111 protein-coding genes, 1 pseudogene and 1 riboswitch (1 of these 113 cut by a window edge) are annotated in these 111099 nt (G+C 68.5%); of the genes and pseudogenes, 43 read left to right on the top strand and 69 right to left on the bottom strand.

The window, feature by feature from the left end; all coding sequences use genetic code 11:
- Together AC3ZJJ_RS16475 and AC3ZJJ_RS16470 are read left to right on the top strand one after the other, a co-directional pair.
- Window positions 1-1694, top strand: the 3' portion of a protein-coding gene (locus AC3ZJJ_RS16475) for an FdhF/YdeP family oxidoreductase (RefSeq protein ID WP_489892897.1). Its footprint begins 634 nt before the window's first position; the window shows 1694 of its 2328 coding nt (coding positions 635-2328); its start codon lies beyond the left edge, outside the window; its stop codon occupies window positions 1692-1694.
- A 124-nt stretch (window positions 1695-1818) separates the two neighbouring features.
- Window positions 1819-3694 (top strand): annotated as a pseudogene (locus AC3ZJJ_RS16470) (BCCT family transporter).
- Window positions 3695-3725: 31 nt separating this feature from the next.
- On the opposite strand, the gene AC3ZJJ_RS16465 reads toward AC3ZJJ_RS16470, so the two are convergent.
- Window positions 3726-4658 carry a LysR family transcriptional regulator gene (locus tag AC3ZJJ_RS16465; protein WP_489892896.1) on the bottom strand — a complete coding sequence of 311 codons (933 nt, stop codon included), beginning with the start codon at window positions 4656-4658 and terminating at the stop codon, window positions 3726-3728.
- A 157-nt stretch (window positions 4659-4815) separates the two neighbouring features.
- Between AC3ZJJ_RS16465 and AC3ZJJ_RS16460 the strand changes: the two genes are divergently transcribed.
- Window positions 4816-6120 carry an aromatic ring-hydroxylating oxygenase subunit alpha gene (locus AC3ZJJ_RS16460; RefSeq protein WP_489892895.1) on the top strand — a complete coding sequence of 435 codons (1305 nt, stop codon included), beginning with the start codon at window positions 4816-4818 and terminating at the stop codon, window positions 6118-6120.
- Complete coding sequence (locus AC3ZJJ_RS16455; protein WP_489892893.1) at window positions 6117-7523, top strand: ferredoxin reductase; 1407 nt, start codon at window positions 6117-6119, stop codon at window positions 7521-7523. Before AC3ZJJ_RS16460 ends, AC3ZJJ_RS16455 begins: the two co-directional genes overlap by 4 nt.
- Window positions 7524-7852: 329 nt before the next feature.
- Here AC3ZJJ_RS16455 and AC3ZJJ_RS16450 read toward each other — a convergent pair whose 3' ends face one another.
- The gene (locus tag AC3ZJJ_RS16450; protein ID WP_489892892.1) at window positions 7853-8791 is read right to left on the bottom strand and encodes an MBL fold metallo-hydrolase; all 939 of its coding nucleotides are present in this window, start codon (window positions 8789-8791) and stop codon (window positions 7853-7855) included.
- Window positions 8792-8932: 141 nt separating this feature from the next.
- Between AC3ZJJ_RS16450 and AC3ZJJ_RS16445 the strand changes: the two genes are divergently transcribed.
- The 4 genes from AC3ZJJ_RS16445 to AC3ZJJ_RS16430 all read left to right on the top strand — a co-directional run bounded on the left by AC3ZJJ_RS16445 (window position 8933) and on the right by AC3ZJJ_RS16430 (window position 12779).
- Window positions 8933-10672, top strand: coding sequence for a CocE/NonD family hydrolase (locus AC3ZJJ_RS16445; RefSeq protein WP_489892891.1), 1740 nt, complete (start codon window positions 8933-8935; stop codon window positions 10670-10672).
- 58 nt (window positions 10673-10730) lie between these two features.
- Entirely contained in the window at window positions 10731-11543 is an 813-nt protein-coding gene (locus tag AC3ZJJ_RS16440; RefSeq protein ID WP_489892890.1) for an IclR family transcriptional regulator, read from the top strand.
- Between the two features lie 533 nt (window positions 11544-12076).
- Window positions 12077-12301 carry a helix-turn-helix domain-containing protein gene (locus tag AC3ZJJ_RS16435; RefSeq protein ID WP_489892889.1) on the top strand — a complete coding sequence of 75 codons (225 nt, stop codon included), beginning with the start codon at window positions 12077-12079 and terminating at the stop codon, window positions 12299-12301.
- A gap of 208 nt (window positions 12302-12509) precedes the next feature.
- On the top strand, window positions 12510-12779 hold the full coding sequence (locus tag AC3ZJJ_RS16430; protein WP_489892888.1) for a hypothetical protein: 270 nt from the start codon (window positions 12510-12512) through the stop codon (window positions 12777-12779).
- Window positions 12780-12804: 25 nt separating this feature from the next.
- Here AC3ZJJ_RS16430 and AC3ZJJ_RS16425 read toward each other — a convergent pair whose 3' ends face one another.
- The 4 genes from AC3ZJJ_RS16425 to AC3ZJJ_RS16410 form a co-directional block, all read right to left on the bottom strand.
- A complete protein-coding gene (locus AC3ZJJ_RS16425) occupies window positions 12805-14070 on the bottom strand; it encodes a cytochrome P450 (RefSeq protein WP_489892887.1) in 1266 nt (421 codons plus the stop codon).
- Window positions 14067-15752 carry an FAD-dependent oxidoreductase gene (locus AC3ZJJ_RS16420; RefSeq protein WP_489892886.1) on the bottom strand — a complete coding sequence of 562 codons (1686 nt, stop codon included), beginning with the start codon at window positions 15750-15752 and terminating at the stop codon, window positions 14067-14069. The genes AC3ZJJ_RS16425 and AC3ZJJ_RS16420 overlap by 4 nt, the downstream gene beginning before the upstream one ends.
- 463 nt (window positions 15753-16215) lie before the next feature.
- Window positions 16216-16443, bottom strand: coding sequence for a hypothetical protein (locus tag AC3ZJJ_RS16415; protein WP_489892885.1), 228 nt, complete (start codon window positions 16441-16443; stop codon window positions 16216-16218).
- 75 nt (window positions 16444-16518) lie between these two features.
- Window positions 16519-16938: a CBS domain-containing protein gene (locus AC3ZJJ_RS16410; protein ID WP_489892884.1), complete on the bottom strand. Its 420-nt coding sequence runs from the start codon at window positions 16936-16938 to the stop codon at window positions 16519-16521.
- Between the two features lie 502 nt (window positions 16939-17440).
- On the opposite strand from AC3ZJJ_RS16410, the gene AC3ZJJ_RS16405 reads away from it, so the two are divergent.
- Complete coding sequence (locus tag AC3ZJJ_RS16405; RefSeq protein ID WP_489892883.1) at window positions 17441-18391, top strand: manganese catalase family protein; 951 nt, start codon at window positions 17441-17443, stop codon at window positions 18389-18391.
- A gap of 24 nt (window positions 18392-18415) precedes the next feature.
- On the opposite strand, the gene AC3ZJJ_RS16400 is transcribed toward AC3ZJJ_RS16405, so the two are convergent.
- Window positions 18416-19399 (bottom strand): glycosyltransferase family 2 protein, encoded by a 984-nt coding sequence (locus AC3ZJJ_RS16400; RefSeq protein ID WP_489892882.1) that lies wholly within the window; start codon window positions 19397-19399, stop codon window positions 18416-18418.
- 308 nt (window positions 19400-19707) lie between these two features.
- Between AC3ZJJ_RS16400 and AC3ZJJ_RS16395 the strand changes: the two genes are divergently transcribed.
- Both AC3ZJJ_RS16395 and AC3ZJJ_RS16390 read left to right on the top strand, forming a co-directional pair.
- The gene (locus AC3ZJJ_RS16395; protein WP_489892881.1) at window positions 19708-20742 is read left to right on the top strand and encodes an iron-containing redox enzyme family protein; all 1035 of its coding nucleotides are present in this window, start codon (window positions 19708-19710) and stop codon (window positions 20740-20742) included.
- Window positions 20742-21005 carry a CDGSH iron-sulfur domain-containing protein gene (locus tag AC3ZJJ_RS16390; protein ID WP_489892880.1) on the top strand — a complete coding sequence of 88 codons (264 nt, stop codon included), beginning with the start codon at window positions 20742-20744 and terminating at the stop codon, window positions 21003-21005. The genes AC3ZJJ_RS16395 and AC3ZJJ_RS16390 overlap by 1 nt, the downstream gene beginning before the upstream one ends.
- A 10-nt stretch (window positions 21006-21015) precedes the next feature.
- Here the strand turns inward: AC3ZJJ_RS16390 and AC3ZJJ_RS16385 are convergent, their stop codons facing one another.
- On the bottom strand, window positions 21016-21450 hold the full coding sequence (locus tag AC3ZJJ_RS16385; protein ID WP_489892879.1) for a hypothetical protein: 435 nt from the start codon (window positions 21448-21450) through the stop codon (window positions 21016-21018).
- 138 nt (window positions 21451-21588) lie between these two features.
- On the opposite strand from AC3ZJJ_RS16385, the gene AC3ZJJ_RS16380 reads away from it, so the two are divergent.
- Window positions 21589-22149 carry a cysteine hydrolase family protein gene (locus tag AC3ZJJ_RS16380; RefSeq protein WP_489892878.1) on the top strand — a complete coding sequence of 187 codons (561 nt, stop codon included), beginning with the start codon at window positions 21589-21591 and terminating at the stop codon, window positions 22147-22149.
- A gap of 171 nt (window positions 22150-22320) precedes the next feature.
- Window positions 22321-22995 (top strand): DUF6766 family protein, encoded by a 675-nt coding sequence (locus AC3ZJJ_RS16375; RefSeq protein ID WP_489895879.1) that lies wholly within the window; start codon window positions 22321-22323, stop codon window positions 22993-22995.
- A 58-nt stretch (window positions 22996-23053) separates the two neighbouring features.
- Here AC3ZJJ_RS16375 and AC3ZJJ_RS16370 read toward each other — a convergent pair whose 3' ends face one another.
- From AC3ZJJ_RS16370 to AC3ZJJ_RS16360, 3 genes are read right to left on the bottom strand one after another with little or no spacing between them, the layout of a single operon-like run.
- Window positions 23054-23698 (bottom strand): DUF3618 domain-containing protein, encoded by a 645-nt coding sequence (locus AC3ZJJ_RS16370; RefSeq protein WP_489892877.1) that lies wholly within the window; start codon window positions 23696-23698, stop codon window positions 23054-23056.
- Entirely contained in the window at window positions 23695-24141 is a 447-nt protein-coding gene (locus tag AC3ZJJ_RS16365) for a phage holin family protein (protein WP_489892876.1), read from the bottom strand. Before AC3ZJJ_RS16365 ends, AC3ZJJ_RS16370 begins: the two co-directional genes overlap by 4 nt.
- Entirely contained in the window at window positions 24138-25031 is an 894-nt protein-coding gene (locus AC3ZJJ_RS16360; protein WP_489892875.1) for a hypothetical protein, read from the bottom strand. Before AC3ZJJ_RS16360 ends, AC3ZJJ_RS16365 begins: the two co-directional genes overlap by 4 nt.
- A 439-nt stretch (window positions 25032-25470) precedes the next feature.
- On the opposite strand from AC3ZJJ_RS16360, the gene AC3ZJJ_RS16355 reads away from it, so the two are divergent.
- Both AC3ZJJ_RS16355 and AC3ZJJ_RS16350 read left to right on the top strand, forming a co-directional pair.
- Complete coding sequence (locus AC3ZJJ_RS16355) at window positions 25471-26691, top strand: glycosyltransferase (RefSeq protein WP_489892874.1); 1221 nt, start codon at window positions 25471-25473, stop codon at window positions 26689-26691.
- A 237-nt stretch (window positions 26692-26928) separates the two neighbouring features.
- Window positions 26929-27711: an SRPBCC family protein gene (locus AC3ZJJ_RS16350; protein ID WP_489892873.1), complete on the top strand. Its 783-nt coding sequence runs from the start codon at window positions 26929-26931 to the stop codon at window positions 27709-27711.
- A gap of 209 nt (window positions 27712-27920) precedes the next feature.
- Here AC3ZJJ_RS16350 and AC3ZJJ_RS16345 read toward each other — a convergent pair whose 3' ends face one another.
- Window positions 27921-29711, bottom strand: coding sequence for a thiamine pyrophosphate-requiring protein (locus tag AC3ZJJ_RS16345; protein WP_489895877.1), 1791 nt, complete (start codon window positions 29709-29711; stop codon window positions 27921-27923).
- Between the two features lie 225 nt (window positions 29712-29936).
- On the opposite strand from AC3ZJJ_RS16345, the gene AC3ZJJ_RS16340 reads away from it, so the two are divergent.
- Complete coding sequence (locus AC3ZJJ_RS16340; RefSeq protein ID WP_489892872.1) at window positions 29937-30857, top strand: SDR family oxidoreductase; 921 nt, start codon at window positions 29937-29939, stop codon at window positions 30855-30857.
- Here AC3ZJJ_RS16340 and AC3ZJJ_RS16335 read toward each other — a convergent pair.
- The 4 genes from AC3ZJJ_RS16335 to AC3ZJJ_RS16320 form a co-directional block, all read right to left on the bottom strand.
- Entirely contained in the window at window positions 30806-31906 is a 1101-nt protein-coding gene (locus AC3ZJJ_RS16335; RefSeq protein WP_489892871.1) for an NAD-dependent epimerase/dehydratase family protein, read from the bottom strand. The two genes, AC3ZJJ_RS16340 and AC3ZJJ_RS16335, sit on opposite strands and share 52 nt — an antisense overlap.
- A gap of 128 nt (window positions 31907-32034) precedes the next feature.
- The gene (locus AC3ZJJ_RS16330) at window positions 32035-32628 is read right to left on the bottom strand and encodes a PepSY domain-containing protein (RefSeq protein WP_489892870.1); all 594 of its coding nucleotides are present in this window, start codon (window positions 32626-32628) and stop codon (window positions 32035-32037) included.
- Window positions 32629-32741: 113 nt separating this feature from the next.
- Entirely contained in the window at window positions 32742-32921 is a 180-nt protein-coding gene (locus AC3ZJJ_RS16325) for a DUF4383 domain-containing protein (RefSeq protein WP_489892869.1), read from the bottom strand.
- Complete coding sequence (locus AC3ZJJ_RS16320; protein ID WP_489892868.1) at window positions 32888-33208, bottom strand: DUF4383 domain-containing protein; 321 nt, start codon at window positions 33206-33208, stop codon at window positions 32888-32890. The genes AC3ZJJ_RS16325 and AC3ZJJ_RS16320 overlap by 34 nt, the downstream gene beginning before the upstream one ends.
- Before the next feature lie 1247 nt (window positions 33209-34455).
- On the opposite strand from AC3ZJJ_RS16320, the gene AC3ZJJ_RS16315 reads away from it, so the two are divergent.
- Entirely contained in the window at window positions 34456-35760 is a 1305-nt protein-coding gene (locus tag AC3ZJJ_RS16315) for a cation:proton antiporter (protein WP_489892867.1), read from the top strand.
- Window positions 35761-36007: 247 nt separating this feature from the next.
- Complete coding sequence (locus AC3ZJJ_RS16310; protein ID WP_489892866.1) at window positions 36008-36301, top strand: hypothetical protein; 294 nt, start codon at window positions 36008-36010, stop codon at window positions 36299-36301.
- A gap of 259 nt (window positions 36302-36560) precedes the next feature.
- Here the strand turns inward: AC3ZJJ_RS16310 and AC3ZJJ_RS16305 are convergent, their stop codons facing one another.
- Complete coding sequence (locus AC3ZJJ_RS16305) at window positions 36561-37091, bottom strand: ZIP family metal transporter (RefSeq protein WP_489892865.1); 531 nt, start codon at window positions 37089-37091, stop codon at window positions 36561-36563.
- Between the two features lie 952 nt (window positions 37092-38043).
- Between AC3ZJJ_RS16305 and AC3ZJJ_RS16300 the strand changes: the two genes are divergently transcribed.
- The 3 genes from AC3ZJJ_RS16300 to AC3ZJJ_RS16290 all read left to right on the top strand — a co-directional run bounded on the left by AC3ZJJ_RS16300 (window position 38044) and on the right by AC3ZJJ_RS16290 (window position 40391).
- Window positions 38044-38439 (top strand): hypothetical protein, encoded by a 396-nt coding sequence (locus tag AC3ZJJ_RS16300; RefSeq protein WP_489892864.1) that lies wholly within the window; start codon window positions 38044-38046, stop codon window positions 38437-38439.
- Window positions 38440-38697: 258 nt separating this feature from the next.
- Complete coding sequence (locus tag AC3ZJJ_RS16295) at window positions 38698-39837, top strand: hypothetical protein (RefSeq protein WP_489892863.1); 1140 nt, start codon at window positions 38698-38700, stop codon at window positions 39835-39837.
- Window positions 39834-40391, top strand: a complete 558-nt coding sequence (locus AC3ZJJ_RS16290) for a hypothetical protein (RefSeq protein WP_489892862.1) — start codon at window positions 39834-39836, stop codon at window positions 40389-40391. The genes AC3ZJJ_RS16295 and AC3ZJJ_RS16290 overlap by 4 nt, the downstream gene beginning before the upstream one ends.
- Here the strand turns inward: AC3ZJJ_RS16290 and AC3ZJJ_RS16285 are convergent.
- The 8 genes from AC3ZJJ_RS16285 to AC3ZJJ_RS16250 form a co-directional block, all read right to left on the bottom strand.
- Window positions 40373-40579 carry a hypothetical protein gene (locus tag AC3ZJJ_RS16285; protein WP_489892861.1) on the bottom strand — a complete coding sequence of 69 codons (207 nt, stop codon included), beginning with the start codon at window positions 40577-40579 and terminating at the stop codon, window positions 40373-40375. The genes AC3ZJJ_RS16290 and AC3ZJJ_RS16285 overlap by 19 nt on opposite strands.
- Window positions 40580-40978: 399 nt before the next feature.
- Complete coding sequence (locus tag AC3ZJJ_RS16280; RefSeq protein WP_489892860.1) at window positions 40979-41251, bottom strand: hypothetical protein; 273 nt, start codon at window positions 41249-41251, stop codon at window positions 40979-40981.
- A 57-nt stretch (window positions 41252-41308) separates the two neighbouring features.
- On the bottom strand, window positions 41309-41491 hold the full coding sequence (locus AC3ZJJ_RS16275; protein ID WP_489892859.1) for a hypothetical protein: 183 nt from the start codon (window positions 41489-41491) through the stop codon (window positions 41309-41311).
- Between the two features lie 779 nt (window positions 41492-42270).
- A complete protein-coding gene (gene pyk / locus AC3ZJJ_RS16270; RefSeq protein ID WP_489892858.1) occupies window positions 42271-43689 on the bottom strand; it encodes a pyruvate kinase in 1419 nt (472 codons plus the stop codon).
- A complete protein-coding gene (locus AC3ZJJ_RS16265; RefSeq protein ID WP_489892857.1) occupies window positions 43686-44807 on the bottom strand; it encodes a glycerate kinase in 1122 nt (373 codons plus the stop codon). The genes pyk and AC3ZJJ_RS16265 overlap by 4 nt, the downstream gene beginning before the upstream one ends.
- A gap of 23 nt (window positions 44808-44830) precedes the next feature.
- Entirely contained in the window at window positions 44831-46273 is a 1443-nt protein-coding gene (gene dctA / locus AC3ZJJ_RS16260) for a C4-dicarboxylate transporter DctA (protein WP_489892856.1), read from the bottom strand.
- Between the two features lie 152 nt (window positions 46274-46425).
- Entirely contained in the window at window positions 46426-47523 is a 1098-nt protein-coding gene (locus AC3ZJJ_RS16255) for a tartrate dehydrogenase (protein WP_489892855.1), read from the bottom strand.
- A gap of 116 nt (window positions 47524-47639) precedes the next feature.
- The gene (locus AC3ZJJ_RS16250; protein WP_489892854.1) at window positions 47640-48545 is read right to left on the bottom strand and encodes a LysR family transcriptional regulator; all 906 of its coding nucleotides are present in this window, start codon (window positions 48543-48545) and stop codon (window positions 47640-47642) included.
- Window positions 48546-48775: 230 nt separating this feature from the next.
- Here AC3ZJJ_RS16250 and AC3ZJJ_RS16245 point away from each other — a divergent pair, with 230 nt between their 5' ends.
- The 5 genes from AC3ZJJ_RS16245 to AC3ZJJ_RS16225 all read left to right on the top strand — a co-directional run bounded on the left by AC3ZJJ_RS16245 (window position 48776) and on the right by AC3ZJJ_RS16225 (window position 54436).
- Window positions 48776-50404, top strand: coding sequence for an SLC13 family permease (locus tag AC3ZJJ_RS16245; RefSeq protein ID WP_489892853.1), 1629 nt, complete (start codon window positions 48776-48778; stop codon window positions 50402-50404).
- Window positions 50405-51839: 1435 nt separating this feature from the next.
- Window positions 51840-52442: a recombinase family protein gene (locus tag AC3ZJJ_RS16240; RefSeq protein WP_489892852.1), complete on the top strand. Its 603-nt coding sequence runs from the start codon at window positions 51840-51842 to the stop codon at window positions 52440-52442.
- 158 nt (window positions 52443-52600) lie between these two features.
- Window positions 52601-52909 (top strand): hypothetical protein, encoded by a 309-nt coding sequence (locus tag AC3ZJJ_RS16235; RefSeq protein WP_489892851.1) that lies wholly within the window; start codon window positions 52601-52603, stop codon window positions 52907-52909.
- 612 nt (window positions 52910-53521) lie between these two features.
- Window positions 53522-53950 carry an NAD(+)--rifampin ADP-ribosyltransferase gene (arr, locus tag AC3ZJJ_RS16230; RefSeq protein ID WP_489892850.1) on the top strand — a complete coding sequence of 143 codons (429 nt, stop codon included), beginning with the start codon at window positions 53522-53524 and terminating at the stop codon, window positions 53948-53950.
- A 12-nt stretch (window positions 53951-53962) separates the two neighbouring features.
- Complete coding sequence (locus tag AC3ZJJ_RS16225; protein WP_489892849.1) at window positions 53963-54436, top strand: DUF1990 family protein; 474 nt, start codon at window positions 53963-53965, stop codon at window positions 54434-54436.
- A gap of 3 nt (window positions 54437-54439) precedes the next feature.
- On the opposite strand, the gene AC3ZJJ_RS16220 is transcribed toward AC3ZJJ_RS16225, so the two are convergent.
- The 3 genes from AC3ZJJ_RS16220 to AC3ZJJ_RS16210 form a co-directional block, all read right to left on the bottom strand.
- Entirely contained in the window at window positions 54440-54787 is a 348-nt protein-coding gene (locus AC3ZJJ_RS16220) for a nucleoside triphosphate pyrophosphohydrolase family protein (protein ID WP_489892848.1), read from the bottom strand.
- 77 nt (window positions 54788-54864) lie between these two features.
- Window positions 54865-56262, bottom strand: coding sequence for an MFS transporter (locus AC3ZJJ_RS16215; RefSeq protein WP_489892847.1), 1398 nt, complete (start codon window positions 56260-56262; stop codon window positions 54865-54867).
- A 56-nt stretch (window positions 56263-56318) separates the two neighbouring features.
- Window positions 56319-56804 carry a hypothetical protein gene (locus AC3ZJJ_RS16210; protein WP_489892846.1) on the bottom strand — a complete coding sequence of 162 codons (486 nt, stop codon included), beginning with the start codon at window positions 56802-56804 and terminating at the stop codon, window positions 56319-56321.
- Between the two features lie 85 nt (window positions 56805-56889).
- Between AC3ZJJ_RS16210 and AC3ZJJ_RS16205 the strand changes: the two genes are divergently transcribed.
- Window positions 56890-57168 carry a hypothetical protein gene (locus AC3ZJJ_RS16205; protein WP_489892845.1) on the top strand — a complete coding sequence of 93 codons (279 nt, stop codon included), beginning with the start codon at window positions 56890-56892 and terminating at the stop codon, window positions 57166-57168.
- 60 nt (window positions 57169-57228) lie between these two features.
- On the opposite strand, the gene AC3ZJJ_RS16200 is transcribed toward AC3ZJJ_RS16205, so the two are convergent.
- From AC3ZJJ_RS16200 to AC3ZJJ_RS16175, 6 genes are all read right to left on the bottom strand, one after another.
- Window positions 57229-58167, bottom strand: a complete 939-nt coding sequence (locus AC3ZJJ_RS16200) for an Fpg/Nei family DNA glycosylase (RefSeq protein ID WP_489892844.1) — start codon at window positions 58165-58167, stop codon at window positions 57229-57231.
- Between the two features lie 306 nt (window positions 58168-58473).
- Complete coding sequence (locus AC3ZJJ_RS16195) at window positions 58474-59340, bottom strand: Fpg/Nei family DNA glycosylase (RefSeq protein WP_489892843.1); 867 nt, start codon at window positions 59338-59340, stop codon at window positions 58474-58476.
- 136 nt (window positions 59341-59476) lie between these two features.
- Window positions 59477-60139: a GntR family transcriptional regulator gene (locus tag AC3ZJJ_RS16190; RefSeq protein WP_489892842.1), complete on the bottom strand. Its 663-nt coding sequence runs from the start codon at window positions 60137-60139 to the stop codon at window positions 59477-59479.
- A 108-nt stretch (window positions 60140-60247) separates the two neighbouring features.
- Entirely contained in the window at window positions 60248-61198 is a 951-nt protein-coding gene (locus tag AC3ZJJ_RS16185; protein ID WP_489895875.1) for a transketolase family protein, read from the bottom strand.
- Between the two features lie 38 nt (window positions 61199-61236).
- Window positions 61237-62127, bottom strand: coding sequence for a transketolase (locus AC3ZJJ_RS16180; protein ID WP_489892841.1), 891 nt, complete (start codon window positions 62125-62127; stop codon window positions 61237-61239).
- Window positions 62128-62156: 29 nt separating this feature from the next.
- Window positions 62157-63497: an MFS transporter gene (locus tag AC3ZJJ_RS16175; RefSeq protein ID WP_489892840.1), complete on the bottom strand. Its 1341-nt coding sequence runs from the start codon at window positions 63495-63497 to the stop codon at window positions 62157-62159.
- A 231-nt stretch (window positions 63498-63728) separates the two neighbouring features.
- On the opposite strand from AC3ZJJ_RS16175, the gene AC3ZJJ_RS16170 reads away from it, so the two are divergent.
- Together AC3ZJJ_RS16170 and AC3ZJJ_RS16165 are read left to right on the top strand one after the other, a co-directional pair.
- Window positions 63729-64502 (top strand): SDR family NAD(P)-dependent oxidoreductase, encoded by a 774-nt coding sequence (locus tag AC3ZJJ_RS16170; RefSeq protein WP_489892839.1) that lies wholly within the window; start codon window positions 63729-63731, stop codon window positions 64500-64502.
- Between the two features lie 88 nt (window positions 64503-64590).
- Window positions 64591-65025 carry a pyrimidine dimer DNA glycosylase/endonuclease V gene (locus AC3ZJJ_RS16165; RefSeq protein WP_489892838.1) on the top strand — a complete coding sequence of 145 codons (435 nt, stop codon included), beginning with the start codon at window positions 64591-64593 and terminating at the stop codon, window positions 65023-65025.
- Window positions 65026-65069: 44 nt separating this feature from the next.
- On the opposite strand, the gene AC3ZJJ_RS16160 is transcribed toward AC3ZJJ_RS16165, so the two are convergent.
- From AC3ZJJ_RS16160 to AC3ZJJ_RS16130, 7 genes are all read right to left on the bottom strand, one after another.
- A complete protein-coding gene (locus AC3ZJJ_RS16160; protein WP_489892837.1) occupies window positions 65070-66071 on the bottom strand; it encodes a sugar phosphate isomerase/epimerase family protein in 1002 nt (333 codons plus the stop codon).
- A gap of 133 nt (window positions 66072-66204) precedes the next feature.
- Window positions 66205-66639, bottom strand: a complete 435-nt coding sequence (locus AC3ZJJ_RS16155) for an acyl-CoA thioesterase (protein ID WP_489892836.1) — start codon at window positions 66637-66639, stop codon at window positions 66205-66207.
- Window positions 66640-66671: 32 nt separating this feature from the next.
- A complete protein-coding gene (locus AC3ZJJ_RS16150) occupies window positions 66672-67301 on the bottom strand; it encodes a DedA family protein (protein WP_489892835.1) in 630 nt (209 codons plus the stop codon).
- A gap of 109 nt (window positions 67302-67410) precedes the next feature.
- Window positions 67411-67851, bottom strand: coding sequence for a DUF779 domain-containing protein (locus AC3ZJJ_RS16145; protein WP_489892834.1), 441 nt, complete (start codon window positions 67849-67851; stop codon window positions 67411-67413).
- A 94-nt stretch (window positions 67852-67945) separates the two neighbouring features.
- Window positions 67946-68977, bottom strand: coding sequence for an alcohol dehydrogenase AdhP (adhP, locus tag AC3ZJJ_RS16140; RefSeq protein WP_489892833.1), 1032 nt, complete (start codon window positions 68975-68977; stop codon window positions 67946-67948).
- 131 nt (window positions 68978-69108) lie between these two features.
- Window positions 69109-70632, bottom strand: a complete 1524-nt coding sequence (adh, locus tag AC3ZJJ_RS16135) for an aldehyde dehydrogenase (protein WP_489892832.1) — start codon at window positions 70630-70632, stop codon at window positions 69109-69111.
- Between the two features lie 129 nt (window positions 70633-70761).
- Window positions 70762-72063, bottom strand: a complete 1302-nt coding sequence (locus AC3ZJJ_RS16130) for a GAF domain-containing protein (RefSeq protein WP_489892831.1) — start codon at window positions 72061-72063, stop codon at window positions 70762-70764.
- 252 nt (window positions 72064-72315) lie between these two features.
- Here AC3ZJJ_RS16130 and AC3ZJJ_RS16125 point away from each other — a divergent pair, with 252 nt between their 5' ends.
- Window positions 72316-72750 carry a VOC family protein gene (locus tag AC3ZJJ_RS16125; protein WP_489892830.1) on the top strand — a complete coding sequence of 145 codons (435 nt, stop codon included), beginning with the start codon at window positions 72316-72318 and terminating at the stop codon, window positions 72748-72750.
- A 24-nt stretch (window positions 72751-72774) separates the two neighbouring features.
- Here the strand turns inward: AC3ZJJ_RS16125 and AC3ZJJ_RS16120 are convergent, their stop codons facing one another.
- Together AC3ZJJ_RS16120 and AC3ZJJ_RS16115 are read right to left on the bottom strand one after the other, a co-directional pair.
- A complete protein-coding gene (locus AC3ZJJ_RS16120) occupies window positions 72775-72942 on the bottom strand; it encodes a hypothetical protein (protein ID WP_489892829.1) in 168 nt (55 codons plus the stop codon).
- A 68-nt stretch (window positions 72943-73010) separates the two neighbouring features.
- Window positions 73011-74519 carry a SulP family inorganic anion transporter gene (locus tag AC3ZJJ_RS16115; protein WP_489892828.1) on the bottom strand — a complete coding sequence of 503 codons (1509 nt, stop codon included), beginning with the start codon at window positions 74517-74519 and terminating at the stop codon, window positions 73011-73013.
- A 68-nt stretch (window positions 74520-74587) separates the two neighbouring features.
- Here AC3ZJJ_RS16115 and pstS point away from each other — a divergent pair, with 68 nt between their 5' ends.
- Window positions 74588-75739, top strand: a complete 1152-nt coding sequence (pstS, locus tag AC3ZJJ_RS16110; protein WP_489892827.1) for a phosphate ABC transporter substrate-binding protein PstS — start codon at window positions 74588-74590, stop codon at window positions 75737-75739.
- A gap of 55 nt (window positions 75740-75794) precedes the next feature.
- Here the strand turns inward: pstS and AC3ZJJ_RS16105 are convergent, their stop codons facing one another.
- Window positions 75795-76943, bottom strand: coding sequence for a lipid II:glycine glycyltransferase FemX (locus tag AC3ZJJ_RS16105; RefSeq protein ID WP_489892826.1), 1149 nt, complete (start codon window positions 76941-76943; stop codon window positions 75795-75797).
- A 105-nt stretch (window positions 76944-77048) separates the two neighbouring features.
- Between AC3ZJJ_RS16105 and AC3ZJJ_RS16100 the strand changes: the two genes are divergently transcribed.
- From AC3ZJJ_RS16100 to AC3ZJJ_RS16090, 3 genes are all read left to right on the top strand, one after another.
- The gene (locus tag AC3ZJJ_RS16100; protein WP_489892825.1) at window positions 77049-77378 is read left to right on the top strand and encodes a metal-sensitive transcriptional regulator; all 330 of its coding nucleotides are present in this window, start codon (window positions 77049-77051) and stop codon (window positions 77376-77378) included.
- A 50-nt stretch (window positions 77379-77428) separates the two neighbouring features.
- Window positions 77429-77653 (top strand): heavy-metal-associated domain-containing protein, encoded by a 225-nt coding sequence (locus tag AC3ZJJ_RS16095; RefSeq protein ID WP_489892824.1) that lies wholly within the window; start codon window positions 77429-77431, stop codon window positions 77651-77653.
- A 67-nt stretch (window positions 77654-77720) separates the two neighbouring features.
- Complete coding sequence (locus tag AC3ZJJ_RS16090; protein ID WP_489892823.1) at window positions 77721-80114, top strand: heavy metal translocating P-type ATPase; 2394 nt, start codon at window positions 77721-77723, stop codon at window positions 80112-80114.
- A 12-nt stretch (window positions 80115-80126) separates the two neighbouring features.
- Here AC3ZJJ_RS16090 and AC3ZJJ_RS16085 read toward each other — a convergent pair whose 3' ends face one another.
- Entirely contained in the window at window positions 80127-81071 is a 945-nt protein-coding gene (locus tag AC3ZJJ_RS16085) for an EamA family transporter (RefSeq protein WP_489892822.1), read from the bottom strand.
- An 88-nt stretch (window positions 81072-81159) separates the two neighbouring features.
- Here AC3ZJJ_RS16085 and AC3ZJJ_RS16080 point away from each other — a divergent pair, with 88 nt between their 5' ends.
- Window positions 81160-81717: a CGNR zinc finger domain-containing protein gene (locus AC3ZJJ_RS16080; RefSeq protein ID WP_489892821.1), complete on the top strand. Its 558-nt coding sequence runs from the start codon at window positions 81160-81162 to the stop codon at window positions 81715-81717.
- A 92-nt stretch (window positions 81718-81809) separates the two neighbouring features.
- Window positions 81810-82136, top strand: coding sequence for a hypothetical protein (locus tag AC3ZJJ_RS16075; RefSeq protein ID WP_489892820.1), 327 nt, complete (start codon window positions 81810-81812; stop codon window positions 82134-82136).
- A 3-nt stretch (window positions 82137-82139) separates the two neighbouring features.
- Here the strand turns inward: AC3ZJJ_RS16075 and AC3ZJJ_RS16070 are convergent, their stop codons facing one another.
- The 11 genes from AC3ZJJ_RS16070 to AC3ZJJ_RS16020 form a co-directional block, all read right to left on the bottom strand.
- Window positions 82140-82442 (bottom strand): hypothetical protein, encoded by a 303-nt coding sequence (locus AC3ZJJ_RS16070; protein ID WP_489892819.1) that lies wholly within the window; start codon window positions 82440-82442, stop codon window positions 82140-82142.
- Window positions 82443-82478: 36 nt separating this feature from the next.
- Window positions 82479-83057: a DUF308 domain-containing protein gene (locus AC3ZJJ_RS16065; protein WP_489892818.1), complete on the bottom strand. Its 579-nt coding sequence runs from the start codon at window positions 83055-83057 to the stop codon at window positions 82479-82481.
- Between the two features lie 28 nt (window positions 83058-83085).
- The gene (locus tag AC3ZJJ_RS16060; protein WP_489892817.1) at window positions 83086-84351 is read right to left on the bottom strand and encodes a S1C family serine protease; all 1266 of its coding nucleotides are present in this window, start codon (window positions 84349-84351) and stop codon (window positions 83086-83088) included.
- A gap of 70 nt (window positions 84352-84421) precedes the next feature.
- On the bottom strand, window positions 84422-85786 hold the full coding sequence (locus AC3ZJJ_RS16055) for an MATE family efflux transporter (RefSeq protein ID WP_489892816.1): 1365 nt from the start codon (window positions 85784-85786) through the stop codon (window positions 84422-84424).
- 9 nt (window positions 85787-85795) lie between these two features.
- On the bottom strand, window positions 85796-87016 hold the full coding sequence (locus AC3ZJJ_RS16050) for an MFS transporter (RefSeq protein ID WP_489892815.1): 1221 nt from the start codon (window positions 87014-87016) through the stop codon (window positions 85796-85798).
- Window positions 87017-87793: a CPBP family intramembrane glutamic endopeptidase gene (locus tag AC3ZJJ_RS16045; protein ID WP_489892814.1), complete on the bottom strand. Its 777-nt coding sequence runs from the start codon at window positions 87791-87793 to the stop codon at window positions 87017-87019.
- 29 nt (window positions 87794-87822) lie between these two features.
- A complete protein-coding gene (locus AC3ZJJ_RS16040) occupies window positions 87823-88509 on the bottom strand; it encodes a pentapeptide repeat-containing protein (protein ID WP_489892813.1) in 687 nt (228 codons plus the stop codon).
- Window positions 88510-88535: 26 nt separating this feature from the next.
- Window positions 88536-90599, bottom strand: a complete 2064-nt coding sequence (locus AC3ZJJ_RS16035) for an ABC transporter ATP-binding protein (RefSeq protein WP_489892812.1) — start codon at window positions 90597-90599, stop codon at window positions 88536-88538.
- The gene (locus tag AC3ZJJ_RS16030; RefSeq protein WP_489892811.1) at window positions 90600-92333 is read right to left on the bottom strand and encodes an ABC transporter ATP-binding protein; all 1734 of its coding nucleotides are present in this window, start codon (window positions 92331-92333) and stop codon (window positions 90600-90602) included. It abuts the gene before it with no gap.
- A gap of 165 nt (window positions 92334-92498) precedes the next feature.
- A complete protein-coding gene (locus AC3ZJJ_RS16025; RefSeq protein WP_489892810.1) occupies window positions 92499-93296 on the bottom strand; it encodes a dioxygenase family protein in 798 nt (265 codons plus the stop codon).
- 68 nt (window positions 93297-93364) lie between these two features.
- Window positions 93365-93808, bottom strand: a complete 444-nt coding sequence (locus AC3ZJJ_RS16020; protein WP_489892809.1) for an SRPBCC family protein — start codon at window positions 93806-93808, stop codon at window positions 93365-93367.
- Between the two features lie 128 nt (window positions 93809-93936).
- Between AC3ZJJ_RS16020 and AC3ZJJ_RS16015 the strand changes: the two genes are divergently transcribed.
- From AC3ZJJ_RS16015 to AC3ZJJ_RS15995, 5 genes are all read left to right on the top strand, one after another.
- Complete coding sequence (locus AC3ZJJ_RS16015) at window positions 93937-95085, top strand: WD40/YVTN/BNR-like repeat-containing protein (protein ID WP_489892808.1); 1149 nt, start codon at window positions 93937-93939, stop codon at window positions 95083-95085.
- Between the two features lie 7 nt (window positions 95086-95092).
- Window positions 95093-95380, top strand: a complete 288-nt coding sequence (locus AC3ZJJ_RS16010) for a MoaD/ThiS family protein (RefSeq protein WP_489892807.1) — start codon at window positions 95093-95095, stop codon at window positions 95378-95380.
- Window positions 95381-95413: 33 nt separating this feature from the next.
- Complete coding sequence (locus AC3ZJJ_RS16005; RefSeq protein WP_489892806.1) at window positions 95414-96451, top strand: pirin family protein; 1038 nt, start codon at window positions 95414-95416, stop codon at window positions 96449-96451.
- An 84-nt stretch (window positions 96452-96535) separates the two neighbouring features.
- A complete protein-coding gene (locus tag AC3ZJJ_RS16000) occupies window positions 96536-97051 on the top strand; it encodes a GyrI-like domain-containing protein (protein WP_489892805.1) in 516 nt (171 codons plus the stop codon).
- Between the two features lie 9 nt (window positions 97052-97060).
- Window positions 97061-97498, top strand: coding sequence for an SRPBCC family protein (locus AC3ZJJ_RS15995; RefSeq protein WP_489892804.1), 438 nt, complete (start codon window positions 97061-97063; stop codon window positions 97496-97498).
- Here the strand turns inward: AC3ZJJ_RS15995 and AC3ZJJ_RS15990 are convergent.
- Together AC3ZJJ_RS15990 and dnaB are read right to left on the bottom strand one after the other, a co-directional pair.
- The gene (locus tag AC3ZJJ_RS15990) at window positions 97495-98937 is read right to left on the bottom strand and encodes an MFS transporter (RefSeq protein WP_489892803.1); all 1443 of its coding nucleotides are present in this window, start codon (window positions 98935-98937) and stop codon (window positions 97495-97497) included. The two genes, AC3ZJJ_RS15995 and AC3ZJJ_RS15990, sit on opposite strands and share 4 nt — an antisense overlap.
- Window positions 98938-98939: 2 nt before the next feature.
- The gene (gene dnaB, locus AC3ZJJ_RS15985; protein ID WP_489892802.1) at window positions 98940-100316 is read right to left on the bottom strand and encodes a replicative DNA helicase; all 1377 of its coding nucleotides are present in this window, start codon (window positions 100314-100316) and stop codon (window positions 98940-98942) included.
- Window positions 100317-100821: 505 nt separating this feature from the next.
- Between dnaB and AC3ZJJ_RS15980 the strand changes: the two genes are divergently transcribed.
- Both AC3ZJJ_RS15980 and AC3ZJJ_RS15975 read left to right on the top strand, forming a co-directional pair.
- Window positions 100822-101265 carry a DUF1801 domain-containing protein gene (locus tag AC3ZJJ_RS15980; RefSeq protein ID WP_489892801.1) on the top strand — a complete coding sequence of 148 codons (444 nt, stop codon included), beginning with the start codon at window positions 100822-100824 and terminating at the stop codon, window positions 101263-101265.
- A 30-nt stretch (window positions 101266-101295) separates the two neighbouring features.
- Window positions 101296-101742, top strand: coding sequence for a hypothetical protein (locus tag AC3ZJJ_RS15975; RefSeq protein WP_489892800.1), 447 nt, complete (start codon window positions 101296-101298; stop codon window positions 101740-101742).
- Window positions 101743-101799: 57 nt separating this feature from the next.
- On the opposite strand, the gene AC3ZJJ_RS15970 is transcribed toward AC3ZJJ_RS15975, so the two are convergent.
- The 11 genes from AC3ZJJ_RS15970 to AC3ZJJ_RS15920 all read right to left on the bottom strand — a co-directional run bounded on the left by AC3ZJJ_RS15970 (window position 101800) and on the right by AC3ZJJ_RS15920 (window position 111003).
- The gene (locus AC3ZJJ_RS15970; RefSeq protein ID WP_489892799.1) at window positions 101800-102306 is read right to left on the bottom strand and encodes a flavin reductase family protein; all 507 of its coding nucleotides are present in this window, start codon (window positions 102304-102306) and stop codon (window positions 101800-101802) included.
- Between the two features lie 50 nt (window positions 102307-102356).
- Window positions 102357-102472: riboswitch (SAM riboswitch) on the bottom strand.
- Between the two features lie 158 nt (window positions 102473-102630).
- Window positions 102631-103083 (bottom strand): 50S ribosomal protein L9, encoded by a 453-nt coding sequence (rplI, locus tag AC3ZJJ_RS15965; protein ID WP_489892798.1) that lies wholly within the window; start codon window positions 103081-103083, stop codon window positions 102631-102633.
- A gap of 15 nt (window positions 103084-103098) precedes the next feature.
- Window positions 103099-103338: a 30S ribosomal protein S18 gene (gene rpsR / locus AC3ZJJ_RS15960; RefSeq protein WP_489892797.1), complete on the bottom strand. Its 240-nt coding sequence runs from the start codon at window positions 103336-103338 to the stop codon at window positions 103099-103101.
- A 63-nt stretch (window positions 103339-103401) separates the two neighbouring features.
- A complete protein-coding gene (locus tag AC3ZJJ_RS15955; protein ID WP_489892796.1) occupies window positions 103402-103998 on the bottom strand; it encodes a single-stranded DNA-binding protein in 597 nt (198 codons plus the stop codon).
- Between the two features lie 42 nt (window positions 103999-104040).
- Window positions 104041-104346, bottom strand: a complete 306-nt coding sequence (rpsF, locus tag AC3ZJJ_RS15950; RefSeq protein WP_489892795.1) for a 30S ribosomal protein S6 — start codon at window positions 104344-104346, stop codon at window positions 104041-104043.
- A 254-nt stretch (window positions 104347-104600) separates the two neighbouring features.
- Window positions 104601-106724, bottom strand: coding sequence for an acyltransferase family protein (locus AC3ZJJ_RS15945; protein WP_489892794.1), 2124 nt, complete (start codon window positions 106722-106724; stop codon window positions 104601-104603).
- A 73-nt stretch (window positions 106725-106797) separates the two neighbouring features.
- The gene (locus AC3ZJJ_RS15940) at window positions 106798-107400 is read right to left on the bottom strand and encodes a GNAT family N-acetyltransferase (protein WP_489892793.1); all 603 of its coding nucleotides are present in this window, start codon (window positions 107398-107400) and stop codon (window positions 106798-106800) included.
- A gap of 25 nt (window positions 107401-107425) precedes the next feature.
- The gene (locus tag AC3ZJJ_RS15935; RefSeq protein ID WP_489892792.1) at window positions 107426-108706 is read right to left on the bottom strand and encodes a M18 family aminopeptidase; all 1281 of its coding nucleotides are present in this window, start codon (window positions 108704-108706) and stop codon (window positions 107426-107428) included.
- Window positions 108696-108911: a hypothetical protein gene (locus AC3ZJJ_RS15930; protein WP_489892791.1), complete on the bottom strand. Its 216-nt coding sequence runs from the start codon at window positions 108909-108911 to the stop codon at window positions 108696-108698. Before AC3ZJJ_RS15930 ends, AC3ZJJ_RS15935 begins: the two co-directional genes overlap by 11 nt.
- Before the next feature lie 9 nt (window positions 108912-108920).
- Window positions 108921-109598 carry a response regulator gene (locus tag AC3ZJJ_RS15925; protein WP_489895873.1) on the bottom strand — a complete coding sequence of 226 codons (678 nt, stop codon included), beginning with the start codon at window positions 109596-109598 and terminating at the stop codon, window positions 108921-108923.
- 82 nt (window positions 109599-109680) lie between these two features.
- Complete coding sequence (locus AC3ZJJ_RS15920) at window positions 109681-111003, bottom strand: sensor histidine kinase (protein WP_489892790.1); 1323 nt, start codon at window positions 111001-111003, stop codon at window positions 109681-109683.
- Window positions 111004-111099 lie beyond the last annotated feature (96 nt).

Raw genomic sequence — 111099 nt, 5'->3', positions numbered from 1 at the left:
CCGTCAGCCTCGTCGACCTGGAGACCGCCTCGCTGATCTTCGTAGCCGGGCAAAATCCAGGCACCAACCATCCGCGCATGCTCAGCGCGTTGGAAAAGGCGAAGAAGAACGGCGCCGTCATCGTCTCCGTCAACCCCCTTCCCGAGGCCGGGCTCCTCCGGTTCGAGAACCCCCAGACGGTCACCGGAACTTTCGTGGGCACGCAGCTGACCGACGACTTTCTGCAGATCCGGGCGGGCGGGGACCAGGCCCTCTTCCAGGGGCTCGGCAAGTACCTCCTGGAGGCGGAGGCCCAGGGGAGGCAGACCCCGGGACGGGCCACGGTCCTGGACCACGACTTCATCAACAACCACACCGTGGGCATCGACGAGTACCTGCGGCACCTCGAAAAGGTCCAGTGGAGTGAAATCGTGGAGGCCACGGGCCTGGATTTGGAGCAGATCAAGACCACGGGCGAACGCCTGCTGGCCTCCGACGCCACCATCGTCTGCTGGGCCATGGGCCTCACCCAGCACAAGCACTCGGTTCCAACGCTGCGGGACGTTGTCAACGTGCTGCTTCTCCAGGGCAACATCGGCAAACCCGGGGCAGGGGTATGCCCCGTCCGTGGCCACTCGAACGTCCAGGGGGACCGCACCATGGGCATCTTCGAAAAGATGCCCGAGGCGTTCCACGACAAGCTGGACCGGGAGTTCGGGTTCCTTTCCCCTCGAAAGCACGGCTTGGACACCGTGGCCGCGATTCGTGCCATGCGGGACGGCGAAATCCGTGTGTTCATGGGAATGGGCGGGAACTTCGTCCGGGCGGCCCCGGATTCCGACGTCACGGAGCGGGCCTTGGCCAACACGGACCTGACGGTGCAGATCTCCACGAAGCTGAACCATTCCCACGTGTCCACGGGCCGACGTGCGTTGATTCTCCCGACCCTGGGTCGGACCGAAAGGGACGCGCAGCGCACCGGGGACCAGAGGGTGACGGTGGAAGACTCGATGAGCGCGGTCCACGCCTCGCGCGGACGCATCAAGCCGGCCAGCGGCCACCTGCACTCTGAGGTGGCCATCGTGTGCAATCTGGCCCACAAGCTCTTCACCGACGCCGACAACGTTCCGCTTCCCAACACTCCCAAAGCCAAATGGCTCGCGATGAAAGACGACTACTCCCTGGTCCGCAAGCACATCGAGGGGGTCATCGACGGCTTCGAAAAGTTCGAGGAGCGGATCCAGGACCCGGGAGGCTTTGTTCTCCCCCACCCTCCGCGCGACGCTAGGCGATTCGACACGGCGTCGGGCAAGGCCCTCTTTACCGGCAATGAGCTGGAATTCATCAAAGTGCCCGAGGGGCGGCTGGTCCTTCAGACCCTGCGCTCGCATGACCAGTACAACACCACCATCTACGGCAAGGACGACCGGTACCGCGGCATCCACGGAGGGCGGCGGGTGGTTCTTGTCAACGAGCGCGACATCGCCGAGCTGGGCTTCAGGGAAGGCGACATGGTTGATTTGATCTCCGAGTTTCGCGGCACGGAGCGGCGGGCCGGCAACTTCCGGATCGTCACGTACTCGACGCCGAAGGGCTGTGCCGCGGCGTACTACCCGGAGACCAACGTCCTTGTGCCGCTCGACTCGGTGGCTGACACTAGCGGTACACCCACATCCAAGTCCGTCATCGTTCGGCTGGAACGGGCCGAAGCGTGAGTATGGCGCCCACGTGCGAACACGTCGCCACGTCGATACGCGATGTCGCCCGTTCGTGCCCCGGCACCAGCCGTCGACGTCAATAGCCGCCAAGACCATGCCTCACCGAGCAAAGGAACCGCGCATGGCTTTTCAGAACCACCGAGAACCACACAAACCCAAGTTGCCGGACGTCGAGTGCGAGCAAATCCTCAAAGAGCTCCGTCATTCCAAGACCGAGCAAGCGGCTGCGGATCGACGGAACCATAAACTCGTGCTCGACAAGGTCATCTTCGGGACCACGGGCGTCGTCGCCATTGCGTTTGTTATCTGGGGCTTCGCGGGACGCGACAGCCTGTCCGAGACTTCCACAAGTGCCCTCAACTGGGTCATGGAATACACGGGATGGCTGTTCATGCTCCTGGCCTCGCTCTTCGTGGTCTTTGTCCTGTGGCTGGCCCTGGGCAAGTTTGGCAACATCCCGCTGGGCAAGGATGGCGAAAAAAGCCGAATTCCGTACTGTCTCCTGGATCGCCATGATGTTCGCCGCCGGCATGGGCATCGGGCTGATGTTCTACGGGGTGGCCGAACCCCTCTACCACTACATCTCCCCGCCGCCCGGCACCGTGGAGGGACGGACGCCCGAAGCCATACAGACCGCCATGGCAACCTCGATCTTCCACTGGACCCTGCACCCCTGGGCCATGTATGCGGTGGTCGGCATTGCCATGGCCTACGGCACCTACCGCCTGGGTCGCAGACAACTGGTCTCCGTCGCCTTCACGTCGCTCTTCGGCGTGAGGACGGTCGAAGGGCCGCTCGGGAAGTTCATCAACATCCTGGCCATCTTCGCCACGCTGTTCGGCACCGCCGCATCGCTGGGCCTGGGCGCCCTGCAGATTGGCAGCGGCATGACCTCCAACGGATGGTTCGGCATAATCGGCACACCCGTGCTTGTGGTGATCGTCGCTGTCCTCACCTTATGCTTCGTCGCTTCGGCCGTTTCCGGCATCAGCCGCGGCATCCAGTGGCTCTCCAACATCAACATGGTGCTGGCCGTGGTCCTCGCGATCATCGTCTTCGTCGCCGGACCCACCCTCTTTATCCTGAACCTGATCCCCTCCGCGCTGGGCGACTACGCGCGCGACCTCACCGAGATGGCCTCGCGGACCGAGGCGGTCGGCGACGAGTCCCTACGCAGCTGGATGACAAGCTGGACGATCTTCTACTGGGCCTGGTGGATCTCCTGGACGCCGTTCGTAGGACTCTTCATCGCCCGCATCAGCCGCGGCCGCACCATCCGCCAGTTCGTCACGGGCGTCCTGCTGGTGCCCAGCGTCGTCAGCTTGATCTGGTTCGCCGTCTTCGGTGGCGCCGCCTTCCACGTCCAGCAGGAAGCCGACGAGGCGAATGCCCCAGGCCTGGTCACCATGGTCGACGGGACACCGTCCGTCAACTTCGACGGAGCGCTCTTCGACCTGATCAAGAACCTCAGCATGCCCGACTGGGCCACCACCGCCGTCATCGTGCTGGCCATGGTTTTGGTCGCGATCTTCTTTGTCACCGGTGCCGACGCCGCCTCCATCGTGATGGGATCGCTCAGCTCCAACGGCGCCGAGCACCCCCGCCGCGGGGTGGTCGTCTTCTGGGGCTGCCTCACCGGTGCCGTGGCGGCGGTCATGTTGCTGGCTGGTGGCGATGAGCCCTCGGAGGCCTTGGCCGGGCTGCAACGGATCACCATCGTGGCGGCGCTACCCTTCGTCGTCGTCATGATGTTGCTCTGCTTTGCCCTCACCAAGGACCTGCGTCGCGATCCCCTCTCCCTGCGGCGTCGCTTGGCCACATCCGTGGTCGAGCGGGCCATACGCACCGGGGTGGAACAACACGGTGGCGTGCAGTTCGATCTCGTAACAAGGCACGACGGCGACGAAAGGCACCCCGACGCGACATCTCTCGGTGAGGCGCCGACGGGAAGCACGCCCACCGTCGAGGCCCAGCATCCGGACCCGAACAGCAAGTAGCTGCGCGCCCGAAGCAAGAAGTCCAGGCGACTCAGAGATCGTCTTCGGGCCGGCCGGCGAGGATCCGATTGGCGCTGGCCCGCAGGATCCCGAGCGACTCCTGGATCAGCGGCGATGTGATGCCGCCCTTGCGCATCGCGGCGACAATGCGGCGTGCGGGCTTCCCCTTGCCGGCAATGCGCAGTCGAACCACGTTTTCGGCGCCGTGCAGGGGCGCCAGTCGCGGCAGCAGGCCCACTCCCAGCCCCGCGCCGACGAAGGCGATCTGGGTTTCCCACTCAACGGCCTCATGGGCAATCCGCGGTGTCACCCCGACCGCCGTGAACGCCGCGGTGAAGAGGGAATGGTAGGTGGAACCGGCGGCCTCGGTGATCCATGGCTCCGTTGCCAGCTCTTCGAGCGTGACCGTTTCCCGCGATGCCAACGGATGGTCGGAGGGGATGATCACGTCCAGCGGGTCATCGAGTAGGACGGTCTGCTCGAAGCGCGGATCCTCCTCAACATGGGTGTCCGACTGCATGGCGACGATGACCGCGAGGTCGATTCGCTCGGCAACCAACAAGTCGAAGCAGCGGGCCGGATTGGCCTCGAGTACCTGCACCTCCAACAGGGGGCGTGTTGAACGCAGAGTCGCTGCCAAGGGCGCGAGCAGTTGGGCGGCCGCCGTGGAGAATCCTCCGAGGCCAAAACGGGACGGAACCTGGTCGCCGGCCTCCATGGCCGCGGCGCGCAGACTCTCCCATTCCGCAATGAGGGTGTCCGAGCCCGCCACGAGGAAGCGGCCCGTGGCGGTCAGCCGCACGCCCCGGCCGTCCTTTGTCAGTAGCTGCATTCCCAGCACGCGCTGGAGCTCCCTCAGTTGCGCGGAGACGGCGGAGGGAGAGTAGCCCGTCAGCTCCGCGGTGGCGCCAATCGTGCCGCACCGGGCAAACACCCGAAGGGTTATAAGCCGCGTGTCAATCATGCAGATATTGTGCACTGTTATCTCTCAGATGTTGCGCTTTTCCTGCAAGGCGATCGTGTCTAATCTCATAACAACACTTTCCACAACGGCGGTTGCACCCACCGACTCCGGGGTCCCTTCGGATCGCACAACCACCCACCCTCCCGGGAGGCAAAACATGTCTGCTCCAGTGAACGTGCCCATCAATTCACGCGGGAAACTCGCTTCATCGCTGCCTGCCGAGCAGCTGGCGGAGATCACCGAATTGTTCGACTCCCGGCGCGTGGGATATTCCCTCGATGCCCCCTTCTACACCGATCCGACGATCTTCAACATCGACATGCAGGCCATTTTCGGCCAGCACTGGATTTTCGCCGCCAGCATCGCCGAACTCCCGGAGCCGGGCGACTATGTCACCGTCGACTACGGGCCCTACTCCCTGATCGTCCTGCACAACGACGACGGCGGCGTGAACGTCCTGCACAACGTGTGCCGCCACCGCGGCGCGCGCGTCCTGACCGAACCCGCCGGGACCACGGGAAACCTGGTCTGCGGATACCACTCGTGGACCTACTCCCCCAACGGCGATTTGATCCATGCCTCGGCGCCGGGGGAAGCGAAGTTCGACAAGGGCTGCTTCGGCCTCAAGCGCGCCCACAGCCGCGTGTTCGCCGGGCTCATCTTCGTCTGCATTGCGGACGAACCACCGACGGACTTCGACGAAACCGGAAAGATCTTCGAGCCCTACCTCGCGCCCCACGATCTGTCGAATGCGAAGGTGGCCTACCAGCAGAACATCATCGAAGAGGGCAATTGGAAGCTCGTCATGGAGAACAACCGTGAGTGCTACCACTGCGACGGCCACCCGGAGCTCGCCTGTTCCCTCTTTCCCACCTGGGGCCTCACGGAGGGCCTGATACCGGCCCACCTCGAGGACGTGTGGGACCGCAACAAGGAAGCGCAGTCCTCGCTCGAGGACCGGTGCCGGCGCTATGGCCTTCCGTATGAAGTCGTCGAGGAGTTGGACACGCGCATCGCGGGAATCCGCATCTCACGGGAATCGCTCGACGGTGACGGCGAATCGTTCTCGGCCGATGGGCGCAGGCTTTCCAAGAAGCTGCTCGGGGACCTGCGGGACTTCCGCCTTGGCCGCTGTTCGATGCACCTGCAGCCCAACAGCTGGTTCCATTTCCTCGGGGACCACGTAATCACGTTCGGCGCCTTCCCCGTCAACGAACACCAGACGCTGGTGCGCACCACCTGGCTGGTGGCCGACGACGCCGAGGAGGGCGTCGACTACGACCTAGAGAAACTCACCTACACCTGGAAGCAGACCAACCTGCAGGACAAGGCGTTCGTGGAGCTGTGCCAGCAAGGCGCCGGCAGCCCCGCCTACCAGCCCGGCCCGTACATGAAGAGCGAATACCAGGTCGAGGCGTTCATCAACTGGTACGTCCAGCGTGTGCAGGAGCACTTGGCATGACAGCACTTTTCACCGCGACGGCCATCCAGGAACCGCACCGCATTCGAGGTCTCGAGATGCCGTGGAACAGGGTGATGGGCACCACCGAGGGACCCGCCGGCGCCGCCCGCGCGCTGGGCCCCTGGCATCCGCAGGAGTTCACGGCCGAGTGCGTCGAGATCGTTCCCGAAGTGGGCGGCATGATGACGTTCGTGTTCCGCCGCTGCGACGGTGCGCCGCTGGCGTTCCGCCCGGGCCAGTATGTGAATGTGGCCTTTCCCGTGCACGGCGAGGACCAGGACCCGGTGGACCGCAGCTACTCGCTGTCGAGTTCGCCCACGCAGCCGTGGACCTTCGACATTTCGGTCAAGTGCGATCCCAACGGACTCGTGTCACCGTGGGTGCACGAGAACGTCAAGCCCGGCACCGTTCTCGAGATGCTCGGACCGGTCGGGGCGTTCCACCTGCCCGACGCCGACCGGCGGGCACGGTATCTCTTGCTGGCCGCCGGCGCAGGTATCACCCCCATCATGTCGATGCTGCGGACCATCCATTCCCTGCCCGGACAGGCCGATGTCGTGGTGCTCTACCACGGAGCGGCGGCGGGCGGCTTCGCCTTCCACCAAGAGTTGGCCTACATCGCCTCGGTGGACTCGCGCGTCAAGGTCTTCTACTCCCTGGGCGACCGCACCATGCCCGCGGGGTGGGAAGGGCTCACGGGAAGGCTGACGGCGGCCATGCTCGACGAGGTGGCCCCAGATGCCAACGGCCGCCAGGTCTATGCCTGCGGGCCCGAGGGTTACCTGAACACCGCCGCCGAGCTCCTCAAGAAGGTTGGCGTCGACGACACCTCCATCTACATGGAGTTCTTCTCGGGAGACCGCCAGACGATTCTCGAATACCAGGCGGAGCTAGCGCTGGCAGCGGACATTGCGGAGGGAATCGCAGAGGAAATCGCCGATTCCGCCGAGGACTATTACGAGAGCCAGCCCACCGCGTTCGGACTCTACGAGCCGGGCTACGACGCCGAGGGAACCCTGCAGGCCACGGGGCTGCCGCTGGAATCCGCCGACCCGCACACCCCGCGCCCGGACGGCATTCCGCAGGCGCGGACCCAGTCCGGGGTCCCGGACGCCTCGGGCTTCGACACGGTCGGAACGGGAAGTCTCACCCTGTCCTTCATGCGCACCGGCATCAACGTTCGCATCGATCCGGCCGAACACATCCTTGGGGCGGCCCAGCGTGCGGGTGTCAGGATCGGCGCAAACTGTAAGGAAGGCATGTGCGGCTCCTGCAAGGTCGTCAAGCTTTCCGGGGAGGTCGAGATGAACCACCAGGGCGGGATCCGGGCACGTGAAATCGACGCAGGCAAGTTCCTGCCCTGTTGCTCCACGGCGCGGACCGACTTGGTGATCGACGCCTAGCAGCCTCGGGTGCGCCATGCCGGACAACCTCTAGCGGGATGTCCCCCGCTATGTCCGCGGGGGAACCCACGCTGGATCGCGACCGGCGAAGCCAAGCAGCCTGTCCAAGTCCGAGGCGTCGTGGGGAACCGGCACGACCGCCCACGGGACCCGCAGCCTCAACGCGGAAGGCTAGATCGGCGCGAGACGAAGGGCCCTTCCGGTGGCGTAGCCCACCTCCCCGTCGACGTCCTCGACCCCGAAGACCCACTTGCCGGACGGGGTGGCCCAAACGTCGATGATGGCGCCGCGTGCGCGCGCAGTGGATCCGTCGAGCGGTTCCGCGCGGATCAGCGCGACTCGAAGGCCCGGCGGTAGCCGTGCAGGGTCGTGAAAAAGGGGGAGGGCTCCAGCGTGGGGTCCCCGGTGTAGCCGACCTCGTCAGCGACCGGCGCGAACGGAGAGTAGGCCGAGCGGGTCTCCCGCAGGCCGTCGCGCAGGCAACGCGTGGCGGCCTCGTCGATTCGCGCCTCGATGTCGAGCGCCTCCTGCAGGGCCCGCCGTGCCCCCGCCTCCTCCAGCACGACGTCGTACGGCACACCGTCCGCGCCCCGGTACGGGTGCCCCAGGTACAGGTGCTTCGGACGCACCTCGTCCCGCAGGTGGGCGAGGCTCGCCCGGTAGGCGGCGGCGTCCTCGTAGCCCGGGAACCCGTTGGCGGCGCCGTGGATCTGGACCGAGTCTCCGACGAAGACGGCGCCCTGCCCGTCCAGCACGTACGCGACGGACCCCGCCGTGTGGCCGGGGGTATGGTGCACGGAGACGGTGGCGCCCCCTCCCAGCGACAGGGTTTCGCCGCCCCTCACCACGAGGGTCGGCTCCATCTCGCCGGAGATGACCGCGTCCGCCATCCTTGTCTGCTCGCGGACCGCATCCGGGTTGTCGATGTACTGCCGCCGCACGTCCAGGTACTGGTCGACGTGGGCGCGCCGGGACCGCAACAGCGGCGCGTCGGCCTCGTGGATGACCACTTGCGCGCGCCGGCCGGTCAGCTCCCACAGCGCGTGCGCGCCGCCGAGGTGGTCGATGTGGCCGTGGGTCAGCAGGATCCAGCGCACGTCCTCGATCCGGCGGCCCAGCTTCTCCAGCGCCGGCACCATGCCCTCCGCGGGCGAGGAGTTGATCCCGGTGTCCACGATGGCCAGCTCCGGAGCGTCGATGAGGAAGCTGTAGAGGCCGAAGCGGCCCCAGGGCGAGACCAGCGGATGGACCTTGACTTCGTGCGACATCGTTCTCTCCTCGGTTCCGGCGACCATGCGTGATCTTGCCACATGCGACTTTATTATAATAATATGATGGCGTCACGCTCGGGAGAGCATGCCCGTCGGCCAGATGCCCGGCGCTGAACGGTAACGAGGAGCTGCACACCCATGACTGATTTCACGACGTGGAACGCCGGCGGCGCGACGATCGCGATCCGCAAGGACCTGCGGGTCCCCATGCGGGACGGCATCGAGCTTGCCGCGGACGCGTACCAGGGCACCGACGAGAAGCCGCGCCCGGCGCTGGTGGCGCTGAGCCCCTACGGCAAGGAACTGCAGGCGCTCGCCCTGACCACGCCGCCGCAGCGCCGCCCCAGCCCCATGTGGGACGGCTGCATCGAGGCGGGCGACATCGCGAGGATCGTCAAGGAGGACTACGTCCACGTCATCGGCGACCTGCGCGGCTCCGGGCACTCCGGCGGCGAGCACATCGGCAACTACAACGCGGGCGGCGTGTCCTTGGGCCAGGACGCCTACGACTTCATCGAATGGGTCGCCGCGCAGCCGTGGTGCGACGGGAACGTCGGCATGGTCGGCATCTCCTACTTCGGCTCCATGCAGGTGCTGGCCGCGGCCGAGCGCCCCCCTCACCTGAAGGCCATCTTCGTCTCCGGCGGCCACTACGACTTCTACGAGACCACCTACCACGGCGGCGTGATGTGGTTTATGCCGCGAGCGGCGCGCGAGGGCCGCGGCGGGGACTCCGGCTGGGCCTTCACGGACGGCGTCAAGTCCCGCATGCTCGAAAAGTACTCCCCGGCGGAGATCAGTGAGCGCGTCGCCAAGCGCCTCGAGGACCCCGACGTCGCCGCCTGGCCGAACCTGGTCCACGTCCTGAACTACCCGAAGAACCACGAGGCCTGGTTCGACATCGTGATGAACGAGCTCGACGGCGACTGGTACGAGGAGCGCAACCCGATCACGCTCGCCCCCAACATCGACATCCCGGTCTGGCTGCAGATCGACCAGGGCCGCGGATGGACCATGGACGGCACCATCGAGCTCTTCGACGCCCTGAAGGGTCCGAAGAAGCTGGACATCGGCCCCTACCCGCCCATGCAGTCGCGCCCGTTCATCGAGGAGCACAACAAGATGTTCCGGTGGTACGACTACTGGATCAAGGGCATCGATAACGGCGTGATGGACGAACCCGCCGTGAGCGTCTTCGTCGAGGGCTCCCGAGAGCTGGTCACGGCCGCCGCGTGGCCGCCGAAGGAGATCGAGTACAGGAACCTCTACCTGCGCCCCCGCCGCAAGCTGTCCACGGAGCCGGAGACGATGGGCGTCGAGTATGCGGCGCCGGACGGCTTCTACCAGGCGCCGCTGACCGTGACCGACAAGGTCGAGATCATCAAGTGGGAGACCCCCGTCTTCGAGGCGGCGTCGGAAATGATCGGCACCGGGGCGGCGCACATCTTCGCCGAGATCGACGCCGTGGACACCAACTTCATCCTGCGCCTGTGGGACTACGCCCCCAACGGCAAGCGCCAGCTGATCACCACCGGCTACCTCAAGGCGTCGCACCGCGAGCTGGACGAGCGGCGCAGCACCCCGGGCAGTCCCGTCCACCCGCACACCCGTGCCGTGCCCGTGGAGCCGGGCAAGATCGAGGAGTACGTCCTGCGCCTCTACCCGTTCGCCAACACGTTTATGCCGGGCCACAAGCTGGTCGCGGAGCTGTCCAACGCCGAGCCGCTGGCGGACGAGCACAACGCCCTGCTGCCGCCGGACGCCTTCCACTTGCCGGTGGGCCGGCCCGTCACGCACAAGATCCACCGCGACGCCGCCCACCGGTCCCGGCTGGTGCTCCCGTTCACCCGCGGGGCCGCGAAGGACCCGGCAGGGTAGCCCCGAGGGCTAGAATCGGCCCGACGGCGGGACGGCCCGCCGAAGCGAGGAGGAAGCGGTGGCCGGCGGCAGCAGCGAGCCAGGACGCACGGTCACGTCCAACATCCTCGCGATCCTTGGCGTCTTCGAGACCGCGCGACGCTCGCTCACGCTGACCGAGGTGGCCGAGCTCTCCGGCCTGCCCCTCTCCACGACCCACCGCCTCGTCGGCGAGCTGGTGGAGTGGGGCTTCCTGTCGCGGGGGCCCAACGGACGGGTCCAGCTGGGCATCAGACTGTGGGCGATCGCCCAGAACGCCGGCCGGCAGCTGCGGGAGACGGCCCTGCCGCTCGTCCAGGACCTCTTCTCGCTCACCGGCGAAACGAGCCAGCTGGCGGTCCGCGACGGCAATTCCGTGCTGTTCATCGACCGTGTCTACGGGACCAAGCGGGTTCCGCGCGCCTCGCGCGTCGGCGGACGCCTGCCGCTGCACGCCACGGCTGTCGGCAAGGTCATCCTCGCCTTCGAGACGGAGCGGGTCCGCAACGCCTACCTTCTGCGGGACCTCGAGCAGCCCACGGTCCACACGCACGCCAATCCCCGAAGGCTGGCCGAGGAGCTGGCGCAGGTCGCCGAGCAGGGGTATGCGACGACCCTGGAGGAGATGCGGCTGGGATCGTGCTCGATCGCGGTCCCCGTCTTCCACACGGGTCAGCTCGGGTGCGCGATCGGCCTGGTCATCCCGTCCGCGCAGGCGGGGACCATGCTGCGCCACCTCCCGGTGCTCAAGGGTGTGGCCGCGCGGATCGAGCGAACAACGAGCCACATTCCGCTGGAGACGCTGATGGGCAGCGTACGTGGGCAGCTGCCGCCGGGCCCTCCGCTGGCCTAAAGAAGATGCCTTCCACTGAGTGGAAGGCAGGGGTGACGGTGCGAACGTGAGCGGGGCCACACTGGGTGAAACGCCTCGGGCACCACAGCAGCACGGTGCCGGATGAACCAAGGAGCACCAATGTCTTCCCCCACGGACAAGACCGCGACATGCCCGTTCGGCCACGGCGCCGAGGCTCCCGCGGACCACCACGGCTACGAACCGTTCCGGATGAAGGACCCTTTTCCGGCCTACGCGCCTCGGTACGGAGTACGGCCCCGAGGGGCTGGCCGCCTACCTGTCCTACAAATCCATTCACCGGCGGTAGGCCCGGCGACGGCGCGTCCGGTCCGGTGGACTTTTGACGGCGACGTGGCAGGCAGTCAAGCTGGGTCAAGACTTTATAAAACCAGCAAAAGGAGAAAATATCCGAAAACCATGGTGCCCCTGCTCATTTGTGTCTAGCATGTGAACAACGTTGTAGTAGTGGTTGAAGGTGTGGACGGTTTCCGGCCCACATCCAGGCCGATGACATAGCGAAATGGGGACTCACCATGGTTGATCTGCAGAGTTTCGAGGATGCCAACTACCTGACGGTGGCCGAGGTCGCGTTGGCGATGCGGGTTTCGAAGATGACCGTCTACCGGCTGGTCCACGCAGGGGATCTTCCCGCCGTGCGCTTCGGCCGGTCCTACCGCGTCCCCGCGCAAGCCGTCCAGGAGTACCTGACCGCGGAAGAGCACACCGCCGCTCCGGCCCAACGGCTCGCCGCCACCTAAGCGATCTTGGCGGAAGGGCAGCGCGCCCCGGCGCTCCGCCGCATCATGGTGCGGCAAGAGACCGTTGGCTAGGCGTTTTTTAGCATCAAGCTGTGGCTCCACTGTGACTCGCCGCCCCGCCCTATCGCGGTGGCGGTGCGCGCGCATACCTTGTTACGTAAGGCAAACACCCGCGGCGGCGGGGGAACAAGGGATTGCGGGGAGCGCAATGGAAATTCTCGAAGAGGAGCAGCGGATCCGGCTCCTTCGCACGATCCACGAGGCCAGCATCGGGCCGCACGAGCTCTGGGTCCAGTACGGCCGGGCGGGCGGGATCGTCGGCAACCGGGAGGTGGAGGCCTACATCTACGGGCTGATGTCCCTCCCGCCGCTTGAGCGCGACCTCCTCGGACGGGCGGCCGGAACACTGATCGGGAGCCTGTTCGCGCTTCCGGGCGCGGTCGGCAAGGATGAGCCGCCCCCGCCACCCACTCCGTGATCCGTCGGCGCCCCTCCCGCGCCGTCTAGCTTCCGGCGCCGGGGCCGGCGGCCTGGCCGGCCGGCGCGACGCCGTCGATGTCGATCGGGAGCTGGGACGGGCCGCGCAGGAACGGGCTCGGCCGGTAAGGGGGAGGATCCTCCACCAGCCGCGGGTTCTCGACCCTGCGGGCGAACTCGGTGAGCGCTATCTGGGCCTCGAGCCGGGCGAGGGGCGCCCCGAAGCAGAGGTGTATGCCTCCGCCGAAGCCGAGGTGTCGGTTGTTCGGCCGGTCCGGAACAAAGAGGTCGGGGTCGGCGACGTGGGCCGGGTCGCGGTTGGCCGCGGCCAAGAGCAGCGTGATGGAGGATCCCTCGGGGATGGTGGTGCCCGCGATGTCGATGTCGTCGAGGGCCGTGCGGAACGGGACGAAGTGGACCGGAGGCTCGTAGCGCAGCAGCTCCTCGACCATCGGGATGGCCAGGGCTGGGTCGTTGCGCAGCCTCTCCAGCTCCCGCGGATGGCGGAGGAGCGTCAGCACACCGTTGGCGATGAGGTTCACGGTGGTTTCGTGGCCGGCGATCAGCAGCAGCAGCCCCGTGCCCACGAGCTGCTCGTCCGTCATGCGGCCCTCCGGGCCGTCGTCTCGGTCCATCGCCGAAAGCAGGTCCTCCCCCGGGGTCCGGCGGTGGGCCTCGACCAGGTCCTCCATAAAGGCGCGCAGCTCCGCGCCCGCCTCCGCCTGCCTCTGCTGCTGCGTTTCCGGGTCAAGGCCCGGATCGGTGGACTGCAGGGCGACCTCCACCCAGTGCCGGAAGCGCCGCTCGTCCCCCGGCGGCACGCCGAGGAGCTCGCAGATCACGGTCACGGGAAGCGGGTAAGCCAGCTCGTCGACCACGTCGATCCTGGTGCGCCCCACCATGCCGTCGATGAGCTCGGCGACAATCTGGGCCATCCGGGGCTCCATGCCGGCGACCCGGCCCGGCGTCGTCGGAGGTCCGAAGTGGCGCATGGCGATCCGTCGAAGCCTGTCGTGGTCGGGCGGGTCCGTGTTCAGGAACGTCGGCGACATCCCCGGACCTTCACCGCCGTCCCCCGTGGCGCCGGCCGCGGCCGCGGCCGGGTTACGGCTGATGTCGGAACTAACCCGCGGGTCGTGCAGCAGCGACGCGATCTCGGCGTAGCCACTGACAAGGTACGAGCCGTCGGGCTGCCGCGCCACCGGGGTCCCGCGGAGTTCGGCGTAGAAGGGGTAGGGGTTGGCCCGGTTGGCGTAGTCGAGGGCCTGCTCCCAAGGGGTTGCCGGGCTCACTGCGGGGTCTCCTTTGACCGGGGGGCCGCCCCAGCCGGGGTCAGCGACGGCTTGTCCCCGGCGACCGGGTTCATCAGCCGGGCGCGCCGTTCGTTGGGGTCGTGGCCGGTCACCACCACGGTGGCGTCCTGGGTGGGGCTGACGGTGGGCCGGAACCCGGCCGGGACGGGACGGGCATGGGCGGGTTCGTCAACGTGGCGGAACGATGGCGGGAACGGTGCGGCGCGCTCGATCAGGGGTACGTAGAAGTCGAGCCACTTGTTCTGGTTGAAGGCGACCGCGGCCACGATGCGGCCCTTGTATCCGTAGGCGGCCAGGAACCGCCGTGTGGCCACGGATCCCTGGACGATGGCGACCTCGTCGGCGACGGAGGGCACGCCCACGGTCTTGATTTCCGTGCCGAACTGCGCCGACCAGAACTTCGGCACCTCCAGGTGCGGCCACCGTTCGGTTTCGCTGCTGACCATGTTGTGTGCGGCGACCTCGGCCTGGGACACGGCGTTGCCCCAGTGCTCGACGGCGAGGTACTGGTAGCCGTACATCGGCTGCGGGGCGCGGGCTATGTCTCCGGCGACGAACACGTCGTCCGTCACCAGGCCGTTCGCGTCGAAGGCGCGGCAGCCGGCGTCGCACGCAACGCCCCACACCCCCGACGACAACCCCGAATCGGCCAGCCACTCGACGTTGCGGACGGCGCCGAGCGCGGCAACGGCCACGTCCACCTCGAGCGTTGTGCCGTCGGACAGGACGGCGCGCCGCAGGTGCCCGGCCGCATCGCCTTCTAGGTTCGCGACCCGGACGCTACAGCGCAGGTCCACGCCGTGCCCGGTCTGAAGTTCGCCGGCGATGGCTCCGACCACCTCGCCGAGTGCCGCCACAAGCGGGGTGGGGCCGGCCTCCACGACCGTGACGTCCAGGCCCAGCTCGCGGCACACGGAAGCGACCTCGCACCCGATGAACCCGCCGCCGATGACCAGCACGCGGCGAGGCCGGTCGGCGAGGTGCCGCCGGAGGATCGCGGCGTCGTCTCGGGTACGCAAGGTCAGGACGCCCGTCAGCGCCGCCTCCCCGTCGTTGGGCCAGGGGCGCGCCCGGAGCCCGGTGGCGATCAGCAGCTTGTCGAATCCGAGCCTGCTCCCGTCGGCGAGCAGGACCTGCTTCGCGGCCAAATCCAGGCCGGTCGCGGCCACACCCAGCCGCCAGGTCGCGTCGAGGTCCCGGTGCCGCGGGAGCGAGGTGTCCTCCCACGGCGCGGAGCCGGTCAGGACCTGCTTGGACAGCGGAGGCCTGTCGTAGGGCTCGTGCGGCTCCTCGCCGACCAGGGTCAACGAGCCCGTGAAGCCTTCCTCGCGAAGCCGCTCGGCCGCCCGCAGCCCGGCCATCGACGCCCCGACGATGACGATGCCGCCGCTGGTCTTGAACGTGCCGCCGCCCTCGGCCGTGGCTGCGTTCCCGGTCGGCGCGTCCCGGACCGCTGTCCCGTCCCGCCCGACAACCTGCTCGATCCGTATGGCCTGCACGGGACACGCGGCGGCTGCCCGCACGATCCGCGTGTGCTGGGCCGGGTCGGGATGCGGGTCGTAGGTGAGGGCCTCGTCCCCCTGGATGGTGAAAACGTCCGGGGCAAGAAAGGCGCACTGGGCGTATCCCTGGCACTTGGTGAGATCGACGACGATTCTCATGCCGGACTTCTCCCTCTGGCTGGCTTGCCTCCGCCGGACCGCAAGGGGCCCGCGCCGCTTCCGATGGATCGGGCGGTGCCCCGCACCGGACGCCGCCGGGGCCGCGCCGGTCCCGTCCCCATCCCGTGTGCCGAGTTTAGGACCGTCGGGTGGGCGGCGGAAGACTCCCGCCAGGGGCAGCCGAGAGTCCGCTCAGCCGCCGGTGCCCCTGCGCCGCAGCGAGCCTCGTCGCCAAAGTACCGTCAGGGAAATAAGGACGACGGTGCCGATCCAGACCGGAACGAGCCGCGCCCACACCGGGGCGGACACCAACACCAGCGAAAGGAGGGGCACGTCCCGGTGAGGCGCGCCCTTCCCGCGTGGCTAGGCCAGAAGTCCGCCCGCGGCCGACTTCGCCCGTAGGGCCGGCGCCCCCGCGAATTCCGCCGGCCCGGTGGCGGCGGATGAGGCGGGCCGTCGGACACTAGCCGGGAAAGGGAACGCTGGGTACGTCGCCCTCGCCGTCGTGGTCCTTGTCGCCGAAGGCCTTCAGGGCGAGGTCGTCGGCTGTTTCCTCGTTGCCCTGCACGGGGATCTCGCCTTCTTCGCCCTGGGCCACCTCGTCTTCGATGCCGCTGTTCGGATCGGGTGCGGCGTCGCGGTCCAAGGGGTTCCCCGGGGCTGGGTCGAACGGCTGGTCGGTGGGCATCATGCTGGCTCCTTTGTTGGCGAGACGTGCCGGGGCCCACCGTGTGTGGACCCCGTTGTGGAGGACTGGGTGCGGCGGTCAGTTGTCCATGGAGATGAACTCGACGAGTTCGCCGACACGGTCCTCCGGGTAATTCCGCGCGATGTCGGCTTGGCTGACGATGCCGACGAGGTCGTGCCCATCGATCACCGGGAGGCGGCGCACCTGGTGTTCCTTCATGGTGGCGATAGCTTCCTCGACGCTGTCGTCCGCTCCGATGGTCACGGGCTTGCCTTCCGCAAGGTCGCCAGCCTTGGTTTGGCGGGGGTCGCCGCCGGTGGCGAGGCATCTGACCACGATGTCGCGGTCGGTGAGCATGCCCTTGAGCCGGTTGTCCTCGCCGCAGATGGGCAGGGAACCGACGTCGAGTTCCAGCATTTTGGTGGCGGCGACGTCGAGGGTTTCGTTTTCGCCGACGCATTCGGCGGATCCGCTCATGATTTCACGTGCTGTGGTCATGTCGTCCATCCCTTTCAGGGCTGTTGCGGTGTTTCATCTCCGGCTCGCGCCGGACCGAGGGGCGCGACCACGCGGACGAACCAAGGGTGCCACGGTACGTAGGGGATTCCCGCAAGTCCACAGCAGGAACGGCGGCAATCCGTGGCGTCTTCCATTGTGTCGCCGAGGAGCGAGAGGCCGGGGAGGTCTGGTCCGGTCTCGATGTCCGGGCTGCCGGCCTGGCGGTCGGATTCGTAGCCTTCCGATGACCGGACGTAAGACTCGGGTCCGCTGGCGAGCGGGTCCTCAAGCTCGGCCATCGACTGCAGGTGGGAAAGTGGGCATACGATGCCTCCTCCCCGAGTTCGGGACTTCGTTCACACAGTGCAGGCCGGCGACGCAACCCGCGTTCCCTGTGGACATGCCCGCTGCGCACCACCGGGCGAAGGGTGGGACACCGGGTTCGCAATTCGCCGGGCAGTGCCGGGGAAGGGTGTTGGTTCCCTTGATTCTGGTTCCGGGCGTGTGGTTTAGTGTCGCGCGTCACAGATTCGCAGAGTGGTTGGACGAGCCGGATCCGGCCGCGGCCAATGCGTTGCAGGAAGGCCTCGGCGGCCAATTCGGCGAGATGCGCACCATGATGCAGTACTTGTTCCAAAGCATGAACTTCCGCGGCGACGCCGCCGGCAAACCCTACAAGGACCTGATGCAGGGCATCGGCACCGAGGAGATCAGCCACGTCGAGCTGATCGGCACCACCATCTCCCGGCTCCTCGACGGGTCCCCGCGCTACAACGGGAAAAAGACCGACCCCGTCGACGAGCCCGGGGCCAAGGGCGCCACCCCGCTGAAGATCGCCCTGGACACCGGCAACATCCACCACTACCTCGTCGCCGCCCAGGGCGCCCTGCCTGTCGACGCCGCCGGGAACCCCTGGAGCGGAAGCTACGTCTACAACAGCGGGAACCTGGTTCTGGACCTGCTCTACAACCTCATGCTGGAGTCCACGGGACGGCTGCAAAAGTGCCGCATCTACGAGATGACGGAGAACAAGACCGCCCGCTCCACGATCGCCTACCTGATCGTCCGGGACCAGGCCCACGAGAACGCCTACGCCAAGGCGCTCGAGAGCCTCGGCGTGAACTGGGGCGCCGCGGTTCCCATCCCCAAGACCAACGCCGAACAGTTCCCGGAGGTGAAGAAGCTCCTGGACCAGGGACTGCAGAACGTGCAGTACACCTTCGGCGCGGACAACCTCAGCGAGGCCGGCAAGCTCTTCCGCGGGGCGTCCCCGTCCGACGCCTCCCAGGAGCTGCGGACCGAGGTCATGCCCGAGGGATTTCCCATGACCATCTCGCCCGAACGCCGCGAAGAGTTCTCCCCCGGCCTGGACCCCGAACTGCTCTCGCTGATCCAGGCGACGGCCGAGTTCGAACTCAAGGACGCCGACAACCCCAAGGGGGCCACGAACTAGCGGGCAATGCGGGGAAGCGGACCCCTATCGTCGGGTCGGGCCGGCTGCGGTCCTGAGTCGGCTCCCGGCGTAGGGCATCCCGCCGCGGAACCGCAGCGCAAGGGCAACCCAGGCGGTGACGGAGCGCTCCAGTAGCCAGAGCGGTGCCCACAGGGGGGCGGTGCGCGGAAAGACACGCGTGCCGCCCTCCCGCCGGCGCCCCACCGCCGCGGCCGCGAGGACCACGGCGGCCCATGCGAAGTATCCGATCGGTGCCCGGGACTGCAGCAACAGCCCTGGCAGGAGCGAGAGCTCGACGGCCAGCCGCGCCGGTTGTGCCTGCGAGTCGTAGGCCTGACGGATCCTCTGCCCGCGAAAGTGCCTGAACGTCGGGGGCCGCCGGGGCACGTAAATCCCGTCCGCGCGCACCTCACGGCCACCGCGGGCCTTGACGGTGCGAATCATTTCGAGGTTTTCGAAGAGCACGTCCCCCCGGTAGCCCGCGGTGAGCGCTGAGCGGCGGACGCCGAAGGTGCCGGGGTAGTCGGAGCCGAAGGCCCGGTTGACCAACGACCGGGCCGTGTCCCAGCGGGCGTGCCACGGGAGCGGATCGAAGTAGTTCTGCGGCCGCACCAGGTCCGCATTCCCCAACAGTGCCGCGATCTCCTGCAGCGTGCCGGGGGTGTGCCTGACGTCGTCGTCGGCGAGCACCAGCAGTTCGTGGCGCGCGTGGCGGACGCCGGCCAGGACCCCGGCAACCTTGCCGTTCGCCTGCCACGGTCCGTCCGGGCGGATGTGCCGGACCCGGACCGGAAACGACCGGGCGTGTTCGAGGAACACTTCCGGTCCGGAGCCGTCGACGACCGTGACGTCCACCCAGCCGCATAGCCGATGCAGGTAGGCGGCGAACTCGGCCCCCATCGGAGTCGTGCTGCGCAGCGGGAGGATGTACTCCAAGGCGGGCAGGGCGCTCTCGTCCCGCTGCTGGATGCTGGGGGCCGGTCGTGGGACGGTACTACCTGAGGACATGGGCCGACTTTATGGGCCCGCGGCGCGCGGCGACATAGCAGTAGGAGGCGCATTTTTGGCCCCCGGGAACCCCGCCACAATCCAGCGCGCGCGGGATCCGCCGGCCGGGCGCGCGGGAATCGCATTCGCGTCGAGCGTCCCAGCCGAGTCCTCCCAAAAAGGCGACGGATCCGAAGCGCACAGGCTTTCCAAAAGGGCCCAAGGTGGGCTTAGGATTCTCAGGTTCAGGTGTCCTCGCCGCAGCCATCGGGCCGACCCTCGATGGGACCGGCGGGGCCGCCGCCGCCCGAAGACCCCAGGAGATCCCCATGGAACTACCGCAGGCGCGAGGACCCGTCACCGAGTCGCTCTTCGGCGTCCTGACGCGGAACGGTCCCTCCGACTCGTTGCCCGGTCTCGACGTCGCCGTCGAGACCGCGCTGCGCGATCGCGGCGACGTCCTCTACGACGAGGATCTCCAACTGGTCCTGTTCTGCCTGTACGAGCTGCACTACTCGGGGCTGGAGTCCGTGGAGGAGCGCTGGGAATGGAACCCCGCCCTCCTCGGTGTCCGCGCCCGGATCGAGGAGGCGTTCGAGGCCCGGCTGCGTGACGGCGTGTCCGCCATGGGCGCGCCCCCGCGCGGGGCGCAGGACGTCGCCGACCGGCTGTTCGCGATGGCCGAGGCCGGCGGGGGCCCCTCCGTCTCCGACTTCGTCGCCCGCCGCGCGAACACGGCGCAGGCACGGGAATTCCTGGTTCACAAGTCGGTTTATCAGCTCAAGGAGGCGGACCCGCACACCTGGGCCATTCCGCGGCTGTCGGGTCGTTCGAAGTCGGCGTTGGTGGAGATCCAGGCCGACGAGTACGGCGGCGGACGACCGGGACGCATGCACTCGCAACTCTTCGCACGCACCATGGAGGGCCTCGGGCTCGAGACCGGGTTCGGGCGCTACCTCGACCATGTGCCGGCGATCAGCCTCGCGTCGGTGAACGCCATGTCGCTGTTCGGACTCCAGCGCCGGCTCCGCGGCGCCATCGCCGGCCACCTGGCCATCTACGAAATGACCTCGTCCATCCCCAACGCGAAGTACGCGCGCGGGTTCCGGCGGCTCGGATTCGACGCCCCGGTGACGGACTACTTCGACGAGCACGTCGAGGCCGACGCCGTACACGAGCAGATCGCGGGCCGGGACCTGGCCGGAGGCCTGATCGAGGAGGACCCGCGTTTGGCCAGCGACGTGTTTTTCGGCGCGGCCAGCGTCTGCCTGCTCGACGAACTCGTCGGCACTTGGCAACACGACGCCTGGACGCAGAGGCGCACCTCCCTGCGCGCACCGCTGCCGGCCCCGGACGCCGCGTGATGGGCGAACAGCCTGTTGGCGCGAGCGCGCACGACACGCCGACGGCATGCGAGGGGCCCGCGGTCGAGATCACTGTGTGCCCGCGCGGTCCGCTGCTGGTCCGCGGAGAGGTGGAGCTGGTCGACGGGGACGGCGGGCGGATCGAACAGACGCGCTCCACGCTCGCGCTATGCCGGTGCGGGAGCTCGGCGACCAAGCCGTTCTGCGACGGCTCGCACAAGCTCACCCGGTTCGAACGGCCATCCCAGGACCAAAAAAGGTGATCCCGGATCGTCAGGCCTCGTCGAGGTCCGGCACGGCAAGGGCGAAGCCGCACCGGCACCGCCACAATTGGGCGTCCAGGGCCACCGCGGGCAGCGATGGCCCGGTGGCGTCGCCGTCCGTTCCGATGGTGCGGGGTTCAATGGCGGCAGGCGACATCGGTTGGCCGCAGTGGACGTAAACCATGCCGGCGGCAATCCCCGCGGCCTCCTCCGGAAGGTGGACCGTTTCGTGCCCGAAGTATCCGTCGCACCGGGCGCACCAGTACTCCACGTCCCAGGTGGTGTCCCGGAGGCCGACCGCGTCGATGCGGGGAACGGCGGACTCGAAGACCAGGTGGTCGCCGGTGCGGCAGCTCGGGCACCAGGGGTCCTGGGCCCCCCTCGCCGGAGGGGCTTCCGTGGCTCGGTGATTGGCGTGTTGGCCGCGTGCCCTGGTGGTGCGCATCCTTTCACTCCTTAGGTGGACTCTGGCGGCTTGTCCCCCCGTAGCCTTGGTCTGTATGGGCATATTTTACGCTTCAGGTGACCCGCGACACAGCGGGACGCCGAGGCGGAGTCATGAGGTTCAGGAGAAGGAGGGGTCGTGGGTGCGGCGCTGTTGGTGGTCGACATGCAGAACGCGTACTTTGAGGATTCCGCCCTTCAGGGGCAGCGGAGGGAGGTCGTCGGGGCGTGCAACCGTCTCGTCGTCCTGGCCCGCTCCGCGGGGGTCCCGGTCTTCACGGTGGTGACGGAGCATTCCCGCGACCGGTCCACGTGGACGCTCAGCATGCTCGAGGACGACCAGGGGTTCGCGTTCGCCGGCACCCGGCAGGCCGCGCTGCTGGATGACCTTGACACGGCCGGGGCAACGACGGTGGTGAAGATCCGCGACAGCGCTTTCCACGGCACCGACCTCGCCCAGCGCCTGCGCGTGCTGGGAGTCCAACGCCTCGTCCTGTGCGGGGTCTCGGGCGAGGACTGCCTTGCCCGGACCGGGGCGGACGCCTTCGCCAACGACTTCGCCGTCGCCTACGCGATGGACGCCATCGGATCCATGGATCCGGATCTGGGTCGGCAGACGCTCGACAAGCTTGCTTCCCAATACCGGCAGGAGCAGCTCGAAAGCACCACGCTGGGTGACTGGATGCGCGGCGACCCCTGAGCTTCCCGGCGGACGGTGGACGGGGACGGGGGGACGAGCTGATGCTTGGCCACCGGCCCCCTTCGGGGGCATAGTTTGGCGTATGAGAGTCGTCTTCGGTTTCTGGATCGGCGCGATCGCCGCCGGTCTCGTCTACATGCTGGCCATCGGCCTGGCGGGGCGGTGAACGTGGTGGGCAAGGTCCGCAACCACGCGCTGAGCCTCGTGTTCGGCCTCCTGTTCCTGCTGGCGCTTGCCGGCCAGTCGGTCGCCGGCTTCGCGGTGTACAACGAGGAGCAGGGCGCGCACGGCCAGCCGGAGGTTTCCTACACGGCGTTCGTGACGTCGTCGGCTTTTGTTGTGGACGTCGCGGAGAACTGGCAGTCCGAGTACCTGCAATTCTCGCTGTTCATCCTGGCGACCATCTGGCTGGTGCAGCGTGGGTCCCCCGAATCGAAGAAGCCGGGGGACGAGGGTTTGGGCAGCGACGAGGACCAACTCGTGGGCGAGCACGCGCTGGCGGATTCGCCGAAGTGGGCGAAGGCGTCCGGATGGCGCCGGTTCGTCTTCTCCAACTCCCTGTTGCTGGTGATGGGATCGGTCTTCGTGCTCTCCTGGTGGGCGCAGTCCGTTGCGGGAGTGGTTGTGTTCAACGACGAGCAGGCCCAGCACGGACAACCGCCGGTCGACTGGCTGCGCTATGCCGTCTCGGCGGATTTCTGGAACCGGACGCTCCAGAACTGGCAGTCCGAGCTCCTCGCGGTGGGGAGCATGGTGGTGCTGTCCATTTACCTGCGGCAACGTGGATCCTCCGAGTCCAAACCGGTGGGCACCCCGCACGCGCGGTCCTCGACGGAGAGCGAATAGCCTCCCGGATGCCAGAAACCGCCCCACAACTCGCGTGGGGCGGTTCTTGGTGCGGTTGCTACAGGGCGCGGGATTCCCCGGGGGCCGCGGGACCTCCCGCGTCGGCCACGTTGGTCTTGGCTTCCCTGGCACGGTCGCCGACGTCCTGCGCGCCCGTCTGGGCCTCGTCCTTAACCGTCTGGGCGGATTCGGTGGCGGTGGCCTTGACGGACTCGGCGGCCTCGCGCGCCGGCTCCTTCAGGTCCTCCACGACCTCCTTGGCCGCGCTGGTCAGCTCGTCGGTCAGCGGTTGCGCCTTGTCCTTCAGCGCGGTGGCCGCCTCCCGCTCCTTCTGGCTCGCCGGGATCAACGACGCCGCCAACATGCCGGCGCCGAAGGCGATCAGTCCGGCGGCCAGGGGGTTGCCTTTGGTCTGCGCGATGGCCTGGTGCGGGGCGTCCTGGACGGCGTGCCCCACGTTCTGGCCCAGGTCCTGCACGGCGCCGCCGGCGTTGTGGGCCTTGCCCGAAGCGGTCCCACGCACGTCGTCGGCGGTGCCCATCACGTTGGAGCGCACCTTGTGGACGGCGTTGCGCACCTTGTCGGTCTGGCGGTGCGCGATCGAGGACGGGCTGACCTTGTCCGACAGCGCGTCGACGTCGTAGCCGACCTCCTGGCGCGTGCGTTCGATGTCGGCACGAATCTCATCGGGTGTTTGGCTCATGGCGTGGTCTCACCTGGTTTCATGGTTGGGGGAATTTCCTTGACCGTGGCCGCCGTCTGCGGGAGGCCCTTTACTTCCTTCAACTTCTTTTTGCCGACAGACGCCAGAACGGCCGCGACGATGGCCCAGAGGACCGCGACGATGAGCGCGGACCAGCCCAGGTGCATGACCGATCCGAGCGCCCACATCAGGGCCAGCGAGAGGAACAGCAGCACAAAGTGACCCGCGACGCCGGCGCCGCCGAGCATGCCGGCGCCCTTTCCGGCCGAGGACGCGGATTCCTTCAGCTCGGCCTTCGCGAGGTCGACTTCCTGACGCATCAAGGTGGACAGGTCGCGCGTGAGCTCGCCGAACAGCTCGCCCAGGGAGCTGGTCTCGGCCCGCTCGCCCGGTGTCGTCGGCGGTACGCCGGAGATCGGCGGACCCTGTTGGTAGTCGCTCATGGCCGCGGGTACCCCCGATCGGTGTCCGCCGGGAACCTTTCCGGTCCGCCAACGTCCGAGGGGATGCTGCGGGCGCCGGTCTCCGTGGGGGACTCGAACCCCGTGTCCGAGGCCGGATAGGTCTCGGCCAAGGGGTATGTCTCGGTTGGCGGTCGGACGGGCTGGGCGGGCGGGCGAACGCCGGCCGTGCCGCCGGTGTAGCCCGTCGACGTGTTGCCCGTGGCCGAATCCTGGCCCGTCATGCCCCGTGCCAGCCGTCCGGCCAGCAAGCCTGCTCCCGCCGCCACGGCGAGGAAAACGCCGGGCCGCCGCCTCGCGAACCCCTTGACCTCCTCCAGCAACGATCCCGGATCGCGGCCGTCCAACCAATCGGCGACGTCGCCCGCCTTGCCTGCCGCCTGATCGACGAGGGACGTTGCCGTTCCTGAGCCCTCGGAGTTCTTCGCCATGCTGCGCAGTTCGTCGCTCATGGACCGCAGACCCTGCGCGACCTTTTGCTGTTGGGCGCCGGCCTGGGATCTCAGGTCCGAACCGAGCTCGTCAACGAGGCCGCGCACCTGCGCCTTCGCCTCATGGGCCACCTTGCCCGCCTCTTGCTTGGCGGTGTGACCGACCTGCTTGGCGGTCTCGGCGCCCTCGTGACCAAGCTGGCGCGCCTCTTCCTTGGCGGCGGTCTTGGTGTCTTGGGCGTCGGTGGCTCCAGAGCTGCCGGAGACCGGGACGGTGCCGGGAACGTGCTGGCCGGCCGGGGTGTCCGACGTGGTCGCGGGGCCGGCTGGCGGTTCGGTGAACGGGTCCTCGGGGACAAGAGCCGCCGACTTGAGGGGATCGTTGCCGCTGGGTATTGCCGAGGAGCGGGAAGGGTCCTGCGGGAGATTCTCTGTACTCATGGTGTTGCCTCCAATGCATCGGTGGTTGTCACGCGGTCGGCGAACCGTGTTCGCCGCTTGATCGAAACCAAGGCAGTGGCCGCATGCGGCAGCCCCGGTTCGGGACGTGATGTGAGCCCGGACGTGCATCCATGTGCGGCTATTAGGCCGCGCGGATACCGTGGATCTTGGATTCAAGAGTCATGCGTCGTCCTCCTTTTCGCGACTGGTTGAGGTGCCGGTCGCGCGGTTGAAAACTGGGTGAAACTCCTGTGACGCCAGAGATCATAGGCACGCCCTTGGCCATCGCGCAATGCACGGAATGCCGTTGATGACTAGCGACAACGGGGCCGCGGGTCGCTGGCACGGAGGCCATGGCCCACGCAGCGATCCGTTCGGCGGTGCCACATTCGGCCGTCCTATCCCTCGGATGGCGGCACTTCTCTGCCATGATGCAGGAATGACGCGAACGCCCCAGTCCCGACCAGGAACCAACGGGCTGCGGATCGCGGTGCTGGCACACTTGCACCACCCCATCGCCTCCCCGTTCGCTGGAGGACTCGAATCCCACACGGCGCACGTCGTGGAGGCCCTCGCGGACCGTGGACACGAGGTTGTCCTGTTCGCCAAAGGCGGCACGCGGGCGGCGTGCCGGCACGTGAGCGTCCTTGACGGGCGCTTCAATGTGGACGGCTACCCGGAGAGCGTCGCGAGGGACCATCAGCACGGTGTCCTGGACGGCGCGATGCGCACGGCTACCCGTTTGGCCAGCGAGGGATTCGACGTCGTCCTGAACAACTCGCTCAGTCCGGTCCCGCATGTGGAACTGCGCGGAATTCCCGTGCTCAATGTGTTCCACACACCGCCCCTGCCGCGCATCGTGTCCGTCTTTTCCCACGACGCGTGGGCACCCGATCCGCTCCACGCCTACGTCAGCGTGTCTGAGTCCAATGCCCGCGGGTGGCGGGAGCACGTGCCCTCCCTCGGCGTGGTCCACAATGGCATCCCTGGGGGATGGTGGGGTCCTTCCGTCGGCGTGCGGTCCGGCCAGGCGGTATGGACCGGCCGCATCACCCCGGAGAAGGGAACGCACGTGGCCATCGCGGCTGCGCGCGGAGCCGGAGTGGAGCTGACCCTGGCCGGCCCGGTTCATGATCGCGAGTACTTCTCGGTCATGATCGAACCGGAACTGGACGCCTCGATCCGCTACGCGGGACACCTCGACCACCAGCACCTTCGCAGACTGCTGGCAGGCGCCGAAGTGTTTGTGGCCTCGCCGCTATGGGAAGAGCCGTTCGGCCTGAACGTCGTCGAAGCCCTCGCTTGCGGCACTCCGGTGGCGGCGCTTCCGGCCGGGGCCATGGCGGAGATCATCGCGCCTGGCGCAGGGGTTGTTGCCGTCCGGTCAGACGCCGAGGCGCTGGCCGCGGCAGTCTCTACGGCGCGGCGGTTGCCCCGTGCCGGCGTCGTCCGGGCTTCGAAGCGGTTCTCGATCGAATGCATGGCTGGTGCCTACGAGGCCGAACTGCTGCGGCTCGCGGTCAGGGTGCCCGTGCCGGGTCCGCGGCGCGTCCGCGGCGCGGCAGAACGGAAGGCCGCGGGCACGCGGTCGGCGGGCGCGGACCCGGCAGCGGACGCGTCCGCTGGACACTCTACCGACGATGCCTTGACGGGCCGCTGATCGGCGTCAGGAACGTCTGACTTTCGACCGCAAGGGCCGCCGAGCCTGCGGCACGGAAGCCCCCCCAGCCGAACGCAAACAGCGAGGAGCACCTCCTTCCCGCTCCGCCCGTCAAGCTACTCGCGGGGATCCGGCACGTCTGTACATCCTCTGGCCACGGGCACACGTGCGCGGTACCGTAGGCCGCTGACGGGTGGTTGAGCTCCGTCACTTCCTCTTCTAGATGAAGGAGACGCTGTGAGCACAAGGATCGAAAAGCAGATCATGGTGAACGTGCCGGTCAGCACGGCCTATAACCAGTGGACCCAATTTGAGGACTTCCCGCAGTTCATGGGCGGAGTCAAGCAGGTGACGCAGCTCGGCGACGACCGTCTGGAGTGGGTCGCGGAAATCGGCGGGGTGCGCCGGCAGTGGGAGGCGAAAATCCTGGAGCAGGTCCCGGACCAAAAGGTTGCGTGGGCCGCAACCGGGGGTGCCACCAACGCCGGTGCGGTGACGTTCGAGGACGTGGGCGGCGGCCAGACGTCCGTTAGCCTGTCGCTGGACTACGAGCCCGAGGGCATCGTGGAAAAGATCGGCGACAAGCTCAATGTCGTGGAGAAGCAGGCCGAAGGCGATCTGGCGCGCTTCAAAAAGGAGCTCATCGAGTCCGAGGGCTACGCCTCGGGCGCATGGCGCGGCACCATCAGCGGGGGCGCCGCCGGCACCCCCGGCACCGAGGCCGCCGCCGCATCCCGTGGCGACAGTGGCAAGGCCGGCGTCTCCGGGGCCGCGGTTGCCGCCGGGATCGGTTTGGCCGCGGCTGCGGCCGCCGGTGTGGCCGCAGCGGCGGGAGACAAGAAGACCGAGGCCGAGCCGGTGGCCACGACGGCTTCGGTTCCCCCGGCAACTCCCGTAGTCGTTCCGGAGCCCGTGCTGGTGGAGGAAGTCGACCCGGACGCCGGCATCACGGTTGCCGGTCCGGGTGCGGACAACGTCTCGCCCCCGACGGCGGACTCGGACGGCACCACCCGCCGGTAGTCCGTCGCCGGTCCCGTCCCCGACGTCGTGGACACGGGAACTTGGGACCGGACGCGAAGGCCCCCCGTCCTGGATCGGGCGGGGGGCCTCCAATACGTCCAAGGCCGAAGAAGGATCCAAGGCTTGCCGGGAACCGGCACGTCGGAATGGATGTAGGCCCGCGGCGTGAGGTCCTGCGCGGGCCCACCTGCCGCCCGGGTCCGCAACACCTACCCAAAGAGCCTGTCCTCTTGAGCGGCGTAGGTTTCCAGGAGTTGAAGGGCCCTGCGCCCCGTCTCGCCTTCCTGCGTCAGCCCGGCGCGCATCGATTCCAGCTTCTCGGCCCCGTGGGGGAATGGCGGCAGCAGCGGGATGGAAGGGTCGGTGTGCACGTCGATCACGACGGGACGGTCCGCGGACAGCGCATCCTCCCAGGCCGGGCCGAGCAATGCGGGATCCTTAACGGTGATCCCCCGCAACCCGAGCAGGTCCGCGTAGCCGGCGAACGGGAACGCCGGCAGGTCTTGGCTGTTCGCGTATCGGGGGTCGCCCTCGGTCTCGCGCTGCTCCCACGTCACCTCCGCGAGGTCGCGGTTGTTCAGGACACACACCACAAACCGGGGATCAGACCACCTGCGCCACATCCGGGACACGGTGACGAGTTCCGCGATCCCGCTCATCTGCATCCCGCCGTCCCCGGCGAGCACGACCACTGGACGTTCCGGGGCCAGTAGTTTCGCCGCCAGCCCGTAGGGCACACCGCAGCCCATGCTGGCGAGCGTGCTGCTGAGGTGGGCCGGGACGCCGGGCGGCAAGCGTAACTGACGCGCGTACCAGTAGACGCAGCTGCCCACGTCTATCGCCACCTGAGCGTCCGCCGGAAGCCGGCCGCCGAGCTCTCGTGCGACGAGTTCGGGGTTCACCGGATCCGCCGGCGTCGCGGCGCGCTCGGCGGACAACCGGTCCCAGTCCTGGACCACCTTGGCCACCCGGGAGGGCCACGTGCCATCGGTGCGCGGTTCAAGCCTTTCCAGCAGGGCCGCGATGGTTTCCGCCGCGTCCCCCACCAGACCCACCTCCATCGGGTAGCGGTTCCCGATCTTCCGCCCGTCGATGTCGATCTGCACGGCCCGGGCGGCTCCCGGGGGTGGGTAGAACTCTGTCCACGGGTCGTTGGAGCCGATGACCAGGAGGGTGTCGCAGTGCTCCATCAGCCACGCGCTCGCGGATGTGCCGAGGTGGCCCATCACCCCCGCGACATTCGGGAGTGCCTCGTCCACGTACGGCTTTCCCAACAGGCTGATCGCGATGCCCGCACCGAGGCGCTCCGCGATGGCCACGACTTCTCGTTCGGCGTTCCGGGCGCCCTGGCCCACCAGCAGCGCGACCCGCTCACCGGAGTTGAGTAGGTCGGCGGCCGCGTCCAACTGGGGCTGCCGAGGCACTATCCGGGGGCGTTCGAAGAGGGGAGCGGTGACGACGGTGCCGTGCTCCTGCTCCAGCTCGGGGGCGGGCATCTGCTGCACGTCGTGCGGAACCACGACGACGCAGGGCGACGAGGTGGCCAGCGCCGTTCGGAAGGCGCGGTCCAACACCATGGGCACCTGCTCGGGGGCGGCGACCTGCTGGGAGAACTGCGCCGCCACGTCCTTGACCACGGCCGGGAGGTCGATTTCCTGTTGGTACTGCGAGCCGAGGACGGAGAGGTCCTGCTGGCCCACGATCGCCACCACCGGGACGCCGTCCAGCTTCGCGTCGTACAGGCCGTTGAGGAGATGGACCGCGCCGGGGCCCTGGGTGGCGACCACCACACCCACCCCGCCTCCGTACTTCGCGTGCGCCACCGCCATGAACGCGGCGCTCTCCTCGTGGCGGGCCTGGACGAACTCCGGACCGTTTTCCGCTCGTCGCAGGGCGCCCAGGAACGTGTTGATCCCGTCGCCGCTGTATCCGAAGATCCGCTTGACGCCCCACGCCCCGAGCCGTTCAACCATTACGTCCGCCACCAGCCGCTGTCCCATCGAACCCCACTCCTCGGCACTGATCGTTGTCCTGACCGCCACCTCTTTACCATGCCCGGCAACGGGCACAAAGGCGTGGGTGGCTCCATCGGACAACGGGCTCCGCCGGACTATGCCAAGGGCGGCCGACGGCGTGGCCAGCCGTTGATCGGTGGCCGCATTTCCCCTAGCGTCGGATGGGTCCGCTGTACGGCACGACCAACGAGGGGATCCTCCATGGACGACATGAGCCAACCGAACACCCAGGAGACCGAAGCCGGCCAACTGACGCTGGACAATCCGGTGGACCGCCACCCCAAGATTTCGCCGCCGAAGCAGGACCAGCCCGAACCCGGGCTGGACGCCAAGCTTGAGCCCCGCGCCGACCACGGCGAGAAGTCCTACGTCGGGACCGGCCGGCTCAAGGGCCGCAAGGCGCTCGTCACGGGCGGGGACTCGGGCATCGGGGCGGCCGTGGCCATCGCCTTCGCGCGCGAGGGCGCAGACGTCGCCATCGCGTACCTGCCGGCCGAGGAGCAGGACGCCCGCGCGATCATTTCCGTCATCGAGGCCGAGGGGCGCATCGGGATCGGCTTCCCGGGGGACCTGATGGACGGCGACTACCGCGCGTCCCTGGCCGACGACGCCGCTCAGGCGCTCGGCGGGATCGACATCCTGGTGAACAACGCGGGGAAGCAGCTGAGCGTCGACAAGCTCGAGGACCTCGACGAGGAGCAGGTGCTGCAGACCTTCACCGTCAACATCATGTCCATGTTCACCGTCACCCGCGCGGCGCTCAAGCACATGCCGGAGGGCGCGTCGATCATCAATACGACGTCGATCCAGGCCTACGACCCGTCGCCGAACCTCTTGGACTACGCGTCCACGAAGGCCGCCATCAACAACTTCACCAAGGGCCTGGCCCAACAGTTGGCCCCGCGCGGGATCCGCGTCAATGCCGTTGCGCCTGGCCCCATTTGGACGCCGCTGCAGGTGTCCGACGGGCAGCCGAAGGATGCCCTCCCGGAGTTCGGGCAGGACACCCCGCTGGGCCGGGCGGGGCAACCCGTGGAGCTGGCTCCCGCCTACGTGTTCCTTGCCTCCGCCGAGTCGAGCTACGTGGTCGGCGAGACCCTCAACGTCAACGGCGGGAAGCCCTCGCCCTGACCGGGGCGCCTGGGAAGGCGTCGGGGAACCAGGGGCGGCGAGGCCCCCAGCCCCGCGCCGGCGCCGAGGCCGTCCAGCAACTCCCGGAGCGCGGCGAGTGAGCTGTGCCGCGGCGTCCAACCGAGTTCCGTGCGGGCACGTGACGTGTCCATGACCGGTGATCCTGCCGCCATGTCCACCCACCCGGGGTCGGTGGCCACCAAGCCGACCGACCAGGCGGCGCCGACCAACGTCCTGAAGGCCCGGGACGGCAACGGCAGCCAGCGCCGGGCGCCGAAAAGCGCGGCCACGGCATCCGGTCCGAGCACCGGCTCGGACGCCACATTGAATGCGCCAACGGCGCCGCGGTCCAGCACCCGCCAGTAGGCATCGGCGATGTCGTCCGCGTGGACGGCCTGGAACACGAATTCCGGCGCGAACGGCAGCAGCGGAAGCCGCAGCCGGTGCAGGAAGAACTTGGGAACGACCGGGCCAAGGAAATAGCGGGCAATCTCGCTTCCCGCCGCCCGCTGGAAGATCAAACCCGGGCGCAGCCGGGCAACGCGGATGTCCGGTTGGCTGGCGGAGAACGCATCCAGCACCGCCTCCTGCTCGCCCTTGAAGCGGCTGTAGTGGGAGGTGGCGATGCCGCGGGCGGGCCAGTCCTCGGACACCCGCCGTTCCTTCGGCCCGTGGCTGTAGGCGCCGACGCTGGACGCGCAAACCACGTGGGGGACGCCGGCCCGCGCGGCGGCATCCAGCACGTTGGCCGTGCCGTCGACGTTTGTTCGCCGCAGGCGGGCTTCGTCGCGGTTCGGTTGCAGCAGCCAAGCCAGGTGCACAACGGCATCGCATCCGGTCAGGGCCTCGACAAGCGCCTCGTGGTCCGCGGGATCGGCCACATCCACCGCGCGCCAGGCGACGCCGTCGTACGGGGCCCCCTGCCCAGGGAGGCGTCTGGCGATGCCCACGACGTCCACCCCTTCGGGACGTTCGGCGGCCGCGGCCCGCAACCGGCGCAGCAGGGCCGTGCCCACGTTTCCTGTGGCACCCACGACGGCGATACGCATGTGCCGAGGGTACCCGGTGCGGAACCGTGGGTGAAGCGACAGCAAACCCGGAGCGACGGTTTTGGAGGGCCGACCGCCCCATTCGCCGGCTCGATCTCTCACCCGACGAGGCGGGCCGCGTCGTGCGTCTACTTCAAGACCGCGCCGTTTGCGGCGTCGACAACCACCTCGGTGCCCGCTTGGTTGTCGGCATCGAGTTCGATCTTCCACACCACGACGCCGTTCTCGTCGTCGATCTCGGCTTCGTCGATGTCCTTCCCGGATACCTCGGCACGTGCGGTCTCAAGCGCGGTGGCCAGCGGGATGGCGATCCCCTTGAGCCGGTCCAGTTCGGCGGCGTCTGCGGTTCCCTTGGCGCGCTGCCCCGGGTTCATGCCGGAGGCGTCCACCTCGACCTCGAACAACTCGTTGCCGTCGAGCACATCGACCTGGTAGCCGCCCGCACCGTCGTCCTCCCGGTCGATGCCCACGACGTCGCCTCCGGCGGCCTCGACGGTGTCGATGGCAGCGAACGCGGCATCCTCGTCGCCGGCGCTCGGACTCGGCGAGGCGGACATGCTGGCGGAGCTCGATGCTACCTCCGATGGGGGTGCGGCGGTGGGGCCGCCCTGCGCGCCGTCGTCGGCGGCGTCGGAGCCGGTGTTGTTGCACCCCGTCAGCAGCGCAGCCGCCATGGTGCCGAGGATCATGGCCGTCACGGCCTTTGCAGCGGTGGTCGTCATATAGCCTGCCTACCACGAACGATCGGCATGTAAAAGGGTGGTGGAGGCCGGGACCGCGTCCGCGGCATCTCTCCAACGCGGGCCGCCGTCCGGGGTCTCGGGCGGACGAGCCCCTATCGGCGCGTGGCCGCTCGGCCAGTCCTGTGGGTGTCCCGGCTCAGCAGGAGGGCAAGTGAAACCACGCCGATCCCCAGGATCAGGTGCAACCAGTTGTCCGCGTTGTTCACGGGCATGCAGTTCGCTTCGCTGTCGCGTTCGATCACGAGGCCGTAGATCCACAGGGCGAGGTACACGACGCCGCCCCAAAGCAGGTAGCTCCTCGCGCGCCGTCTCGGGTCTTGGCCATTGCTATGCAGGCCACGCCGAAGAGCAGGTGCACGACGTCGTGCAGGACGGACACTTGAAAAACGCCCACGAGCATGGCCTCGGAATGGTGGCCGGCGAAGGAGAGCCGGCCGTCGTTCGACGTGGCGCCGGGAACGGACCCGAGGAGCGAGACGAGGAGGAACACCACGCCGACGGCCAGGGCCGCCGTTTGGACGTGGTTGCGCTCGGTGGAGCGTGCTCGGGTGCCGCTCATAGTCTTGTCCTTCCGCTTGGTTGGTGGCCGAACGGTCTGTTGCGGTCCCGGAGCGTGCTCAGCGACCACCGCGCGCCGCTCGGTCGACGTCTCCACCTACGCCGACATGGCCGCGCTGACCAAGGCCGCGGAACCGTCACGCCCTCGCGCTCCGCCCTCATCACCAGCTGCGCCTGTTCCTCCGCGGTCACTCACACCTTGCGGCGATTCTTCGTCCCTTTCGGCGAATTCTCCCGCGGGCGCTTCACCAGACGCGATCGCTTCCCTTCGTCCTCCGGCACGAAACCACTGGCGCACACGCGCTATCGCGGTGGGCCGTTGGGGGGTGGCACGGTGGACATACAAGAGAACCAACAGCGCAGGGTGCTGACTCGGATGCTGCGCTCTTCCGGCTTGGGCTACGCCGACCTGTGGTTCGCGTACCTCGGTCTGGGCGGGACCGCCGGCCGCGACGACGTCGCGGCGCACCTCCGCGGGACACTGTCCCTGGATCACCTGCAGGGCGAGCTTCTGAAAGAGGCCGCACGGGAACTCACCGAGGCCCACCGGCCTCTTCCGCGTCCATCCGTTGTCGACGGCATTGCGCCGCGCTCCGCCCCCCCGACCCGGGAGGCGGAACCCCCGGCTGACGCAACGCGCGCCGCGATGCCCCCAAGAACACGCCCCATCTCCCGCCTCCAATGGCCCACCCTTCCACGGCATTGCGGCGAATCCTTTGCGAACCGGGCAATTTTTTGGCGGCGGACTCGACAACGTCCCGCCAGGGACCAAGCCCCCAGAACGCACACCGATTCCGCCGCCGCCCGGTACCGTCCCAGGAAAATTCTTGGGGTTGCGGACGTCCCGGCTCCGTCGGGTCCCGGGAAGCCATGCCCCTCGCCCTCGCGCGCCGAGAGTCCAGCCCGTCAATGCCCGGGTGTGTCCGAATACCTTCACCGGCCAGGCGCTCTCGATCAGCGGTTCTCCAGTGTCCACGCCGGCTCCTCCAAAATGTGCGCCCGCGCCGCGGCGGGTGCCAGCGCGCTCCGCGGTCCTTTCCTCGGGCCGAGCAGCGTTCCCGGCCTACTTGGAGGCGACAGGCCCGGTCCGCACAAGACGCGTTCCCGAATACGCCGAATCCACCGCTGGGATGCGTTGAGCCGCCCGACGGCCGGGCGCGGGCATTGCGAATCCCGTGAAGCTGCGGAACAGTTCAGCGCAACAGCGCCTGCTGCGGAAATACTTCGGGCTCCCGGGAAGGACCGGCCGTGTTGGAACCGCCCAGCATCGTGTTTGTGGCCGCGGGCGCGGCGGTCTTCGCCGCGGCGGTCCTGCCCCGGCTCCTGAGCAGGGCTCCGGTGTCCATGCCGATGGTGTTCCTGGGCGCCGGGGCGTTGGTGTTCGGCCTGCTCGGGGACCTGCCGGATCCCGACCCCGTCGCCCATCAGGTGTTCACGACGCACCTCACCGAGGTCTGCGTGATCATCTCGCTCATGGGCGCCGGCCTGGCTCTGGACCGCCCCGTCGGGTGGCGCCGGTGGGCCACGACCTGGCGGATGCTCGGGGTGGCCATGCCACTCTCCATTGTCGGGCTGACACTGCTCAATGTGTGGGTGCTCGGGCTCGGGCTCGCCGCGGCCCTGCTCGTCGCCGCCGCCCTGGCACCGACGGATCCCGTGCTGGCCTCCGAGGTGCAGGTCGGCGAACCCGCGGACGAGGAGGAGAGCGCCGACCGGGAGGACGAGGTCCGCTTCGGCCTGACGTCCGAGGCCGGGCTGAACGACGGGCTCGCGTTCCCGTTCGTCTACCTGGCGATCGCGCTCAGCATGGTCGGCGCCGCCCCCGGCGGCTGGTTCCCGGAATGGTTCGCCATCGACATCCTATGGAGGATCGGTGCCGGCGTGCTCATGGGCCTGGGCACGGGCAAGCTCCTGTCCGCAGTGTTCTTCTCCTCCCGGCTCGAGAGCATCCGGTTGGCCGAACACTCCGAGGGGTTCGTGGCCCTGGCCGCCACTTTCCTCGCCTACGGCGCGACGCAAATGATCGAGGGCTACGGCTTCGTCGCCGTCTTCGTCTGCGCGGTGACGATCCGTGCGGCCGAGCACACGCACGGCTACCACCGGGTGCTGCACAGCTACGTCGAGCAGCTGGAGCGCCTGATGACCGTCGTCATACTGGTGCTCTTCGGCGGTGCGATCGCACGCGGACTCCTCGCCGGCATCGGCTGGCCCGAGATCGTGGTTGCCTTGGCCTTCCTGCTGATTGTCCGTCCCCTCGCCGGCTGGACCGCACTGGCCGGGGGCACGACCGGTCCCCGTGAGCGGACCGCGATCGCGTTCTTCGGCATCCGCGGGATCGGCTCGCTCTACTACCTCGCGTACGCCTTGGGCGAGGGCGAGTTCGGCGCCCAGACAAAGCAGCTGTGGGCCATCGTGGGCCTGGTGGTCGCGGGATCCATCGTGCTGCATGGGACAACCACCGCACCGGTCATGAACTGGCTGGACCGTCGCCGCGAACGCGAGGCCGTCCGGAAGTTCGGCGACGAGGGCCAAGCACCCAAGACCGCGATCTAGCCCCTCCCGGGAAAATCTGCCCACGCGGCGGCGTCTCACCACCCTCGACCGAGGAGCCCGTTCCCCTTCCCTGCCCCATCAGCCGGAGGCAGGTCTAGATGACGCGCTAAGAGGCGGCCTAGCCTGCTGGCAGGGACGCTATGCCTGAAAATACGGGGCCCCGGCGACCGGCGAGGTCGGACGCGCGCCTCGAGTGAAGGTGCGGACAATGACAATCAGGGGCTATGCCAAAGAGAGGATGACGATCATGACGACCCTGCGAATTGAAGTTGCGGTTCGTGACTATGACCTGTGGAGGAGCGCCTTCGAGAAGGATGCCGGCGGACGGGCCCGCTTGGGGGCGCGCAGCTACCGGATCTTTCGTCCCATCGACAACGATCACGAGGTCCTGCTGGACCTCGATGTCGACTCGGCTGCGGAGGCCAGCGAGTTCCTCGACATCCTCCGGGCAAAGGTATGGCCCTCGCCCGAAAACGCCCCGCCCAAGGTTGGCGAACCCAAAACACACATCCTGGAGATGGTCGATTCCCGAACGTACTGACGCCGCGAGAGCGACCGACCGCCCTGGTTGCCGCCGGCTCCGCCAGCGGCAACTCCGACCATCGACTGGGGTCGGGCACCGGCCAAGGTCATGTGCCGGCTTATGTGCGTTCTGCGGCGGGGAACGGGCGGGCCACCACGAGCGGGCGCTCCGGCCAGGACCTGCACCCCCAACCATGCAGGAGCGCGTCAACGGTGTGCCCGGCATCCCCGAAACAGCTGCTCGCTGTGGCCGTATGTGCCGATTCCAATGAGCTGGCTCAGGCAAGCGACAGCGCGAAGCTCAGCACGAACCCGGCCGTCGTGCTCAGTGCCACAGCGGGACCGCCGTGTTCGTAGGCTTCGGGCATCAGCGTATCGGCGAGCGAGGCGATCACCGCGCCGGCCGCGAAGGCCAATGGCAGGGAAATGGTCTCCGGGTCGGAGCCGGCCAGCGGCCCGGCGCCCAGCACGACGGCGACGATGAGCAACGCCGCACACGCCAACCACAGCCCGATGATCCGGCCGGCCGCTTGGCCCTGGCTGCGCATCGACGCCGCGCCAACCAGGGACTCGGGAAGGTTGGACACGAAGATGGCAGCCAGCAGCGCCAGCCCGCCCGTTCCCTCGGTGAGGGCGACGCCGAGCGCCACGTTTTCCGGAACCCCGTCCAGCGTCACCGCCGCGAGCAGGGCAAGGCCCGCGGCCCCGCGCGTCGAGGCCTTGTTCGGTGCCTTTTCCGCCGCCGCGGCGTCCGTGTCCAGTTTGGCGCTGCCCCGGAACTCGTGCGCCGGCACGCCCGTTGGGGGCACCCGGCTGCGCCCAACGGTCCAGCAGCGCGCTGAGGATGGTGAACACGACCGCTCCCGCCAACAGCCCCAGCGCCGCGCGCCACATGCCGCCCTTCTCATAGGCGTCCTCAAACAGCTCGAACGTGAGTGCGGTAATCAGGGCGCCGGCGGCGAAGGCCAACAGCATCGCAAGGAGACGCTTCGGCAGCTGGAACCGCACACCGATCAAGGCACCCAGCACGAGCGCGCTGGACGCCACCGCACCGAAAACCCACGAGGCTCCCACGCGGCCAGTATCTGGGAGGAATGCATCCACGACAATGGCTAGTCGGGATAGCTCGATGTGATGGCCCGGGCGGCCATCTTGGGCGCAGCGGCCACGCAGCGCGGCGTTCCCGTCCGGCGCGCCTAGACGACGGCTGGCTTCGCGCGTCCTGCGGACAGCGCGGGGCGAAAGAGCCCGGTCACGGACGCCGGGCTCTGAGGGCCTCGGGTCCTAGATCGCCGATGCGATCCAGATGACCAGGGCCACGGCCACCAACACGCCCACGATGGTCCAGATGAGGTTGCTTCCACGCATGCTACTTCCTCCGTTCTCGCTCTCGCACTCATTATGGCCACACGGAAGACGCTTTTTGGAGGTCGTCGGCACCCCTCAATTCCCAGGAACTCGTATCGTTGGTCGCAGTTCAAACATTTGTTGTCCTCGCCTGTGCATTGCGGCATCGGAAGGGGCGGGCGGGACAGCCGAAGGCATCTCCGCCGCCTGCCGCCATCGCTAGCCACCGCGTGTCGTCCGAGACCTCGCGTTCCGTGCTCTCGCCGTCCGATTCCCGGCCGGAACGGTTCATCGGTAACCCGGGATTGCCGCGGGGCCCTAGTTGGCGGTCCCAGGGCGGCGCTACAATCGCGCATGGAAAAGCTTCACTATTCAGTCCAAATAGACGCGCCCGTGCACACCGTCTGGAGCGCCATGCTTGACGACACAACGTACCGGGAGTGGACCGGCGGGTTCCACGAAGGATCCCACTACGAAGGCAGCTGGGAAAAAGGCAGCACCATCCGTTTCCTCGGGCCCGACGACGATGGTTCTCTTGGCGGGATGATCGCCAAGGTCGTCGAGAATCGCCCGTACGAGTTCGTGTCCCTCGAGTACGTCGGCCAGGTGGCCGGCGGCGTGGACGACACCACGAGCGACCTCGCGAGGCGGTTCATCGGCGGCCACGAGGACTACTCCTTCAGCGAGGCCGGCGGGGCAACAACCCTGAAAGTGGAGCTCGACAGTGACGAGGAGTTCTCCGGGATGTTCAACGACTCCTGGCCGAAGGCACTGGCCAAGCTCAAGGAAATCGCGGAACGACCCTCCTAACGCCCATTCGGTGTCGCTCTCCTCGACCGGAGCGGAGGCCATCCAAATGCGCTGGGCCACGAGCCCCCGCCCTGCCGGAGGACTGCCGCGCCACCCGTGGTCCGTGAAGGACATCCCCGCAGGCCGCTAGCGGGCATGGGACGCCCCCAGGCCCACGTGGATTTCTCTTGCCTCGCTTGCGACCCGGGAGTAACCTCCCCTCATCCAACTCTGCAGTACCCGACGGGGCCCACAAGGCCCGGAGGCGTAGCGTCAAGAATGAACAGGGGAAAGGTTTTGTACGTGGCCTGCGCGGCACTGGTTGCAGGCCTTCTGGTCTCGCCCGCTTCGGCCGCCGGGCAGGTCGCCGAACCGCGATCCGCCGGCCGGGGCGCCCCCGGCAACCTCTCGTTCCAGCTGACCGATGCCAAGGGTTTCGGCGTTCCGGCCTCCAGCCCACTCACCATATACGCTTGGCCCTCCAACAAGGTCTTGGCCGCGCTCAAGGTCGGCGAAACCGCACGGCTCGAACCGATCGGCAACACCACGACGGACGGCGCGGGAAACTTCACGTTCACGGGACTGGACCCGGCACGCCGCCCCGAAGGAGAACCCGTCAACGTGACCGTCGTGGGGTCGTCCAGCGCCGGCGAGTACCGGCACGCGACCACCATCGACCCAACGATCCCGCGGGCCGACATGCGGGTGGACGCCAGCGGGGCCGTCGCCATGCCTGTCACCGTGAAACCCGTTGCCGTGCCCGGAGCCACGGCTGCGGGGTCCGCAGGGTTCTGCGGGACCACGGTGGCCGCCATCTACCGGGAGGTGCCCGCCCAGGTGGGAGCCACGTTCGTCCACGCGGCCGGGGCTTCGTCGAAATACAGGTTCACCGCCGGCGCCAGCACCACACTCGGCGTCGGCACCTCCGGGGAGGGACGCTACGGAACGTTCGAGGCGGGTGGCACCAGCTCGCTCACGTCCGACTTCTCGATCAACTTCCCGACGACCAAGAAGGGCGCCTACTTCCACCAGGCGTACGTCATCCCGAAAAAGCTGAAAAACACCTGCTACACGCCCGACGGGGTTCCCTATACTTCTTGGTATGAGGTCCGCGCGACCTCGTACGCGGGCGGCGGAAACACCGTCAAGGGCACGTCCTTCAAGACGACGAAGCATTGCACCGGTCTCGGCAAGGGCCACACATGGGAAAAGAACACGACCACGGCCATCACCTGGACCAGCGGCCTGCAGACCGGGCGGATGATCGGGCTGAACCTGTCCTCGCGCTCGGGCTTCACCAACCAGTCCAAGGTGGTCATCAACCCCGGGTCCAAAGACCGCTGGATCTGCGGCCACCACACGTTGCCAGGCGTCGTCGAGGGGCTGGGCCCGCGGAGCATCAAGGTGATTCCCCGGTGAGCCGCCTCGCCGCAGCCGTCCCAGTGCTGGTCGGTGCGGCGCTCCTCGCCGGGTGCGGGGCCTACCCGGACCAGTCCGGTCCGCTCCTTGTCGGACCCCCGTCCGGGGAGCCGGAGAACACCATCTGCTCGCCCATCGAACCCGAGATGCTGAAGCCCGGCTTCGGCGAGACCGTCTTCAACAGGACCAACCAGGCGGCGGAGATCCTCTCCGTCGAGTTGGCAGGGGCAAGGAACCTCGAGGTCAAGGACACTGGCGCGTGGAAGTTGGACGAGAGCGTCCCGATGTTCTACATGTGGTCCGATGCGATAGTGGACCGCGATCCTGACGCCGCGAAATTCGTCGCGAACCTTTCCCCCGCCGAGGGTTTCGTCCTCAACCCCGGGGACGAGGCGGGTGTTGCCGTGGCCGCCGAGGTCCTGGACCCGTCCCAACCGGCCGGTGCGCACCAGCTGTTGGTCCGCTACCGGTCCGGCGGGCGGGAGTACGCGGAGGTCACCAACGTGACCTACGAACTGAACCCCGGCGGGTGCGACTACATGCTGGACGAATAGTCGGGCGGTGCGACCGGCCGTCCGTCGCGCTCGTACAGCAGGTGCCGGAGGAGCTTGCGCTCGGCATCGCGTCGCCTCTTGGCGACCTCGCGGGGGTCCGATGCCGGTAGCACGTCCAGCGGGTTGGTGGCGGGCGCGGCCGGCTGCTGTGATGCAGGGACCGGCCCCATGGTGGCTTCCGTATGCATACGCGAATCCTCCCACCCGGCCCCGCTGTCCAGAAGCCATAGGCCCGAGCAGCGCGCTCGGCACCGGCTACAGTCCTGGCGCCTACTAGTCCATCTCCCCACTTTTGCCGGGACTTGCGGCCAGCGGCCGCGAAGTCCGCGCGCGGAGCCCAGAACTGGATCGGTGTGGCGAGTACCCGGCGTAGCGCACTTCGTCCCGCCGCAACCGGCCGCGTGCTGCCCGCCATGGAGAACCTTGTTGCAATCATGCGCCGCGGCGACATCCCCGCACTGACCCAGGCGGCAATCCCCCGCGCCCACTTCGAGACCATCCACCCCCTTGAGGGAACGGCCGCACCGGGCGGGCCAGACGACGTTCGGTCGCAGTGTCGGGCTGCGACGGGCGCGCTCTCCGATTGGCTACTCCGGGCCTGGCGGGGGCGGTTTGAAGACGGTACCCGACAGCGGCGCGTAGGCTATCCATCCGGTGTCTTCCGTGCGTCTGGTGGCTTCCCTCGCCTGGTCGACCTCTTCCTCCTCTGCCTCTGCGGCCGCGGCCGCGGCCAGGACAGCGAATGCGGCTGCTGCCCGGGCATTGAGAGCTGGACCCCTTCCCCGGAACCGGCGTGCCGGCGCGTTTTCCTCGTAGGTGGCCAACTCGACGTCGTACCCGTCACCGATTTCATCCGCCACGCGCCGGGCCAGGAGGTTGCCTTCCGCGGTGAACCGGCGGGCCTCATCCTCCGAGGTCTAGTCGAAGTCCGAAGTCAGGGAATCATAGTAGGACTGCTCCCAGGCCGTCAGATCGTGGAGGAGGTCCGGGGTTAGGCCGGTGAGGTCATAGTCGACGGGTCCTTCGAACCACAGCACCGTGTCCGCGTAGTCGGGAAACATGCGCACTGTCGGGCGCCGGTCCTTCGCCGGGATGTCCATGAAGTGATCGTACTGCCGCGGTCCGTTCCAGGACCCTTGCGGACGGTGGTCCCGGCAAACGGCTCGGCAATAGCCAAGGGCGCCATCACACGCACGGAACTGGCTATCGGTTCCGGGCGCCAGGAACCAATCAGTGGCGCCTCACAACCGATCCGCCGAAGCTGTCTTGAAAGATACGGATTATCCAAACTGAGGTCACCTTGTAGATGGTCGCTCGTAAGACAGGCCGTCGAGGCATGCACCCGCAGTGTTTCGCGGCAGATATTTCGTTGCTGGTGCCTATGTTTTTGACTCTGCGGTACGCACTCGAGTGACGTAGGCACCTACCAGGAGGGCGAAACCGCCAATGACCAGTCCGAACGACGCGCCATGAAGAAAAGCCACGTGGGCGGCTGCCTGCGATGAGTCCTCAATCCAGTCGTGCAGCGAGCCAAGTGCTCCCGCGATCGCAGCTGCCGATGCCAGACAACCTGTCGCACCTAGTAAGAGTACGTACGGGACAAGCACACGGACTCGACCGGACAGGATCGCTGGCATTTCCTCATAGTAAGTCACCGACCTATACGGGCCCCGATCTTGGCAGCACCAGAGTCGCGCCGGCGTGATGCGGCTACCTTGCAGATCGTCGGTATCAGGACTGTCTGTCGAGACACGGAGTCCTAATTCCTGTGATCGCTTGGGCGACATTGTCGGTCATGGCATCGAGCCGGTTGATCTCGGGGACACGGGCACTTTGCGGGAAGGCGCACTCAGGGGTGCGGAATCGCCAGCGGCGGGGCTCAATCGAGAGGGATGCCGATGCGGTGGAGTTTGAGCATGTTGGTGGAGCCCGCGGTGCCGGTGGGTGATCCGGCGGCGATAACGACGAGGTCGCCGGGCGAGGCCAGGCCGTTTTCGCGGAGCATCTGGTCGACTTGGTCGGTCATTGCGTCGGTGTGTTCGACGAACGGGACCTGCCGCGACTGGATTCCCCAGGTCAGCGCCAGGACGTTCATCGTGGCCCGAGCGGGCGTGAACGCGTAGACCGGCTTGCCCGGGCGCAACCGTGAGAGGCGGCGCGCGGAGTCCCCGCTCTGGGTGAAGGTGCAGATGCATGTCGCGTCCAGCTGGTCTGCGATCTCGACGGCCGCAAGGGTGATCGCGCCGCCCCGGGTCCTTGGCTTGGTGCCCAGCCCGGGTACGCGCTCCAACCCGTGGTCTTCCGTGGACTCGATGATCCGGGCCATGGTCCGGATCGTCTCCAGCGGGTACTTGCCCACGCTGGTCTCGCCCGAGAGCATGACCGCGTCGGCGCCGTCGAGCACGGCGTTGGCGCAGTCCGATGCCTCCGCACGGGTCGGTGTCGGGCTCTCGATCATGGACTCCAGGACCTGGGTCGCTACGATCACGGGTTTGGCCCAGCGGCGCGCCAGCTCAACGGCGCGTTTTTGCACCAGGGGCACGTCCTCCAGCGGAAGCTCCACGCCGAGGTCTCCGCGGGCGACCATGATGGCGTCGAACGCGTCGATGATCTCCTCCAGGGCCTCGACGGCCTGGGGTTTCTCGATTTTCGCGATGACGGGTGTGCGGCGGCCCTCCTCGTCCATGATCTCGTGGACGCGGCGGATGTCGGCGGCGTCCCGGACGAAGGACAGGGCGACCATGTCGACGCCGGTCTTCAGCGCCCAGCGCAGGTCGACCTCGTCCTTCGCGGTGAGGGCGGGGATGCTCACGGCAACGCCGGGAAGGTTGATCCCCTTGTTGTTGGAGACATGGCCCGACACTGTGACTTCGGTCAGGATTTCGGTGTCGTCGACCCGGAGCGCCCGCAGCGCGACTTTCCCGTCGTCGATCAGCAGCGTGTCTCCGGGGCGGACGTCTCCGGGCAGTCCCTTGAACGTGGTGGAGCAGATTTCCGCCGTTCCCTCGACATCCGCGGTGGTGATCGTGAACCGCGCTCCCGCGGCGAGATGGTGGGGACCGTCCGTGAACCGTCCAAGGCGTATCTTCGGGCCTTGGAGGTCCGCGAAGATTCCCACCGGCCTGTCCAGCTCTTCCGCGGCCTTGCGCACGTTGAGGTAGGTCTGTTCGTGCACGTCGTGCTCGCCGTGGCTCATGTTCAGCCGGGCGATGTCGACGCCGGCCTCCAGGACCGCGAGGGTGGCGGCGTAGCTGCCGATGGCGGGCCCGAAGGTCGCGACGATCTTGGCGCGTCTCATGAATGGATGCTGTCCTTCACGTTGAGTGAGTGGGCGATGTGCCGTCCGACGTCGACCAGCAGAGCGGCCGAGAGCGCGGGGTCGCGGGCACTGTCGCGTTTGGTCATGGTGCTCAGGGCGTGGATCCGTTCGATGTGGTGCTCGGGGAGCCGGTCGACGTTCAGCGTGTTGTGGCCGACGACGGCGATGACGGGCACCGGGGCCGCGCGCCGTGCGACGACGAGGGGAAGCTTGCCGGAGAGGGTTTGTTCGTCCATCTTTCCCTCGCCGGTCACGACCAGGTCGCAGTCCTCCAGGGCGCGGCCGAAGTCGAGCAGGTCCAGGAAGAAGTCGGCGCCGGAGACCATCCGCGCGCCCAGCAGCATCGCGGCGTAGCCGAGCCCGCCGGCGCTGCCGGCGCCCGCGGCTTCCGCGCAGGCCGTGCCCGGCCAGCCTGCCTCGTCGAACCGGCGGGCCAGGTTGGCCAGGCCGGATTCGAGCAAGAGCACGTCCTCGGGGGTGGCGCCCTTCTGCGGCCCGTAGACGGCGGCCGTTCCGGCAGGCCCGAGGAGGGGGTTCTGGACGTCGTTCGCGGCGACCAGGTCCACGCCGTCCAGCCCGACGAGTCCGGTGGGGTCGATCCGGGCGATGTCCTTCAGGCTTTCCCCGGCGGGCACGAACGTGTCGCCGTTGGCGTCGTGGAACCGGACCCCCAGGGCGCTGAGCATGCCCGCGCCGCCGTCGGTCGTGGCGCTGCCGCCGAGCGCCAGGACGACCTGCTTCGGCCCGTGTCCCAGGACCTCGGCGATGGCCTCTCCGAAGCCGACGCTGCTGCTGGCCAGCGGGGCGGGCCGTCCCGGGGGCAGCATCTGCAGTCCCGAGGTGGTGGCCACTTCGACGACGGCGGACGAGGCGTTCAGCGCCACGGTGGTCGTAGTCGGCTCGCCGGTCGGGCCGGTGACCGTGAACGTGATCGGTTCGAAGTCCGCCGCCAGGGCCGCCTGCACGCTGCCGTCCCCTCCGTCGGCCAGCGGCAGGAACCTGCAGTCGATCCGTCCCCGGTTCGTGCCGGAGACCAGTCCGGTTCCGATCCAATGGGCTGCCTCGGAGGCGCTGAGCGAGCCCTTGAACTTGTCCATGGCCAGAAGAATCCTGAAGGCGCTCATCGGGCCGAGGCCCCCACGAGCGGCTCGTCCCGGTCAGCAGTGGCGCTCGTGGCGTCGCCGGCCGGGACGGAGTTTCCGCCCCTGGACGGTGCGGTGTCGGCGTCGGACGCGGTGTCGGCGGTGGCGGATTCCAGTGGGCCCACGTCCTCCCCGTTGAAGACCCGGCGGACCCGGTCGATGTCCAGGGACTTGTCCCACCACGCGATGAACAGGGTGGCGACGGCGTTGCCGCAGAAGTTCACCAGGGCCCGGCACTCGGACATGAACTTGTCGATGCCGAAGATCAGCATGATGCCCGCCGCGGGGATGGTCCCCAGCGTGCTCAGCGTGGCGGTGAGCGCGATGAACCCGCCGCCGGCGACGCCCGCGGCGCCCTTGGAGGTGAGCAGCATGACCGCGAGCATTCCCAGCTGTTGGCCGATCGTGAGCTCCGTGTTGGTGGCCTGGGCGATGTAGACAGCCGCGAGAGAAAGGTAGATCGCGGCGCCGTCGAGGTTGAAGCTGTAGCCGGTGGGCACCACCAGGCCCACGGTCTCCTTTTTCACGCCGGCGTGCTCCAGCTTGCGCATCAGTCCCGGGAGCGCGGGTTCGGCGGTCGACGTCCCCAGGATCAGCAGGAGCTCCTCCTTGAAGTGCTTGAGCATCTTGAAGATGTTCAGCTTGAGGAAGGCCATGACCCCGCCGAGGACAACGACGACGAAGATGATGGACGTCCCGTAGAAGAGCAGGATCAGCCACCCGAGGCTGGAGAGCGTTTCGACGCCGTACTTTCCGACGGCGAACGCCATCGCGCCGAAGGCGCCCAGCGGGGCGGCCTTCATAATGAAGTTCAGGACCTTGAACACGATCGCCGTCAGCCGCTGGACGACGTCGAGCACGGGCTCGCCGATCTTGCCGACCGCGTTCAGGGCGATGCCGAAGATGACCGCCATAAAGATGATCTGCAGGATGTCGCCCTCGACGAAGGGTCCGGCCACGCTGCCGGGGATGATGTGGGTGAGGAACTCCCACCATTGCTGGTTCTCGCCCTTTTCGATCAGCTCCGCCGCCGTGCCGGTGGTCTCGATCTTGCTCGCATCGGCGTTGACGCCGTCGCCGAGCCGGAAGATGTTGATGGCGACCAGGCCCATGAGCATGGCCACGATGGTGCCGATCTGGAAGTAGCCGAGCGCCTTCAGCCCGGTCATCCCGACCCGCTTGAGGTCCGCGACGCTGGCGATGCCGCCGACGATGGTCAGGAAGACGATCGGCCCGATCAGCATCTTCATGGCCTCGACGAACGTGGTGCCGATCGGCTGCATCGCCTCGCCCGTCGCCGGCGCCAGCCAGCCCACACCGATGCCGATGACGATCGCGATCAGGACCCAGAAGTACAACTGGCGGTACCAGCGCTTTCGCGCGGCCGGCCGGAGGGCGTCGCTGTGCATGGTGTGGTCCATGATTCCTACCTCATTGTTGGAATAAGTCGCGCTCCGGGTCTCGTCCGTGCGGAGTCTGGGACTTGGGAAATGAAAGGGGGCCCCGAGGGGCACGTGCTTCGAGGGAAGTGCCCGGTCCGGGCGACTAGGACCGCCCGGACCGGAGTGTGGGGTCAGACCGTGGCGAGCTTGTCGCTCAGGGCCGCGACGATCGATTCGGTAACCTCGTCGGTGTCGGACTGCCCGCCGATGTCGCGGGTGAGGTGCCCGGCTGCCGTGGCGGTCTCGATGGCGGCCTCGACCTTGCGGGCCTCCTCGTGCAGGCCAAAGTGGTCGAGCATCAGCGCGGCGCTGGCGATCGCGCCGATCGGGTTGCTGATCCCCTGGCCGGCGATGTCGGGGGCGGTGCCGTGGACCGGCTCGAACATGCTGGGGAACCGGCGTTCGGGGTTCAGGTTGGCGCTGGCCGCCAGGCCGAGGCTGCCGGCGAGGGCGGAGCCGAGGTCGGAGAGGATGTCGGCGTTGAGGTTGGAGGCGACGACGACGGAGAGGTCCTCCGGGCGCAGGATGAACTTGGCGCTCATCGCGTCGACGAGCACGCTTTCGGTCTCGACGTCGGGGTAGTCCAGGGCGACGCGGTCGAAGACCTCGTCCCAGAGGACCATGCCGTACTGCTGGGCGTTGGACTTGGTGACGGAGGAGACCTTCTTGACCGTGCGCGTGCGGGCCAGGTCGAACGCGAAACGGATGATGCGCTCGCAGCCCTTCTCGGTGAAGAGCGCGGTCTGGAGGGCGACTTCGTTGCCCGGGCCGCGGCCGCTGAGGTTGCGGCCGCCGATGCCGGCGTACTCGCCTTCGCTGTTCTCGCGCACCACAACCCAGTCCAGTTCGGTGTCGTCGGCCTTGCGCAACGGGGACTGGACCCCTTCCAGGAAGCGGACGGGGCGGATGTTGGCCCACTGGTCGAAGTTCTGAGTGATGTTCAGGCGCAGGCCCCAGAGGCTGATGTGGTCCGGGACGTTTTCCCAGCCGACGGCGCCGAAGTAGATGGAGTCGAAGTCCTTCAGGGTCTCGAGCCCGTTGGGGTCCATCATGACGCCGTGCTCGGCGTAGTACTCGCAGCCCCAGGGGAACTCGGTCCAGTCGAAGGCGAACTTTCCGCCGGATTGCTGGGCGACGGTGTCCAGCACCCGGCGTCCTGCGGCGACGACCTCCTTGCCCACGCCGTCGGCGGGGATCGAGGCGATCTTGAAAACCTGGGTCTCGCTCATGTGTTGCTCTCCTAGTTGAACGTGTCCCGCATCACGTGTGCGGCGTTACGTTCAATTAGAGCGCCCGGAATTCATCGCGTCCAAGACCGAAAAGCCATAGGACGCATAGGCGGTACCTATTCTTCGTGGTCAGTGTGCTGGTCGGCGTAGTCCGCCGCAACGGCCAGGAACGCCCGCGCCGCGGGCGTCAGGTTGCTCGGCCGGCTGAGCACGGCGACGTGCAGCACGGACACCGGTTCGATGCCCATCACCCGGAGCCCGGACTGGCGTGCCAGCGGCGCCCAGGACGAGGGCATCACGGCGTGGCCGACGCCCGCCAGGACCAGGGGCAGCACCGATGTCCGGTGCGCGACCTCGACGGCGATCTCCACGTTCACGCCGCTGGCCAGGACGTCGTCGACGAGCGAGCGCATGAGGGATCCGCGCTGCGAGACGATGACCCGGTGGCCGCCCAGGTCCCCCGGCTCCAGGGAGTCCCGCTTCCCGAAGACATCCGCTTGGGGGTTGACGATGAGCACCAGGGGCTGGCGCTCGAGCTGCATCACGTCGACGTCGGGGACCTGGATGGGCCGGTCCGAGCCGAGGAGGCCGACCTCGACGCTGCCGTTCCGGACGGACGCCACGACATCCTCGGGCGTGAACGCGGCGTCGACACTGACCGTGACGGACGGGTGCAGGCGCGTGTACGTGGCGATCATGGACGTCAGCGGCTCGATTCCCGGTGAGGGCATGGCCGTCAGTTCGAGTCGGCCGCTGCGCACGCCCTTCAGCGCGTCGAGGGCGGATCGGGCCGCGTCCAGGTCGCGTACGACGAGCCGGGCCGGACCCACGAGCTCCTTGCCGGCGTCGCTGAGCACAACGCGGCGGCCCACCCGGTGGAACAGCGGGACGCCGACCTCCTGCTCCAGGGTCTTGATGGTCTGCGACAAGGACGGCTGCGCGATGAGCAGCTGCCCGGCCGCCCGGCTGAACCCCTGGTGGTCCACCACCGCCAGAAAGTACTTGAGTTGCCTGACATCCATGCGGTCTTCCCCGTTTCCAGGGCCGCCCATCGGGCGGGGCGGCCAACACCCATTATGTGCCTGCGCAAAAGCGGCGCGCCCGGCCAATGGGTGACGGGCCGGCCGCGCGGGAGCCTCCAGCCGTCGGGCGTCGTATTGCCTTTGCCTATGCGGACGGTAGGTAACCGGTCTTAGACGTGACCCAGATCACGGGTGCATGGTGGGATTCACCCATCGACCGGAGGACGAGGATGTCCAGCAATTCACCTGCCCCCCTGCAACCATCGACTTCGCCCAAGCGAACCGACGTCACGGCCGCCCTGCTGGGCGGGAAGACGTTCCGGAGCCTGAGCGAACAGACCCTGTCGCCACGGGAGGAGAAGTTCGAGCGCGCCCGCCAGACATTGGGGTTCTTCCTGGCCCCGGCGGTGGCGATCGTCTTCGCGCTCCTGCCCACGGCGATGGACCCGACGCAACAGCTCCTGGCCGCGATCCTTTTGGGCGTGATCATCCTCTGGATCTGCGAACCCGTGCCCATCCCGGTGGGAGGACTCATCGGCGTCGCCGCCGTCGTGATCCTGGGGGTCGCGCCGGCCGCCGACGTGTTGAGGCCTTTCGGCTCGACGACGATCTTCACGTTCATCGGCGCGTTCATCCTGGCCCAGGCGATGCTCAAGCACGGCATCGCGCAACGGTTGGCCTTCGCCGTCCTCTCCATCCCCGGCGTCGCCAAGTCCACCTACCGCATCATCATCGCGTTCGGCGTGATTACCTGCCTTCTCTCGGCCTTCGTCTCCAACACGGCCACGGTGGCCATGCTCATGCCCACCGCCCTGGGCATCCTGGCCGTCATCGCCCAACTCATGCAGGACCGGGGAATCGTGAAGGCCGACTTCGACCCGCTCCGGCTGCGGGTCGGGGCCGCGCTGATGCTCATGCTGGCCTACGGCGCCAGCGTCGGCGGCCTGCTTACCCCGGTGGGTTCCCCGCCGAACCTCATCGGACGCGGCCTCATCGAGGAGGCCACCGGGGAACGCATCTCCTTCGCCCAGTGGGCCGCGACCGCCGCGCCCCTGTGCCTGGCCATGTTCGTCGTCCTTGCGCTCGTCATGTTCCTGCTGAACAAGCCGGAGATCCGCAACATCAGTGGCGTCGACGAGTTCATCCGCGAACAGAAGGCCGCCCACGGCAAGATGAAGCGCGCGGAGGTCAACACCCTGGTCGCGTTCGGCTTCACCGTGACCCTCTGGCTGCTCCCCGCGGTGGCCAGCCTCTTCCTCGGCACGGACTCGGACCTCTACATCTTCCTCGACGACCGCCTTGACGAGGGCATCGTCGCGGTGCTCGGAGCCTCGCTGCTGTTCATCCTCCCCACCGACTGGAAGAAGCGCCAAGCCACCCTCACGTGGTCCGACGCCGCCAAGATCGACTGGGGAACGATCATCCTCTTCGGCACCGGCATCATCTTCGGCTCCCTCCTGGCGGCCACCGGCCTCGCCGAGACCATCGGAACCACCGCCTCCCAGAGCCTGGGCATCACCAACGTCGTCACGATCACCGCGTTCTCGGTGATCCTGGCCATCCTGATCTCGGAGACAACCAGCAACACCGCCTCGGCCGCCGTCGTCGTTCCCATCGTCATCCCGCTCTGCATGGCGATGGACGTCGACCCCTTCGTCCCAGCCCTGGCCGCGACGTTCGCGGCGTCCTTCGGCTTCATGCTCCCGGTGTCCACGCCACAGAACGCCATCGTCTACGGCTCGGGCACGGTGCCCATCACCAGAATGATCCGCACCGGCCTGGTCTTCGACATCCTCGGTGCCATTCTCATCATCAGCATCGTCCCCATCATGGTCGCCGTTACCGGCATCGGCGGGTAACCGCCAGCCAAACGACCGAAAACACACCTACCCGTGGACGTGAAGTAACGGCGCCGCGGCCCACTACGAGTGTGGGCCGCGGCGCCATCGATCCGAACGGATTGCGTCTTGCGACCGACAGAATGCACGTGTCTCAGGAGCTCGGGAACAGGCGAATTGCGGCCGCCTCATAGATGGTCGCTTGCAACCGCTGGGTCGAGACGCCTCCCTCTGCTGCCGCGTGCATGGAATACCCGCGCTGCCTCCGGGCATGACACCTATCCCCGCGCGTGCGGCTCACGCCCGTGCTCAAGGAACGCCCATAACTGGTCCCGCTCGGCACCCGTGACAGTCACGACTTCGAAGTCGACCTCGCTACCCCCGCCGGGCTCGAATGTGCGGAAGTGGCCACCGCGTAATTCCTCCACTACGGGCCAGTCAGGCCCGTAGTCCTCCTCGCAATACTCGTGGCGCCCATCCAACCAATGCACCTGGGACCACATCTGTTCCTGCCTGATCCCAAGCAGCGGAAAGGACCGCATAGGCATGACGGACGTGGTTATCCACCCCACAGCCGCACCGTCACGAGAGAGCTTCCAAACCGAGTTCCGGAACGCGTCCAAAGCCGGGTCTTTCGGCCAGTCCTTCTCGTCAAACCACTTGTCGAGCCATCCCATGTACCAGTTCTAGCAGCCCATCGCGCTCGTCGGCGCGGCGCGAAGCCAGGAGTCGGGCGGCATGCCTCGATTGATCCTGATTCTTGTCAGGCCGCCCGGCTGCTCTTACCTTGCAGATAGTCGATCGCGCCACGTTGGTGAGGCACGCGAGAGCCACGGGATGGCTCCCCGGCGTAGACCGTTACATGCCGGCGAGTTGCGCTCTTGCTTTGGTCCATGGCCTGGACAAGGATCGGCCTGTGCTCGGTTAGGAGCGCAGCGGCTTATTTCCGCGCACACTGAGACCCGAGGCGCAGATGACATTACGGTTGGTTCTTCACTCAAGCCCGCGCCCTCTCTCCGCGTATTCGTCACCCTGTATGCAGGCGGCCCCCCGACCGTCGGCGGGAGATTCAAGGTGAAGCACCTGTCGTGGACCGGAATCGTCCTACTTTCGATGGTCCTGATCCTTGTTGCTGCCTTGATCGGAGCCCTATTGGTCGGGCTCTTTCCGCAGACGTCGCAAATCTTCCTTCTGCCGACCAGCATTGCTATCGGCGTGATCATAAGCATGGCTGTGAAAAAGAACGCACGAAAATAGCACTGGGACCTACCGGGAACTTGAAGTCAGCACACAGTCGCCGAAAGTGCCTCGCAATCGACAAAAATCAAGACGTAGCCCCGCGATTCCGGGCATCCGCGAGAGCCCACCGGATTGCACTCTCGCCACCATGCATCGCAACCCACTGGCCGACTTAAGCTGGCCAACCACACTAGCGAGACAGTCGGAGGACAGAGAAATGCGCAAACTCATCGGGTACGCACGGGTCTCAACCCGCGCCCAGGACACGGACCGGCAGACCGCGGATCTGATCGCGGCAGGCGTTCGCCGGGACGACATCTACGTTGATCGTGGAGTCAGCGGCGCACGCGAGCGGAGGCCCGAGTTCGACAGGGCGCTGGACGCGCTGGAGCCGGGCGACACTCTGGTCGTGACCACCTTGGATCGCCTCGGGCGCTCAACGGCGAACATGCTCAATCTCGCCGAACAGCTCACGAACGGAGGAACGCACCTGCGCGTCCTGAACCTCGGAGGAGGTGACATCGACACCGGATCGCCCATGGGCGCCATGCTCTTCACCATCACCGCCGCCCTCGCGCAGATGGAGCTGGAGGTCAAGCGGGAACGCATCATCGACTCGATCACAAAGCGCCGGGCCGCCGGCCTCGACCTTGGCGGTCGCCGCCCGATCTTCACGGACAGCCAGATCGCCAATGCCCGGCGGCTCCTCGACTCCGGCCAGCCCGCCACTCACGTTGCCCGGGACCTCGGCATGTCCCGGGCCACCTTGTACCGCAGGATGGCCTGCCTCGACGCCAAGGAGTGGATCAAGACCTACTAGGCAAAGAACGCGCAGACGACGGGCTCCGGACCATCCGCCGGAGCCATCGCCACCCAGCCGGGCAAGTCGCCAAATGCCCTGGCGCGCATCCCTCCCCTGCGCCTCCTTGCGGGGTCAAAATGGCTACGACAGGATGCGGATTCCGCTCGATCTCCAACATGAGGAGCAAGACGTTGGACAGCCACGAGGAGCAACAGCTCAGGACGCTGGTGGAGGCCCTGCAGGCGTCGTTCATCGCGTCCGGCGAGTTATGGGTCGCCTATCTCGGTCTGGGCGGACTTGCCGACCAGGCGGAGGTCGAGGCGCACATCCACGGGCTCCTGTCCCTTCCGGCCCTAGAGTGCGATCTCCTGGCCGAGGCGGCCAACGAGCTCATCGCAGCGATTCCGCCGCTTCCGCGGGCCGCCTACAGCAACGATCCCGTTCTCGATTCCTCAACCGCCACGTCCGTCTCCCCGCCTGAATAAACCGCGGCCCGTCAGATCTGCAGGTTGCCGCCCACCTGACCCCCATGGGGGCGGTCCATAACGGTTGATGCAGTCCGATACCGATCCTGCATCTTCGCCCCGACGGCGGCCTGGGCACTGGTAGACAGGAAGTCAAGGGGCGGGCACGGATTCCACGCGCCCTCTGAAGCAGTGGCCGCAAGTGTGACAACTCGCTGGTCCGGGCCCGCCCCCCACTTCCTGCTGAGGGTCAATCCGCAGCGCGCGGACCACCCGATCGAGTAACGGAGGGCACCATGTGCTCAGGCGCCTGGATGCCGGTGTGCATGCCTATCGCGGAAAGGAGAAGGCGCCCTGCCGTTTGGGGGCCGGAGGGCGCCTTCTGGCGTGCGCCGGACACTTGGGGGGTCGACAGCGCACGCGGTGCGTCGGGGTCTTGGGGGAAACCCGACGCGGCCCCCATACTGCCCTTATTTCACGACTGCCACAAATGACACAGTCTTCACATCACGGCACCGGAATGACAAATTGGGAAAGTTGGGGTCGCATCAAGTGAATTGCGGGCGCCTTGGCGTCCGCGCACAATAGGCCTTCTCGCCCGAAGGCGAAACCACGATTGCGGGGAGGAGACGCATGGAGAACGAATCGACACCGACGGTGGCCAAGGACGCTGGCCCCTTTTTTCACGGAACGATGGCCGCCCTGAAGGTTGGGGATTTGGTGAAGCCCGGTCACGACTCGAATTTCGGGGAGCGCAGGATGGCGAACTTCGTCTATCTGACGGCCACACTGGATGCGGCCACATGGGGCGCCGAACTCGGGGTGGGCGAGGGGCCGGGCCGCATCTATCGGGTGGAGCCCACGGGGCACTTCGAGGACGACCCCAACCTCACTGACCAGAAGTTCCCGGGCAACCCGACGCGGTCGTACCGCACCCGCGACCCCCTGCGCGTCGTCGACGAGGTCCGGGACTGGGAACCGCACTCCCCCAACGCGCTCCAACACATGCGGGACCGACTCGATGAACTCAAGCGGCTCGGCGTCGAGGCGATCAATGACTGACGCGAGTGCCGCATGACAACTCCAGGGCTGAGCACGTGGCCGCCGAGCGACCCAAAGTTCAAGCGGTCCGAGGTGACGGCAACCGTGGGTGTTGGCGACCCCGTGTGGGAGAGGGCCGCCGACCAAGTGCTGCGGTGGACGGTGAAGACCAGAAGCGGGTTCACCGTGGACTCCCCGGGCCCGGTGTCGCCCGGGGACAGGGCTTTGGTGACGGCACGCCTTCTCGGCGCCACGGTCGTCGAGCCGGTGGAGGTCGTGGCGGTGGTGCGGGAGCCGGACCGGGTTGGATTCGCGTACCGCACGCTGCCGGGGCACCCCGTGGACGGCGAGGAGGCGTTCATCGTCCACAGGGACGGCGACCAGGTGCGCCTGACTATCCGCTCGTTGACGCGCGCGGCGCCGCGGCAACCCTGGCGGGTACTCTTCCCGCTGCTGCGGATCGTGCAGCGGGCCGTCCGGCGGCGCTACCTGCGCGCCCTTCGCTGAACGTCAGCCCTTGACGGCGCCCTCGAGGCCCGCCTGGATCTTGTCCAGCGTTGTGTTGAAAGCATCGGTCATGTCGACGCCCACACGGTCGGCCAGGACAAAGATCCACCACAACGATTCCGCCAGCTTGTGTTCGAGTTCCGCCGCGGGATCACCCTCGATGTCCCAGGTTCCGTCACGGGCCAAGAGCAGGCGCCCGATGTGGCCGACGTCGTTTGCGAAGCCCAGCATCAATTCGTGATCGGACCAGACCTTCCCGTTCAGGCGCTGCTCCAAAATTTCGTAGAGGGCGCGGACCTCCAGGGCACGGTCGCGGGCGTCCGCGAGGGTTGCATGTTTGGGGTTCGGCATTTGTTTCCTTCGTTGGGTGGATGTTCCTTGAACGCGACCGGGGACGAAAATATTCTTGCCGCAGCCCCGCGCGCCCACTACGGCACGGGCGCGCCGTCCGGGGCCGCGGCGTAAGCGAGCGAAAGCCGACGGTAGGACCGGGTGAGCATGGCGCCGAATGCCAGGAAAATGGACGCGATACCGGACACCAGGAACACCAGCGCGATACCGCGGGCCTCCCCCTCGCCCAACAGCCACGACCAGTCCTGCCGCCCCGACTCCGAATCCATGTAAGGGATGATCCAGAACTCCGCCAGCGGCGCGATCAGGAAAGCCGTGACCGGCGCGGCCGCCGACTCGAAGGTCATGGCGAAGCCGAAGACCCGTCCTTGCGTGGCATACGGGACGACCTTTTGGATCACGGTCTGTTCCGCAGCCTCGACGGCCGGGATGATCATCATGTAGATCCAGATGCCCGCGGCGTAGAGCCACCACCACTCGCGCAACGCAAAGGTGGCGCCGAGCACGCCGGTGCAGGCCACGAGGACGAGCATGGTGCGGATGGGATTCCTGCCCAGCCCGAACTTGGCCACCAAGCCCCCGCCGATGAGGAAGCCGGTGGCCGTCACCCCGAGCACCACACCCCAGATCTCCACCGGGAAGATCGTCAACCCGTAGGGGTCCATCAGCGCCATGAACACGCCGCCGGTCAGGTTGTTGAAGGTGGTGAAGAGGATCAGCGCGAACAGGCCCCGCGTGGCGCGGACCGCGGCCACGCCCGCGCGCAGTTCGGCGAAACTCTCACGTTCCGCGGCCCGCACGATCTTGGGCTCCGGGATGGATATGGTCAGCAGGTGCGCCAGGACAACAAGGCAGGCCGCCAGCGCAATGACGATCGTGCCGCCCATGCCGAGCATGCCGATGGCGAGGCCGCTGAAGACGCTGGTGGCCATAAACGCGAGCCCCTGCACTGCGCCGACCAGGCCGTTGGCCTTCGCGCGGCGATCGGCCGGGACCAGCAGGGTCACGGTGGTGGACAGCGCGATGTTTCGGAGCTGTTCGACGACGGCCCCCACGAGCACCACCAACGCGAAGACCCAGAACCAGATTCCGGCCAGGCTTAGCAGGTCCTCCTCCGGCACCAGCAGGAAGATGAGCCCGGCGGCGGCGAAGCAGGCCACCGTGAACAGCGTGGAGCCAAGCATCACCGCGCGTTTGCGGTAGCGGTCCACGAGCACGCCGAAGAACAGGCCGAAGAAGGCCACCAGCAGCATGTAGGCCCCGCCGATGAGCCCGGTGGCGAGCACAGACCGCGTCTCCAAGTAGACCCAGAAGGTCAGCGCAAACCAAAGGAAGCTGGTGACGACGTTCGCCAACGCGGTGTTGACGAGCACGTGCATGAATGCGCGGTGCCCGCTTGGCGGTGGAGCCTCACCGCTACTGGCCTCCGCGCCCGCCGTCCCGACGGGCGCGGATGAGGTGTCCTCGTGCGACATGCCCCTAGCTTAGATCCCGGGGCCGACGCCTTGGCAGCCCTCGCCCGGGCCGTTCGCTAGATGCGGGCGGCCGAGCTGTCCGGATCGTCCTCGGGGTTCCAGGCGCCGCGCGGGGAGGTCCCGGCCGGCGGCACCTGCTCCACGCGGGGAGTCCGGGCATACCGCCACGCGGCCACCCCCGCCGACGCCGCGACGGCGAGCGCGGCAGCCAACAGCCATGCGGTCCACGTCGACGACCGGCCAGACCGCGCCGGAACCGTTGCGGCCTTCTCGGCCCTAGGAACAGCCCGCTGAAGGCCTTCATGGATGCGTGGGGTCACCGACTCGACCCCCTCGGCGAGTTCGTCCGCCAAGCGGCGCACCACCGCCTGGATCCGCGGGGACGCCGATTCGACGCCGGCATCCAAGCCCAGGACCGCCCTCTGCAGCGCCGCCTCGACGCCGGGGGTTGCCCACTCCTTCCCCTTCGCCAGCCGCAGCGCGAGGCTTTCCGACAGCTGGCGGGCTCGAGCGTTCTGGACCAGGGCTTCCGCAGTGCGCATGGTGTCTCCTCCGTGTTCCGAATGCCCACAGCGTACGGTGGACGGCGTCCGCGAAACAGGGCAACGGCCGCCGAACCGAAAGTCCGTGCACGGCGTTTACACCGTGCCGACGCTGGCTTACATTGAGGGCCTTGCACGCAACCAGACGGAGGACGCGATGAACCGGAACGACGAGCTCGGCGACGGTGCCGACATTCGGGAGGAAAGGTCCGGCGGCACCGACGGCGAGAAACTGGAGGCCGACGGCCTTGAGGATCAGGGCGGAGCCGGGGCGAGGGAGGACGACGACGCCACGGACGGCCGGAAGATCCGCGCCGACGCGTTGCGGGACGGGAATTCGAACGACGACGACGCCCGGGAATAGCGGCCGCCAGCCCGCCGGCACGGGAAGGCTATTGATCCCACCGAGCGCAGGACATCGGCGTCATCGCCGCTTGGGAACCAGCCCCTGACTACGCCCTCCCTCCGGGTTCCACACCGCCCGCTTGGCAGGCAGGGGTTGGCACTGCTGGCACCAGAAGAGATCGTGTCCCCCGAGGTCCGGGACGCCGCCGGACTGCGCGGCGAGGGCGGCCGTGCGCGGTGCCAGATACGCGGGGAGCCTGCCGCCGAACTCGTGGACGACGGGAACGTTGCACCGCGGGCACGGAAGGCCGCCGCGGCCAAACACCCAGTACGGGGCGCCATGTCCGTGGGACGCCGTTTGCCGCCGGGCGTGGTCCCTGTTGGCGTTCATCAGGCCGTGGGCGATCTCGACGATGCGCGGCAGGTCCGCGACGTCGCCGACCGAGGCGTGTGGATTCACGCCCGCCGTAAAAAGCACCTCCGCACGGTAGACGTTTCCCAGGCCGGCGATGAGCCGCTGGTCGACCAGCGCCGCGCCGATCGGACGGGCGGGGTCCAGCGCGAGCCTGCGTGCGGCCTCGACCGGATCCCAAGAGTGGCCGAGCGGATCCGGTCCGAGGTGTCCCACGGCCTCCGGTTCGCGGACGGTGGGAAAGACGCGGAGGACGTCGAGGTCGATCCCGACGGCCTGGAAGTCGCGGTTCCTCAGCACGCAGAGGGCGTTGCGGATAGGGGAACGGGCGCGCTCCCCCGTGGCGTACACGTCCCAGCGCCCTCCCGAGGAGAGAAGCGAGTGGACCGTCGCATCCGCGACGCGTATGAGTAGGTGTTTGCCGCGCGAGACCACGGAACCGACCTTCAGCCCATTCAGGTCGAAAGCGTGGTGCTCTGGCGTCCGGAACGCCGTGTGCTCCAGGATCTTGCCGGTCAGCGCGGCGTCGAGTCGCCTTGCCGCCTGGTGGACGGTGTCGCCCTCTGGAACGCGGCCCAGCATCCTGAGCTTCGAAAGGTCTTCCATCGAACTGGCGCAGCTTTCGGAGAGGGCGAACGGGGTCGGTCCGGGCAGAGAATCACCGCGGGAACATGGCAAACGCCACTGCCTTACAGCGTAAGGCCATGCCGCGGGGATTCCAAGAGAATGCACAGGTAGGACGAGCGACGCCGGTCTACCCCTCCGCCGCGTCGTTGGCTAGGCTCGGTGCTCCTGCAAGGGCGGCTCTGCGCGCGGCGCCATGCGGACGTAACGAAGGCCCCGGCCCAATCCAGGTCTGGGGCCTTCGCGCACGGCCCCCGTCGCCGACCCGCACTCGACGGATCCGGTCCGTTACGTGCCGTCGGCCGCCGGCTGACACTGCGGGCACCAGAACACGTGCCGCCCGCCGGTCTCCTCGAAGTCACCCTGTTCCGCCTCGAGCATCGTGCCCTCCTGCGCCGCCGGGGCGGCGCGGCGCGGCACACGGGGTACCTTCCCCAGGGTGCCCTGGACGACGGGCGATCCGCAGCGCAGGCAACCGAGTCCCGCGCGGCCGTACACCCAATGCCTCTCCCCGCTCGAGCGTGGGGCGGTCAGGCGCCTGGCCCGGTCCTTGTTCGAGTTCAGGAGCTCGCGGGCCACGTCCACGAGTCGTGGCAGGTCCTCCAGCAGCCCCGTGGGAGTGTGAGGGTTGGTGTGCGTCATGGCCAGCACCTCGGAACGGTAGACGTCGCCGATCCCGGCGATCAGCCGCTGGTCCAGCAAGGCAAGCCCGATCGGCCGGTCGGGGTCCAACACAAGACGACGAGCGGCCTCGACCGGGTCCCAAGAGTGGCCCAACGGGTCCGGGCCCATGTGCCGAAGCGCGACGGGTTCGTCGCTGGCGCGGATGACGCGCAGGAACCCAAGGTCGAATCCCGCTGCCAGGAAGTCGGCGTTCCTGAGCACACATGTGGCCTGGGGCAGTGGCGTCCGCGACCGCTCGCCGGGGGCATAGGCCTCCCAGCGTCCGCCCAGGCCAAGGTTCGTGTAAATACACAGGCGGCCGACCCGAATGAGCACGTGCTTACCACGCGACACGACCGAACCCACTCGGCAGCGGGACAGATCGAGCGCGGCGTAGGGCAGGTCGCGGAACACGCTGCCCGTGAGGACCCGGCCGGACAGGGCCGCGTCAAGCCTCCGCGCGGCCTGATACACGGTGTCTCCCTCAATCACAACGCCGCACACCCCATCCCAGTCCCCCCACTCGGTCGGCAAGAGCTTCCCATGGGACGACCCCCGGAACAAGGCTTATTTCAATCCACTTGATCAACGGCGACTTTCCGCTGACGGGGATCGGGGCGTGGCTGCGCTAGCTGGTCACCAGCACGTCTGCGGCGCTGTCCATGTGCGTCTTGATGACGCTCGCGGCAAGTCCCGAATCGGCCGAGTCGATGGCGTCGACGATCTCCGCGTGCCGCTCGACGCTCATGTTTTTCACGCCGCGCTCCATGCCGCCCCACATGATGGACATGCGGATGCTGCCCTCCAGCTGCTCCCAGGCGTGGAGAAGGGGCTCGTTGCCGGTGAGCCTGCACAGGACGCGGTGGAACTCGAGGTCGGCCTCCACCCCGCGCTCGATGCCGTGCTTCGCCTCATCGTCCATGTGGCGCAGGGCATCCCTCAATGCGCCGACGGCAGCGGTGCGGTCGCCGAGCGTGCAGAGCAGCTGCGCCGCAAGGGTCTCGAGGGCGGCCCGGACCGCGAAAATGTCGCGGATCTCCTTCGCGTCCAGGTTCCTGACGGCCAGGCGGCCGCGGGCGCCGGCCGCGACCAGCCCCTCCTGCTGGAGCTGTCGGAGCGCCTCGCGGAGCGTGCCGCGGCTGATGTTAAGCATCTCGGAGAGCTCCGTCTCCACCAGGTGTTTGCCGGGCGGGATCTCGCCGGTGGTGATCGCCCGGCGCAGCGCCGTGAGCGCCTGCTGGCGGAGGCTGGTCTTCTCCAGCCCCAACAACGACATCGCCTCTGCGACCATGGCTTCCCGCCTTCCGGATCCGGTGTCGACCGTCGACATCCGCACGTTCTCGTTCGATCCTAGACCCGGCCCGGGGCCCACGGAACGCCGCGGACCCCGCGCCGGCGCTCAGAGTTCGCCGAGGACCCGTTCCACAATGCGGTCCACGGACAGTCCGTACCGGTCGTGGAGCGTGGGCAGGGCCCCCGCGTGGAGGAACTCGTCGGGCAGGGCTACGGGGACGACGCGCTTGCCGATGCCGGACTGGACGACGGCGGAGGCCACCGTCTCGAAAAGCCCCCCGACGACCGAGTGGTTTTCCAGGGTCACGGCGAGCCGGTCCGTGTCCAGTTCCCGCAGGACGGTCTCCGTGTCGAAGGGCTTGATCGTCGGGGCGTGGACCACCGCGACGTCGACATTGTGCTTGGCGAGCTCCTTGGCGGCGGAGAGCGCGCGCATGGTCATCAGCCCGCTGGACACAAACACGACGTCGGCGCCGCCGCGGAGGACCTTCGCCTTGCCGAGCTCGAACGAGTAGCCGTACTCGTCCAGGACGGTGGGCACGTTGCCGCGCAGGAGGCGCAGGTAGGTGGGCCCCTCGCTGGCCGCGAGCTGCGGAACGGCCTGCTCGATGTCCACGGAGTCGCAGGGGTCCACGATGGTCAGGTTGGGCATGCCGCGGAAGATCGCCATGTCCTCCGTGGCCTGGTGGCTGGGTCCGTAGCCGGTGGTGAGCCCCGGGAGGCCCCCGACGACGTTGACGTTGAGGTTCGGCTCGGCCGCGTCGAGGCACAGGAAGTCGTACGCTCGGCGGGCGGCGAAGACCGAGTAGGTGGACGCGAAGGGCACCAGCCCGGTCTGGGCCATCCCTGCCGCGGCGCCGAGCAGGAGCTGCTCGGCCATGCCCATCTGGAAGAACCGCTCAGGGAACGCCTGCGCGAAGATGTGCATGTCCGTGTACTTGCCCAGGTCCGCGGTGAGCCCAACGATCGCGGGGTTTTCCTCCGCTGCCTTGACGAGGGCGTGGCCGAACGGGGCCGACGCGGTCTTCTGGCCGGGGTCCGCGAACGAGGCGATCATGGCCGAGGTCTTCAGCCTGGCCTTCGCTGGTGTGGTGGTCACTTGCTTGCTCCTTCGTGTCCCGCGGAGAGCTGCTCGCGGCAGGTTGCCCATTCGTTTTCGTCGATGCGCATGAAGTGCGCCTTCTCGCGGTTCTCCAGCAGCGGCACCCCGCGCCCGATTCGCGTGTCGCACAGGATGACCGACGGCCGGCCGGCCGTCTCGGATTCCTTGGCGACGGCGTCGAAGGCCGCCAGAAGCTGGCCGACGTCGTTCCCGTCCACGCGCTGGACGAACCAGCCGCTCGCGGCCCACTTGTCCGCCACGGGCTCGGTCCGCATCACGGTGTCGGTCTTGCCGTCCGCCTGGAGCGCGTTGATGTCCACCAGGACGGTGAGGTTCGCCAGTCCGTGGTGGTGGGCGCCCATCGCGGCCTCCCACGTGGAGCCCTCGTCGAGTTCGCCGTCGGACATGAAGTTGATGACGCGGGAGGACGAGCCCTGGTGCCGGAGCCCAAGGGCGGTGCCGACCGCGATCGGAAGCCCGTGGCCGAGGGAGCCTCCCGAGATCTCCATGCCGGGCGTGTAGGTGGACATGCCGGACATCGGGAGCCTGGAGTCGTCCGATCCGTAGGTCTCGAGCTCTTCGACGGGGACGATGCCGGCCTGGGCGAGCGCCGCGTAGTGGCCGATGGCGTAGTGCCCGGTGGAGAGCAGGAAGCGGTCGCGGCCGTCCCAGTCGGGGTTCTCGGGGCGGTGGCTCAGCTGGTCGGCGTAGACGGCGGCGAACATGTCCGCGGCACCAAGGGCCTGGCCGACGTAGCCCTGGCCCTGCACCTCGCCCATGTTCAGGGCGTGGTGGCGCATCCGGTAGGCGAAGTCCTCCACGCGGCGCCTGCGTTCCGCCGTCGTGTCCTCCGCCTGGGCGTAGGGGGTCGTGGTGGTGGTCATGCTGGTTCCTTTGGATTGGGGTGCGGTGTTCACGCGGTGACGTGGTGGTTGTTGTGCGCCTGCTCCGCCTGGTCGGCGATCCTGCGCTCCTCACGGCCCCAGGTTTCACGGGTGGAGATGGCCGCCCAGAGGCCGATTGCCCCGTAGAGGCTGAAGAGCAGGGCCGGTCCGAGCCAGCCGAAGCCGAGAAACAGCAGGGTGGTCACGAACGGTGTGAACCCGGAGACCATGGCGGAGATCTGGTAGGCCAGCGAGGCGCCCGACGAGCGGGTCTTCGCCGGGAAGAGTTCCGGGAACCATGCACCCTGAACCCCGGCCAGCGAGTTCTGGCACACGGCGTAGGAGATCACAAACGTCGCGATGACCAGGACGAACAGGCCGGTGTTCACGAGCATGAACATCGGGATGCCGAAGAGCACCGCGAAGGCCGTGGACACGAGGTAGACCGGCCGCCGGCCGATCCTGTCCGTCAGCGAGGCCCAGGCCATCGTGGCGAAGATCCCGATGCCGGAGGCCACGCAGAGGGCGATCAGGGTCTCGGACTTGGTGGCGAGATCGCTGGTGTGGAGGTAGGAGATCATGTAGGTGATCGAGACGGCGTATCCCGCGGTTTCGGCGATGCGCAGGCCGATCCCGCGGACGATGTTGCGCCAGTCCTCGCGGATGACCTTGACGATCGGGGCGCGTTCGATCTGTCCGGAGCTCTTGACCTCCTCGAAGACCGGGGACTCGGGGACTTTGGAGCGGATGATCAGGCCGACAGCGACCAGGACGATGCTGGCCAGGAACGGCACGCGCCACGCCCACTCGCCGCCGAGGTTCACGCTGAACAGGAAGACGATGTTCGCCAACAGGAGTCCAACGGGGAAGCCGGCCTGGACGATGCCGGTGTACTTGCCCTTCTTTTTCCACGGTGCGTGCTCGTAGCTCATGAGGATCGCGCCGCCCCATTCGGCACCGAAGGCCAGGCCCTGGATGACACGCACCAGCACCAGGAGGATCGGGGCCACGAGGCCCACCTGTTCGTAGGTCGGCAGCAGCCCGATGGCGAACGTCGCCAGGCCCATCAGGATCAGCGACGCCACGAGGACCGGCTTCCGGCCCAGCTTGTCCCCGAGGTGCCCTCCCAGGATGCCGCCCAGCGGGCGCGCCGCGAAGCCCACGCCCAAGGTGGCGAATGCGGCCAGTGTCCCCGTGACCGAGTCGGCCCCCGGGAAAAACGCGGTGCCGAAGTACAGCGCGGCGGCCGTGCCGAAGCCGATGAAGTCATAGGTCTCGATCACCGCGCCGACACCGGAGCCGATGGCCACGCGCCGGGCGTCCTTCGTGCCATGGACGTGTCCACGCATCGCGAGGTTTTGGGTTGTCATGTCTTTACCTTTCGGACAAACCGACGAGTCCGCCTTTGGCTTCGCCAGTGTCAACAGTCAACAGAATATGCCTCCAAGTGTGATCTGCGCCACGCGTGACTGTCAACAGTCAACATCCAAGTTTTTTATTGGTTGACTGTTGACAGTCAACGCGCATAACGTGGTGGGCATCACATCCACTCGATTTGGCCCAAGGCGTCCGCTACGCCGGGCCGCGCAAGGGAGCGCTCCATGAACACCACACAGCGAACCGCCGTCGTTACCGGGGCCGCCTCGGAGAAGGGGATCGGCATGGCCGTCGCCTCCCGCTATGCCCGGGACGGCTGGGCCATTGTCGTCCTGGACCTGGATGGGGAAAGGGCCGCGAAGGTGGCCGCCGAAATCGGCTCCGCCCACGATGTCCCGTTCTTCGGCCATGCCGTGGACGTGGCGGACGAGCCCTCCGTCGCGGCGGCACACCTCGCCGTGCGCGCGGAGGTGCGGGCGGGCAACCTCCCGTCCGTCGGGGCCCTGGCCAACATCGCCGGCATCACGTCCCCCGTGCCGTTCCTGGAGACCACGCGCGAACTGTGGGACAAGGTGATGGCCGTGAACGCGACCGGAACGTACCTCGCCACCAAGGCCTTCCTTCCCGACATGCTGGAGAACGGCTGGGGGCGCATCGTAAACATGTCATCAGTCTCCGCACAGCGCGGTGGCGGGGTCTTCGGCAAGGTCCCCTACTCCGCCGCGAAGGCCGCGATTCTGGGCTTCACCAAGGCGCTCGCCCGCGAAGTCGGGGACAGCGGCGTGACCGTCAACGCGGTGGCCCCGGGTGCCGTCGACACCAACATCCGGGTGGGGTCGACCGCCGAGACCGAGGCGGCGATCACGCGTGACATCCCGCTGGGCCGCACCGCCACCACCGAGGAGGTCGCGGCGGTCGTCGCCTTCCTTTCCAGCGAGGACGCGTCCTACCTGACCGGGAGCACGCTGGACATCAACGGCGGCAGTCACCTGCACTAGTGCCGGAGGGGAGGCCCGCGCCGTGGGGTCTCCCCGGCGCCTGCCGGCCGCTTCCGGCTCGGCGCCGCCCCGGGGCTAGGCTGATCGGGTGCGCATCTGGAGCCTTCATCCGCGGTACCTCGACTCCAGGGGGCTGGTCGCCTGCTGGCGAGAGACCCTGTTGGCCCAGAAGGTGCTACAAGGGGCGACCGCCGGTTACCGCAACCACCCGCAACTGATCCGTTTTCGCGCCTGCCCCGACCCGCTGGCGACGGTGGGCGCCTACCTCACGGGCGTGGCGGACGAGGCCGCGGCCCGCGGCTACAACTTCAACCGGGCGCTGATTCTCTCCCAGCCGACCTCCCCTCCGCCCCTCCTCGATGTCACCAGCGGCCAAATGGACCACGAGCGCGCCCACCTGGCCGCGAAGCTCGCCGTCCGAGACCCCGAGCGGCTCGCGGCATTGGGTCTCGTGCGCTCCTTGGAGCCGCACCCGCTGTTCCGCGTGGTCGACGGACCGGTAGAGCCGTGGGAGATCGCCTGACGCACGCGCCCGCGGCCCCGAGCCGTCGTCCGGGCGCAGCTGGGTCAGTCCTGCTTGAAGGCGGCGTCGAAGGACTGGGTGGAGGCGGGGAAGTCGAACTGCTTCAGCGCGGCCAGGGCCTCCGGTGCCCCGTGGAGACGGTCCATGCCGGCGTCTTCCCACTCCACCGAGATCGGGCCGGCGTACCCGATGGCCGCCAGCGCGCGGAAGGCGTCCTCCCACGGCACGTCGCCGCGCCCCGCGGAGACAAAGTCCCACCCGCGCCGGGGATCGCCCCAGGCGAGGTGCGAGCCGAGGACGCCGTTTCGGCCGCCGCCCATCCTCATCCGCGTGTCCTTGCAGTCCACGTGGTAGATCCTGTCCGCGAAGTCGGAGATGAAGGCCACCGGGTCGATCCCCTGCCACATCATGTGGCTCGGATCCCAGTTCAGTCCGAACGCCTCGCGGTGACCGATGGCCTCGAGCGTCTTGACCGTGGACCAGTAGTCGTAGGCGATCTCTGAGGGATGGACCTCGTGCGCGAACCTCACCCCACACTCGTCGAACACGTCCAGGATGGGGTTCCAGCGGTCGGCGAAGTCCCGGTAGCCGGCCTCGATCGTGGCGGCTGGCACGGGCGGGAACATGGCCACGTACTGCCAGATCGACGAGCCGGTGAACCCCACCACTGTGTCCACGCCCAGCCTCTTGGCCAGCCGCGCGGTGTGCTTGAGCTCCTCGGCGGCGCGCTGCCGGACGCCCTCCGCGTCGCCTTCGCCCCACACCCTCTCCCCCACGATGTCCCGGTGGCGGAAGTCGATCGGGTCGTCGCACACCGCCTGGCCCTTGAGGTGGTTGGAGATCGCCCAGAGCTTGAGGCCGTGCCTCTCGAGGATGCCCAGTCGCTCGGCGACGTAGTCGTCGTCGTCCCACCGCCAGGCGTCGAGGTGCTCGCCGGAGACCGCGATCTCCAGCCCGTCGTAGCCCCAGCCGGCGGCTAGGCGGGCGACCTCCTCCAGCGGCAGGTCGGCCCACTGCCCGGTGAAAAGGGTGAAGTTCCGTGCCATTCTCAAGCTCCAATCCGTATGTGGTCCCGCCGTTGCCGGCCCTCGTCTCGATCGCGTCCAACACCCTCTGTCCCCGGCCCACAACCCGCGCCGGGCGCAGCCGCGCCACCGGCACCGGGGTGCCGGCCTGGCTTCAGCTCTGCCCGAAAGTCCTGTCCAGGTGCTGGCGCGGGACCCGGTTCCGGTCGTACGTGATGTCTGTGTAGCCGTGCGGGGCCGGCATCCCGTCCTCGCCCAGGTTCACAAAAACGATCTTCTCGATCGTGAGGATCGACTGCCGGGTGAACATGTTGCGGACCTCGGCCCGCATGGTCAGGGACGTCCGGCCGAAGTCCGTCGCGGTCAGTCCCATCTCGATCAGGTCGCCCTGCTGGGCGGAGCTGACGAAGTTGATCTCCGACATGTACTTGGTGACGGCCATACCGTTGCCCAGCTGCACTATGGCGTAGATGGCCGCCTCCTCGTCGATCCAGCGCAGGAGGCTGCCACCGAAGAGGGTCCCGTTCGCGTTCAGGTCCTCGGGACGCACCCACTTCCGGGTGTGGAAGGTGATCTCGTTTCTCGACATGACCCCACACTAGGCGCAGGACGCGCGCCAGGTCAGTCCGTGGCGGCCTCAAGCTCCTGCTCGTGGTCCGGCCGGTGCTCGTCGATCCATTCCACGACCATGCTGATGGCCTTGCCGAGCACCAGGGACACGGCGATGGCCAGCACCACCGCGAATTCGGTGGAGAGTTGCGGCCACACGCCGGAGAGGACGCCCACGCCGACGGAGTAGGCGGACCACACGAGACCCGCGATGCCGGCCTGCAGCAGGAACCTGCGCCAAGGCACGGGGGCCAGGGACGCCGCGAGGTTCATGGTGAGCCGTCCCAGGGGTATGTAGCGCGAGGTCATGACCAGCGGCAGCCCGTCGCTGGCCAGGCGCCGCCGGGCCGAGCTTAAGGCGGCCTGCCGCTTCCGGCCGCGCATCAGGGACCAGGAGGACATGTCGAAGCGCCGCGCAAGGGCGTAGGTTCCCACGTCGCCGGCCATGGCCCCGGCCAGCATCGCGGTGGCCAGCAGGAACGGATTCAGCGCGTCGGAACTGGCGGACAGGGCTCCCAGCGCGACGAACAGCGTGGTGCTCGGGACCGGTGGGAGCATGGCCGAGACGGTGACGAAGAGCGCCCCCAGGGGATAGACCCACCACGAATCGACGTCGCGGAGAAGTTCACCCAGCTGGTCCACGGCTTCCCCTTCCCCAAGCAACGGCGGGGCCCGCGCCCGTGCGCGGACGCTCACGGCGTACACCCGATCATATCCGCCGGGGGTGCGACACGTAGGCGGGGGCGAGGGGTCAGCCCACCTCGGGTTCCATGATCTCGCTGCGGATGAGGAAGCGCTTGCCTTCGGGTGCCTCCACGGAGAACCCCGCGCCGCGCCCGTTGACGACGTCCACGGTCAGGTGGGTGTGGCGCCAGTATTCGAACTGCTCGCGCGACATCCAGAAACCGATCTCGCCCAAGGGAGCCCCGGCGTCGTCGTCGAGTTCGAAGACGCCGAGCAGGATGTCGGAGCCCCCGGTCTTGAAGTCGCCCTCCGGGAAGCACATGGGCGACGATCCGTCGCAACACCCGCCGGACTGGTGGAACATCAGCGGGCCGTGCCTCTCCCACAGCCTGCGCAGCAGTGCCGCGGCGTCCGCGGACAGCGCCACGCGGGAGCGCGCCTCGCCCTCGATCGTCGGCCGGGCGTGAACCTCGCCTGTGTCCGTTCCGCCCGCAGTCGTGCTGGTCATGGTCGGTCCCTTCGGTGCCTGTGGGTGCACCTCCGTCCGGAGCCGCCGCGGATGGCGTTTCCGGACGGAGGATGCCGTGCCTTCGGAGTGGTTTCTATCTGTGTCCGGCGTAGTCGATGACCACCCGGCCATCGATTTTCGCGTGGATCATCTCGTCGAACACCGCGTTGATGTCCTCGAGCGGGCGGGTCTGGATGGTCGGCTTGATCTTGCCTCGGGCATAAAAGTCCAGGGCCTCGATCATGTCCTGGCGGGTGCCGACGATCGAGCCGCGGATCGTCAGCCCCTTGAGGACGATGTCGAAGATCGGCGCGGGGAACTCCCCTGGCGGCAGGCCGTTGAACACGATCGTCCCGCCGCGCCGGGTCATGCCGATGGCCTGGCCGAACGCCGCCGGGTGCACCGCGGTGACCAGGACACCGTGGGCCCCGCCGGTAGCGGCCTGGATGGCCTCCGCGGGATCCTCGGCAAACGCGTTGACCGTCACCTCGGCGCCGTGGCTGCGCGCCAGGGCCAGCTTTTCCTCGGCGACGTCCACGGCGGCCACCCGCATGCCCATGGCGACCGCGTACTGCACGGCGATGTGGCCGAGCCCCCCGATTCCGGAGATCACGACCCACTGGCCGGGCCTGACCTCCGTCTGCTTCAGGCCCTTGTAGACGGTGACGCCGGCGCAAAGCACCGGGGCGATCTCGTACGGATCGGCGCCCTCCGGGATGTGGGCGGCGAACTTGGCGTCGACCAGCATGTACTCGCCGAAGGAACCGTCGATCGAATAGCCGCCGTTCTGCTGTGATTCGCACAATGTCTCCCAGCCGGTACGGCAGTATTCGCAGGTGCCGCAGGCGCTGGCGAGCCAGGCGTTTCCGATCAGGTCGCCTACGGCGACCTCGGTGACGCCGTCCCCGATCTTTTCCACGTGGCCGACGCCCTCGTGGCCGGGAACCAAGGGAAGCTTGGGCTTGACGGGCCAGTCGCCGTGGGCGGCGTGGAGGTCGGTATGGCAGACGCCCGAGGCAACGAGCTTGACCAGGACCTGGCCGGGTCCGGGCTCGGGAACCGGTGTTGTGCCGACGTGGAGCTCTTCTCCGAACGTGTTGACGATTGCAGCGCGCATGGTGCTCATAAGAGTTGTCCCTTGTTCTTTGACTGCCGCGCGGGCGGGCGCGTACGCCGCTGGCCCGTCCGCGCGGCAGGGCGTGGAAAGGTCTGTCTGTCGGGGCCGTCCGGAGGGTGGAGGGCCCCGGTGTCGGCGGCCTAGAAGAAGCCGAGCTTGTCCTCCGCGTAGGAGACCAGCAGGTTCTTGGTCTGCTGGTAGTGGTCCAGCATCATCAGGTGGTTCTCACGGCCGATGCCCGAGGACTTGTACCCGCCGAAGGCGGAGTGCGCCGGATAGGCGTGGTACTGGTTGACCCAGACACGTCCGGCCTGGATGTCGCGGCCCGCCCGGTAGGCGGCGTTGCCGTTCCGGCTCCAGACCCCGGCGCCGAGCCCGTACAGGGTGTCGTTGGCGATGGACATGGCGTCCGCGTAGTCGGAGAAGGTGGTCACCGAGACGACGGGTCCAAAGATCTCCTCCTGGAAGATCCGCATCTTGTTGTGGCCCTTGAAGATCGTGGGCTCCACGTAGTAGCCGTTGGTGAAGTCGCCCCCGAGGTCGGCGCGGCCCCCGCCCGTCAGGACCTCCGCGCCCTCCTGCTTGCCGATGTCCAGGTAGGAGAGGATCTTCTCCAGTTGGTCGTTGGACGCCTGGGCGCCCATCATCGTCTCCGTGTCCAGCGGGTTGCCCTGCTTGATGGCCTGGGTCCGCCCGATGACGTCGCCGATGAACTGGTCGTAGATGGACTCCTGGATCAGTGCCCGCGAGGGGCACGTGCAGACCTCGCCCTGGTTGAGGGCGAACATCGTGAAGCCCTCCTGCGCCTTGTCGTAGAACGCGTCGTCCTTGGCCGCGATGTCTTCGAAGAAGATGTTCGGGCTCTTGCCGCCGAGCTCGAGCGTGACGGGGATGAGATTCTCCGAGGCGTACTGCATGATGAGCCGGCCCGTGGTGGTCTCGCCGGTGAACGCAATCTTGCGGATGCGCTTGTTCGACGCCAGCGGCTTACCGGCCTCCAGCCCGAACCCGTTGACGATGTTCAGGACGCCCGCGGGGAGCAGGTCGCCGATGAGTTCGGCGAGCACCAGGATCGACGTCGGGGTCTGCTCGGCCGGCTTGAGCACGACGGCGTTGCCGGCCGCGAGCGCCGGAGCCAGCTTCCAGACGGCCATCAGGATGGGGAAGTTCCACGGGATGATCTGGCCGACGACGCCCAGCGGCTCGTGGAAGTGGTAGGCCGTGGTGTTGTCGTCGAGCTGGGAGAGGCTTCCCTCCTGGGCGCGGATGGCGCCGGCGAAATAGCGGAAGTGGTCGATCGCCAGCGGCATGTCCGCGTTCAGCGTCTCGCGGACGGCCTTGCCGTTGTCCCACGATTCGGCGACCGCCAGCATCTCCAGGTTCTGTTCCATGCGGTCGGCAATCTTGTTGAGGATCACCGCGCGCTCGGCCGGGCTGGTGCGGCCCCAGGCCGGCGCCGCGGCGTGGGCGGCGTCCAGGGCGGCCTCGATGTCCTCGGCGGTGCCGCGGCCCACCTCGCAGAATCCCTTGCCGGTGACCGGGGTGATGTTCTCGAAGTACTCGCCCTTGATGGGCGACTTCCACTCTCCGCCGATGTAGTGCTCGTAGCGGGTCTTGAACGTGACGGGCGATCCCTCGGTGCCGGGGACGGCATAAACGGTCATGGCAACTCCTTTGTTGGCTGACGATCAGTGGGCCGGCGGCCGCGCGTCGCGGGCTGGGCCGGCGGTGCGCGGGTCTTCGGTGCTGGTGGTTGCGACGTTACGCCGGGCAACGTTGCAATCGGGTTGCACTCAGGAGAGCTCGGCCTCGAGCCGCATCAGCCGGGACACAACGACGGCGCGGCGCGGCGAGCGCGGCGGCAGCACCTGCAGCGCGGTCCGCAGGGCCTCGGCGTCCCTGGCCGCCTCCGGCAGGTCCAGGTAGTCCATCAAGACATCGGCCGACGCGTCCTGAAGCATGGCCTGGCGCAGGCCGCCGGAAACTTCGGCCCGGATCTCCTCGATGCCCGGCGCCGTCGATCGAGGCAGCACGGGGCCGCGGTAGGCGGCCAGCGCGCGCCCGTGTTGTCCGCGCGCGACCAGGTCCAGCACCTCGCGGGCGTCCAGGACCACCCACGGCTCCAGGCGGTAGGGGCGGGAGAGCAGGGACAGCCCCGGGTCGTGGCCGGCGAGCGCCTTGCGCAGCCGGACCATTTCCGCGCGCAGGGTGACCGGCTGGCCGGCGTCGCCAAGCACGGCGGCGGCGAGCTCCTCCGCGGTGAGCCCCGCCCGGTGCCAGGCCAGCAGCGTGAGGATTTCCGCGTGGCGTCCGCCGAGCGGCAGGCCGGTGCCCGCTGAGGTGAGCAGGCCGCCGTCGTGCCCAAGGACCGCGAGCCCCGCCGCGGCGGACGTGCGGTGGACGGGCGCGGCCAGTGGCCGGCGCGGGCGGAACGCGCCCCCCAGCATAAGATCCGCCTCCGCGGCCGCGACGGCCGCGTGGAGCAGGGCCAGGGAGTGTGCGGCGACGGCGTCCGCGTTTCCCGTCAGGTCCACGACGCCCAGCAGGCGGCCCGTGGCCGGATCGTGGACCGGGACCGCCGTACAGCTCCAGCGGTGCGCCTGTCGGCTGTAGTGCTCCGCGCCGCTGACTTGGACGCCCTTGCCCGTGGCCAACGCAGTTCCGGGCGCGGACGTTCCGACGGATCGCTCGGACCAGTCCGCCCCCGGCACGAACGCCATGCCCTCCGCGCGGCGCAGCGCGGATGCGTCGCCCTCCACCCACAGGAGGCGGCCGAACTCGTCCCCGACCGCCACCAACAGACCCGTGTCCCGCGCGGGCTGCACAAGCAGGCGGTCGATCACGGGCATGATGCCGGCGAGGGGATGCTCGCGCCGGTAGGCCTCCAACTCGGCCTCGCCCAGCCCCGGCCCGGGTTCGACCCTGTCGGGATCCGGCAGGAAACCGAGCGAACGCAGCCAGGAGTCGTGCACCACGGGGCGCAACCCGTCCAAGGCGGCACCGCCCGGCGCTCCCGCGCGGGCGCGGCCCAGAATCTCGTGTGCCGCGCGCGCGTGGCGCTGCAGCATCCGGGAGGCTGGCGTGTTCAGGCGCATGCGGGTCCACCGTCCGTCGAATTGCCCCAAGGGCGTTCCGGCCCCTGCCGGGAACGTGGGCCAATGTGGCGTGGGCCACAGTCTAGGGGAGGTTCCCGCGTCGCGGTACCGCCGAAGCCGCTGCCCTCGGCAGGTGGCCCACCCCGCGCGGCCGTCGGTTCGGCGACCTTGGCAGGACCCGCCGCGGATGCAAGTCTTAAGCCACTGTCGGCGGAGAGCGGACCGCCGGCCCCGATGAGGAGGAACTGAGTCATGGGTCGAATGATCTTCGTGAACCTGCCCACCCGGGACCTGGAGGCGGCCAACACCTTCTACGGCGCCATGGGCTTCGAGCGGAACAACACGTTCTCCAACGAGAACGCCACGGCCTGGATGATCACCCCGGACATCTGGGTAATGTCGCTGATGGAGCCGTTCTTCGGGAGCTTCCTGCGCGGGGGAGACAAGCCGACGTTCGGCGAGGGCGGAAAGCAGATGCTGAACGCGCTGAGCTGCGACTCCGCCGAGCACGTGGACGAGCTGACCAAGGTGGCGGCGTCCCACGGCGGGTCGGTCTACCGCGAGCCGGAATCGGAGTTCCCCGGGATGTACGGCTCGGCGGTCAGCGACCCGGACGGGCACATTTGGGAGCTGATGTGGATGGAGCAGCCGGGCGACGGGACGCCCACCGAGGCCTCCGGGGAATAGCCTCGGTCCCGGGGCGCCGGGGGCCTATCCGGTGCAGGCCTCGTTCGAGCAGCCGGCGTCGCGCGGAATCCAGTGCGCGCCGTCGCCGCCCTTGTCCTCCCAGGTCACATGCCGGTGCTGGCCGCACCGCTCGCAGGCAGGGGCCACGTAGGTGGCCTTTTCCTCGTCCGTGTAGGCGCGGTACTCGCCCATAGCGATCTCCCTACTCGAGTGTCAGGTAGCGCCACTCTACGCCCGGCCACCATCGGCGGGAACCCCGCCTAGCCCGCGTTCAGCTTCCCGGCCAGGCGGGCGCGCATGAGTTCGCTGGCGCGGTTGAGGCCCACGATCCGCGCCTCCTTGCCGAGCCGCGCGTACTTGGCCTGGACACTGTCAAGAGCCGCGCTGGTCGACGCGTCCCACAGGTGCGAGCCGCCCATGTCGATCACAACGCGCTCGGGGTCCTCCGCGTAGCTGAACTGGTAGTAGAGGTCGTTGGAGGACGCGAAGAACAGCTCGCCGTCGACGACATAGCGCGCAATGGCCGCGTCCCCGGCGCCGATGACCGTGCGCTTCACGGTCACGAAGTGCGCGACCCGGCGGGCGAAGGCCACCATCGCGGCGAGGACCCCGACCCCGACGCCGATCGCCAGGTTGTGCGTGGCGACAACCACAACGACGGTCGCCAGCATCACCGCCGTCTCCGACTTGGGAAGGCGGCGCAGCGTGGACGGCGCGAACGAGTGCCAATCGAAGGTGATCAGCGAGACGAACAGCATCACGGCCACGAGCGCGGCCATCGGCACCAGCCCCACCAGGTCTCCCAGCGCCATGACCAGCACCAGCAGGAACCCGCCGGCGAGGAATGTGGAGATGCGGGTCCGCGCGCCGGAGGCCTTCACGTTGATCATCGTCTGGCCGATCATCGCGCAGCCGCCCATCCCGCCGAACAGACCCGTCACGAGGTTCGCGACGCCCTGTCCCCACGCCTCGCGCGTCTTGTTGGACCGGGTGTCCGTGACGTCGTCGACCAGCTTGGCGGTCATCAGCGACTCCAGCAGGCCGACGAACGCCATCGACAGGGCATACGGGAAGATCGTGCGCAGCGTCTCGAGGGTCCACGGGACGTCCGGCAACAACAGGCCGGGAAGCGACGTCGGCAGCTCGCCCTTGTCCGCGACGGTCGGCACGTTGATCCCCGCCACCACAACGACGGCGGTCAGCACCACGATCGCGACCAGCGGGGCGGGGACGGCGGTGGTCAGTTTGGGGAGCCCGAAAAGAATCAGCAAACCCGCGGCCGCGATCGCGTACACGGCCCACGGGACCCCGACGAGCTCGGGGAGCTGGGCCACGGCCACAAGAATGGCCAGCGAGCTGACGAACCCGATCATGACCGAGCGTGGAATGAAGCGCATCAGCCGGCCCACCCCGAGGATGGACAGCAGGATTTGGAGGAGGCCGGCCAGCAGGACCGCGGCAACGAGGTAGCTCACGCCGTGGCTCGCCACGAGCGGCGCGATGACCAGTGCGACGGCGCCGGTGGCCGCCGAGATCATGGCCGGGCGGCCACCGACGATCGCGATGGTCATGGCCATCGTGACCGCCGAGAAGAGGCCCACGCGCGGGTCCACCCCCGCGATGACGCTGAAGGCGAGCGCTTCCGGGATCAGCGCCATGGCGACCACCAGCCCGCCCAGGACCTCGGTCTTGAGGTGGCGCGGAGACCGCAGGGTGCGCAACACCGACTGGCGCTGCTCGGGCGTCTCGATCGGCGCGGTCTCGGTCACGGGGTCCCATCGGTTGGCGCTGCGGGTGCCCGCCAACTCTACCGGCGCCCTTACGTACACTGGCTTCCATGCTTTCCCTGCTTTCCCCGTCAACGTCCCGCCCGCTGCCCATCCGCCTGCGCTCCGTTGCGGGCGCCGTCTCGTGCGCCGCCGTCGTCCTGATGGTCGGCGCCTGCGGCTCCGACTATCCGCTCGGCGAAGAGCAGCGGCGCGCCGCCGAGGAGAACAGCTCGGACCTCTCCGGCACCATCACCGGCGTGGGCTCCTCCGCCCAGAGCGCCGCCATGTCCACGTGGATCTCCAGCTTCGGTTCCCTGAACCCCGACGCCGAGATCCAGTACTCGCCCGCGGGGTCGGGAGCCGGCCGCACCGCGTTCCTCGCGGGGGGCGTGGCCTTCGCCGGTTCGGACGCCTACCTGGACGACGAGGAGATGGAGGACGCACGGGCCGTCTGCGGCCCCGGCGGGGCCATGAACATTCCCGCCTACATCTCGCCGATCACCCTGGCCTTCAACCTCCCGGGGATCAAGGAGGTCAACCTGGACCCCGAGACGGTGGCGCGCATCTTCCGCGGCGACGTCACCACGTGGCGGGACCCCGCGATCGTCGCCCTGAACGAGGGAACCGAGCTGCCCGACCTGCGCCTGACGGCAGTCCACCGCTCGGACGATTCGGGGACCACCGAGAATTTCACCGAGTACCTGCACGCCACCGTGCCCGACGTGTGGACCGATGAGGAGGACGGCTCCTGGCCGGGCGGGCTGGGCGGCGAGAACGCCCAAGGCAATGCCGGTGTTATGAGCACCGTCACGCGCACCGAGGGCTCCATCGCCTACGTCGACGACTCCGTCGCCGGGAAGACCGCCGGCAAGGCGAAACTGAAGGTCGGCGAGGACTTCGTGGCCGTGAGCCCCGAGGCGGCCGCCCTGGCCGTGGACGCCGCCCGGCCGGTCGAGGGCCGCGGGGAACACGACGCCGCCCTCAAGCTGGACCGCAAGACCACCGTCCCGGGCGCCTATCCGCTGGTCCTGGTGTCCTACCAGATCTACTGCACGTCCTACGCGGACGCGGAGACCGTGGAACTCGTGAAGGCGTTCGGTCAGTACGCGGTCAGCGGCGAGGGGCAGCAGCTCGCCGCCGACTCGGTCGGCAGCGCCCCCATGCCCGAGGCCCTCGCCGAGCGCTCGATGGCGGCGCTGGAGAGCATCACCGGCCGTTAGGCCCGCCGATCCCCCACCTCCTCCCCGGCGCGGAGGAGGCGGGGACGTTGGGCGCTCAGTGCTTGGCGCGCTTCTTCATGTAGAAGTTGAAGCCGGCGGCCAACGGACGATTCAGTGGGTAGTCCCACTCCCCCAGTGTCTGCACCACATCGCAGCCCAGCGTGGTCTTGAACAGAGTCAGGCCCGCGAGGTGGTGAGCCTTGTCCAGGGTGGCGGACACCCCACCGTGGTCCAGGTAGTGGCAGCCCTCGGCCAGCGAGTCCTCCACCATGCGGTGGATCAGGGCCTTCGGCGCGAACAGCTTGCGCTCGGACGTTGAGGAGGCCCCGTAGACGTACCAGGCGCCGTGGCCGCTGTGCACGCGGATGGCCGCCGCGAGGTCCCGCCCCTCGTGCACCGCGAAGTACAGCGTGCAGGTGCCCGGGGCGTGGGCGTTTAGCTCATTGAACATGGTGGTGAAGTAGTGGGCCGGGCGACCGGTGAAGCCGTCGCGTTCCGCTGTCTCCCGGTAGAGGGAGTGGAACCGCTCCACGTCCCCGGCGCCGCCCGTCTGGACCTCCAGCGGGCCGGAGGCGGCCCTGCGGGTCTCGCGCCGGGCGTTCTGGTTCATGCCGGCCAGCACGCCGTCGACGTCCAGCGCCGCGCCGTCGTCGGACACCAAGGGAATCCTGGCCTGGAACTCCGGCTGGCCCGCCGCGAAGTCCTCGCCGACGTCCTGCTTGCGCCAGCCGGTGGTGCGCAACTGGGCTGCCACAAGGGCCGCACGCCCGTCCTCGTCCGCGGGCTCAAGCTCGGTCACCAACGCGTGCCCCCCGGCGGACAGCGCCTTGCGGACGGCGGCGCCGGTCCACCGGTGGCCGACGAGTGGCGGGCCCATCCTGACCAGAAAGACCCGGTTTCCGCGGAAGTGCTCCAGCATCGGCTCCACAACGTCCGGGGCCGAAACCGAGTCCCAATCGAACACCGGGGCCTCGGGCAGATAGGCCAACGTCCACTTGACCACCGGGGCCGGCCGGTGCAGGACCTGCGCGGAACCCCGCAGGGCGCCCGTCGCGTCGAACCATCCAAGGTATTCGGCGCGCCATTCCTTCTTCACGCGCGACCAGGCCGGAAGCTGCAGGAAGCTGGCCTCGGGGCGGGTGGCCAGGTGGGCGCGGTGTTCATCGGGGGTGATCTGGCGGACGGAAAGCTGGTTCTCTGGCACCGAGACAGCATAACAACGGGGCCCCGGACGCCGGACCCTTCTCCACCGGGAGATACCCCCTAGGGGTACTTGTGCTTGGATACCCTATGGGGGTATCATCGCCGCATGGGAAGCGACCAGACACACGTGGACGAACACCGCGAACACGCCTACACCACGGACACGGAGGGCCTGTTGAGGCGGCTCAGCCGCATCGAGGGCCAGGTGCGCGGCATAGCGCGAATGGTCGAGGACGAGAAGTACTGCATTGACATCCTCACCCAGATCTCGGCCGTGAACGCGGCGCTGCACAGGGTCAGCCTGGGGCTGGTCGAGGGGCACATCGCCCACTGCGTCGTCGGCGCCGCGCGCGACGCGGAGGCCGGGAACAACCCGGAGATCGTCAATGAGAAGGTCCGCGAAGCCTCGGCCGCCATCGGGCGCCTGCTCCGCTGAATCCCGTAAAACCGCCAGACGCACCACACGGACCACACAAGGAGAACAGCGTGAACACCACGACCATCAGCATCGACGGCATGACCTGCGGCCACTGCGTCGCGTCCGTCACCGAAGAAATCCAGTCGATCTCGGGCGTCCAGGACGTACAGGTGGAGCTGGTCGCCGGCGGCGTTTCCACGGCAACCATCACGTCGGCGGCGCCGCTGAGCGAGGCGACGCTCAGCGAGGCCGTCGCCGAGGCCGGTTACACCATCGTCGGCGCCAACGCCTGATCCGGGGCGCCCGCCCGGCGAGCGCCCGGAGACTCGGCAAGCATCATGTGAGAGGGGAATCTACGCGATGGACAACGCCAACCTGCCAGGGCGGGACCTGCACGAGGGACCGGACCGGGTGGTCGAGCTGGACATCCAAGGGATGACGTGCGCCTCCTGCGTGTCCCGCGTGGAGCGCAAGCTCGGCAAACTCGAGGGGGTCGACGCGCTGGTCAACCTCCCGCTGGAGTCCGCGCGGGTCAGCGTACCGGCCACCGTCACCGACCAGCAACTGATCGATACCGTGAATTCCGCGGGCTACCGCGCACGCGTGAAGCAGGACGCCCATGCGCCGGCCGGCGCCGCGGCACACCACACGGCGCACACGGACGGCACGCTCAACCCGCGGCCCCGCGACGGCTCCGGGCCGCACCCGGAGGCGGACCTTCCCCCTGGTTCCGCGGCGGGCGACCACGCCACCCACAACGACCACGTCGGCCACGGGGGAACGGCCGCGGAACTGGCGCCTCGCCTCATGGTGGCCACCGCGTTCACGATTCCACTGTTTGTCATCTCGATGATCCCGAGTGCCCAGTTTCCCAACTGGGGATGGGTGGCTCTCGCGCTCGCCACACCCGTGGCCCTCTGGTCCGCCTGGCCCTTCCACCGCGCGGCGGCCATCAACGCGCGACACGGGGCATCCACCATGGACACGCTGGTCTCGATCGGCGTTCTCGCCGCCTACCTCTTTTCCGTCTGGCAGCTGATCCTGTCGCCGGACCTCACGGCGCACGCGGGCCCGGGGATGGACATGGACATGGGAGGACACCAGCTCTACTTCGAAACGGCTGGCGTCGTCGCCACCTTCCTCCTGCTGGGCCGGTTCCTCGAGGCCCGCGCCAAGGCCCGGGCCTCCGACGCCCTCAAGACCCTGCTGGACCTCGGCGCAAAGGAGGCCACCGTGATGCGCGGCGGCCGCGAGGTGCGCGTGCCCGCGGCCGAGCTCGTCCCCGGCGACGAGCTCGTGGTCCGCCCGGGCGAGAAGATCGCGACCGACGGCTACGTGGTCCAAGGTTCCTCCGCCATCGACACGTCCCTGATCACCGGCGAGTCGGTTCCGGTCGACGTCGGGCCCGACGACACCGTGACCGGCGCCACCATCAACACGTCCGGAAGGCTGCTGGTCCGCGCCACACGCGTGGGCCGGGACACCACGCTGGCGCAGATGGGCCGGCTGGTGTCCGAGGCGCAGACCGGCAAGGCGCCGATCGCGCGGCTCGCCGACCGGATCTCGGCGGTCTTCGTCCCCATAGTCCTCGCGATCGCCGTGCTCACCTTCGCCCTCTGGCTCGTCGTGGGCGGCGAGGTGCAGCCGGCTTTCACGGCCGCGGTGGCCGTACTGGTCATCGCGTGCCCGTGCGCGCTGGGCTTGGCCACACCCATCGGACTGTTGGTCGGCACCGGCCGCGGGGCGCAGCTCGGCATCCTCATCCGCGGGCCCCAGGTGCTCGAGGACACGCGCCGCGTGGACACCGTACTGCTCGACAAGACCGGGACGGTCACCGAGGGCAAGCTCTCGGTCATCGACATCGAGACGTTCGGCGAGCTGACCGGCACCGAGGTGCTGGTCCATGCCGGCGCGGTCGAGTCGGGCTCCGAGCACCCTATTGCGCACGCGATCGTCGCCGCCGCGGAGGCCACCGGCGACGACTTCCGGCTGGCCGTCTCCGCGGTCCGCGATTTCACCTCCGAACCAGGAGGCGGGGTCCGCGCGCTCGTCGGCACCGCCGTCGTGCTGGCCGGCAAGGCGCAGTGGCTGAAGGACAACGGCGTGGAGCTGTACGACGCCGACTACGCCGCGCTCCACGGCGCGCAAGACCGCGCGGCGACGGCGGTGCTGGTGGCCGTGGGCGGCAAGGCGGTGGGCATCGTCAGCCTTCGGGACACGTTGAAGCCGGGGTCGGCGGGCGCGATCGCCAGGCTGCGCGAGTTGGGCCTGCGGCCCGTACTGCTCACCGGCGACAACGGGCCGGTCGCCCGCCGGGTCGCCCGCGAGGTCGGCATCCCGGAGGACGCCGTGTTTGCGGACGTGTTGCCGGAGGGCAAGGTGGAGGCCGTCCGCCGGCTGCAGGCCGGCGGCGCGGTGGTCGCGATGGTCGGCGACGGCGTCAACGACGCCCCCGCCCTGGCGCAAGCGGACCTTGGCATAGCCATGGGCTCGGGCACCGACGTGGCGATAGCCGCGGCGGACATCACCGTGATGGGGAACGACGTCGCCCAGGTGGGCCAGGCCATCCAGTTGTCCCGCAAGACGCTCGCGACCATCAAGACCAACCTGTTCTGGGCCTTCCTCTACAACACGCTGGGAATCCCGGTGGCGGCGCTCGGGCTGCTCAACCCGATGATCGCCGGGGCGGCCATGGCGGCCAGCTCGGTGCTGGTGGTCGCCAACAGCCTGCGGCTGCGCGGATTCGGCAAGTAGGCCCGAAGGAGACTACGGGGAGCGCAGCTCGTCGGCGCGCACCAGCAGCACGCCCCCTACGATCAGCGCACCCCCGAGCAGCTGGATGCCGGCGGGCATTTCACCCAGCAGGAGCCATGCCCACAAGACCGCGAAGAGGACCTCCGTCAGCGAGACGAAGGACGCCAGCTTGGTGCCGAGCGCGCGCGCGGCCATGATGCCGGAGACGTACGCGACCACCGTGGCGACGAGCACGAGCGCGAGGAGGGCCGCCCACCAGGGCGTCGCGAACCCGACGAAGGACACGTTGCCGAACGTGGCCCTCATGGGCAGCAGGCGGGCGGCGCCCAGCAGGAACATCAGGACCGCGCCGACCACGAGCCCCCCGGTCGCCAGCACGAGCGGCGGGAGCGTGGCGTTGGCCTTGGCCGTGATGAAGAAGTAGCCCGCCAGGCCTACGGCGGCACCGAGGCCCCAGAGCACGCCAACGGGGTCCACGCGCTCGGCACCCGTCAGGTTCAGCACCAGCACCAGGCCGATCAGCGACACGATGGTGCCCGCGATGGTCAGGACGGCCGGGCGGCGGCGGCTGCGCGCCCAGAGGACCAGGACGATCAGCACCGGCGCAAGGTATTCAAGCAACAGCGCGACGCCCACGCTGAGCCGCTCCACCGCCTGGAAGTAGGCGAACTGGCAGATGCCGACACCGAAGAGACCGAACAGGACGATGGGCTTCCAGTTGGCCGGGACCGTGGCCCACCGCCCGCGCAGCGCGAAGACCGTTGGGACCAGAAGCACCAGCGCCGCACCCGCCATCCGGGCGCCGACGGCCGCGCCGCTCGTCCACCCCGACTCCAGCAGGGGCTTGGCGAAAGAGCCCGAGACTCCGAAGACGGCCGACGAGAAGAGGGCAATCCATATGCCGGCGAGCGCCGGGCTCCTGGTGGCGGTGTTCGGTGATGCTTGCTGGATTGCCATGGGCCGCCTTCGGGTGTCATGAGTCAAAGTGCGTATAGTAGTGACCACTACCCTACCCTCTGGTTGGGAGAGAAAAACAGGAGTATCGATGAGCTTTGCACCTGACACGTTGGTGGCGCTGGGTTCGGTGGTCAATCTGATCAACACTTCCGAGGCGGATGTCGATGGCTTGCTGACGCGGGCGGACCTGGACGAGTTCCTGCGGCGCGAGCAGTACACCGGCTCGCGGGCCCACACCCTCGGCGAACTGCGGGCCGTGCGCCAGCTGCGCGCCACGCTGCGTGCCATCTGGTTGGCGGACGAGGACGCGGCCGTCTCGGCCGTGAACAACATCCTGCGCAACGCGCGAGCCCTGCCCCAACTCGTCAAGCACGACCACTGGGACTACCACCTGCACGCCGATGCGCCCGGTGCCCCCTTGGCCGAACGTATGGCGGTGGAGGCGGCGATGGCCCTCGTGGACGTCCTCCGGTCCGGCGAGCTGGACCGGCTCCGGGTCTGCGCCGCGGAGTCGTGCGGGGCCGTGGTTCTGGATCTGTCGCGCAACCGCTCGAAGATGTACTGCGACACCGGAAACTGCGCCAACAGGGAGCACGTGCGCGCCTACCGGCAACGCAAGGCCGCCTCCGCGGGCCCGGCAGCGTAGGACCAGGCCGTCTCGACCAACCGGGGCCAACCGGTCATAGACTGGAACCGGGCGGGCCCACCCCGCCCGCAGGCACCACGGAAGGAAGCATCGTGACCCAAGACATCCCCGGCGACCACGCCTCGGCCGACTACGACGTCGACCTGGAGAACGCCACCGACGGTCCGCTCAAGGCCGCGGGCCGCTGGTTTGTCGGCATCGTTGACGCGGTGCTCGGCGGCGACGGATCGGACGCCATGGGAGCCACCGCCGTCGTACGCCGAATCGACAACAATGCCGAGGTCCTGCGCATCACCGGCAACAACATCGATGAGGCCGAGGGGCTGGTGGCGCTCATCCGCCGCGACCTTGAGGAGATGACGCGCGAGCAGTTCCTCCAGGAGTGGGGCGGCAAGGACGGCGTGGAAACCGCGTCCTGAGGCCTAGGCCTTCGGCTTTTTCCTGTCCGGGTTCGCGGAGGAGCGGTTCACTCCGGAGCCCTCGCCGTGGCTCTTCGGGTTTTCCTTGCTGGCCATGGTCAGGACGGAGATGACCAGCAGGCAGGCGACGAAGGCGATGCCGAACGCGGTCAGCCCGATGTCGACGCGCAGCGTCTCGTCGGAGCCCCCGGTCGCAAAGACGGCGGCGCTCACGCCGGCAATCAGACCCATGACCAGCGAGAAGATCAGCGGAGCCTTGATGCTCTGCTGCCGTTCGGGCTTCTGCTGGGACGGGTTGTTGCCCACGGGGGTTCCTCCTGAAGGGATTGAGAGACCCTCAGTCTAACGACGTTCGGGGGACCGCCGGGCATCGTGCCGGTAACCGAAGGCGGCGATCAGGCCGAAGACGGCCACGATGATCGCGCCGCCGCCGGCGATGCCGAACAGGCCGTGGGCGCCGAGGTTCAGGTCCAGCGCCAGGGAGCCCAACAGCGCGGCCCCGGTGCCGACGGACACGATTCCCGTCACGAGCAAGTCCCGGACCGCCACCAGTTCCGCGCGGTGGCGGAGCCAGGCCAACAGCTCCAGGAGGCCGGAGACCATTAGGGAGACGCCGCCGGCGACGGCCACGGCCTCCGTCGTCGGCATGACCAGCATGGCGACGGCGGCCAGCGACCAGGCGATCGCCGCACCGCCCAACAGCCCGCGCACCGGCGACGGGACAACGGCCGCCTGTGCGAAATCCCACACTGCCTTGGAGGACAGGACCAGGTAGGCGGCAAAGCAGTACGCGAACACGTTGGCCTCGGGCGCGGGCCAGAAGACGGACAGCCCTCCGAACACCGCCGCCAGGACGGCCCGGAACATCACGGGCTTCCACAGTGCTTCGGCAATTTCGGGGGGCGTCGTCAGGGAAGGCACCCTACGATCTTAGTCGCCGCGGACGAACCTAGTTGATGGCGCTGGAACCGAGCGCAACCGTGCCGGTGTGGGCCGCGCCGGCGGCGTCCGTCCAGGCGATCGCGACGTTGTCGCCGGGCTCGTGGCCGGAGAGGACCTCCGAGAGGTCGCCGTAGCCGCCGATGTCGACGCCGTCGAGGGACGTGATCGTGGAGCCCTCCGTGAGGCCCGCGGCCGCGGCAGCCGATCCCGCGGTGACCTCCACCACTCCCGCGCCCGACGCAGGAGTCTGGCCCGCCGTGGCGGTCGCCGCCGAACCGGACGTGCCGCCGTCGTATCCGTACGCCCCGTAGGCGTTCTCCCCGTAGGGCTGGGTGGCCGTCGCCGTTCCGGCAGCCACGACGGCGACGCCGAGCGCGGCGTCGGGGCCGATGTCCACGGTCCCCGACTCGTCGCCGGAGACGATCCGGTTGGCGATGGCCAGCGCGGTGTCGATCGGAATGGCGTAGCCGTTGATCTCGCTGCCGGTGGAGGCCGCCGTGGAGATGCCGACGACCTCTCCGTCGGCGTCGACCAGCGGTCCGCCCGAGTATCCGGGAACCACGTCTGCGTCGGTGACGAGGAGTCCGGAGAGGCTTTCGCCCGAACCGTCGGACGCCTGCGTGGTGATGGATTCGTTGGTTGCCTCCAGCACCCCCGCGACGGCCGTGAGGTAGCCCTGGCCCTCGCCGTTGCCGATCGCCGCGACCGCCTCCCCGAGCTCCGTGCCGTCGTCGTTCACCGTCACGGTGTCCAGTCCGGACGCGTCCCGGAGCTGGAGGACCGCGACGTCGTTCGTGGCGTCCTTGCCCACCACCGTTGCGGTGTAGGTGGCGCCGGTGTCGGCAACCGTGACCCGGACCTCGGTCGAGTCCTCGACGACGTGGTAGTTGGTCAGCGCCAGTCCCGACGCGGTGAGGACCATGCCCGTGCCGGCGGCTTCTCCGGCCGCGGTCTCCGTCTCGACGAGGAGGACGCCCGCCGCGTCCGTCCTGGTGCCGGGATCCGCCGTGGCGCTCCCGGTGGTTGCGCCGGAGTAGCCGTCGTCACCGTAGGGCGCTCCTTGCGGGGAGCCGTAGATCGAGCCTTGGCTGCCGTTGTAGGCGTCGGCGATGTCCGCGTAGCCGGCGGCGCCGAACGCCCCTGCCTCGGCCACCCGGGCGGGGGCAGCTGAAGCCGCGGGTGCGATGCATGCGATGGCCAGGGCGGCGATGCTGGCGCCGGCGCCGAGGCGGAGTCCGAGGGGATGGCGGGGGGTGCGGTTCGCGGGCTTCATGTCCATGTTCCTTTCGGGAGGTTGATGTATACATTCCAACCGTCCCTCCCATGGCCGCGCCCTGCGTCCGCTATGTTCCCGCTGTGAGCGTGGCCTGCTCCCCCATCCAGGCGTCGCCGCGCACCCGCCAGAGCAGCGTGGCTGCCCGAGCGCACATGAACACCACGCCGAACGCGAGCCACAGCCACAGGATGGCCGACGTGCCCGGCAGGTCCATCATGGCGACCAGCCAGAGCAGCGGAAGGTAGACGGCGAGCGTGAGAACCCCGGCCAGGGAGAGGTAGCGCGCGTCGCCGGCCCCGATGAGCACCCCGTCCAGGACGAACACGAGCCCGCAGACCGGCTGCGCCGCGGCCAGGACCCAGAGGCCGATCGCAGCGGCCCGCTGCACCTCGGCGTCGGGGGTGAACAGCGCGCCGGCAAATGGCGCCGCCACGGCTAGGAGCGCTCCCGTGGCGACGCCGAAGAGGAGGCCCCAGCGGGTCATGGTTGCGGTCAGGCGGCGGGCCATTGCCCTGTCCCCTGCCCCGAGTTCCTTGCCGATCAGGGCCTGCGCGGCGATCGCCAGCGCGTCGAGGGCGAACGCCAGGAACGTGAAGATGGTGAAGACCAGCTGGTGCGCCGCAAGCGTGAGCGTTCCGTGGGAGGTGGCCACCCAGACGGTCGCCAGCAGGGCGAGCCGCAAGGAGGCGGTGCGCAGCATCAGCCACGAGCCCACCTTGCCCGTGGCAAGCATGCCGCGCCGGCTGGGTCGCAGGCCGACCCCCTCCGCGCGGGTGCGGGGCACCAGCAGCCAGAGGTAGACGGCCGCCATCCCCCACTGTGCGATCGACGTGCCCAGGGCCGAGCCGGCGACTGACATCCCGGCGCCGTACACGAGCGCGAAGTTCAGCACAATGTTCGCGCCGAACCCCAAGCCGGCCACAACGAGGGGCGTCTTCGTGTCCTGCAGCCCCCTCAGGACGCCTGTCGCGGCCAGGACCAGCAGCATTGCCGGCAGTCCCGGCATCGACCAGCGCAGGAAGTCGACGGCGAAGCCGAAAGCGGCGCCCTCGGCGCCCATCGCCAGCAGCAGCGCGGGGGCGGCCAGCCATCCGGCGACCGCGAGCACCAGCCCCAGTGCCACGGCCAGCCAGACGCCGTCGCGTCCGGCCGCGAGGGCGAGGTCACGGCGGCGCGCCCCGACGTGCCGCGCCACCGCGGGCGTGGTGGAGTAGGCGAGGAAGATCATCAGTCCGACGGCGGTGTGCAGCACCGTGGTGCCAAGTCCCGCGCCCGCGAGCTCGTCGATGCCGAGGTGTCCGACGATGGCCGTGTCGGCGATGAGGAACAGCGGTTCGGCGATGAGCGCGCCGAGGGCCGGGACCGCCAGCGCCAGGATGGTCCGGCCCAGGCGGCGGGGCTCCGCGCGGTCGGTGCGGGGGTCTGGGGTCACCCTGCCAGCCTAGTGGCGGGCAGCCGTCCCGCGCAGGCAGGACGCCGCCACCGCCGCGGCCGCCGCCAGCAGCACGCCGACGAACACAACGAGTCCCGACCAGCCCAGCGGCGCGAACGCCAGGCCCACGGCCCAGCCGAACAGGCTCGACCCGCTGTAGTAGGCGAGGTTGTAGAGGCTGGCGGCCTGCGCGCGGCCACCCACGCCCAGGAGCGGCACCCATCCGCTGGCGACGGCGTGGGCCGAAAAGAAGCCGGCCGTCAGGAGGAGGAGCCCGGCGACGACGGCCGGCAGCCATTCGACGAGCGTGACCGCGAGTCCGGCGCCCATGGCGCCGATCGACCCCAACAACACGGGGAGACGTCCGAACCGTCCCACGAGGGCGCCCGAACGGCGCGAGGACCACGTCCCGGACAGGTAGGCGACGAACACCAGCGAGGCCAGGGAGACCGGTATCAGGAAGGGCGGAGCCTCCAGGCGGAACCCGAGGTAGTTGTAGACCGCCACGAAACCGCCCATCAGGAACAGCCCCTGGGCGTAGAGGGCCAGAAGCCGTGGGCTTCGCAGGTTCATCGCCAGCTTGCGGTGCAGCGGCATCGCGTCCGGGGACTTCCGCGGGATGGGGACGAAGCCCCGCGGCCTTGGCGCGCACAGGATGAATACGACCGCGGCCGCGGCGGCCAAGAGGCTCACGACCAGGGTGCCCACCCTCCAGCTGACGAACTCGCTCAGAGGGCCGGCAACGAGTCGTCCCGCCAGCCCCCCGAGGGATGTCCCGGAGATGTAGGTTCCCGCCGCGACGGCGGCGTGCAGCGGCGCGACCTCCTCGCTCAGGTAGGCCAGCGCGACGGCGGGTATGCCGCCCAGCGCGAGCCCCTCGACGAAGCGGATCGCCAACAGCGCCTCGTAGCCCGGAGCCGCCGGCACCAGCAGGCCCAGCGCCACGGCGGCGATGACCGCCACGGTCATCGTGCGCAGCCGGCCGAAGCGGTCGGCGGCCGCGGACCAGGCCAGGACGGCGACGGCCAGGCCCAGGGTCGCCGACGAAACGGCAAGCGCCGCCTGGGACTCGGACACTTCCAGATCGCGTGCGAGCTCCGGCAGGACACCCTGGACCGAGTACAGCTGGGCGAAGGTCGCGACCCCGGCGGCGAACAGCGCCAGGATCATGCGCCGGTAGCCGGGCGTGCCGTGCGCGTGCCCGGCCCATCCGCTGGATCCCTGCGGCAACTACTGCTCCAGCAGCGGCAGGACGGTGTATGCAAGCACCAGTGCCACACCGTTGTTGAACACGTGCAGGATGTAGGAGTACGCCAGCGACTTGCCGGTCAGGACGTAGGCGACGCTGATGACGGTCCCCAGTGTCAGGTACGGGACCAGCGAGGTTGGATTGAAGGAGCCGGCGCCGATGAAGTGGATGCCGGCGAACAACACAATCGAGATGGCGACGCAGACCCAGACGTTGATCTTGCGGCTCAGCTTGCCGATCAAGAGGTGCCGGAAGATGTACTCCTCGACGAACGGGCCCATCAGCACCGCGACCACGAACATCGTGGGGAAGGGCACCGACGTCGTCATGCCCTCGATCGCCAGCTGGTTCTCGCTCTTGACGGCCTGGCCCATGGTCATGAGTATCGTCGCGGTGATGATCAGGCTGCCCAGCCATCCGCCCGGGATCATAAAGCCCTTGGCCCACGGGTGGTACGCGAACGTGCGCAGGGAGGAGAGGAGGGCGCCGACGCCCATGATCATCGCGCCGGTGAACAGGACCGCGTAGGCGATGAGATTGACGGCGAAGCTGGCCGTGTCCGGCGTGGTGAACACGTCGCCGAAGCCGGGGATCAGCATCAGCAGGGCGGCGAGCCCGAGCACGAACAGCAGCAGGTAGGCCAGCAGCACCACCGCGTCCCCGCGCCTGAACGGGCCGGGATCGAACACCGGCTGGCGCCGCCTTGCGGGCGGTGTGGAATAGGGGCCCGGCACCCCGGGCTGGGGGTAGTGCTGCATGCCTTCAACCCTAGCGACTCGCCGGGGGTCTACAGCACGCGGAGACCGGCCTCCCGCGCCAGCAGCGGCGCCAGGTCCTGGAGTTGGAGTTGCCCGACGACGGCGCCGCGGAGCCCGGACAGCCCCGTGATGGCCCGGAGGCGCGCCCCGCGCAGGTCGACGTCAACGAGCCGGGCCCCGTTCACCAGCAGCGAATCGACGCGGCAGTCCTCGAACGCGACGCGGTCCAGCGAGGCGCCGCCGAGGTCCAACTCCTCGATGATGGCGTCGCGGAAAAGCACGTCCTTCAGCTTCGCCTGCCGCAGGTTCAGGTAGCCGAGCTTTCCGCCGTCGAAAAGGACCGACCGCAGGTTGGCCCCATGCAGCTCCGCGGATCCAATGCGTCCCCTGCTGATGCGCGTGTTCCGCCACCCCGAGTTCGGCGCCTCGAGGACCGGCGCGTTCAGGTCGTCGAACTCGCACTCTCCGAAGCTGGCCCGCGCCAGCGCGGCGCCCATCAGGGAGACCCTCCGGAAGCCGCACCCCGTGAACATGGTGTCCTCGAGGTCCTGGCCGTCGGCGTCGTCCGAGTCGAACAGCAGCCCCTCGCAGCGGCCGTCCGGCTCCAGTCCCGTCAGGTCGCCGCTCCCCGCATACGACGCCGGGGCGAAGGACGGCAGGCGCGGGGCCTTCGGGGCGGAGGCGGCGGCGCGGGGGGCCGAAGTGGCGGCAGGCATGCGCTCCACCCTATCGGCCAACGGGGTCAGGTGGTGCTGGCCGGCTCCTCATCCGCCGCGGGTCCGGCCGCCACCGCCGCGCCCTCGCCGTCGCCGTTGTCCGGGTCCTGTGCCGGGCCGGCGAACTGCGACCTGTACAGGCGGTGGTAGGCGCCCTGGGCGGCCAGCAGGGACTCGTGGTTGCCCTGCTCCACGATCCTCCCGGCCTCCATCACCAGGATCGTGTCGGCGTCGCGGATCGTGGAGAGGCGGTGCGCGATGACGAAGCTCGTCCTCTCCGTGCGCAGTGCGGCCATGGCGTGCTGGACCAGAAGCTCCGTGCGCGTGTCCACGGAGGACGTCGCCTCGTCCAGAATCAGCAGCGAGGGGTTGGCCAGGAACGCGCGGGCGATGGTGATCAACTGCTTCTCGCCCGTGGAGACGTTGGTGCCCTCGTCGTCGATCACCGTGGCGTAGCCGTCCGGAAGCGCGCGGACAAAGCGGTCCACGTACGTCGCCTTGGCGGCCGCGAACACCTCCTCGTCGGTGGCGTCGAGCCGGCCGTAGCGGATGTTTTCCAGGATCGAACCGTTGAACAGCCACGCGTCCTGCAGCACCATGCCGACCTTGGAGCGCAGCTCCGAACGGGCCAGGGACGTGATGTCCACGCCGTCGACCGTGATCCGGCCGCCGTCGAGCTCGTAGAAGCGCATGACCAGGTTCACCAGCGTGGTCTTGCCCGCGCCGGTGGGGCCGACGATCGCCACCGTGTGGCCCGGGTGGGCCTCGAAGGAGAGGTCCTCGATCAGCGGCTTCTCCGGGTCGTAGGAGAACGTGACGTCGTGGAACTCCACGTGCCCGTCCGTGCGTTCCGGCAGGCTCGCCGTAGCCGTCTCGCGATCCTGCTCGTCGGCATCGAGCAGCTCGAACGTCCGCTCGGCCGAGGCGACGCCGGACTGCAGCATGTTGGCCATCCCCGCCATCTGCCCCAGCGGCTGCGTGAACTCGCGCGAGTACTGGATGAAGGCGGTCGCGTCGCCGAGCGTCATCTGGCCGGACGCCACGCGCAGGCCGCCGACGACGGCGATGCCTACGTATGCCAGGTAGGAGATGAACTGCATCACCGGGAAGATTGTCCCGGAGACGAACTGGGCGCCGAATGATGCCTTGTAGAGCTCTTCGTTGCGTTCCTCGAAGTTGTCCCGGGCGTCCTGTTCGCGGCCGAAGACCTTCATCAGGTCGTGGCCGGAGAACGATTCCTCGATCTGACCGTTGAGCGCGCCGGTGGACTTCCACTGCGCCGCGAACAAACCCTGCGCCTTGGTGCCGATCAGCGCGGCGGCGACGGCGGAAAGTGGCAGCGCGACCAGCGCGATCAGCGCCATCTGCCACGAGACGATGAACATCATGACCACGATGCCGATGACCGTCAGCAGCGACTGGACCAGCTGGGCGAACGCCTGCTGCAGCGCATTCTGGATGTTGTCGACGTCGTTGGTGACGCGCGACAGCACGTCGCCGCGCTGGCGGGTGTCGAAGTAGTTGAGCGGGAGGCGGTTGAGCTTGTCCTCGACGTCCCTGCGCAGGTTGTAGACCACGCGCATCACAAGCCGGTTCAGGATGTAGCCCTGCGCCCACATGAAGAACGAGGCCACGAAGTACATGGCCAGGACAATCATGATCAGGCGGCCGAGCTCGACGAAGTCGATGCCGACGCCGGGGACCACAACCATGCCGGAGAGCATGTCCGCGAAGTCGTCCTGCCCCTGGGCGCGGAGCCCGGCGATGATCTGCTCCTGCGTCGCTCCCTGCGGGAGGTCCCTGCCGATGACGCCTGCGAAGATGACGTCCATCGCCTGGCCGAGGATCTTGGGGGCGATGACGGTCAGCACCACGCTGGCCGAGACGAACAGCAGGACCAGGGTCATGCCGAGTTTCTCCGGCGCGAGCAGACCAACCAGCCGCTTGGCGGACGGCCAGAAGTGCTGGGCCTTGCGGACGGACTGCTGGCCTCCCCAGCCGTCGTCCATGGACATTTCCTGGAACTCTTCCGTCCCGTCCTCGGCGGCCGGATCGGTCACTGCCTCGGCGTTCTTGTTGCTCTTCGCCATCTAGGCCACCTCCTCCACACTGATCTGCGACTCGACGATTTCCCGGTACGTGTCCGAGGACTCGAGCAGTTCCTCGTGGGTTCCGCGGGCGACGATCGCGCCGTGGTCCAGAACGAGGATCTGGTCCGCGTCCGTGATCGTGGACACCCGCTGCGCGACGATGATCACCGCCGCGTCCTTGGTGGGTTCCTTCAGGGCGGCTCGGAGCCGGGAGTCCGTCGTGACGTCCAGCGCGGAGAAGGAGTCGTCGAAGAGGTACACAGACGGGCGGGCCACGATGGCGCGTGCGATGCACAGCCTCTGCCGCTGCCCGCCGGAGACGTTGGTCCCGCCCTGGGACACGGGCGATTCGAGCTCCCGGGCGCGCTCCCTCACGAACCCGTCCGCCTGCGCCGTGTGGAGCGCCGCCCACAGCTCCTCGTCCGTCGCGTCGGTGTTGCCGAAGCGGAGGTTGGACTCGATGGTCCCGGAAAAGAGGTAGGGCCGCTGGGGCACGGTCGCCACGCGTTCGGAGATCTGGGCGCGCGTCAGTGCGCGCACCGGGACGCCGTCCAGAAGCACGTCGCCCGAGGCGGCGTCGTACAGCCGGGGAATCAGGTTCAGCAGGGTCGTCTTGCCGGCGCCGGTGGAGCCGATGATCGCCGTCGTCCTGCCGGGCTCGACCGTGAAGTTCAGGCCGCTCAGCACGGGCGCCTCGGCACCTGGGTATCCGAACGTGACGTCGCGGAATTCGACCGTGCCCTTGCGGGGAACGTCGACGCTCGGCGTCTCGGGATCCCGGAGCGACGGCTCGACGGCAAGCACCTCGGCGATGCGGTCCGCGCACACGGCGGCGCGCGGAATCATCATGGCCATGAACGTTCCCATCATCACGGCGACCAGGATCTGCAGCAGGTACTGGAGGAAGGCCGTCAACGCGCCCACCTGCATCTCCGCCGTATCCACGCGGTGGCCCCCGAACCAGAGCACGGCGGCGGTGGCGAGGTGCAGCACCATGCCGATCAGCGGGAACATCAGCACAAACAGGTTGCCGACCTTCACGCCGACGTCGGTCAGGCGCTCGTTGGCACCGGCGAAGCGCTGGGTCTCGAAGGGTTCGCGGACGAAGGCGCGGACCACGCGGATGCCGATGATCTGTTCGCGCAGGACCCCGTTGATGGAGTCGATGCGCTCCTGCATCAGGCGGAAGAGCGGCATCAGCAGGTAGACCAGGAACCCCACAACCACCACCAGCACGGGGACGGACACCCAGACGAGCCACGACAGACCGGCGTCCTCGCGGAGCGCCATAACGATGCCGCCGATGCACATGATGGGCGTGGAGACCATGAAGTTCAGGCCCATCAGCACCAGCATCTGGACCTGCTGCACGTCGTTGGTGCCGCGGGTGATGAGCGTCGGCGCGCCGAACTTGTTGACCTCCTGGGCGGAGAAGGACGACACCTTGTGGAAGACGCCGCGGCGCAGGTCGCGCCCGACCGCCATGGAGGTCTTGGCGCCGAAGTACACGGCGGCGACGGCGGTGAGCACCTGCACGAACGCGACGGCGAGCATCACGCCGCCGGTGCGCCAGATGAAGTCGGTGTCCCCTAGCGTGACGCCCTTGTCGATGATCTGGGCGTTCAGGCTGGGAAGGTAGAGCGTCGCGATGGTCGTGGCGAGCTGGAGGAGCAGCACGGCCGCGATCCAGCGCTTGTAGGGCTTGGAATACTGGATGATGAGACGCAAAAGCATGGGGTTCGAGTCCTTCTCAGACGCCCCTCGCCCGCAGTGCGGCGGCGGAGGGGAACGCCCGCGGGCCTTCTGCACCGGGAGCAAGCAAAACACTACCGGGCGGCGGGGACATTTCAATCCGTCCCAAGGATGATTCGACGACTGGGCGGGCCAGGCCGAAAGAGGTCAGCCCAGAGTCCAGGACCTCTTGGAGAGGCCGAACCAGAAGCCGTCGATCGCCGTCCTCGCCTCTATGCCGCCAGAGGCATATGCCGCTCCGAGCGCGACGTAGAGCGGCGCCCAGTGCTCGGAACGCGGATGGGCCTCCCGGGCCGCCGGAGCCTTGTGCAGGAAGTCGAGAATCGAATCGACGTCGCCGCTGGCCATGGCCTCCTCCGCCCAGTGGTCGAATTCACTGGACGCCGCCGGCGGGGCGGCGTCCGGGCCCGCGGCCGGATTGAACCAACGCAGATTGTGGGTGGTGAAGCCCGATCCGACGATCAGCGTGCCGCGGTCGCGGAGCGGCGCCAGCGACTTCCCAAGCTCGAACAGTCCCTGCGGGTCCAGCGTCGGCATGGACATCTGCACCACGGGCACGTCGGCGTCGGGGAACATCTCCTTCAGGGGCACGTACGCGCCATGATCCAGGCCCCGCTCCTCGTCGCGCTCCACGTGGTGACCGTGGTCGCCCGCCAGTCGCGCGACCTCGTCCGCCAACTCCGTGGCCTGGGGGGCGTCGTAGCGCACGTCGTAGTACTTCTGCGGGAAGCCCCAGAAGTCGTAAACCAGCCCGGCGGGCCGCCTTGTGGCACTGAGCGTCACGGGCGCGTTCTCCCAGTGCGCCGAGATCATCAAAATGTCCTTGGGCTTGCCCACGGCGCCGGACCATTCGGCGAGCTCGCGCGTCCAGCGCGCGTCGTCCGCGAGCGGCGGGGCGCCGTGGCTGAGGAAGAGAACTGGTGGCCGCTCGGTCGTCTGTGTCATGGAACCAGTCTAGGACATTTTAATTGAAGATTCAAGCAACGTTGGGGGCAGTCCTTTTTCACCGCGCCCTAGAGGGCAGACAGGTGCCGGTCCAGTTTCCCGAACGACGACGTCCACCCGCCGGCCGCCATCTCAAGGAGAGCAGCGTCGTAGGGTCCCTGCGTCAACGTCATCCGCGTACCGCCGCCGGAGCGTTCGGCGAGCGCGACGCGCAGTTCCATCACGTTTCCGCCGGACTCCTCGGTCGCCGGCGTCCGTCCGACCAGCAGCTCGTTTTCGACGAACTCCACCAGTTCCGCCGTGATCGGGGCGCCCTGGCTCGGGTCCTCGTCGGAGACCATCTCGAGGTGCCACTCTCCCCCGCGGCGCGGATCCACGCGGACGCTCTCCTCCGGAACGGACCAGCCGTCGGGCCCGAACCACGATGCGAGCACCTTGGGATCTGTCCAGGCGCGCCAGAGTTCGGCGGGGGGCGCGTCGAAGTCGCGCTGCAGTTCAAGATTTTCGCTCATGGCCCCGAGACTACGCGGGGGCGCATGGGCGTCAACAGCCCGGGACGGCCGCCGGCGCGTAGACGGCCGAATAAATTCTGCCCCGGACGGCCTTGCCGGGCACCCCGGGCGGTGGTGGACTGTGTGGCATGAGCAATGGAACCCCCACCTCCCCTGCCGTCCTCGCGACGCAAGAGCGCTCGGACGCCGGCGCGGCGACCATCATCGCCATCGGAACCAAGAAAGGCCTCTGGCTGGCCAAGAGCGAGGACCGGCGGAGCTGGACGCTCGACGGTCCGAACTTCCTCAACGTCGAGGTTCCCTCGGTCGCCATCGACACCCGCGACGGCAACACGCGCATTCTCGCCGGCATCAACGACTGGCACTGGGGACCCACGGTGGTCTACTCCGACGACCTGGGCGCCTCGTGGTCCGAGCCGGAGAACGGGGCCATCAAGTTTCCCGAGGACACGGGGGCGGCCCTGGAGCGCATCTGGCACATTCGGCCGGACACGGCTGAGAGGCCCGGCGTGGTCTGGGCCGGCTGCGAACCGATCTCCGTCTGGAAATCAACCGACGGCGGCGAACACTTCGAACTCAATCGGGGCTTGTGGAACCACCCCCACCGCAAGGCGTGGCAGCCCGGTGGGGGCGGGGCCACGGCGCACACCATCGTGCCCAACGCCGACGACCCGAACGTGGTCCACGTGGCCATGAGCACCGGCGGCGTGTACCGGTCCCGCGACGGCGGACAGTCCTGGGAGCCCCGCAACCGGGGCATCGCCGCCGGGTTCATGCCCGACGGAGAGCCCGAGTTCGGCCAGTGCGTCCACCGAATCACTGCGGACGCCGGCAACCCGGACCGCCTCTACGCGCAGAACCACGGCGGCGTCTACCGGACCGACAACGCCGGGGACCAGTGGGTGAGCATCGCCGACGGGCTGCCCGCGGATTTCGGTTTCGTTTTCCTCACCCACCCCCGCACCCCGGGCACGGCCTGGACCGTCCCGCTGAAGGCCGACTTCCAGCGCACGCCCGTCGACTCGCGGCTGAGTGCCTACCGCACCACCGACGCCGGAGCCACCTGGGAGGAACAGCACACCGGCCTGCCCGACGTCGAATGGAACTCCGTGCTGCGCGACGCCGCGTCCGTGGACGACCACGACGGCGACGTTGGCGTCTACTTCGGAACCCGCGCCGGAGAGGTGTTCGCCAGCACGGACGAGGGCGCTACCTTCACGACCGTCGCCGAGCGGCTCCCCGACGTGCTGAGCGTCCGCGCCGCCGTCGTCCGCTAGGCGCGCCATGGCCAGCGTGACGATCCAAGTCCCCGCGGTCCTCGCCCCCACCGTGGGCGGGCGCCGGGTCTTCGACGTGGAGTGTGGCGACGGCGCAAGCGTGGGCAGCATCCTGGACGCCGTCTCGGCGGACTTTCCGGTGTTCGCCCGCCGGATTCGGGACGAGACGGGAAAGGTCCGGCGGTTCGCGAACGTGTTCGTCGGCCAGGACAACATCCGCGACCTCGAGGGGCTGGACACCCCCGCGCCCGACGGCGCGCGGATCATGGTGATCCAGTCGGTGGCTGGCGGCTAGCAGCAGGCGGGCCGGCGGGCCTAGGCTTGCGGCATGAGCAACCTGGACCCGGCACCGGACGAACTCCTCTGCGACGGCGGCGGGGCGGCCCACGCCGGAATCGAGGTCCTGGAGCCCCGGAACGTCCCGCTCGGCGGCCCGCGCGCCATGGACGTCCGGCGGACCCTTCCCCAGCGGCAGCGCAGCCTCATTGGGGCGTGGTGCTTCCTGGACCATTACGGGCCGGACCGCGTGGCGGCCTCGGGCGGCATGCAGGTCCCCCGGCACCCGCACACTGGCCTGCAGACCGTCAGCTGGCTCTTCACGGGGGAGATCGAGCACACGGACTCGGCCGGCAACCAGGCGGTCGTCCGCCCGGGGGAACTCAACCTCATGACCGCCGGGCGCGGTATCACCCATTCCGAGTTCTCCACGCCGGGCACCGATGTCCTCCACGGCGCGCAGCTGTGGACCGCTCTGCCGGACGCCACACGCCACGCGGCGCCGGGGTTCGAGCACTACCGCCCCGAGCCGGTTGCAGGCGACGGCTGGGAGATGCGCGTGTTCCTGGGCTCACTCGCGGGCAGCGTTTCCCCGGTGCGCACCCACACCCCGCTGGTGGGCGCGGAACTGCTGCTCGATCCCGGGACGGAGATGACCCTGGAGCTTGCTCCGGGCCACGAGCACGGCGTGCTTCTGGACGCCGGCGAGCTGTCCCTCGACGGGCATCCCGTGGCCAAGGACCACCTGGCCTACCTTCCGACCGGCCGCACCGCCGTCGTCCTTGCCGCGGGCGGCGAGGGCCGCGTGCGGGCGCTGCTGATCGGGGGCGAGCCACTGGGGGAGCAGATCGTCATGTGGTGGAACTTCGTGGGCCGTACGCACGAGGAGGTCGTCGCCTACCGCGCCGCCTACCAGGCGGAGATGGGCTTCGAGCCCGCGGTTCCGACTTCCGACGGCACCAGCCCCGAGGAATCGGGCGCGTACGACGACGGGGCGCCGTTCCCGCGCTTCGGACCGTTTCCCGACGGCGGGGCTCCGGCGCTGCCCGCCCCCGTCCTGCCCCCTGTGCGGATGCGCCCGCGCGGCTAGCCGGTCCGGCCCCTTTTGCGCATGATGGGCCGCGCGTAGAGTGGCGCGCACGACGCCCGCCACACCTTTTGCGAGGAGCAGACCATGACCGAGCACAACACGCACGTGGCCCCGGCCCGTCAGACTCCGGAAATCCTGAACCTGGCCGAGGCCCGCACCGCCGTCGTCCGCGGCGCCAACATCCCGGCGGAGTCCATCGCGGCGTTCTACGACGCATCCTTCAACGCCCTCGCCGGCTTCCTGGAACAGCGCGGGCTGACACCGGTCGGACCCGCGTTCGGCCTGTACACGCGGATGCCGAGCGACACCATGGACCTCGAGGTGGGCTTCGCGATCGACCACCCGCTGTCCGGGGATCACACCTTGGACGACGGGACGGTGGTGCACGCGTCGGTGTTGCCGGGAGGTTCCGCGGCCACGGTCTCCCATCTGGGAAGCTACGAGCAGCTGAGCGGGGCATGGTCCGGTCTGATGGACTGGGTCCGGGACAACGGCCGCACGCCCGGCCTGCCGTTCTGGGAGGTCTACGTCACGGAACCGTCGCCGACCGCGGATCCCTCGAGCATGCGAACGGACCTCTACCTCCCGGTCGACCGGTAGCGTTCGGTCATGGACTTCAGCCACGAAATCATCGTCAATGTGGCGCGCGAGCGCTTCATCGAACTCTTCGACGACCCTGACAACCTGCCCAAGTGGCAGGAGGGACTCGTCGCCTTCGAGCCGCTCGGCGGGACGCCTGGCCACCCCGGGGCCACGTCCAAGCTGACGTTCAAGCGGGGCCGGGGCACCATGGAGATGGTCGAGACCATCACCCGCCGGGAAATGCCCGACGCCTTCGACGGCACCTACGACGCGCGCGGCGTCCACAACATCAGCCGCAACGAGTTCCACGAGGCGGGGCCCGGCGCGACGAGGTGGGTCGCGCACAACGTCTTCGAATTCCGTGGGGCGATGAAAGTCATCGGCCTGCTGTTCGGCAAGTCCTTCCCCAAGGAGAACCAGAAGTTCATGGAAGCGTTCAAGGCCTTCGCCGAGCGCGCCGCCTAAGAGGCGGACCGGCTTGTGGCCGCTCCCCGGGGAGCGGGACCAACAACGCGCCCCGACAGCACGAACGCCAGGGCGGCGCAGAAAAGGGTCAGCGCGAACACCGCCGGGAAGGGAAGCCCGGCAGGAGCGAAGGCCGCGAAGGCGAGACCCGTCGCCGCGAGCGCGAGCGCCGCGCCGAGAGCGTCGGAGATGGACAGCGCGGAACTGTTGAACCCCTGGTTCGCCGGCGTGGACAGCGAGAGAGTCATCACGCTGAGCCGCGGGTACACGAGCCCCATGCCGGCACCGGCCAGCGTCCAGCCGGCCACCACAACGGCGCCGGGCAAGTGGGCGGCCGAGGCGGCCAGGACCACGGCTATCGAGGCCGCGACCGTTGCCGCGCCAACGCGCATGGCCACCACGTGCGGCAGTCGATCGCCGAGCCGGCCCTGCACGGCCGACGCCGCGGCCCAGGTCAGGGCCGATCCCGTCAGTCCGAGCCCGGCGAGGGCGGGCGGGAATCCGTAGTTGTCGGTCAGGAGATAGGGGACGTAAACCTCCGCGCCCATAAACCCGGCGGAGACCAGGCCGCGCACCAGGACGACGGAAGGCAGTCCCCTGGCGGCGACCAGCGTGCCCCGCGGAACCAAGGGGCGGACGGCCCAGAGGGCGACGGCGGCGGCCGCCACGGCCAGGAAAGGGCCTGTCAGTGGAACCGCCCCGAGCCGGTCGAGGCCCAGGACGGCGGCCGCGGCCACGCAGGACCAGGCCAGCCGGGCCGCCGCCAGGCGACGACCAGCTCCGGCTCGGAGATGTTCCGCGCCCGGCCCGCCCGCACCAGCAACCGCACCGGCCCTACCCGCCGCCGGCCGCGGCAGGGCCGCCAACGCCGGGCGAACCATCAGCGTCGCCGCCGCCACGAGGACAACGACACCGAGGAACACCCACCGCCAGCCGATCGTGTCCGCAACGATGCCGGCGGCGAAGGGCCCAATCAACGAGGGGATGACCCAGGCGGCCGCGAACGCGGCGAAGATCCTCGCGTGCAGGACGGGCGGGTAGAGCCTGGCCACCAGGACATAGAGCGCGACCGTCACCGCGCCGCCGCCCAGGCCCTGCACCAGCCGGCCGAGCACAAGCGTCTCCATCCCGCCGGCGAAGCCGCAGACGAACAGCCCCGCGACGAACGTGGCCACCGCCGCGTAGAGGGGGCCTGTGGGGCCGGACCGGTCCGACCACGTGCCCGCGGCGACCATGCCGACGACGGAGGTCGCCATCGGGCCGGCGAAGGCGAGCGCATAGAGGGCGGCGCCGCCAAGCTCCGCGCTGACCACGGGCATAACCGTCGTGACGGCCAGCGTCTCGAACGCGGAGAGGAATACCAGCGCAAAGGAGCCGACCGTGCTCCAGACCAGCCCTCGACCAAGGATGCCGGAGGGACTCGGCGCGTAGTTGGTCACGCCTAGAAGCCCCCGCCGCCTTCGCTGGCCATGTTGTTGAAGCGGGAGTAGTGGCCTTGGAAGGCCACAACCATGGTCTTGGTCGGGCCGTTGCGGTGCTTGGCCACGATCACGTCCGCCTCGCCGGCGCGCGGGGATTCCTTGTCGTAGATGTCCTCGCGGTGCAGGAGGATGACCATGTCCGCGTCCTGCTCGATCGAGCCGGACTCGCGGAGGTCGGAAACCATCGGCTTTTTGTCCGTGCGCTGCTCCGAACCACGGTTCAGCTGCGAGAGCGCGATCACCGGGACGTCGAGCTCCTTGGCCAGGAGCTTGAGCGCCCGGGAGAACTCGGAGACCTCCTGCTGTCGGGACTCGACGCGCTTCCCCGAGCTCATCAGCTGCAGGTAGTCCAGGACCACGAGCTTGAGGTCGTGCTTCTGCTTCAGGCGGCGGCACTTGGCCCGGATCTCCATCAGCGACATGTTCGGGGAATCGTCGATGTAGAGCGGGGCGTCGTTCAGGCGCCCCATGGTGGTGGCGATCTTGCCCCACTGCTCGTCCTTGACCGTGCCCTTGCGGAGATCCTGCAGGCCGATGCTGGCCTCCGCGGACAGCAGGCGCATGGCGATCTCGTTCCGCCCCATTTCCAGCGAGAAGAACACCGTGGTCAGATTGTGCTTGATGGCGGCGGAACGCGCGAAGTCCAGCGCGAAGGTGGACTTGCCGACCGCGGGGCGCGCGGCGATGACGATCATCTGCCCGCCGTGCAGGCCCTGCGTCAGTTCGTCGAGTTCGTAGAAGCCGGTTGGCACGCCGATCATGCCCTCTCCGCGGCTGCCGGCGGACTCGATCTCGTCGACCGTCCCCTCGATGATGTCCCGCAGGGCGACGTAGTCCTCCGCCGTGCGCCGCTCGGCCACGGCATAGATCTCCGCCTGGGCCTGGTTGACGATCTCGTCGACCTCGCCGTCCTGCGAGTAGCCCATCTGCACGATCTTCGTGCCGGCCTCCACGAGGCGGCGCAACACGGCACGCTCGCGGACGATCTCCGCGTAGAAGCCGGCGTTCGCCGCCGTCGGAACCGACTGGATCAGCGTGTGGAGGTAGGCGGGCCCGCCGATTCGGGAGATCTCGCCGCGTTTGGTCAGCAGGTCGGAGACCGTCACGGCGTCGGCCGGTTCGCCTCGGCCATAGAGGTCGATGATCGACTCGTAGATGGATTCGTGCGCGGGCCGGTAGAAATCGACACCGCGGAGGACCTCGACACAGTCCGCGATCGCGTCCTTGGAGAGCATCATGCCGCCCAACACACTCTGCTCCGCCACGAGGTCCTGCGGCGGGGTGCGTCCGAAGTCGGACTCCCTCGATCCCTTGGGCTCCGCTTGCGTCAAAGACACGGCACTTACCTTCCAACTGAGCGCGGAGCGGCCTGCGGTGCGCTCCGTTGTTTCCTCCAGTATCCCAGCGGCTTCCCACGCCCGGAGAATGTTGTGCACAGCGCTGCGGGGGGATTGCCGGGTATCCACATATGGACCGGAGACCTTGTCACCATAGACCCTTAAATGCCCACACCCAAGGCACTTATCCACAGCCCGTGTGGAGAACCTGTGTGTTTAGCGGCGTGTTGTGTGCACAGACTGGGGACGAACCTGTGGATGAAAAATTTGTTTCAGGAATAATCGCGCTCTGACTAGGCACTTCTTTGTACACACCCCTTGTGAGGAAAGTTTTTTTATCCCAACATTCACCCGGCACTTGGATGTTTACTGGCGAGTAAACCGGCACGTGTGAGACTAGTTACCCACATATCCCCAAGTTATCCACAGACACGCCGAGGATTGGCCCCGACGGCCCGCGCGAGCCGTTCTTGTTGCCCGTGTGGGGCACTGCGATACTGGGCCCATGACCGAAGTCAAGACGGCCCCGCGTTCCGCGGATCCACGGGAATTTGTTGCCGCCCTCGAACACCCGGTCCGCCGGTCGGACGCCGAGTACCTGATGGAGATGATGGCGGACGTCACGGGCCAGCCGGCGATCTTGTGGGGACCAAGCATCATCGGATTCGGCGCCTACCACTACCGCTATGCTTCGGGCCGCGAGGGCGACGCCTGCGCCGTGGGGTTTTCGCCGCGCAAGGCCAGCCTCTCCCTCTACGGACTGACCTACGGCCCCGACGCCCCGGGGATCCTCCCCCTCTTGGGCAAGCACAAAGTGGGGGCCGCCTGCCTCTACGTGAACAAGCTCGCGGACGTCGATCTCGACGTCCTGCGCGGACTGACGGCGATCGGCTACCGCCACGTGATGGACAACCTCCATAACGCCGGCGCGGCCCACCCCTCAACCTAACGGCGCACGGCGCCACAGAGGAGCACAACCATGTTTGGACTGACCCTGCCGGAGTTGCTTGTCACGGTGTTGGTGGTCGGGGCGCTGCTCTGGTTGCTCGTGGCCGCCATCGCGTCGAGGCCGCAAAACCAGACGAACGAGGCCGATCTCTACATCGCACGGCTCAACGAGGCGGCGGCACAACAACAGCGGCAGGAGACGGAGCGTGCCGACAAGATCCGCCAGGCCACCATGGCCCGCACGGCAGCGGCGGCCCGCACCTCCACGGGCAGGAACGGACAGGGCGCAGCCTCGTCTGCCAGCCGTGCCGCCACCGCCCGTGGCTCCGCGCAGGCGTCCGGGGATCCCGAGTATCTCGAGACGGTGCAGCTGATCCGGGCGGGGAAGACGCTGGAGGCGATCCGGAAGGTAAGGCGGGACACGGGCATTTCCGTGGCGGAGGCCACCAAGTTCGTGAACTCTCTCCGCGCCTCCTAGGGTGGCCGCCGCACCCGGTGCTCCGGCACCCGGCTGCGTGTGCCTGGAGGCATTGACCTAGACCAGTGCGGCTTCCTGAAGCCTGCGGAACTCGGACCCGTGGAAGACCAGTGGCTCGTTGGCGTCACCGTGTGTCTCGTGTCCGTGCACGCGCAGGATGACCACGTGGTGGTCGCCCGCCGGCACCTCCTGCTCCACGCTGCAGTCGAGCCACAGCGCCGCGTCGTCCAGGAACAGCGCACCGTCGTCGGTGGATTCGAGTTTGAGCCCCGCAAAGCGGTCGCCGCTCCGCGAAGCTATCTGGCGGCAGACCCCCTCGTGACGCTCTCCCAGAACCGAGACGCCAATCCTTCCGGCGGCGCGCACGATCGGCCAGGTGCGGGACGTGTTCTGCACCGCGAACATCACCAGCGGCGGATCCAGTGACACCCCGACCGTGAAGGACGACGCGATGATCCCCTGCGGCTTGCCGTCGATGATGGCGCACAGGGCCGCGATGCCCGAGGGAAAGCGTGCAAAGGCCTTGCGGAGCGAATCTGGCTGGAGGTTTTCTGTCAGCGGCATGACGTTCCTTCGGCGTAGTGCACACCGCTGCGCCAGAGATGCGCCCGCGGGTGCGGTACTTGCCACGCCGGTGTATCCGGGCGGCCGAATCATCACCTGGAGCACCCCACTACCTTGAGAGGGTTGCCGTCCAACTAGCCAGGGCTTCGCGTTGGCACTCTTGATTCACCTACAACGCTAGGCTTCCCCCTTGGACGAGGTCAAAAGTCCGGCGCAACATTTCGCAAGGAAACGCGAAAGGGCCCCGCCTTGCGGCGGGGCCCTTTCACGGTCTACCGGGCGCTGCGTCGGAACGTGTTCCGTCGCCGTGCTCGGCTACTATTGCTACTTTGCCGCGACGACCTGAAGGTCGAGCGTGGCGGATACGTCCTCGTGCAGTCGCACGGTCGCCTGGTAGTTGCCGGTCGACTTGATGTGTTCCGGCATCTCGACCTTGCGCTTGTCGATGGAGCCGAGGCCCGCGGCCTCGACTGCCTTCGCGATGTCCTCGGCCTTGACGGTACCGAACAGACGACCGGACGCGCCGGCCTTGACGGTGACCTTGACCGGCTTGGCGGACAGCGAGGCAGCAAGCTGCTGCGCGTCCTCCAGGTTCGCAACGGCGCGAGCGGCACGGCCGGCCTTGATGGACTCGACCTGCTTCTCGCCACCCTTGGTCCAGGTCAGGGCGAAGCCGCGGGGAAGAAGGTAGTTACGGGCGTAACCGTTCTTCACCTCGACAATGTCGCCTGCTGCACCGAGACCGGTGACTTCGTGGGTCAGAATGAGCTTTGCCATGTTGGTATCCCTTCCTTAGCCGCGGCCAGCGCCGGAGTAAGGCAGCAGGGCAACTTCGCGCGCGTTCTTGATGGCCTGGGCGATCTTGCGCTGCTCCTGGACGGTGACGCCAGTGACGCGACGCGCACGGATCTTTCCGCGGTCGGAGATGAACTTGCGCAGCAATGCGACGTCCTTGTAGTCGATGACCTTAACGTCAGCGGCCTTAAGGGGGTTGGACTTTGGTTTGGGCTTACGGAGTTCAGCCTTAGCCATCGTGGAGCTCCTTTGATCTGGTGGAGCCCGCAGAAAGGTTCTGCGGGATGGTGAATATGTTTGTTAGAAAGGCGGTTCGTCGGAGCCGGGGTTGTTGCCCCAGCCACCGCCGCCGGAGGACGACGAGGCCCACGGGTCTTCCGCCGGGGCGTTCCAGTTTCCACCGGAGTTACCGCCCGCGTTTCCGCCCGAGTTCCCGGCGTTTCCGCCACCGAACCCGCCGGACTGGCCCGCGTTGCCGCCGCCGAATCCGCCGGAGTTTCCGCCGCCGAAGCCACCGCCTCCACCGCCGGAGCGCTGGGTGCGGGTGACCTTGGCGGAGGCGTACCGGAGCGAGGGGCCGATTTCGTCGACCTCAAGCTCGGAGACGGTTCGCTTTTCGCCTTCCTTGGTTTCGTAGGAACGCGACTTCAGCCGACCCTGGGCGACTACTCGCATGCCCTTGGTCAGCGTCTCGGCGACATTCTCGGCAGCCTCGCGCCACACCGATGCGCGGAGGAACAGCGTTTCGCCGTCCTTCCACTCGTTGGTCTGGCGGTCGAAGGTCCGCGGGGTGGAAGCGATGGTGAAGTTCGCCACCGCCGATCCCGACGGGGTGAAACGAAGTTCCGGGTCACCGGTGAGATTACCGATGACCGTGATGATGGTCTCGCCTGCCATTGGTGCCTCCTGTTGTCGGTCTCTACGTGAGGGAGCCGCAGACTACTCTGCGGAAACCTTCTGCTCTTCCGGACGGGTGATCTTGGTGCGCATGATGGTCTCGTTGAGAGACAGCTGGCGGTCAAGTTCCGCGGAAGTCGCCGGGGTGGCGGTGAAGTTGACGACGGCGTAGATGGCCTCGGTCTTCTTCTGGATTTCGTAGGCCAGACGACGGCGGCCCCAGATGTCGACGTTGTCGATGGTCCCGCCATCGTTGCGGACGACGTCCAGGAACTTGCCGAGAGTCGGCTCCACGGTACGCTCATCGACCTCGGGATCGATCAGTACCATCAATTCGTATTTACGCATGTGAACCCACCTCCTTTGGGCTAAACGGTCACGGTCTTTCCGTAACAGGAGGTTCTTTGCGTTGGCTGGCGCCACGCCCGACTGCGGGCACGGCGGAAACAGCCTGAACCATCCTACCGGATGTCCGAAGCCCACCCTAACGCCGGTCCCGGCGGCGGCGGCGCCGTCACGGCCGCCCTGTGGAAGGCCGCGCAGCGCCCGGGGATGTGGAGGGCGATGCCCCGCCGCCGGAGGCGGAGGATCCGCGGCGATGGCTAGGGCTTCAGCCCGTCCGCCCGCATCGCCGCGAGGAGGCGTTCGGTGAAGACCGGGACCAGCGTCCGCACGTAGGTGTCGGACAGGTGGTGGTGGTCCCGGTAAACCAGCACGTTCCCGATCAGGGCCGGACAGAAACCGTCGACGCAGAACTGGTCCGTGAAGTCCAAGACGTTCGCCCTCGGCTCCCGCCGGCCGGCCTCGAGGGTCGCGTCCGTGTGCTCCAGCGCGTCGGACTGCGACCGCCCGCAGTCCTCGGGGCTGTCCGGGTTCGCGGCCACGCAATCGCGCGGATATTCGTCGCGGCCCGGCCGGGGATTGTCCACGATCGGGTACACGGGAATTCCCGCGTCCTCGAGCGCGGACCAGTACTCGGCAAAACCGCCGGCCGCGTCCCCCGCGAACGTGGAACCCGCCCAGTTGCCCGTCACCACAGCGTCAACGTCGCCGCGCTCCACGATCCTCCGCAGCGTGGCCGCGTTCGCCCCGGCGCAGGAGATCCCGCCCTCCACTTCGGCCGTCCGCCTGGCCGCACTGAACGGGCAGGAGGACTTCAGATAGGTCACCAGCGTCCAGCCCCGCTCCTTGGCGGCCTCCGCCATGGCCTGGTACCAGTGGCCAGCGTGGGAGTCGCCCACCAGCGCGACGGTCAGGCCGCCAGCGGAGTTCCCGAACTCGCACTCCTTGGTGGTCGGTGCAGCCGGGTCCTGAACACACTCGCCCAGGGCGGGACGGTCCGCCGGGGCGGCCGCGGGGGCCGGCACAATGGCGCGGCTGCCGCCGGCGTAGGCCGGGGCTCCGGCCGGGATGGACCCCGCCCCCAAACCGGATGGAGGCGCCGCCAAGAGCTGCTCGGCGGCGGCACGCTCGGCCGCCAGCAGGCGTTCCTGCCGGATGCCCGGCACGGTGGACAGCGAAGCCACCACCGCCACCGCGACGGCGCCGGCAACGAGCGCCGTCCGCGTCGAGCGGACCAGCGGCGCAAACGTCCGGGCCGGCACCTCGATCCAACGGTGGCTCGCGGCGGCGAGCAGCAGGGACAGCGCCAGAAGGCCAAGGCTCTCCCACGGGCCCGGATCACCTCCGGACACGGTTGCGTGGAAGACCACCGCGGGCCAGTGCCAGAGATAGAGCGAATAGGAGACGTTGCCCGTCCACTGCACCGGGCGGAGGTCCACGACGCGGTGCACCGACAGGGCGCCGGCCGTGCGGCCGGCGAGGATCACGGCGACGGTTCCCAGGACCGGCAGGGCGGCGGCCGCCCCGGGGAACGGCGTTCCGGCGTCGTACAGGAACGCTGAGGCCGCGATGGCCGCCAGGCCGGCCAGGGCCAACAGGCTGCGGGACGTGCCACCGGTTGCCCACCGGGGCGCCCGCCACGTGGAGTGGGAACCCCGGAGAATACCGGCGGCGAGGAGTCCTCCCGCGCCCAATTCCCAGACGCGCGTGGGAGTCACGAAGTAGGCCGCCGGATCGCCGGCGGATGTCAGCGCGATGCTGTGGGCCAGCGAGGCGCACACCACCACGCCGAAGATTGCCAGCGCTATTGACGGCATCCGGCGTCGATCCCCCAGACGGCGGGCCGCGCCCGGCGAGCCCGCGCCCGCCCGACGGCGCAGCGCCAAGGCCGCCGCGGCCACAACCAGTAACGGCCAGACCAGGTAAAACTGTTCCTCCACGCCCAGCGACCAGAAGTGCTGCAGTGCCGTGGGCGGATTTTCCGCCGCGAGGTAGTCGACCGAATCCGCGGCCAGTACCCAGTTCTGCACGGAGAACACGGACGCGAGCGCCTGCCGTCCCACGGTCTCCCACTGCGTCGACGGGGAGAGCGCGAGGGACAGCGCAACGACGGCGGCAATGGTCGCCAAGGAGGCCGGCAGGATGCGCCGCACGCGTCCGGCCCAGAACCGCGGCAGGTCGATCCTTCCCGTTTCCCCGGCCTCACGCAACAGGTGTCCGGTGATGAGGAAACCGGAGATCACAAAAAACACGTCGACGCCGACGAACCCGCCCGGAACGACGCGCGGCTCCAGGTGGTAGGCGACGACGAGCAGGACCGCCAGGGCTCGGAGGGCCTGAACCTCCGGGAGGAATCGCCGTGCCGGCCGCTGTGGTTCGCTCATGGCCAGCAATCCAAGCAGAGGCCGGTGAACGCGCGGTTAAGCCGGGGTGGCCGCCGGCGGCGCTCACGGCGGACTAGGCCGAGTCCGCGTCCACCCAGTCGCGCAACAGCGCGCACATCGTGATCGCGTCGATGCGCACGCCGTCGAACACGTGGGCCGCCATGCGGCGGCCCTCGACCACGAAGCCCGCCTTTTCGTAGACCCGCAGCGCACGGGGATTGCACGAGTAGACCTCCAGCCCGATCCGGAACAGGTCGGTCTGCGTGAACGCGTACTCGAGCAGCAGGCGCACGGACGCCGTGCCCAGACCCCGGTCGCGGCCGGCGGGCCCCAGCAGGATGCGCAGGTTGCAGGCCTGGTTTGCCGGCTCCCAGTCGTTGAGGACGATCTCGCCGACACATGTCCCGGTGGCCGTGTCGACGACGGCGAGGTCGAGCCGGTCGGCCTGCTGCGCACGCGTTCGGTACCACTTCCGCGTCCCCTCGTCGAGGACGGGGGTGGCGGAGGCGAGCTCCCCGGTGCTGTGGACGCTGCCGGTCAGCCGCAGCACGTCCGGGTCGGCGAGGATGGGTCCCATGGCGTCGATGTCCGCGTCCGTGAACGGGCGCAGCAGGAACCCGTCCCCCCGCAGGGTCGGCTTGTGCGTGAAGATGGTCTCCGGCTTCACCTTGGACATGCTCGCTCCCGGTGGTTGTGGATTGTCAGTCCCGGAAAAAGGCTTCGGCTACCTTGGACAGGCCCAGCGGGTCCTCCACGCCGCACATCTCGCGCGCGGAGTGCATCGAGAGCAAGGCGATGCCGACGTCGAGCGTGCGGATGCCGAGTCGGGTCGCCGTGAGCGGCCCGATCGTGGAACCGCACGGCAGCGCGTTGTTGGAGACGAACTCCTGGTAGGGGACGCCGGCCCGGTCGCTCAGGCGCGACCAGAGGGCCGCGCCGTGCGCGTCCGTCGTGTAGCGCTGGTTGGCGTTGATCTTCAGCAGCGGCCCGCGGCCCGGCAGCGGGCGGTTGGCCGGATCGTGCCGCTCGCCGTAGTTGGGGTGCACCGCGTGCCCGGCGTCGGCGGAGACGCACACGGAGTCCGCGTAGGCCCGGGCACGCTCGTCGGCTCCCGCGCCCAGGCCTGAGGAGACGCGTTCGAGGACCTCCTGAAGGAACGGACCGCAGGCGCCGGAGCGCGACGCGGAGCCCACCTCCTCGTGGTCGAAGGCCGCCAATACCGCGATGCGGTTTCCTCCCCCGGCGGAGCGGTGCCGGATCAGGGCGGCGAGCGACGCGTGGACGGACGAGAGGTTGTCCAGGCGGCCGGAGGCGAAGAACTCACCGTCGGCGCCGAAGACCGCGGGCGGCTGGGTGTCCGCGAGCACGACGTCGTAGCCGCCGATGTCGGCCGGGTCCAATCCGGCGGACTCGGCCAGGACGCCCAGCACGTCGGCCTCGGACGGTTCGCCGAGGCCCCACACGGGGTTCATGTGCCGCTGCTTGTCCAGCGTGAGGCCGTCGTTGACGTTGCGGTCCAGATGGATGGCTAGCTGGGGGAAGCGCAGCAGGGGGCCGGTCCGCACCAGGTGCTCGGACCCGTCGCGCGTCACCACGCGACCGGCGAGCAGGAGTTCGCGGTCCAGCCAGGAATTCAGGAGCGGCCCGCCGTAGACCTCGACCCCGGCCTGGAGCCAGCCGTCGCGGCCGATCGTGGCCTTTGGCTTGAGCTTGAAGGATGGCGAGTCGGTGTGGGAACCAAGGATGTGGAAGCCGGTGTCCGGCCCGGCGCCCTCCGGCACCACCCAGGCGATGATGGCGCCGTCCCGCACGGTGTACCGCGCGCCTGGCGTGCCCTGCCACGCGTCGCGCTCCGAGAGGCGCACAAAACCGGCGTCGTCGAGGCGTTGCGCGGCCTCCGCGACCGCGTGGAAGCTCGATGGCGAGGCCGTGACGAAGTGTCCCAGATCCTCGACGTGTTCCAGCGCGGCGCTATGGGGCATGTCCATCCTTGGGTCCGTCTGCGGGGTGGTTCCGCGGGGCCCCCGGGCCCTGCCGGTACCGGGCGAAGGCCATGGCGGCCACGCCCACCACGATGCTACTCCAGCCTGCGGGCACCCAGCCGAGGACCCAGACGAGGAAGGCGCCCCCGGCGAGCAGTATCACGGCGAGCATAAACCAGGGGCTGCGGAGGAACTCGATGTCCATTCCGGCGCCCTAGAAGTCCAGGCCCTGGCTGGGCACGACCAGGCCGGTCTCATAGGCGTAGACCACGGCCTGCACGCGGTCGCGCAGGTGCAGTTTCGTCAGGATGCGGCGCACGTGGGTCTTGACGGTGGCCTCCGACAGGAAAAACCGGTGGGCGATCTCGGCGTTGGACAGGCCCTCGGCAATGGTGCCGAGGACCTCCAGCTCGCGCGGTGTGAGGTCCTCCAGCAGCGGGTCCCGCTCCGCCGGGGCGGAGAGCGCGCCCGAGCCGCGGGTTCCGGGCTCGCCGCCGCCCGACCTGCCTCCAGTGGAACGGACGTAGGTCTCCAGCAGGCGCTGGGTCACGCGGGGGGCAACCACGGCGTCTCCGCTGGCCACGAGCCGGACCGCGTTGACGAGCTCCGACGGGGCCACGTCCTTGAGCAGGAACGCGGACGCCCCGGCCTGGAGGCCGGCGAACGCGTACTCGTCCAGGTCGAACGTGGTCAGGATGATGATGCGGGCATCGGCGTTCGCCTCGGCGATCCTGCGCGTCGCCTCGATGCCGTCCATGGTGGGCATGCGCACGTCCATCAGGACCACGTCCGGCCGCAATTCCGCGGCCCGCTGCACCCCCTCCTGGCCGTCGGACGCCTCGCCGACGATGCGCAGGTCGTCCTCCCCCTCGAGGATCAGCCGGAACCCCATGCGGAGCAGGGGCTGATCGTCCACGAGGAGCACGCGGATGGCGTCCCCCGGTCCCGACTGTTTTGCCGGAACGGGTCCCGGGTCAGCGGCTGCCTGCTTGCTCATCTTTTTTCTCCCCCTTGTTGGTTCTTTGGATCTGGTCGTCTTCGGGGGCGGTCAGGATCGCGTGGACCACCCAGCCGCCCTGGGGCCCGGGGCCCGCGTAGACGGACCCGTCGTAGATGGACGTTCGCTCGGCGATGCCCTTGAGGCCCTGGCCGCTGCCGATGGTCTCGCGGGCCGATCCGGCCTGCTGGCCGTTGTCTGTGACCTTGATGCGGACCGTCTGGCCCTCGCGGGACACCTCCACGCCCACCCGGGTCACGGCGCGGCCGTAGCGCAGCACGTTGGTCAGCGATTCCTGCACGATCCGGTAGACGGTGAGCTGGAAGGCCGCGTCGGCGGGCAGTTCGGGGCCGGCGTGGCTGAAGCGCAGGGGCACTCCGGCCACGCGGAAACCCTCAAGCATCTCCCGCAAGGAGGACGACGCCGGCTGCGGCGCCAGGGGTGCGTTGGAGCCGTCCCTGAGGACCCCGATCACGCGCCTCATGTCCGCCAGCGCGCCCCGGCCGGTCGACGAGAGTTCACTCAGGACCTCCGCCGCGCGGTCCGGATGGCGCTTGAGAACCACGGCGGCGCCGTCGGAGAGTGCGATCATGACGGACAGCGAGTGCGCCACCACATCGTGCATCTCGCGGGCGATGCGGTTTCGTTCGGTCGCCTGCGCCAGGGTCTGGACCCGTCGTCCCCAATTGGCCAGCTCGGCGTCGTGGAGCCGGTTGTTGCGGACGGCCGCACCGATCGCGACAGCCGCCAGGTTGAGCGCCAGCATAAAAGCCGCGACGAACCAGACCGTGTCGGGCGGCAGCTCCTCGCCGTCCAGGACGTTCCGCGCGTCGACGGCCGGGCCCATCAGGAACGGATACACCCACACCACCAGAGTCATGATCTCGACCGCGCTGATCAGCACCGCTAATGTGAACATGCGCCGAGCGGTATATCTCGTGGCGGCCGTGTAGAGCGCGACCCACAGGCCCACGCCGGCGGGGCTGTCCACAGGGTTGGTGAACAGCGCGGCGCTTTCCAGCACGAACACCAGAGCCAGCACCAGCAACGCGCGGCGCCGGCGGAAGAAGAGCAGCCCGGCGATCAGCAGCGTTACGGCCAGCTCGAGCCACCGGCCGCCGGGGTCCGCGAAGAGGATCGGGACAATGGTGGCGCCCAGGTAGCCGGCGCAGACCAAACCGTCGACCACCAGCGGGTGTTCGCGCAGGTAGCGGCGCAACGGACCGCGGCGCCGCTCGGTGAGCTCGGCGAAGGTGACATCCGGGGTCCCCAAGCCTTCTTGCGGCCGCTCTGTGGTCATGGTGCGAGCTTAGCTTTCGGGAGGGTTGCCGGATGACGGAAGACCGCGGGGACGACGGCCGTTCGTTCCGTCGTCCCCGCGGCAGCTGTTGGCGCC

This window comes from Arthrobacter sp. AOP29-A2-19 (assembly GCF_058138025.1).
This window is presented reverse-complemented; position numbering and strand designations above follow the sequence as displayed.

Excerpts from the sequence above, each read along its gene's own strand:
- AC3ZJJ_RS16330 (WP_489892870.1), bottom strand. The coding sequence starts at position 32,628 with ATGACGACCACCGCTGCAAAGGCCGTGACGGCCATGATCCTCGGCACC.
- AC3ZJJ_RS16390 (WP_489892880.1), top strand. The coding sequence starts at position 20,742 with ATGGGCGAACAGCCTGTTGGCGCGAGCGCGCACGACACGCCGACGGCA.
- AC3ZJJ_RS15970 (WP_489892799.1), bottom strand. The coding sequence starts at position 102,306 with ATGCCGCTGACAGAAAACCTCCAGCCAGATTCGCTCCGCAAGGCCTTT.
- AC3ZJJ_RS16255 (WP_489892855.1), bottom strand. The coding sequence starts at position 47,523 with ATGAGCGAGACCCAGGTTTTCAAGATCGCCTCGATCCCCGCCGACGGC.
- AC3ZJJ_RS16080 (WP_489892821.1), top strand. The coding sequence starts at position 81,160 with ATGAGCTTTGCACCTGACACGTTGGTGGCGCTGGGTTCGGTGGTCAAT.
- AC3ZJJ_RS16275 (WP_489892859.1), bottom strand. The coding sequence starts at position 41,491 with ATGGACATCCCGGCGAAGGACCGGCGCCCGACAGTGCGCATGTTTCCC.
- AC3ZJJ_RS16455 (WP_489892893.1), top strand. The coding sequence starts at position 6,117 with ATGACAGCACTTTTCACCGCGACGGCCATCCAGGAACCGCACCGCATT.
- rpsF (WP_489892795.1), bottom strand. The coding sequence starts at position 104,346 with ATGCGTAAATACGAATTGATGGTACTGATCGATCCCGAGGTCGATGAG.
- adh (WP_489892832.1), bottom strand. The coding sequence starts at position 70,632 with ATGACCGTTTATGCCGTCCCCGGCACCGAGGGATCGCCCGTCACGTTC.
- AC3ZJJ_RS16465 (WP_489892896.1), bottom strand. The coding sequence starts at position 4,658 with ATGATTGACACGCGGCTTATAACCCTTCGGGTGTTTGCCCGGTGCGGC.
- AC3ZJJ_RS15940 (WP_489892793.1), bottom strand. The coding sequence starts at position 107,400 with ATGTCCAAGGTGAAGCCGGAGACCATCTTCACGCACAAGCCGACCCTG.
- AC3ZJJ_RS16410 (WP_489892884.1), bottom strand. The coding sequence starts at position 16,938 with ATGACCACAGCACGTGAAATCATGAGCGGATCCGCCGAATGCGTCGGC.
- AC3ZJJ_RS16060 (WP_489892817.1), bottom strand. The coding sequence starts at position 84,351 with ATGAAGCCCGCGAACCGCACCCCCCGCCATCCCCTCGGACTCCGCCTC.
- dctA (WP_489892856.1), bottom strand. The coding sequence starts at position 46,273 with ATGGACCACACCATGCACAGCGACGCCCTCCGGCCGGCCGCGCGAAAG.
- AC3ZJJ_RS16185 (WP_489895875.1), bottom strand. The coding sequence starts at position 61,198 with ATGATCGCCTCGTTCGCGGACCCCGGCCAGAAGACCGCGTCGGCCCCG.
- AC3ZJJ_RS16385 (WP_489892879.1), bottom strand. The coding sequence starts at position 21,450 with ATGCGCACCACCAGGGCACGCGGCCAACACGCCAATCACCGAGCCACG.
- AC3ZJJ_RS16010 (WP_489892807.1), top strand. The coding sequence starts at position 95,093 with ATGGCCAGCGTGACGATCCAAGTCCCCGCGGTCCTCGCCCCCACCGTG.
- AC3ZJJ_RS16365 (WP_489892876.1), bottom strand. The coding sequence starts at position 24,141 with ATGAGCGACTACCAACAGGGTCCGCCGATCTCCGGCGTACCGCCGACG.
- AC3ZJJ_RS16100 (WP_489892825.1), top strand. The coding sequence starts at position 77,049 with ATGGGAAGCGACCAGACACACGTGGACGAACACCGCGAACACGCCTAC.
- rpsR (WP_489892797.1), bottom strand. The coding sequence starts at position 103,338 with ATGGCTAAGGCTGAACTCCGTAAGCCCAAACCAAAGTCCAACCCCCTT.
- AC3ZJJ_RS16400 (WP_489892882.1), bottom strand. The coding sequence starts at position 19,399 with ATGTCCTCAGGTAGTACCGTCCCACGACCGGCCCCCAGCATCCAGCAG.
- AC3ZJJ_RS16045 (WP_489892814.1), bottom strand. The coding sequence starts at position 87,793 with ATGCAGCACTACCCCCAGCCCGGGGTGCCGGGCCCCTATTCCACACCG.
- AC3ZJJ_RS16395 (WP_489892881.1), top strand. The coding sequence starts at position 19,708 with ATGGAACTACCGCAGGCGCGAGGACCCGTCACCGAGTCGCTCTTCGGC.
- adhP (WP_489892833.1), bottom strand. The coding sequence starts at position 68,977 with ATGAGCACCATGCGCGCTGCAATCGTCAACACGTTCGGAGAAGAGCTC.
- AC3ZJJ_RS15945 (WP_489892794.1), bottom strand. The coding sequence starts at position 106,724 with ATGAGCGAACCACAGCGGCCGGCACGGCGATTCCTCCCGGAGGTTCAG.
- AC3ZJJ_RS16335 (WP_489892871.1), bottom strand. The coding sequence starts at position 31,906 with ATGCGTATCGCCGTCGTGGGTGCCACAGGAAACGTGGGCACGGCCCTG.
- AC3ZJJ_RS16200 (WP_489892844.1), bottom strand. The coding sequence starts at position 58,167 with ATGGAAGACCTTTCGAAGCTCAGGATGCTGGGCCGCGTTCCAGAGGGC.
- AC3ZJJ_RS16300 (WP_489892864.1), top strand. The coding sequence starts at position 38,044 with ATGCTTGACGACACAACGTACCGGGAGTGGACCGGCGGGTTCCACGAA.
- arr (WP_489892850.1), top strand. The coding sequence starts at position 53,522 with ATGGAGAACGAATCGACACCGACGGTGGCCAAGGACGCTGGCCCCTTT.
- AC3ZJJ_RS16175 (WP_489892840.1), bottom strand. The coding sequence starts at position 63,497 with ATGACAACCCAAAACCTCGCGATGCGTGGACACGTCCATGGCACGAAG.
- AC3ZJJ_RS16345 (WP_489895877.1), bottom strand. The coding sequence starts at position 29,711 with ATGGGACAGCGGCTGGTGGCGGACGTAATGGTTGAACGGCTCGGGGCG.
- AC3ZJJ_RS16170 (WP_489892839.1), top strand. The coding sequence starts at position 63,729 with ATGAACACCACACAGCGAACCGCCGTCGTTACCGGGGCCGCCTCGGAG.
- AC3ZJJ_RS16020 (WP_489892809.1), bottom strand. The coding sequence starts at position 93,808 with ATGAGCGAAAATCTTGAACTGCAGCGCGACTTCGACGCGCCCCCCGCC.
- AC3ZJJ_RS15930 (WP_489892791.1), bottom strand. The coding sequence starts at position 108,911 with ATGGACATCGAGTTCCTCCGCAGCCCCTGGTTTATGCTCGCCGTGATA.
- AC3ZJJ_RS15955 (WP_489892796.1), bottom strand. The coding sequence starts at position 103,998 with ATGGCAGGCGAGACCATCATCACGGTCATCGGTAATCTCACCGGTGAC.
- AC3ZJJ_RS16005 (WP_489892806.1), top strand. The coding sequence starts at position 95,414 with ATGAGCAACCTGGACCCGGCACCGGACGAACTCCTCTGCGACGGCGGC.
- AC3ZJJ_RS15980 (WP_489892801.1), top strand. The coding sequence starts at position 100,822 with ATGACCGAAGTCAAGACGGCCCCGCGTTCCGCGGATCCACGGGAATTT.
- AC3ZJJ_RS15925 (WP_489895873.1), bottom strand. The coding sequence starts at position 109,598 with ATGGGGTTCCGGCTGATCCTCGAGGGGGAGGACGACCTGCGCATCGTC.
- AC3ZJJ_RS16370 (WP_489892877.1), bottom strand. The coding sequence starts at position 23,698 with ATGAGCCAAACACCCGATGAGATTCGTGCCGACATCGAACGCACGCGC.
- AC3ZJJ_RS16035 (WP_489892812.1), bottom strand. The coding sequence starts at position 90,599 with ATGGCGAAGAGCAACAAGAACGCCGAGGCAGTGACCGATCCGGCCGCC.
- AC3ZJJ_RS15995 (WP_489892804.1), top strand. The coding sequence starts at position 97,061 with ATGGACTTCAGCCACGAAATCATCGTCAATGTGGCGCGCGAGCGCTTC.
- AC3ZJJ_RS16240 (WP_489892852.1), top strand. The coding sequence starts at position 51,840 with ATGCGCAAACTCATCGGGTACGCACGGGTCTCAACCCGCGCCCAGGAC.
- AC3ZJJ_RS16190 (WP_489892842.1), bottom strand. The coding sequence starts at position 60,139 with ATGGTCGCAGAGGCGATGTCGTTGTTGGGGCTGGAGAAGACCAGCCTC.
- AC3ZJJ_RS16040 (WP_489892813.1), bottom strand. The coding sequence starts at position 88,509 with ATGCCTGCCGCCACTTCGGCCCCCCGCGCCGCCGCCTCCGCCCCGAAG.
- rplI (WP_489892798.1), bottom strand. The coding sequence starts at position 103,083 with ATGGCAAAGCTCATTCTGACCCACGAAGTCACCGGTCTCGGTGCAGCA.
- AC3ZJJ_RS16285 (WP_489892861.1), bottom strand. The coding sequence starts at position 40,579 with ATGCATACGGAAGCCACCATGGGGCCGGTCCCTGCATCACAGCAGCCG.
- AC3ZJJ_RS16235 (WP_489892851.1), top strand. The coding sequence starts at position 52,601 with ATGAGGAGCAAGACGTTGGACAGCCACGAGGAGCAACAGCTCAGGACG.
- AC3ZJJ_RS16125 (WP_489892830.1), top strand. The coding sequence starts at position 72,316 with ATGGGTCGAATGATCTTCGTGAACCTGCCCACCCGGGACCTGGAGGCG.
- AC3ZJJ_RS16360 (WP_489892875.1), bottom strand. The coding sequence starts at position 25,031 with ATGAGTACAGAGAATCTCCCGCAGGACCCTTCCCGCTCCTCGGCAATA.
- AC3ZJJ_RS15935 (WP_489892792.1), bottom strand. The coding sequence starts at position 108,706 with ATGCCCCATAGCGCCGCGCTGGAACACGTCGAGGATCTGGGACACTTC.
- AC3ZJJ_RS16160 (WP_489892837.1), bottom strand. The coding sequence starts at position 66,071 with ATGGCACGGAACTTCACCCTTTTCACCGGGCAGTGGGCCGACCTGCCG.
- AC3ZJJ_RS16415 (WP_489892885.1), bottom strand. The coding sequence starts at position 16,443 with ATGATGCCCACCGACCAGCCGTTCGACCCAGCCCCGGGGAACCCCTTG.
- AC3ZJJ_RS16310 (WP_489892866.1), top strand. The coding sequence starts at position 36,008 with ATGACGACCCTGCGAATTGAAGTTGCGGTTCGTGACTATGACCTGTGG.
- AC3ZJJ_RS16340 (WP_489892872.1), top strand. The coding sequence starts at position 29,937 with ATGAGCCAACCGAACACCCAGGAGACCGAAGCCGGCCAACTGACGCTG.
- AC3ZJJ_RS16015 (WP_489892808.1), top strand. The coding sequence starts at position 93,937 with ATGAGCAATGGAACCCCCACCTCCCCTGCCGTCCTCGCGACGCAAGAG.
- AC3ZJJ_RS16420 (WP_489892886.1), bottom strand. The coding sequence starts at position 15,752 with ATGAGAATCGTCGTCGATCTCACCAAGTGCCAGGGATACGCCCAGTGC.
- AC3ZJJ_RS16215 (WP_489892847.1), bottom strand. The coding sequence starts at position 56,262 with ATGTCGCACGAGGACACCTCATCCGCGCCCGTCGGGACGGCGGGCGCG.
- AC3ZJJ_RS16295 (WP_489892863.1), top strand. The coding sequence starts at position 38,698 with ATGAACAGGGGAAAGGTTTTGTACGTGGCCTGCGCGGCACTGGTTGCA.
- AC3ZJJ_RS16025 (WP_489892810.1), bottom strand. The coding sequence starts at position 93,296 with ATGACACAGACGACCGAGCGGCCACCAGTTCTCTTCCTCAGCCACGGC.
- AC3ZJJ_RS15920 (WP_489892790.1), bottom strand. The coding sequence starts at position 111,003 with ATGACCACAGAGCGGCCGCAAGAAGGCTTGGGGACCCCGGATGTCACC.
- AC3ZJJ_RS16155 (WP_489892836.1), bottom strand. The coding sequence starts at position 66,639 with ATGTCGAGAAACGAGATCACCTTCCACACCCGGAAGTGGGTGCGTCCC.
- pyk (WP_489892858.1), bottom strand. The coding sequence starts at position 43,689 with ATGAGACGCGCCAAGATCGTCGCGACCTTCGGGCCCGCCATCGGCAGC.
- AC3ZJJ_RS16090 (WP_489892823.1), top strand. The coding sequence starts at position 77,721 with ATGGACAACGCCAACCTGCCAGGGCGGGACCTGCACGAGGGACCGGAC.
- AC3ZJJ_RS16250 (WP_489892854.1), bottom strand. The coding sequence starts at position 48,545 with ATGGATGTCAGGCAACTCAAGTACTTTCTGGCGGTGGTGGACCACCAG.
- AC3ZJJ_RS15975 (WP_489892800.1), top strand. The coding sequence starts at position 101,296 with ATGTTTGGACTGACCCTGCCGGAGTTGCTTGTCACGGTGTTGGTGGTC.
- AC3ZJJ_RS16030 (WP_489892811.1), bottom strand. The coding sequence starts at position 92,333 with ATGCTTTTGCGTCTCATCATCCAGTATTCCAAGCCCTACAAGCGCTGG.
- AC3ZJJ_RS16130 (WP_489892831.1), bottom strand. The coding sequence starts at position 72,063 with ATGCGCCTGAACACGCCAGCCTCCCGGATGCTGCAGCGCCACGCGCGC.
- AC3ZJJ_RS16245 (WP_489892853.1), top strand. The coding sequence starts at position 48,776 with ATGTCCAGCAATTCACCTGCCCCCCTGCAACCATCGACTTCGCCCAAG.
- AC3ZJJ_RS16460 (WP_489892895.1), top strand. The coding sequence starts at position 4,816 with ATGTCTGCTCCAGTGAACGTGCCCATCAATTCACGCGGGAAACTCGCT.
- AC3ZJJ_RS16210 (WP_489892846.1), bottom strand. The coding sequence starts at position 56,804 with ATGCGCACTGCGGAAGCCCTGGTCCAGAACGCTCGAGCCCGCCAGCTG.
- AC3ZJJ_RS16120 (WP_489892829.1), bottom strand. The coding sequence starts at position 72,942 with ATGGGCGAGTACCGCGCCTACACGGACGAGGAAAAGGCCACCTACGTG.
- AC3ZJJ_RS16265 (WP_489892857.1), bottom strand. The coding sequence starts at position 44,807 with ATGGACAAGTTCAAGGGCTCGCTCAGCGCCTCCGAGGCAGCCCATTGG.
- AC3ZJJ_RS16220 (WP_489892848.1), bottom strand. The coding sequence starts at position 54,787 with ATGCCGAACCCCAAACATGCAACCCTCGCGGACGCCCGCGACCGTGCC.
- AC3ZJJ_RS16000 (WP_489892805.1), top strand. The coding sequence starts at position 96,536 with ATGACCGAGCACAACACGCACGTGGCCCCGGCCCGTCAGACTCCGGAA.
- AC3ZJJ_RS16180 (WP_489892841.1), bottom strand. The coding sequence starts at position 62,127 with ATGACCACCACCACGACCCCCTACGCCCAGGCGGAGGACACGACGGCG.
- AC3ZJJ_RS16430 (WP_489892888.1), top strand. The coding sequence starts at position 12,510 with ATGGAAATTCTCGAAGAGGAGCAGCGGATCCGGCTCCTTCGCACGATC.
- pstS (WP_489892827.1), top strand. The coding sequence starts at position 74,588 with ATGCTTTCCCTGCTTTCCCCGTCAACGTCCCGCCCGCTGCCCATCCGC.
- AC3ZJJ_RS16445 (WP_489892891.1), top strand. The coding sequence starts at position 8,933 with ATGACTGATTTCACGACGTGGAACGCCGGCGGCGCGACGATCGCGATC.
- AC3ZJJ_RS16145 (WP_489892834.1), bottom strand. The coding sequence starts at position 67,851 with ATGACCAGCACGACTGCGGGCGGAACGGACACAGGCGAGGTTCACGCC.
- AC3ZJJ_RS16085 (WP_489892822.1), bottom strand. The coding sequence starts at position 81,071 with ATGGCAATCCAGCAAGCATCACCGAACACCGCCACCAGGAGCCCGGCG.
- AC3ZJJ_RS16320 (WP_489892868.1), bottom strand. The coding sequence starts at position 33,208 with ATGAGCGGCACCCGAGCACGCTCCACCGAGCGCAACCACGTCCAAACG.
- AC3ZJJ_RS16355 (WP_489892874.1), top strand. The coding sequence starts at position 25,471 with ATGACGCGAACGCCCCAGTCCCGACCAGGAACCAACGGGCTGCGGATC.
- AC3ZJJ_RS16450 (WP_489892892.1), bottom strand. The coding sequence starts at position 8,791 with ATGTCGCACGAAGTCAAGGTCCATCCGCTGGTCTCGCCCTGGGGCCGC.
- AC3ZJJ_RS16225 (WP_489892849.1), top strand. The coding sequence starts at position 53,963 with ATGACAACTCCAGGGCTGAGCACGTGGCCGCCGAGCGACCCAAAGTTC.
- AC3ZJJ_RS16435 (WP_489892889.1), top strand. The coding sequence starts at position 12,077 with ATGGTTGATCTGCAGAGTTTCGAGGATGCCAACTACCTGACGGTGGCC.